At 68.3% G+C, this 87,755-nt stretch carries 80 protein-coding genes, 1 tRNA gene, 1 other RNA gene and 1 riboswitch; of the genes, 33 read left to right on the plus strand and 49 right to left on the minus strand.

Annotated elements, in window-relative coordinates:
- Positions 1-33 precede the first annotated feature (33 nt).
- Entirely contained in the window at positions 34-747 is a 714-nt protein-coding gene (locus tag AB7U46_RS03085) for a sugar transferase (RefSeq protein WP_428335465.1), read from the minus strand.
- A gap of 376 nt (positions 748-1,123) precedes the next feature.
- Here AB7U46_RS03085 and AB7U46_RS03090 point away from each other — a divergent pair, with 376 nt between their 5' ends.
- Entirely contained in the window at positions 1,124-1,441 is a 318-nt protein-coding gene (locus AB7U46_RS03090) for a hypothetical protein (protein ID WP_428335466.1), read from the plus strand.
- Positions 1,442-1,466: 25 nt separating this feature from the next.
- Here AB7U46_RS03090 and AB7U46_RS03095 read toward each other — a convergent pair whose 3' ends face one another.
- The 10 genes from AB7U46_RS03095 to xdhA all read right to left on the minus strand — a co-directional run bounded on the left by AB7U46_RS03095 (position 1,467) and on the right by xdhA (position 15,316).
- Positions 1,467-2,327, minus strand: coding sequence for a ferritin-like domain-containing protein (locus tag AB7U46_RS03095; protein ID WP_428335467.1), 861 nt, complete (start codon positions 2,325-2,327; stop codon positions 1,467-1,469).
- Positions 2,328-2,404: 77 nt separating this feature from the next.
- Entirely contained in the window at positions 2,405-3,694 is a 1,290-nt protein-coding gene (locus tag AB7U46_RS03100) for an NAD(P)/FAD-dependent oxidoreductase (protein ID WP_428335468.1), read from the minus strand.
- Positions 3,695-3,884: 190 nt separating this feature from the next.
- Positions 3,885-5,834, minus strand: a complete 1,950-nt coding sequence (locus AB7U46_RS03105; RefSeq protein WP_428335469.1) for an OmpA family protein — start codon at positions 5,832-5,834, stop codon at positions 3,885-3,887.
- Between the two features lie 165 nt (positions 5,835-5,999).
- Entirely contained in the window at positions 6,000-7,082 is a 1,083-nt protein-coding gene (locus AB7U46_RS03110; RefSeq protein WP_428335470.1) for a BMP family ABC transporter substrate-binding protein, read from the minus strand.
- A gap of 46 nt (positions 7,083-7,128) precedes the next feature.
- Entirely contained in the window at positions 7,129-8,061 is a 933-nt protein-coding gene (locus AB7U46_RS03115; protein WP_428335471.1) for an ABC transporter permease, read from the minus strand.
- Entirely contained in the window at positions 8,058-9,137 is a 1,080-nt protein-coding gene (locus AB7U46_RS03120) for an ABC transporter permease (protein ID WP_428335472.1), read from the minus strand. The genes AB7U46_RS03115 and AB7U46_RS03120 overlap by 4 nt, the downstream gene beginning before the upstream one ends.
- On the minus strand, positions 9,134-10,654 hold the full coding sequence (locus AB7U46_RS03125; protein ID WP_428335473.1) for an ABC transporter ATP-binding protein: 1,521 nt from the start codon (positions 10,652-10,654) through the stop codon (positions 9,134-9,136). The genes AB7U46_RS03120 and AB7U46_RS03125 overlap by 4 nt, the downstream gene beginning before the upstream one ends.
- Positions 10,651-11,595: a xanthine dehydrogenase accessory protein XdhC gene (gene xdhC, locus AB7U46_RS03130; RefSeq protein ID WP_428335474.1), complete on the minus strand. Its 945-nt coding sequence runs from the start codon at positions 11,593-11,595 to the stop codon at positions 10,651-10,653. The genes AB7U46_RS03125 and xdhC overlap by 4 nt, the downstream gene beginning before the upstream one ends.
- Positions 11,592-13,952 (minus strand): xanthine dehydrogenase molybdopterin binding subunit, encoded by a 2,361-nt coding sequence (gene xdhB, locus AB7U46_RS03135; protein WP_428335475.1) that lies wholly within the window; start codon positions 13,950-13,952, stop codon positions 11,592-11,594. The genes xdhC and xdhB overlap by 4 nt, the downstream gene beginning before the upstream one ends.
- Complete coding sequence (xdhA, locus tag AB7U46_RS03140; RefSeq protein WP_428335476.1) at positions 13,949-15,316, minus strand: xanthine dehydrogenase small subunit; 1,368 nt, start codon at positions 15,314-15,316, stop codon at positions 13,949-13,951. The genes xdhB and xdhA overlap by 4 nt, the downstream gene beginning before the upstream one ends.
- 230 nt (positions 15,317-15,546) lie before the next feature.
- Between xdhA and dnaE the strand changes: the two genes are divergently transcribed.
- Positions 15,547-19,065 (plus strand): DNA polymerase III subunit alpha, encoded by a 3,519-nt coding sequence (dnaE, locus tag AB7U46_RS03145; RefSeq protein ID WP_428335477.1) that lies wholly within the window; start codon positions 15,547-15,549, stop codon positions 19,063-19,065.
- A gap of 6 nt (positions 19,066-19,071) precedes the next feature.
- Here dnaE and AB7U46_RS03150 read toward each other — a convergent pair whose 3' ends face one another.
- Both AB7U46_RS03150 and AB7U46_RS03155 read right to left on the minus strand, forming a co-directional pair.
- Positions 19,072-19,518: a hypothetical protein gene (locus tag AB7U46_RS03150; protein ID WP_428335478.1), complete on the minus strand. Its 447-nt coding sequence runs from the start codon at positions 19,516-19,518 to the stop codon at positions 19,072-19,074.
- A complete protein-coding gene (locus AB7U46_RS03155) occupies positions 19,518-19,724 on the minus strand; it encodes a SlyX family protein (protein WP_428335479.1) in 207 nt (68 codons plus the stop codon). The genes AB7U46_RS03150 and AB7U46_RS03155 overlap by 1 nt, the downstream gene beginning before the upstream one ends.
- Positions 19,725-19,796: 72 nt before the next feature.
- On the opposite strand from AB7U46_RS03155, the gene hisS reads away from it, so the two are divergent.
- The 3 genes from hisS to hisG are packed head-to-tail and all read left to right on the plus strand — an operon-like array spanning position 19,797 to position 23,073.
- Positions 19,797-21,296 carry a histidine--tRNA ligase gene (gene hisS / locus AB7U46_RS03160; RefSeq protein WP_428335480.1) on the plus strand — a complete coding sequence of 500 codons (1,500 nt, stop codon included), beginning with the start codon at positions 19,797-19,799 and terminating at the stop codon, positions 21,294-21,296.
- Entirely contained in the window at positions 21,296-22,369 is a 1,074-nt protein-coding gene (locus tag AB7U46_RS03165) for an ATP phosphoribosyltransferase regulatory subunit (RefSeq protein WP_428335481.1), read from the plus strand. Before hisS ends, AB7U46_RS03165 begins: the two co-directional genes overlap by 1 nt.
- Entirely contained in the window at positions 22,366-23,073 is a 708-nt protein-coding gene (gene hisG, locus AB7U46_RS03170; RefSeq protein WP_428335482.1) for an ATP phosphoribosyltransferase, read from the plus strand. The genes AB7U46_RS03165 and hisG overlap by 4 nt, the downstream gene beginning before the upstream one ends.
- 142 nt (positions 23,074-23,215) lie before the next feature.
- Here hisG and AB7U46_RS03175 read toward each other — a convergent pair whose 3' ends face one another.
- The 9 genes from AB7U46_RS03175 to AB7U46_RS03215 form a co-directional block, all read right to left on the minus strand.
- Positions 23,216-24,151 carry a 2-hydroxyacid dehydrogenase gene (locus AB7U46_RS03175; RefSeq protein ID WP_428335483.1) on the minus strand — a complete coding sequence of 312 codons (936 nt, stop codon included), beginning with the start codon at positions 24,149-24,151 and terminating at the stop codon, positions 23,216-23,218.
- Between the two features lie 6 nt (positions 24,152-24,157).
- Positions 24,158-25,297, minus strand: a complete 1,140-nt coding sequence (rodA, locus tag AB7U46_RS03180; RefSeq protein WP_428335484.1) for a rod shape-determining protein RodA — start codon at positions 25,295-25,297, stop codon at positions 24,158-24,160.
- 9 nt (positions 25,298-25,306) lie between these two features.
- Positions 25,307-27,253: a penicillin-binding protein 2 gene (mrdA, locus tag AB7U46_RS03185; protein ID WP_428335485.1), complete on the minus strand. Its 1,947-nt coding sequence runs from the start codon at positions 27,251-27,253 to the stop codon at positions 25,307-25,309.
- 9 nt (positions 27,254-27,262) lie between these two features.
- Complete coding sequence (locus AB7U46_RS03190; RefSeq protein WP_428335486.1) at positions 27,263-27,802, minus strand: rod shape-determining protein MreD; 540 nt, start codon at positions 27,800-27,802, stop codon at positions 27,263-27,265.
- The gene (mreC, locus tag AB7U46_RS03195) at positions 27,795-28,694 is read right to left on the minus strand and encodes a rod shape-determining protein MreC (protein ID WP_428335487.1); all 900 of its coding nucleotides are present in this window, start codon (positions 28,692-28,694) and stop codon (positions 27,795-27,797) included. The genes AB7U46_RS03190 and mreC overlap by 8 nt, the downstream gene beginning before the upstream one ends.
- 37 nt (positions 28,695-28,731) lie before the next feature.
- On the minus strand, positions 28,732-29,769 hold the full coding sequence (locus AB7U46_RS03200) for a rod shape-determining protein (RefSeq protein WP_428335488.1): 1,038 nt from the start codon (positions 29,767-29,769) through the stop codon (positions 28,732-28,734).
- A 359-nt stretch (positions 29,770-30,128) separates the two neighbouring features.
- Positions 30,129-31,688 carry a 2-isopropylmalate synthase gene (locus AB7U46_RS03205; protein ID WP_428335543.1) on the minus strand — a complete coding sequence of 520 codons (1,560 nt, stop codon included), beginning with the start codon at positions 31,686-31,688 and terminating at the stop codon, positions 30,129-30,131.
- Between the two features lie 278 nt (positions 31,689-31,966).
- A complete protein-coding gene (locus AB7U46_RS03210; RefSeq protein WP_428335489.1) occupies positions 31,967-33,301 on the minus strand; it encodes a sensor histidine kinase in 1,335 nt (444 codons plus the stop codon).
- Between the two features lie 102 nt (positions 33,302-33,403).
- Positions 33,404-34,912, minus strand: a complete 1,509-nt coding sequence (locus AB7U46_RS03215) for an MORN repeat-containing protein (RefSeq protein WP_428335490.1) — start codon at positions 34,910-34,912, stop codon at positions 33,404-33,406.
- Between the two features lie 161 nt (positions 34,913-35,073).
- Between AB7U46_RS03215 and AB7U46_RS03220 the strand changes: the two genes are divergently transcribed.
- The gene (locus AB7U46_RS03220; RefSeq protein WP_428335491.1) at positions 35,074-36,732 is read left to right on the plus strand and encodes an NAD+ synthase; all 1,659 of its coding nucleotides are present in this window, start codon (positions 35,074-35,076) and stop codon (positions 36,730-36,732) included.
- Positions 36,733-36,856: 124 nt separating this feature from the next.
- Here the strand turns inward: AB7U46_RS03220 and AB7U46_RS03225 are convergent, their stop codons facing one another.
- Complete coding sequence (locus tag AB7U46_RS03225) at positions 36,857-37,804, minus strand: 1-phosphofructokinase family hexose kinase (protein WP_428335492.1); 948 nt, start codon at positions 37,802-37,804, stop codon at positions 36,857-36,859.
- Positions 37,805-37,971: 167 nt separating this feature from the next.
- On the opposite strand from AB7U46_RS03225, the gene AB7U46_RS03230 reads away from it, so the two are divergent.
- Together AB7U46_RS03230 and AB7U46_RS03235 are read left to right on the plus strand one after the other, a co-directional pair.
- On the plus strand, positions 37,972-38,181 hold the full coding sequence (locus AB7U46_RS03230; protein ID WP_428335493.1) for a hypothetical protein: 210 nt from the start codon (positions 37,972-37,974) through the stop codon (positions 38,179-38,181).
- Positions 38,182-38,199: 18 nt separating this feature from the next.
- Positions 38,200-39,189, plus strand: coding sequence for a DUF6976 family protein (locus AB7U46_RS03235; protein ID WP_428335494.1), 990 nt, complete (start codon positions 38,200-38,202; stop codon positions 39,187-39,189).
- A 236-nt stretch (positions 39,190-39,425) separates the two neighbouring features.
- On the opposite strand, the gene AB7U46_RS03240 is transcribed toward AB7U46_RS03235, so the two are convergent.
- Together AB7U46_RS03240 and AB7U46_RS03245 are read right to left on the minus strand one after the other, a co-directional pair.
- Positions 39,426-40,376, minus strand: a complete 951-nt coding sequence (locus AB7U46_RS03240) for an MBL fold metallo-hydrolase (RefSeq protein ID WP_428335495.1) — start codon at positions 40,374-40,376, stop codon at positions 39,426-39,428.
- 63 nt (positions 40,377-40,439) lie between these two features.
- Positions 40,440-40,844, minus strand: a complete 405-nt coding sequence (locus tag AB7U46_RS03245; RefSeq protein ID WP_428335496.1) for a metallopeptidase family protein — start codon at positions 40,842-40,844, stop codon at positions 40,440-40,442.
- A gap of 97 nt (positions 40,845-40,941) precedes the next feature.
- Here AB7U46_RS03245 and gltX point away from each other — a divergent pair, with 97 nt between their 5' ends.
- From gltX to gcvP, 4 genes are all read left to right on the plus strand, one after another.
- On the plus strand, positions 40,942-42,270 hold the full coding sequence (gene gltX, locus AB7U46_RS03250; protein ID WP_428335497.1) for a glutamate--tRNA ligase: 1,329 nt from the start codon (positions 40,942-40,944) through the stop codon (positions 42,268-42,270).
- A 187-nt stretch (positions 42,271-42,457) separates the two neighbouring features.
- Positions 42,458-42,548: riboswitch (glycine riboswitch) on the plus strand.
- Between the two features lie 153 nt (positions 42,549-42,701).
- A complete protein-coding gene (gene gcvT / locus AB7U46_RS03255; protein ID WP_428335498.1) occupies positions 42,702-43,811 on the plus strand; it encodes a glycine cleavage system aminomethyltransferase GcvT in 1,110 nt (369 codons plus the stop codon).
- An 18-nt stretch (positions 43,812-43,829) separates the two neighbouring features.
- A complete protein-coding gene (gene gcvH, locus AB7U46_RS03260; protein WP_428335544.1) occupies positions 43,830-44,186 on the plus strand; it encodes a glycine cleavage system protein GcvH in 357 nt (118 codons plus the stop codon).
- A 4-nt stretch (positions 44,187-44,190) separates the two neighbouring features.
- Positions 44,191-47,022 carry an aminomethyl-transferring glycine dehydrogenase gene (gcvP, locus tag AB7U46_RS03265; protein ID WP_428335499.1) on the plus strand — a complete coding sequence of 944 codons (2,832 nt, stop codon included), beginning with the start codon at positions 44,191-44,193 and terminating at the stop codon, positions 47,020-47,022.
- A gap of 43 nt (positions 47,023-47,065) precedes the next feature.
- Here gcvP and AB7U46_RS03270 read toward each other — a convergent pair whose 3' ends face one another.
- On the minus strand, positions 47,066-47,314 hold the full coding sequence (locus AB7U46_RS03270; protein ID WP_428335500.1) for a hypothetical protein: 249 nt from the start codon (positions 47,312-47,314) through the stop codon (positions 47,066-47,068).
- 110 nt (positions 47,315-47,424) lie between these two features.
- Between AB7U46_RS03270 and trxC the strand changes: the two genes are divergently transcribed.
- The gene (gene trxC, locus AB7U46_RS03275; RefSeq protein WP_428335501.1) at positions 47,425-47,868 is read left to right on the plus strand and encodes a thioredoxin TrxC; all 444 of its coding nucleotides are present in this window, start codon (positions 47,425-47,427) and stop codon (positions 47,866-47,868) included.
- A 95-nt stretch (positions 47,869-47,963) separates the two neighbouring features.
- A tRNA-Ala gene (locus tag AB7U46_RS03280) sits at positions 47,964-48,039 on the plus strand.
- Positions 48,040-48,105: 66 nt separating this feature from the next.
- On the opposite strand, the gene AB7U46_RS03285 is transcribed toward AB7U46_RS03280, so the two are convergent.
- The 5 genes from AB7U46_RS03285 to AB7U46_RS03305 all read right to left on the minus strand — a co-directional run bounded on the left by AB7U46_RS03285 (position 48,106) and on the right by AB7U46_RS03305 (position 53,331).
- A complete protein-coding gene (locus tag AB7U46_RS03285; protein WP_428335502.1) occupies positions 48,106-49,083 on the minus strand; it encodes an endonuclease/exonuclease/phosphatase family protein in 978 nt (325 codons plus the stop codon).
- Positions 49,080-50,156: a sn-glycerol-3-phosphate import ATP-binding protein UgpC gene (locus AB7U46_RS03290; protein ID WP_428335503.1), complete on the minus strand. Its 1,077-nt coding sequence runs from the start codon at positions 50,154-50,156 to the stop codon at positions 49,080-49,082. The genes AB7U46_RS03285 and AB7U46_RS03290 overlap by 4 nt, the downstream gene beginning before the upstream one ends.
- A complete protein-coding gene (ugpE, locus tag AB7U46_RS03295) occupies positions 50,156-50,998 on the minus strand; it encodes a sn-glycerol-3-phosphate ABC transporter permease UgpE (protein ID WP_428335504.1) in 843 nt (280 codons plus the stop codon). Before ugpE ends, AB7U46_RS03290 begins: the two co-directional genes overlap by 1 nt.
- A 4-nt stretch (positions 50,999-51,002) precedes the next feature.
- On the minus strand, positions 51,003-51,959 hold the full coding sequence (locus tag AB7U46_RS03300; RefSeq protein ID WP_428335505.1) for an ABC transporter permease subunit: 957 nt from the start codon (positions 51,957-51,959) through the stop codon (positions 51,003-51,005).
- Positions 51,960-52,035: 76 nt separating this feature from the next.
- Positions 52,036-53,331, minus strand: coding sequence for an extracellular solute-binding protein (locus tag AB7U46_RS03305; RefSeq protein WP_428335506.1), 1,296 nt, complete (start codon positions 53,329-53,331; stop codon positions 52,036-52,038).
- A gap of 316 nt (positions 53,332-53,647) precedes the next feature.
- Here AB7U46_RS03305 and AB7U46_RS03310 point away from each other — a divergent pair, with 316 nt between their 5' ends.
- The 7 genes from AB7U46_RS03310 to AB7U46_RS03340 all read left to right on the plus strand — a co-directional run bounded on the left by AB7U46_RS03310 (position 53,648) and on the right by AB7U46_RS03340 (position 60,127).
- On the plus strand, positions 53,648-55,126 hold the full coding sequence (locus AB7U46_RS03310) for a calcium-binding protein (RefSeq protein WP_428335507.1): 1,479 nt from the start codon (positions 53,648-53,650) through the stop codon (positions 55,124-55,126).
- Between the two features lie 208 nt (positions 55,127-55,334).
- Entirely contained in the window at positions 55,335-56,099 is a 765-nt protein-coding gene (fabI, locus tag AB7U46_RS03315; protein WP_428335508.1) for an enoyl-ACP reductase FabI, read from the plus strand.
- Between the two features lie 236 nt (positions 56,100-56,335).
- Positions 56,336-56,839 (plus strand): YbjN domain-containing protein, encoded by a 504-nt coding sequence (locus AB7U46_RS03320; RefSeq protein ID WP_428335509.1) that lies wholly within the window; start codon positions 56,336-56,338, stop codon positions 56,837-56,839.
- Between the two features lie 24 nt (positions 56,840-56,863).
- Entirely contained in the window at positions 56,864-57,676 is an 813-nt protein-coding gene (gene proC, locus AB7U46_RS03325) for a pyrroline-5-carboxylate reductase (protein ID WP_428335510.1), read from the plus strand.
- Positions 57,673-58,008: a tRNA-binding protein gene (locus AB7U46_RS03330; RefSeq protein WP_428335511.1), complete on the plus strand. Its 336-nt coding sequence runs from the start codon at positions 57,673-57,675 to the stop codon at positions 58,006-58,008. The genes proC and AB7U46_RS03330 overlap by 4 nt, the downstream gene beginning before the upstream one ends.
- Positions 58,008-58,952 carry a 2-hydroxyacid dehydrogenase gene (locus AB7U46_RS03335; RefSeq protein WP_428335512.1) on the plus strand — a complete coding sequence of 315 codons (945 nt, stop codon included), beginning with the start codon at positions 58,008-58,010 and terminating at the stop codon, positions 58,950-58,952. Before AB7U46_RS03330 ends, AB7U46_RS03335 begins: the two co-directional genes overlap by 1 nt.
- A gap of 56 nt (positions 58,953-59,008) precedes the next feature.
- On the plus strand, positions 59,009-60,127 hold the full coding sequence (locus AB7U46_RS03340; protein ID WP_428335513.1) for a beta-ketoacyl-ACP synthase III: 1,119 nt from the start codon (positions 59,009-59,011) through the stop codon (positions 60,125-60,127).
- Positions 60,128-60,209: 82 nt separating this feature from the next.
- Here AB7U46_RS03340 and AB7U46_RS03345 read toward each other — a convergent pair whose 3' ends face one another.
- Positions 60,210-60,815 carry a thymidine kinase gene (locus tag AB7U46_RS03345; protein WP_428335514.1) on the minus strand — a complete coding sequence of 202 codons (606 nt, stop codon included), beginning with the start codon at positions 60,813-60,815 and terminating at the stop codon, positions 60,210-60,212.
- Between the two features lie 255 nt (positions 60,816-61,070).
- Between AB7U46_RS03345 and AB7U46_RS03350 the strand changes: the two genes are divergently transcribed.
- Entirely contained in the window at positions 61,071-61,532 is a 462-nt protein-coding gene (locus tag AB7U46_RS03350) for a hypothetical protein (protein WP_428335515.1), read from the plus strand.
- Positions 61,533-61,547: 15 nt separating this feature from the next.
- Here AB7U46_RS03350 and AB7U46_RS03355 read toward each other — a convergent pair whose 3' ends face one another.
- From AB7U46_RS03355 to AB7U46_RS03400, 10 genes are all read right to left on the minus strand, one after another.
- On the minus strand, positions 61,548-62,885 hold the full coding sequence (locus AB7U46_RS03355) for a DEAD/DEAH box helicase (RefSeq protein ID WP_428335516.1): 1,338 nt from the start codon (positions 62,883-62,885) through the stop codon (positions 61,548-61,550).
- Between the two features lie 225 nt (positions 62,886-63,110).
- Entirely contained in the window at positions 63,111-63,560 is a 450-nt protein-coding gene (dtd, locus tag AB7U46_RS03360; RefSeq protein WP_428335517.1) for a D-aminoacyl-tRNA deacylase, read from the minus strand.
- The gene (locus AB7U46_RS03365) at positions 63,557-64,480 is read right to left on the minus strand and encodes a carbohydrate kinase family protein (protein ID WP_428335518.1); all 924 of its coding nucleotides are present in this window, start codon (positions 64,478-64,480) and stop codon (positions 63,557-63,559) included. The genes dtd and AB7U46_RS03365 overlap by 4 nt, the downstream gene beginning before the upstream one ends.
- A 58-nt stretch (positions 64,481-64,538) precedes the next feature.
- The gene (locus tag AB7U46_RS03370) at positions 64,539-65,678 is read right to left on the minus strand and encodes a primosomal protein N' (replication factor Y) - superfamily II helicase (protein WP_428335519.1); all 1,140 of its coding nucleotides are present in this window, start codon (positions 65,676-65,678) and stop codon (positions 64,539-64,541) included.
- Positions 65,679-65,708: 30 nt separating this feature from the next.
- Positions 65,709-66,836, minus strand: a complete 1,128-nt coding sequence (locus tag AB7U46_RS03375) for an SPFH domain-containing protein (RefSeq protein ID WP_428335520.1) — start codon at positions 66,834-66,836, stop codon at positions 65,709-65,711.
- Positions 66,837-66,845: 9 nt separating this feature from the next.
- Complete coding sequence (locus AB7U46_RS03380; protein WP_428335521.1) at positions 66,846-67,835, minus strand: DUF2927 domain-containing protein; 990 nt, start codon at positions 67,833-67,835, stop codon at positions 66,846-66,848.
- A 1-nt stretch (position 67,836) separates the two neighbouring features.
- Entirely contained in the window at positions 67,837-69,003 is a 1,167-nt protein-coding gene (locus tag AB7U46_RS03385; protein ID WP_428335522.1) for a toxic anion resistance protein, read from the minus strand.
- A gap of 24 nt (positions 69,004-69,027) precedes the next feature.
- Entirely contained in the window at positions 69,028-69,813 is a 786-nt protein-coding gene (locus AB7U46_RS03390; RefSeq protein WP_428335523.1) for a hypothetical protein, read from the minus strand.
- Between the two features lie 138 nt (positions 69,814-69,951).
- The gene (locus tag AB7U46_RS03395) at positions 69,952-70,860 is read right to left on the minus strand and encodes a 5-bromo-4-chloroindolyl phosphate hydrolysis family protein (protein ID WP_428335524.1); all 909 of its coding nucleotides are present in this window, start codon (positions 70,858-70,860) and stop codon (positions 69,952-69,954) included.
- A gap of 205 nt (positions 70,861-71,065) precedes the next feature.
- On the minus strand, positions 71,066-72,985 hold the full coding sequence (locus AB7U46_RS03400; RefSeq protein ID WP_428335525.1) for a pseudouridine synthase: 1,920 nt from the start codon (positions 72,983-72,985) through the stop codon (positions 71,066-71,068).
- Positions 72,986-73,107: 122 nt separating this feature from the next.
- On the opposite strand from AB7U46_RS03400, the gene AB7U46_RS03405 reads away from it, so the two are divergent.
- Positions 73,108-73,557: a nucleoside deaminase gene (locus AB7U46_RS03405; RefSeq protein WP_428335526.1), complete on the plus strand. Its 450-nt coding sequence runs from the start codon at positions 73,108-73,110 to the stop codon at positions 73,555-73,557.
- 82 nt (positions 73,558-73,639) lie between these two features.
- The gene (locus AB7U46_RS03410) at positions 73,640-74,080 is read left to right on the plus strand and encodes a DsrE family protein (protein WP_428335527.1); all 441 of its coding nucleotides are present in this window, start codon (positions 73,640-73,642) and stop codon (positions 74,078-74,080) included.
- A gap of 139 nt (positions 74,081-74,219) precedes the next feature.
- On the opposite strand, the gene AB7U46_RS03415 is transcribed toward AB7U46_RS03410, so the two are convergent.
- Positions 74,220-74,912: a metal-dependent hydrolase gene (locus AB7U46_RS03415; RefSeq protein WP_428335528.1), complete on the minus strand. Its 693-nt coding sequence runs from the start codon at positions 74,910-74,912 to the stop codon at positions 74,220-74,222.
- Positions 74,913-75,029: 117 nt separating this feature from the next.
- On the opposite strand from AB7U46_RS03415, the gene gatC reads away from it, so the two are divergent.
- The 4 genes from gatC to AB7U46_RS03435 are packed head-to-tail and all read left to right on the plus strand — an operon-like array spanning position 75,030 to position 78,217.
- Complete coding sequence (gene gatC / locus AB7U46_RS03420) at positions 75,030-75,317, plus strand: Asp-tRNA(Asn)/Glu-tRNA(Gln) amidotransferase subunit GatC (protein WP_428335529.1); 288 nt, start codon at positions 75,030-75,032, stop codon at positions 75,315-75,317.
- Complete coding sequence (gatA, locus tag AB7U46_RS03425) at positions 75,314-76,792, plus strand: Asp-tRNA(Asn)/Glu-tRNA(Gln) amidotransferase subunit GatA (protein ID WP_428335530.1); 1,479 nt, start codon at positions 75,314-75,316, stop codon at positions 76,790-76,792. The genes gatC and gatA overlap by 4 nt, the downstream gene beginning before the upstream one ends.
- Positions 76,793-76,802: 10 nt before the next feature.
- Entirely contained in the window at positions 76,803-77,537 is a 735-nt protein-coding gene (locus AB7U46_RS03430; protein WP_428335531.1) for a hypothetical protein, read from the plus strand.
- Between the two features lie 56 nt (positions 77,538-77,593).
- On the plus strand, positions 77,594-78,217 hold the full coding sequence (locus tag AB7U46_RS03435; RefSeq protein WP_428335545.1) for an N-acetylmuramoyl-L-alanine amidase: 624 nt from the start codon (positions 77,594-77,596) through the stop codon (positions 78,215-78,217).
- Positions 78,218-78,260: 43 nt separating this feature from the next.
- On the opposite strand, the gene AB7U46_RS03440 is transcribed toward AB7U46_RS03435, so the two are convergent.
- Positions 78,261-80,147 carry a calcium-binding protein gene (locus AB7U46_RS03440; protein ID WP_428335532.1) on the minus strand — a complete coding sequence of 629 codons (1,887 nt, stop codon included), beginning with the start codon at positions 80,145-80,147 and terminating at the stop codon, positions 78,261-78,263.
- A 225-nt stretch (positions 80,148-80,372) separates the two neighbouring features.
- On the opposite strand from AB7U46_RS03440, the gene rnpB reads away from it, so the two are divergent.
- The 4 genes from rnpB to rpmG all read left to right on the plus strand — a co-directional run bounded on the left by rnpB (position 80,373) and on the right by rpmG (position 82,359).
- Positions 80,373-80,783, plus strand: an RNA gene (rnpB, locus tag AB7U46_RS03445) — RNase P RNA component class A.
- Positions 80,784-80,864: 81 nt separating this feature from the next.
- Entirely contained in the window at positions 80,865-81,248 is a 384-nt protein-coding gene (locus tag AB7U46_RS03450; protein WP_428335533.1) for a DUF302 domain-containing protein, read from the plus strand.
- 87 nt (positions 81,249-81,335) lie between these two features.
- Positions 81,336-82,046, plus strand: a complete 711-nt coding sequence (locus AB7U46_RS03455) for a DUF533 domain-containing protein (protein ID WP_428335534.1) — start codon at positions 81,336-81,338, stop codon at positions 82,044-82,046.
- 145 nt (positions 82,047-82,191) lie between these two features.
- Positions 82,192-82,359, plus strand: a complete 168-nt coding sequence (rpmG, locus tag AB7U46_RS03460; RefSeq protein WP_011750518.1) for a 50S ribosomal protein L33 — start codon at positions 82,192-82,194, stop codon at positions 82,357-82,359.
- Positions 82,360-82,434: 75 nt separating this feature from the next.
- On the opposite strand, the gene AB7U46_RS03465 is transcribed toward rpmG, so the two are convergent.
- The gene (locus AB7U46_RS03465) at positions 82,435-83,202 is read right to left on the minus strand and encodes a hypothetical protein (protein WP_428335535.1); all 768 of its coding nucleotides are present in this window, start codon (positions 83,200-83,202) and stop codon (positions 82,435-82,437) included.
- A 154-nt stretch (positions 83,203-83,356) separates the two neighbouring features.
- On the opposite strand from AB7U46_RS03465, the gene AB7U46_RS03470 reads away from it, so the two are divergent.
- Positions 83,357-84,043, plus strand: a complete 687-nt coding sequence (locus AB7U46_RS03470) for a DUF1045 domain-containing protein (RefSeq protein WP_428335536.1) — start codon at positions 83,357-83,359, stop codon at positions 84,041-84,043.
- Here AB7U46_RS03470 and AB7U46_RS03475 read toward each other — a convergent pair.
- The 4 genes from AB7U46_RS03475 to AB7U46_RS03490 form a co-directional block, all read right to left on the minus strand.
- The gene (locus tag AB7U46_RS03475; protein WP_428335537.1) at positions 84,018-84,281 is read right to left on the minus strand and encodes a DUF6525 family protein; all 264 of its coding nucleotides are present in this window, start codon (positions 84,279-84,281) and stop codon (positions 84,018-84,020) included. The two genes, AB7U46_RS03470 and AB7U46_RS03475, sit on opposite strands and share 26 nt — an antisense overlap.
- Positions 84,278-85,474 (minus strand): GTP-binding protein, encoded by a 1,197-nt coding sequence (locus AB7U46_RS03480; RefSeq protein WP_428335538.1) that lies wholly within the window; start codon positions 85,472-85,474, stop codon positions 84,278-84,280. The genes AB7U46_RS03475 and AB7U46_RS03480 overlap by 4 nt, the downstream gene beginning before the upstream one ends.
- A 68-nt stretch (positions 85,475-85,542) precedes the next feature.
- The gene (locus AB7U46_RS03485; RefSeq protein ID WP_428335539.1) at positions 85,543-86,790 is read right to left on the minus strand and encodes an RNA polymerase factor sigma-54; all 1,248 of its coding nucleotides are present in this window, start codon (positions 86,788-86,790) and stop codon (positions 85,543-85,545) included.
- A complete protein-coding gene (locus tag AB7U46_RS03490; protein WP_428335540.1) occupies positions 86,787-87,503 on the minus strand; it encodes a type 1 glutamine amidotransferase in 717 nt (238 codons plus the stop codon). Before AB7U46_RS03490 ends, AB7U46_RS03485 begins: the two co-directional genes overlap by 4 nt.
- Positions 87,504-87,755 lie beyond the last annotated feature (252 nt).

Genomic DNA, 87,755 nt, shown 5'->3' on the forward strand with positions numbered 1-87,755 from the left:
GCGGGGCGCCCGCGGGGCGCCCGCTCCCGCCGCTCAGGCGCCGGTGCGCAGGAGCACGACTTTCGCGGTGCGCAGGATCAGCGCGAGATCGCCCGTCGCGCGCAGATGGGCGCCATAGGCCTCGTCGAAGCGCACGCGCGAGGCGAAGGTGGTGTCGTGGCGGCTGAACACCTGCCAGAGCCCGGTGACGCCCGGGCGCAGCCGGTAATAGGCGCGCCCGCCCGCGGCGTCGTAGATCGCCTTTTGCGAGGGCAGGAAGGGGCGCGGCCCGACCAGGCTCATGTCGCCCTTCAGCACGTTGAGGATCTGCGGCAGCTCGTCGAGCGAGGTCTTGCGCAAAAGCTTGCCGATCGCGGTGATCCGGGGATCGTTGCGCAGTTTCTGATGCACGCGCCATTCCTCGGCCACCGCCGGATCGGTGGCGATCATCCGCTCGAGTTCGCGCTCGGCATCGAGGATCATGGTGCGGAACTTGTAGCAGGCAAAGACGCGCCCCTCCCGCCCGACGCGGGGCTGCGCGAAGATCGCGCCGCCGCCGTCGCGCCGGATCAGCAGCCAGATCGCGGCCATCACCGGCAAGAGGGCGGGCATGAGCGCGAGGCTGATCGCGATGTCGAGGAGGCGCTTGCCGAGGCGTGCATAAAGCGATCCGCTGCGCGGGATCCGGGAGACGGCGCCCGACACGGCGGCGCGGGGCATCTCGAAACGGGAAATTTCCTGCGGAAGGTCGAGCTCATTGAATGCCATGTTGATCCCCGGTGCAGAAACGAATGGAAGAGCGCCTCGCGAGGAGGCCGATGACGTAAAGGTCTGGCCGCGGGCCGGAAGGATCGCGCGGGGATCCCGATGGCGTCGCCTGCTCATTTTGGCAGAAGCTATTAATAATTTGGTAACGCTTCTTGGCGTTTTTGGGGGAATCTGAGCGCGCTGCGGGCGTCAAAAAGGCGCCGGATGATGAGGAAACGGGCAGATGCCCGGGATTGTGCTGCGATGCAGCGCCGGAAAAAACCGGGGAAGGGGAGGGCGAAGGCTGGTTGCCGAGGGGCGGAGGGTGTCAATTCGGAGGCGGAGGCGGGCGATTCGAACGCCGCGCAGAACCGGATCGAGGCCGCAAGCGGATGCCATGTCGCGATTGACCCCACCCCGTCCGAGCGCCGGGATCCCTGCGCAGGGCTTTCTCCTGCCCGGCCTGGCGGCCGCTGCGCTCGCGCTCGGCCTGCAGCCTGCCGCGGCGTTCCAGCTCCCGCAGGGCGCCGGGCTCGACACGGTGCGGCACGAATGCGCGCGCTGCCATCCGCTCAAGCGGATCGCCGAGACCGAGGGCAAGACCCGCGCGGATTGGGAGCATCATGTCGTGACGATGACCGACATCGAGCGACGCCCCGCGAATCTGAAGGCGGTGGTCGATTACCTGAGCGCGCATTTCCCGCCGGGCAGCTGAACCGCCGGCAAGGGCCGGGCCGCGCTCAGCCGCGCGGGCGCTGCGGCAGCTCCTCGGCGAGCGGCCAGTAGAAATCGGGCGGCAACCCGGCCTCGGCGCGTTTCTCCTCGTTGAAGGGGGGCTTCAGCGCACCGTGGAAATAGCGCCGCACGAGGGCGTGGAAGGTCTCCTTCGGGTCGAGTTCGTGGCGCCCGCAAAGGAAATGGAACCATTTCGAGCCATAGGCGACATGGCCGACCTCCTCGGCATAGATCACGCCGAGCGCCTCCACCGTCGCCGCGTCGCCCGCCTTCTCGAAGATCGCGATCATCCCCGGCGTCACGTCGAGGCCGCGCGCCTCGAGCACCATCGGCACCACGCCGAGCCGCGCCATCAGGTCGCCGGCGGTGTCCTCGGCCGCGCGCCACATGCCGGCATGGGCGGGCAGATCGCCATAAAAGCTGCCGCTCGCGCGCAGGCAGCTCTCGATCAGGCGGAAATGCTTCGATTCCTCGTCGGCCGCCTTCACCCAGTCGTCGTAGAAGCCGGGCGGCATCCGCACCGCGGTGAAGCGCGCGATGATGTCCCAGTGCAGATCGACGGCGTTGAGCTCGATATGGGCGACGGCATGCAGGATCGCGCGACGCCCCGCCTCCGATCCCGGGCGCCGGCGCGGCACGTCGCGCGGATCGAGCAGCTCGGGCCTGTCGGGGCGCGCCGGGCGATCGGGCGGCGCGGCTTCGCCCAGCGGCATCGGTGTGCCCGCCGCCCGCCCGGCGAACCAGGCCGCGGCGAAGGCGCGCGACTTCGCCGTCTTCGCCATCGGATCGGCGGTGGTTAGCACCTCGGTCGCGCAGGCGGCGAGGGTTGCGGGGATCGGGAAATCGGGGGGCTCGATGTCGCTCATGCCCCCTGAGTAGCGCGGGGGCGCGCAAAGGAAAAGGCGGGCCCGAAGACCCGCCTCCCGTCTTGTGGACGCCCCGTTCAGACGTTCGTCTTCTTCGTCGCCTTCAGCTTGTCGATGCCGAGCATCTTCATGCCGAATTTCTCGTAGAAGGTTTCCGAGGTGCCCTTGCGCAGCTTGTGCATGAAGTAGCGCTCGAAGCCCTCCTTCGCCCAGTGCACCCATTTTCCCTGCGCCGACCAGTTCACGTTGCGCGGCGGGATCTGCGGCTGCGCGACGAAGGCGATGCCGCTGTCGCCGAAATCGGCGAGGCAGACCGCGTTCCAGGTGCCGGTCTCGTCCGGCTCCTGGCCGCGCACGAGGTTGCCGATGTTATGCGCCGTGGCGGTGACCATCGATTCGATCATGAAGCCGGTCTTCGGCACGCCCACGGGCACCGGGGTGGCGGCGACCGGCGGGATCGCGACGCAGACGCCGACGCCGAAGGCGTTCGGGTATTTCGGGTTGCGCTGATGCTTGTCGACGATCACGAAGCCGCGGGGGTTCACCAGCCCCTCGAGCCCCATCAGCGCCGGGATGCCGCGGAACGCCGGCAGCATCATCGCATAGCCGAAGGGCATCTCCTTCACCGCCTTGACCGAACCGTCGTCGGCGATCTCCTCGACGGTCATCTTGCCGTCCTCGATCTTCTGCACCTTGCACGAGGTCATCCACTTGATGTGCTTCTCGCGCAGGTTCGATTCCATCAGCCCCTTGGTGTCGCCCACCCCGTCGAGGCCGAGATGGCCGACATAGGGTTCCGAGGTGATGAAGGTCATCGGCACCTGGTCGCGGATCTTCGCCTTGCGCAGCGCGGTGTCGAGGATGAAGGTGAACTCATAGGCCGGGCCGTAGCAGGAGGCACCCTGCACTGCGCCGATGATGATCGGGCCGGGCTTCTCGCAGAACCGCTCGAAGGCGACGCGGGCGTGCTCGGCATGGTCGATATGGCAGACCGACTGGGTGAAGCCTTCGGGGCCGAAGCCCTCGATCTCGTCGAAGGCAAGCTCGGGGCCGGTGGCGATCACGACGTAATCGTAGTCGATCGAGCGGCCATCCTCGAGTTCGACGCGGTTCTCGTCGGGGTGCAGGCGTTTCGCCGCGACCGGGATGAAGTCGATGTTCTTCTTCTTCATCGTCGGCGCGAGGTCGACGGTGATGTCCTTGCGGTCACGCCAGCCCACGGCGACCCAGGGGTTCGACGGCACGAAGTGATATTTCGGATCCTTCGTGATGACGGTGATCTTGTCTTCCTTGCGGACATTGTCGCGCAATTCATACGCCATGATGGCGCCGCCGAGACCAGCGCCAAGAACAACGATATGAGCCATTCTTCCCTCCCCTTGCCGGTATCGACGCCGGCTTCGTATACATGCGTATACTCGAATATGTCCGAGGCCGCATTCAGGCAAGAGGATTCACTGCCCTTTGGCAGGAAAGGTCAACGAAAATCGGGGAAATCGGAGAAAACCGGGGGGAGGCGATGGCCTCTCCCCGGCACGCGCCCTCCGGTCCGGGGGCTTACTCCTGCGCGACCTGCAAGAGGTCGGTGATGCGGCGCACCACCACGCGGCGGTTCGCCTCCGAGGCGCCCGAGGTCTGCACCGCGAGCTCCTCCTCGCCATAGCCCTGAACCACGAGGTTCTCGGCCGGCACGTCGAAATATTCGCTCAGCGCAAGCGCGAGCGATTCCGCGCGCCGGTCGGAGAGCGTGAGGTTCATCGCCGGGTCGCCCACCGCATCGGTGTGCCCCTCGATCAGGAAGATCTGGCGCGGGTCGGCGGCGATCTCGTCGCGGATCGTGGCGCCGAGACCGGCCAGCGCATGGGCCTGGTCGGGGCTGATCGCCGAGGAGCCCGAGGCGAAGGTGACGCTCTCGGTGCCGATCACCGGGGCGAGGGCGCGCACCGCGCCGATGTCGCGGATCTGCGCGAGCGTGTAGCGGCGCCCCTCGACCCCCTCGGCGGCGAGGGCGGCGCGCAGCGCGTCCTCATTCGCGCTGCTCGAGACGCTCGGCACATAGCCCGAGCTGCCATAGCCCGAATTGCCCGAGCTGCTCATCCGCACCGGCGGCGCGCCGCGGCTGTCGTCGATCAGCACGTAACGGCGCCCGTCGGGTTCGACCAGAACGCGCTGCACGATGCGGCGCTGGGCGTCGTAGACGGTGATGATCTGGCTGCCGTCGGGTTTCGTCACCACGGTGCGCGAGGAGCCGTCGGCATAGTCCTGGGTGCGGATCGTGGAGCCGGGCTGGCGCAGGAGCGCGTTGTCGTCCTTGATCACGCGATAGCTGCCGTCGGGGTTCTGCACCACGACGCGGTCGCCGGTGTTCGCGGCCACGCGCGAGCCGTTGCTCAGCAACGCGCCCACCGCGAGCGCGGCGATGCCGGCGATCGCGAGCTTCTCGACGTCGGAAAGCCCCTTGTCCTTCTTCTTCTTCGTCACCACCGGCGGTGCGGGCGGGACCGGCTGGCCGGGCACGACCCGCCCGGGCAGCACCTGCACCGGGCCGCTGCCGGTGGCCGGCCGCAGCCGGCCGTCGAGCGTGGTCGAGAAATCCTGCGAGGAGCGGCGCGAGTTGTCGCGGGTGATCACCTCTTCCTGCATCGGGCCGGCATCGGGGGCGGCGCCGGTCGCCGGGGCGGTCAGCGCCTCATTGGTCACCGGCTGGCCCTGCTTTGCCGCGTTGGCGGCCGCAAGCGCGCTCATCAGCCCGTTGGACCGGGGTTGGCCCGTGATCGCGTCGGGCGCCGCCGTCTTGGTGGCGTTCTTCCCGGTCTTGCCGGTCTGGCTGCCCGGCAGCAGCGGCACTTGCGGCTGCGGCGCGGGCTGCGCGGTGACGGAAGGCTGCGCGGTGACGGAAGGCTGCGCGGCGGGGGCCGGCGGGGTCTTGCCGCCGGGCAGCAGCGTGCCGCCCTGTTTCGTGCCCGTCTGGGTCGGCAGCTGGGGCGCAGCGCCGGGTTGTGCGGGGCCGGGTTGCGCGGCGCCCGGCTGCGCCGGCACGGCGCCGTTCGTCGCACCCGTCTGTTTGCGGGTCTTTTCCTGAGCGGCCTTCTGTTGGGCGGCCTGTTCCTTGGCGGCCTTCTGCTGCGCGGCCTGCTCTTTCGCGGCCTGCTGCTTCTGGCGCTTTTCCTGCGCGGCCTGCTCCGCCGCCTTCAGCCCGCTGGCGGAATTCTGCTGTGCCACGGGCGCCTTGGGGGGCTCGACCGGGGCCGCCTTCGGCGCCTTTTGCTGGGCGGCTTTCGGCGTGGTCTGGGTCGGCGCGGCCTTCGGCTCGGCGGATTTCTTCGTCTTCGCCGTCCCGGCCTGGCCGGAACAGGCAGCCAGCGCCTGGGCCCGGGTCTCGCCGGCCTGGACATGCGCGGCGATGCAGGCCTTGAGCGCGGCATTCGAGCTTTCGGCAAAGCCCGGCGCCGGCACCGCCAGCGCGAGCGAGGTGATCAGGATCGTGGTGGTCTTGAGCCGTTCCATGTCTTTCCCCAGAGTCAGGCGGCGCGGGGCCGCATTGCGCTTCTAACGCCTTTCGATCTGCGCGCGTTCCCACATCTTCGTCAACGGGGGCCGTTTCGGCGGAAAGCAGCCAAGCAAAAGGGCGGGCCCGAAGACCCGCCCCTCCGTTTCATGCGCCCGAAAGGCTTACTTCGGCATTTCCGCGCCGACGCCCTCGACGAAGAAGTTCATGCCGGCAAGCGTGCCGTCGTCCGGGGTCTCGCCCTCGGCGAGCCAGTCGGAGCCGTCCTGCTTCTTCAGCGGGCCGGTGAAGGGGTGGTATTCGCCCGCCCCGATCTTCGCGATCAGCGCCTCGGCCTCGGCCTTCACCTCGGCCGGCACCGCGTCGGAGATCTCGCCGATCTTCACCATGCCGGTGCCGATCCCGCCCCAGGTCGCTTCCGAGGCCCAGCTGCCGTCGACCATCGCCTGCGCGCGCTTGATGTAATAGGGCGACCAGTTGTCGATCGTCGAGGCGACGCGCGGCTTCGGCGCGAAGGCTTCCATGTCCGAGGCCTGGCCGAAGGTGTAGACGTTGCCCGCCTCCTGCGCCTTCGCCTGCGGCGCGGTCGAGTCGGTGTGCTGCAGGATGAAGTCGCAGCCCTCGGCGATCAGCGCGGCGGCGGCGTCGGCTTCCTTCGCCGGGTCGAACCAGGTGTAGGCCCAGACCACCTTGATCTCGACGTCGGGGTTGACCTTCTTGGCGTGGATGAAGGCCGAGTTGATGCCCTGCACGACTTCCGGGATCGGGAAGGATCCGATGTAGCCGATCTTGTTGGTCTTCGTCATGCGCCCGGCGATCGTGCCCTGGATCGCGCGGCCCTCGTAGAAGCGCGCGTCATAGGTCGAGAGGTTGTCGGCGCGCTTGTAGCCGGTGGCGTGCTCGAACTTCACGTTCGGGAACTTGGCGGCGACGTTGACGGTCGCATCCATGAAGCCGAAGGAGGTCGCGAAGATCAGCTGGTTGCCCTCGAGCGCGAGCTGGGTCAGCGCGCGTTCGGCGTCCGGGCCCTCGGGCACGTTCTCGATGAAGGAGGTGACGACCTTGCCGCCGAGCTCGGTCTCCATCGCGCGGCGCGCGACGTCATGCTGATAGGACCAGCCCATGTCGCCGATCGGGCCGACGTAGATGAAGCCGATCTTGATCGGGTCGGCGGCGCGCGCGGGCAGGCCGGCGGCGGCGACGACGGCGGTCGCGGCGGTGGTTTTCAGAAAGGATCTGCGGTCCATGGAACACTCCAGAGTTGTCGGGGCTAGCGCCCGCGGGATTGCAGCCTCAGCTCGAGGCGTGGAACGACCGGCCAAGCGCGGCGGGAGCAGCCGGCGCGCCATGGCGGTGGGTGACGGAAAGCAGCACCAGCACGACGATGGTGAGCACATAGGGCGCCATCGAGAGCAGGTGCACGGGGATCGCATAGCCCGCGGCCTGCAATTGCAGCTGCAGCGCGGTGATGCCGCCGAAGAGATAGGCGCCGATCAGCACCCGCTCGGGCTTCCAGGAGGCGAAGACGACGATGGCAAGCGCGATCCAGCCGGCGCCCGCGGTCATCCCCTCGGTCCATTGCGGCACGCGCACGAGGCTCAGATAGGCGCCGCCGACACCGGCGAGCGCGCCGCCGAAGGCCAGCGCCGCCATCCGCACCGCGATCACGCGATATCCCAGCGCATGGGCGGCGTCGTGGCTTTCGCCGACCGCGCGCAGGATCAGCCCGGCGCGGGTGTATTTCAGGAAGGCCCAGGTCAGCGCGACCATCGCGAGCGAGAAATAGACGACCCAGTCATGCGAGAAGAGGATGCGGCCGAGGCCGGGGATGTCGGAAAGCGGGCCGAAGGAGAGCTTGGCGGTGCCCGGCGGGCGCACGCCCTCGAACCCCTTGCCGAAAAGCGCGGAAAGGCCGAGGCCGAACATCGTGAGCGCAAGGCCGGTCGCCGTCTGGTTGGAAAGGAACACCTGGGTCAACACCGCGAAAAGGAGCGCGAGCGCCGCCCCCGCAAGCGCGCCGCCGACAAAGCCGAGCACCGGCGAGCCGGTGCCGACGGCGGTTGCAAACCCCGCCACCGCGCCGATGATCATCATCCCCTCGACGCCGAGGTTGAGCACGCCGGATTTCTCCGCCACCAGCTCGCCGGTCGCGGCAAGCAGGACCGGCGTCGAGGCCGCCATCAGCGTGGCGATCAGCGTGACGATGTCGATGCCGCCGATGATCATGCGCGCTTCCCCCCCAGACGGACACGGTAATTGGTGAGCAGGTCGAATCCCAAGAGGAAAAACAGAAGCATCCCCTGGAACACCTGGATCGCGGCGGAGGGCAGTTGCAGCATCAGCTGCGCCATGTCGCCGCCAATGTAGGTGAGCGCCATCAGAAGCCCCGCAAGCAGGATGCCCACGGCGTTCAGCCGACCGAGGAAGGCGACGATGATCGCGGTATAGCCGTAGCCCACGTTGAAACTGTCGGTGATCTGGCCGGAGGGGCCGGAGACCTCGAAAAGCCCGGCCAGACCGGCGAGCGCGCCGGACAGGCCAAGGCAGAAGATCACCAGCCGCGCTGGCACCACGCCCGCAAAGCGCGCCGCCCGCGGCGCCTCGCCCGCGACGCGGATGCGGAAGCCCGCGATATGGCGCTGCATCAGAATATAGGTGAAGATCACCGCGATCAGCGCCGCGACCACGCCCCAATGCATGCCGGTCCCCGCGATCAGATCGGCGTTATGCGCGGAAGGATATTGCTGCAGGTTGCGCGAGCCGGGGAAGCCATAACCCTCCGGGTTCTTCAGCGGCCCGAAGGCGACATAGGCGAGCAGGTTCTGCGCGACATAGACGAGCATCAGCGAAACGAGGATCTCATTCGTGCCGAAGACGACCTTCAGCACCGCGGGGATCAGCCCCCAGAGAAAGCCGCCCAGCGCGCCGAGCAGAACCATCGCCGGAAAGAGCCAGGCGCTCTCGGCCGGGTAGACGCCCAGCGCGAGCGCCGCGCCGCAGATCGCGCCGATGATATATTGCCCCTCGGCACCGATGTTCCAGATCCCCGCCTTGAAGCCCACGGCGAGGCCCGAGGCGATCAGGATCAGCGGCGCCGCCTTCACCAGCAGCTGGCCGCGGAAATAGGCGGCATTCGCGCCGAAGAGCGGATCCCAGAAGATCACCTTGATCGCCTGGAACGGATCCTTGCCGAGCGCGGCGAAAAGGATGCCGCCCGCGATCATCGTCGCGACGACGGCGATCACCGGCGTCGCCCAGGACCAGAATTTCGAGGGCACGGGACGTTTGACGAGACGGATCATTGCGCGGCGGCCTCCTGCATGCCATGGGCGCCGCCCAGCATCAGGCCGATCTCCTCCATCGTCAGCCCCTCGGTCGGGCGCGGCTCGGAAAGCCGCCCCTCGTTGAGCGCGCAGAAGCGATCGGCGATCTCCATCAGCTCGTCGAGATCCTGGCTGATCACGATCACCGCCGCGCCCTTTCCGGCGAGATCCAGCAGCGCCTGCCGGATCGAGGCCGCCGCCGCGGCATCCACGCCCCAGGTCGGCTGGTTCACGATCAGCACCTCGGGGTATTGCAGCACCTCGCGCCCGATCACGAATTTCTGCAGGTTGCCGCCCGAAAGCGCGCGCGCGGCGACATGCGGCCCGGGGGTGCGCACGTCGAAAGTGGCGATGATCTCCTCGGCGAAGGTCTTCGCCGCGGTCATGTCGATGAAGCCCTTGCGGGTGAGCGGGCGGCGCACCGTGCCGGTGAGCAGCGCGTTGTCGGTGAGGCTCATATTCGGCACCGCGGCATGGCCGAGCCGCTCCTCCGGCGCGCCCTGCAGGCCGATGCGGCGGCGGTCGTTCGGGCCGAGTGCGGAAACGTCATGGCCGTGCAGCTTCACCGTGCCGGGGGTGGAGGGCACCTCGCCCGAAAGCGTGGCGAGCAGTTCCTCCTGCCCGTTGCCGGCGACGCCCCCGATGCCGAGCACCTCGCCCGCGCGCAGCGAAAGCGAGACGTTCTTCAGCGCCGGGCCGAATTGCGACATCGGCGGCAGGCTGAGCGCGCTCACCTCGAAGATCACCGGGCCAAGCTCGCGCCCGCTGCGGTCGGTCGAGGTGAACTCGCCGCCGACCATCATCTCGGCCAGCTCGCGCGCCGATTTCTCGCGCGGCACGCAGCTTGCGACGACCTTGCCGCCGCGCAGCACCGTGGCGCCGTCGCAGAGCGAGCGGATCTCCTCGAGCTTGTGCGAGATATAGAGGATCGCGGTGCCCTCGGAAGACAGCTTGCGCAGCGTGTGAAAGAGGATGTCGACCTCCTGCGGGGTCAGCACCGAGGTCGGCTCGTCCATGATGAGCAGCTTCGGATCCTGCAGCAGGCAGCGGATGATCTCGACGCGCTGACGCTCGCCCGCCGACAGGTCACCCACCGTGCGGTCGGGGTCGAGCGGCAGGCCGTAGGCGGTGGAGATGTCGCGGATGCGTTTCGCCAGATCGCGCATCGGCGGCGGGTTCTCCATGCCGAGCGCGACGTTTTCGGCGACGCTCAGCGCCTCGAAAAGGGAGAAATGCTGGAACACCATCGCAACGCCCGCGAGCCGCGCGGCGCGCGGTTCGGGCGGTGTGTAGGGCTTGCCCTGAAATTCCATCGTGCCGCTGTCGGGCTTCACGAGGCCGTAGATCATCTTGACCAGCGTCGATTTGCCCGCGCCGTTTTCGCCCAAGAGCGCGTGGATCTCCCCCGGCGCGACGGCAAAGCCGACGCCATCATTGGCGACCACCCCCGGATAGGCCTTGGTCAGGCCCTCGATCTTCAAAAGCATCCCCGTCACCCGGCGCGTCCTCTTTTTTGTGCGGCCGTTCCGGCTCTTGCAGCGCTCACCTCTTTCAGTAGCGCGGCGGCGGCCGAAATCGCAATGGCTTGTGGCGCCTTCCCGAGCGTCGGATCGCCTATCGGACAGGCAATGCGCGAAATTTGTGCGCCGTCATGGCCGAGTTCGGCCAGACGGTGGCGAAAGCGCGCCCATTTGGTTTGCGATCCGATCAGGCCGAGTCCGGCGAAGCCGTGGCTGAGCAGCCGGTGGCAAAGCTCGAGATCGAGCGCATGGGAATAGGTCAGCACGAGGTGGCGCGCGGTCGGGGGGGCTAGCGGCACAAGATCGGCGGGGTTTTCGGCGATCAGCGCCTCGACGCCTGAGGGGATTTCGGTGGGGAAGCGCTCGGCCCCGGTGTCGACCCAGCGGATGCGCAGCCCGGGCAGGGGGGAGAGCACGGCCACCAGCGCGCGCCCGACATGGCCCGCGCCCCAGATCCAGAGCTCCTCGGGCGCGGGGGCGACCGCCTCGATCAGCCAGTCGCCGATCAGCATCGCGGGCGCCTCGCCGCGGTCGCGGGCACGGCCGAGCGCGCGGCGCACGGCCAGCGGCATCTCCGCGGCGGGCCCGAGCGGGCGCGCGTGCCAGCCCGGGGTGAGGGTTTCGACGCGCGCCGCATCGAAGGGCTCATAGCCCAGCACCACCGCGCCCCCGCAGCATTGCCCCATCGCCGGGCCAAGTGCCACGCGTTCGAGCCGCGGCCGGGGATTGGCCCGCGCCCGTGCGATCGCCTCGAATTCGAGCGTGCCGCCGCCGATCGTGCCCTCGGTCGCATCGGGCCAGACGAGCATCGCCGCGCCCGGCTCTCGGGGCGCGGAGCCCTTCACCTCGGCCACCACGACCCGCACGAAAGGGCCGCGCCGCGCCGCGCGCGCAAGCGTTTCGGGATCGAGGCTCATGCCTCCCCCCGCGCCCGGGCGACGGCGGCGAGCACCGCCTCGGCGGTGGCGGGCGCCTGCAGGTCGGGCCAGTGCGGCCCGCAGGCGGCGCAGGCCTCGGAAAGCGCATGCAGCGCCGAGATGCCAAGCATGAACGGCGGCTCGCCCACCGCCTTCGAGCGGAAGATCGTCTCCTCGCGGTTCGGTTCGTCCCAGAGCGCGACGTTGAACACGCGCGGCCGGTCGGAGCAAGCCGGGATCTTGTAGGTGGAGGGTGCATGGGTCGTCAACCGCCCCTTGCCGTCCCAGACCAGTTCCTCGGTCGTCAGCCAGCCCGCGCCCTGCACATAGGCGCCCTCGATCTGGCCGATGTCGAGCGCCGGGTTCAGCGATTGGCCCGCGTCATGCAGGATGTCGGTGCGCAGGATCCGGTTCTCGCCGGTGAGCGTGTCGATCACCACCTCGGTCACCGCCGCGCCATAGGCGAAATAGTAGAACGGCCGCCCGCGCCCGGCGATCCGGTCCCAGCTGATCTTCGGCGTGGCGTAGAAACCGGTCGACGAAAGCGAGATCCGCGACTGATAGGCCGCCTCGGCGATCTCGGCGAAGCTCCAGTGTTTCGCGCCGGCCTGCACCGCGCCCTCGGCGAACTGCACGTCCTCCGGCGCACAGCCCTCCCGTGCGGCGACGAAGTCAGCAAGCCGCGCGCGCACCGTCTCGCAGGCGGCCTTGACCGCCATGCCGTTCAGATCGGCGCCCGAGGAGGCGGCAGTGGCCGAGGTATTGGGCACTTTCGAGGTATCGGTCGCAGTGATCCGCACCTGATCGACGTCGATGCCGAAGACCGAAGCCGCCACCTGACAGACCTTGCGATGCAGCCCCTGACCCATCTCCGTGCCGCCGTGATTGAGCAGTACCGAGCCGTCGGAATAGACCTGAACGAGCGCGCCGGCCTGATTGAGATGGGTCAGCGTGAAGGAGATCCCGAACTTCACCGGAGAAAGCGCAATCCCCCGCTTCAAGGTTCGATTTTTGCTATTCCACTCGGCAATCTCGGCCTTTCGCACGGCATAATTGCTCGATTTCTGCAGGGCATCGGTAAGCGCCTGAAGAATGCAGTCCTCCACCTCCTGCCCGTAATGCGTCTCCTGCTTCTTCTTGGCGGAAATACTCTCGGGGGGGCTCGGGGGGGCAGACGGCCCCCCCGTCGGCGGCTCGTAATAATTCCGCCGGCGCAATTCGGAGGGCTCGATCCCCATGGCAAAAGCCAGATGTTCGATCGCCCGCTCCATGCCGAGCATCCCCTGCGGCCCGCCGAAGCCGCGATAGGCGGTGTTCGACTGGGTGTTCGTCCGCAGCCGGTGGCTTTCGACGCGCAGCGCGGGGACGAAATAGGAGCTGTCGGCATGCAGCATCGCGCGGTCGCAGACCGGCAGGCTGAGGTCGGGCGACCAGCCGCAGCGCGCGAGCTGCAGGAAATCGGCGCCAAGGATTTTCCCCTCGGCATCGGCGCCGATCCGGTAGCGGATGCGGAAATCGTGGCGCTTGCCGGTGATGACCATGTCGTCGTCGCGGTCGTAGCGCATCTTGCAGGGCCGCCCGGTGGCGCGCGCGGCGACGGCGCAGGCGATTGCGAGGTGGTTGCCCTGGCTCTCCTTGCCGCCGAACCCGCCACCCATCCGGCGCATCTCGACGCGCACGTCATGCATCGCGCAGCCGAGCGCGTGGGCGACCTTGTGCTGCACCTCGGTCGGGTGCTGCGAGGAGATGTGGATCACCATGCCCTGATCGCCGGGCAGCGCCATCGCGGCCTGCCCCTCGAGGTAGAAATGCTCCTGCCCGCCGATCTCGATCTCGCCCTCGACGCTGTGCGCGGCGCCGGCAAGCGCGGTTTCGACATCGCCGCGCGACCAGATCACCGGGCCGCCCTCGAACCGGCTGTTGCGCGCAAGCGCCTGATCGAGCGTCAGAATCGGCGCGCGCGGGGCATAGCTGACGCGCCCCTTGCGGGCTGCGATCCGGGCCGCGCGATGGCTCGTCGCGGCCACGAGGAAGATCGGCTGGCCGACGAAATGCACCTCGCCTTCCGCCAGCACCGGTTCGGGGATCGGCGCGGGGGAGGCGTCGTTGGCGAAGGGCAGATCCGCGGCGGTGAGCACCGCGACGACGCCGGGGCTGGCCCGCACCGCATCGAGATCGAGCGCGGTGATCCCGGCCGAGGCCTCGGTCGAAAGGCCAAATGCGAGATGCAGCGTGTTCGCGGGGCAGGGGATGTCGTCGAGATAGCGCGCGCGGCCGGTGACATGCAGCTCGGCCGAGTCATGGGTGAGTTTGTCGCCGGCGGCGCGGGTGGGGCCGGGGAGGGCGGCGTGGCTCATGGCGTCATCTCCAGCACCGAAACGGGTTCGCCCAGACGCGCGCGCAGGTAGCGCAGCGCCATCGCCTGCGCCGTCTGCATCCGGTAGGCGGCGGAGGCGCGCATATCGCTCATCGGGCTGAAATCCTGGGCCAGTGCGGGCAGGGCGGCGGCGATCGCCTCCTCGGTGAAGCTCTGGCCGATCAGCGCGGCCTCGAAGGCCGCGGCGCATTTCGGCACCCCGGCCATGCCGCCGAAGGCCACGCGCGCAGTAGCAATTTTCGAACCTTCCACGGTGATATTGAAGCAGCCGCAGACCGCGGAAATATCCTGATCGAACCTTTTGGAGAGTTTGTAGCAGGCGAGATCGGGCGCCGATTTCGGCAAGGTGACGCTTTCGACGAATTCACCGGGCAGCCGGTCCTGCTTGCGATAGTCGAGGAAGAAATCCTCGAGCGCGAGGGTGCGACGCACCTCGCCCCGGCGCAGCGTAAGCTGTGCGCCCATCGCGATCAACGCGGGCGGGCCGTCGCCGATCGGCGAGCCATTGGCGATATTGCCGCCGATCGTCGCCGCCTGCCGCACCTGTTCGGAGGCGAAGCGGCGCAAGAGCGCGGCCAGCGCCGGATGCGGCCCCTCGGCCCATTCGCGCAAGGCCGCGATGGTGACGCCCGCGCCGATGACGAAACCTTCGTCGGTTTCGGAAATGCCCTGCAAATCCTTGCACTGGTTCAGGAAAGCGACCTCGGGCAGGTCGCGCAACTGCTTCGTCACCCAAAGCCCGACATCGGTCGCCCCGGCGATCAGCACCGCCTCGGGATGGGCGAGATACCAGGTGGCCAGCTCATCCGAGGACTGCGGCAGCAGCGCATCCGCCGGGATCTCGGGTGCGCTCCACGCGGCATCCGTCCCCATCCAGTCGGGCACGGGCGCCGCCTCGGCAGCCTCGGCCGCGCGGATGATCGGCGCATAGCCGGTGCAGCGGCAGAGATTGCCGGCGAGCATGTCGTCATGGTCGTGACGCCCGTTCAGATGCCCCACCGCCATCGAGACGATGAAGCCCGGGGTGCAGAAACCGCATTGGCTGCCGTGCTTTTCCACCATCGCCGCCTGCACCGGATGCAGCGCGCCGCCCGGGCCGGCGATGCCCTCGACCGTGCGCAGCGCCTTGCCCGCGATCTGCGGCATCATCATCAGGCAGGCGTTCACCGCGCGACTGCCGGTCTCATCCGTCACCATCACCGTGCAGGCGCCGCAATCGCCCTCGTTGCAGCCCTCCTTGGTGCCGGTGAGTCCCTCTTCGCGCAGCCAGTCGAGCACACTCATCGAGGGCTGCGTGACGAACACGCGCCGGGTTTCTCCGTTGAGAAGAAACGAAATTTCCATGCGAATTACCGCCGCGGTACTTGTTCTCGGCCCCTTCCACCCGATGCGGCGTAGAGCGGGGGGCTCTCCCGTCCCGACGAGCAAAGCCGATGCTCCCCGCGCTGGCAAGCGTTTTGCGCCGGGGCGCTGCGCGAAAATTGATCCGGTGGTTGAAAATTGGGCAGGCCGCCCCGGGCGCGGGCGGTGCAGCCCCCTTTCGCTGCCCGGCCACTCGCCCTAATCTGGCCGGCATGGCCAATCCCCGATTCATCCATCTGCGTGTGCACACCGAATATTCGCTGCTCGAGGGCGCGGTGCCGGTGAAGAAACTGATCAAGATGTGCGACGCGGCGAACATGCCCGCGGTTGCCGTCACCGACACGAACGTGATGTTCGCGGCGCTCGAATTCTGCACCACGGCGAAGGAAAACGGGCTGCAGCCGATCATGGGCTGTCAGGTCTCGCTCACCTTCGAGGAGAGCCGCCCGGGCGACAAGCCGAAGATGCCCGCGCCGATCGTTCTGCTTGCGCAGAGCGAGGCGGGCTACATGAACCTGATGAAGCTTTCGACCTGCCTTTACGTCGACAAGCATGACGGCGTGCCGCAGGTGCCGCTTGCCGATCTCGAGGCCCATGCCGAGGGGCTGATCTGTCTCAGTGGCGGGGCCGAGGGGCCGGTGGGCAAGCTGATCCAGGCGGGGCAGGGGCCGAAGGCGCGCGCGCTGCTCGAAAGCCTCGCCGCGATCTATCCCGACCGGCTTTATGTCGAGCTGCAGCGCCATCCGGGCGAGGGCGGCAAGCTCACCGAAGGCGAGACGCGGACCGAACGGCCGTTTCTGGAAATGGCCTATGAGATGGGCCTGCCGATCGTCGCGACGAATGATGTCTTCTTTCCGAAGCCCGACATGTACGAGGCGCATGATGCGATGCTTTGCATTGCCGAGGGCGCCTATGTCGACCAGATCGAGCCGCGCAGGCGCCTGACGCCGCAGCATTATTTCAAATCCGAGGCGGAGATGGCGGCGCTTTTCGCCGATCTGCCCGAGGCGCTGGAAAACACCGTCGAGATCGCGAAACGCTCGGCCTTCGCCGTTTACAAGCGCCCGCCGCTCCTGCCGAAATTCGCCGATAACGAGGTCGAGGAGCTGCGCCGTCAGGCCTGGGAGGGGCTGAAGAACCGGCTCGACGTGATCCCCCACGCCTGTCCGGTCGAGGAATATGAGGAGCGCCTCAAATTCGAGCTGGGTATCATCGAGCAGATGGGCTTCCCCGGCTACTTCCTGATCGTGGCCGACTTCATCAAATGGGGCAAGGCGCATGACATCCCGGTCGGCCCGGGGCGCGGTTCGGGCGCGGGTTCGCTCGTCGCCTATGCGCTCACCATCACCGACCTCGACCCGATGCGCTTCTCGCTGCTCTTCGAGCGGTTCCTGAACCCCGAGCGCGTCTCGATGCCCGACTTCGACGTCGACTTCTGCATGGACCGGCGCGAAGAGGTGATCAAATACGTCCAGCAAAAATACGGGCGCAACAAGGTGGGCCAGATCGCGGCCTTCGGTGCGCTTTTGTCGAAGGCCGCGGTGCGCGATGTCGGCCGCGTGCTGCAGATGTCCTATGGCCAGGTCGACAAGCTCTCGAAAATGATCCCGGTCGAGGGGGTGAAGCCCGTTTCGATCGAGAAGGCCTTGGCCGACGAGCCGCGCCTGCGCGAGGCGGCGAAGGCCGAGGAGGTGGTGCAGCGGCTTCTCAATTACGCCCAGCAGATCGAGGGGCTCTTGCGCAACGCCTCGACCCATGCCGCGGGCGTGGTGATCGGCGACCGGCCGCTCGATGAGCTGGTGCCGCTGTATCAGGATCCGCGCTCTGACATGCCGGCGACCCAGTTCAACATGAAATGGGTGGAAAAGGCCGGTCTGGTGAAGTTCGACTTCCTCGGGCTGAAGACGCTGACCGTCATCCAGAACGCGGTGAACCTGATCCTGAAATCGGGCCGCCCGCTGCATGTCGATGCCGCCGGCAACGTGCTTTACGAACCCGCGAAGGGCGCCGAGAACGACATCGGCAATATCCCGATCGACGACGCGAAGACCTACGAGCTTTACGCCCGCGCGCACACCGTCGCCGTGTTCCAGGTGGAATCGACGGGGATGATGGATGCGCTCAGGCGCATGAAACCGACCTGCATCGAGGATATCGTCGCGCTCGTGGCGCTCTATCGCCCCGGCCCGATGGAGAACATCCCGACCTATTGCGAGGTGAAGCACGGGCTGCGGCCGCTCGAATCGCTGCACCCGACGATCGACCCGATCCTGAAGGAAACGCAGGGCATCATCGTTTATCAGGAACAGGTGATGCAGATCGCCCAGGTGATGGCGGGCTATTCGCTTGGCGGCGCCGACCTCTTGCGCCGCGCGATGGGCAAGAAGATCGCCGAGGAAATGGCGAAGGAGCGCCCGAAATTCATCGAGGGCGCCAAGGCCACCCATAATATCGACGCGAAGAAGGCCGGCGAAGTCTTTGACCTGCTGGAGAAATTCGCGAACTACGGCTTCAATAAATCGCACGCCGCGGCCTATGCGATCGTCTCCTACCAGACCGCCTGGCTGAAGGCGAACCACCCCGTCGAATTCATGGCGGGCGTGATGAACTGCGATATCCATCTCACCGACAAGCTCGCGATCTACATGGGCGAGGTGCGGCGTGGCCTCGGCATCGAGGTGATCCCGCCCTGTGTGAACCGCTCGCTCGCGACCTTCGACGTGGTCGACCAGAAGCTCGTCTATGCGCTCGGCGCGCTGAAGAACGTCGGCGTCGAGGCGATGAAGCTGATCGTCGAGGCGCGCAAGACCGAGGGGGGCGAGCGCCCCTTCGCGAGCCTCACCGATTTCGCCCGCCGCTGCGATCTGAAGCGGATCGGCAAGCGCCCGCTTGAAATGCTCGCCCGCGCCGGCGCCTTCGACCAGATCGACCCGAACCGCAAGCGCGTGTTCGAAAGCCTCGAATCGCTGATGGCCTGGTCGGCCGCGGTGGTCGAGGCGAAGGCCTCGGCGCAGGTTTCGCTCTTCGGCGAGGCGGGCGACGACCTGCCGCCGCCGCGCATGGCCGACACCGATGACTGGCTCCCGGCCGAGCGTCTGGCCGAGGAGCACAAGGCGATCGGTTTTTATCTTTCGGGCCATCCGCTCGACGATTATCTGCCGGCGCTGAAACGGAAAAAGGTGATGACGCTGGCCGAGATCACCGACAAGGCGCAGGGCGGCCCCTTCACCGGCAAGATCGCCGGTCAGGTCGCGGCCCGGCAGGAGCGCAAATCGGCGAAGGGCAACCGCTTCGCCTTCGTCTCGCTTTCCGACCCCTCCGGGCCCTATGAGGTCACCGTCTTTTCCGACACGCTCGAGGCCTGCCGCGCGCATCTCGAACCGGGGATGGCGGTGGTGCTCACCGTCAAGGTCGATGTCGAGGGCGAGACGGTGAAGATGCTCGCGCAGGGCGCGCAGCCGATCGACTCGGTCGTCGCCGATGCGGCGGGGGGCTCGGGGCTGATGATCCATCTGGAAACGCCCGAGGCGGCCGGCTCGATCGCGACGCTGCTCGACCGGCTCGCGTCGGAGGGCAAGGTGCGCTCGCGCGGGCCGATCCATTTCACCGTCTTCGACCCGGCGCGGGGCGAGCGCTACCAGATCCATTGCGGCCAGGATTACCCCGTCAACCCGCAGATCAAGGGCGCGATCCGCTCGCTGCGCGGTGTCGCCCTCGTCGAGGAAATCTGAACCGGATCAGGCGGTTGCGGGGTGACCCGCCGCCGCGCCCTCGGCCCGCCAGGCGAGCCTGAGCGCGATCAGCGCAAAAAGCCCGAGCCCTGCATCGGCCCAGCGCGCGAGGCCCAGCCCGCGCAGGATGCCGCGCGGCGCAAGGCTGTCGTTCGCGAGGTAATGCAGCGCGTCGATCTCCCAGGCGGCGAGCACGAGGAGCCCGCAGGTGGCGAGGAAGGCGAGCGCGATCAGCCCCCGCGCGAGGCCCCGCCGCGCCCCCCAGAAAAGCGCGATCAGCGCCGGCGCGCCGAAGAAGATCTGCACCGCGAGCGCCCCCGCCGCTTCCCAGGCGGCCAGCCGCAGCATCATCGCACCAAGATCCGCACCGCCCGGCCAGACCAGCAGCGCGAGAAAGAACACCGCCTGCGCGAAGACGAAAAGCCCGGCGAGGGTCCAGAGCAGGCGGCGCATCAGTAATGCGGCGGCTTCTGATCGGCGAGCGGGATCTGCCCGCCGCCGGAAAACTCGCGCTCCGCCTCGCGCTCCATCAGGAGCCCGACATGCCGCGCGAGCCGGTCGATCTCGCGCGCCTGGCGGGCGACGACCTCGCTCAGCTCCTCGACCGTCTTGCCGAGATAGGCGATCTGTTCTTCCGCCCGGTCGATCCGATCCATCATTTCCCCTCCGGCGCTTGCCGCGCGGCAGCCCTTCCGCTACACCCTCGCGCGAGAAACGAACGGGTGCAAGACATGGCCAAGGACAATAAACCGCGCCGCCCCCGCGCCGAGACCCCGAAAGGGTTCCGCGACTATTTCGGCGCCGAGGTGACGGAACGGGCGGATATGCTCGCCGAGATCGCCAAGGTCTATCGCGCCCATGGCTTCGATCCGCTGGAAACCTCGGCGGTCGAGACGGTCGAGGCGCTGGGCAAGTTCCTGCCCGATGTCGACCGCCCGAACGAGGGGGTTTTCGCCTGGCAGGACGAGGGCGGCGACTGGCTCGCGCTGCGCTACGACATGACGGCGCCGCTTGCGCGCGTCGCGGCGCAGTTCCGCAACGATCTGCCCTCGCCTTATCGGCGCTATACGATGGGCCCGGTCTGGCGCAACGAGAAACCCGGCCCGGGCCGGTTCCGTCAATTCTATCAATGCGATGCGGATACGGTGGGGGCGCCCTCGGTGGCCGCCGATGCCGAGATCTGCGGCATGCTCGCCGATGCGCTCGAGGCGGTGGGCATCGAGCGCGGCGACTACATCGTGCGCGTCAACAACCGCAAGGTGCTGAATGGGGTGATGGAGGTCGCGGGCGTGCTCGACCCGACCGACCCGGAGAAATTTGTCGAGGAACGCGGCATCGTGCTGCGCGCGATCGACAAGTTCGACAAGTTCGGCGAGGCGGGCGTGCGCGCGCTGATGGGGAAAGGGCGGCTCGACGAGAGCGGCGATTTCACCAAGGGCGCGGGGCTGAGCGACGCGCAGGCCGATGTGGTGATGGGCTTCATGGAGGCGAAGCGCGACACCGGCGCCGCCACCTGCGCGCGGCTGCGCGAACTGGTCGCGGGCTCCGCGCTTGGCGACGAGGGCGTTGATGAGCTCGAATTCATCGCGCAGATCCTCGACACCCAGGGCTATGGCCCCGACCGCATCGTGATCGACCCCTCGGTCGTGCGCGGCCTTGGCTATTACACCGGCCCCGTGTTCGAGGCGGAGCTGACCTTCGAGATCCTCGACGAGAAGGGGCGCAAGCGCTCCTTCGGCTCGGTCGCGGGCGGCGGGCGCTACGACGACCTCGTGAAGCGCTTCACCGGCCAGTCGGTGCCGGCGACCGGCGTCTCGATCGGCGTCGACCGGCTGCTCGCCGCGCTGCGCGCCAAGGGGCGGATCGGCGGCGAGGTCACCGGCCCGGTGGTGGTGACGGTGATGGATCGCGCGCGGATGGGCGATTACCTCGCCATGGCCTCCGAGCTGCGCCGCGCCGGCGTGCGTGCCGAGGTCTATCTCGGCAATCCGAAGAACTTCGGCAACCAGCTCAAATATGCCGACAAGCGGCAGAGCCCCGTCGCCGTGATCCAGGGTGAGGACGAGGCCGCGCGCGGTGTCGTGCAGATCAAGGATCTGGTGCTGGGCGCGAAGATCGCCGCCTCCGCTTCGGTTGAAGAATGGAAGGCGCAACCGGCGCAATTCGAGGTGCCGCGGGGCGAAATGGTTGCAAAAGTGCTAGAGATCCTCGGCCGGAACGGGGCGCTCTGATGGCGACCAAGGCCGCGTCGCGCACCATCGGCATCCGGCTTCGCGATGCTTTCCTCGCCGCCGGGGCGGTGGAGATCACCCCCGACATCCTGCAGCCCGCCGAGGCGCTTCTCGATCTTTACGGCGGTGACATCCGCGCCCGCGCCTATGTCACCGCCGACCCGCTGCGTGGCGAGATGATGCTGCGCCCCGACTTCACGGTGCCGGTGGTGCAGGAGCATATGGCGAACGGGGCGGAACCCGCGCGCTATTGCTACATGGGCGAGGTGTTTCGCCGGCAGGATCATCGCGGCCCGTCGCGCGCGGCGGAATATCTGCAGGCGGGTTATGAGGTCTTTGACCGCGCCGATCCGGAGGCGGCCGATGCCGAGGTTTTCGCGCTTTTCGCCGGGCTGCTCGCCGATCTGAACCTCACCGCGACGGTGGGGGACATCGGGCTTCTGCGCGCCGCGGTTGCCGGGCTCGACACATTGCCCGCGCGCAAGGCGGCGCTTGGCCGTCACATCTGGCGCCCGCGTCGGTTCCACCAGCTGCTGCAGCGCTATGCCGGGCTCACGCCGATGCCGGTGACCCGCGCGGCACTTCTCGAGGGGGGCGTTGTCTGTGACGCGCCCTGGATCGGGCTGCGCGCGCCCGAGGAAATGGAGGCGCGCATCGCCACGCTGCGCGCCGATGCCGGGGCGCCGCCGATCGCGGCCGAGGACGTCGCGCGGCTCGATGCGCTTTTCGCGCTGCGCTGCACCGCCGATCGGGCGCCGGCGCAGCTTGCCGATCTCGGCATCGCGGCGCTGGCCCCTGCGATCGAACGGCTGGAACGGCGGCTTTCGGCGCTCGATGCGCGGGGGATCGACCTCACCGCGCTCGCCTTCGATGCGAGCCACGGGCGCACGACGATGGAATATTACGACGGTTTCGTCTTCACCTTCTCGGCCGAGGATCCGGGCCTGCCGCCGGTCGCCTCGGGCGGGCGCTACGACGCGCTCACCCGCGTGCTTGGCCAGGGGCGCGAGATCCCGGCCGTGGGCGGCGTGATCCGCCCCGGCCTCGTCGCCGATCTGGAGGGCCTCGCATGAGCGCGATCAAGCTGGGCGTGCCCTCGAAGGGGCGGCTGATGGAGCAGACCTTCGACTGGTTCGCCGACCGCGGGCTGCGGCTGCGGCGCACCGGGTCGGAGCGCGAATATGCCGGCGCCGTCGAGGGCGCGGAGCAGGTCGAGCTTGTGCTGCTCTCGGCGGGGGAGATCCCGCGCGAACTGGCGGCGGGGCGGATCCATCTGGGCGTCACCGGCTCCGACCTCGTGCGCGAGAAGCTCGCCGACTGGGAAAGCCAGGTCGCGGAGCTGGCGCTGATGGGCTTCGGCCATGCCGATCTGATCATCGCGGTGCCCGCCTGCTGGATCGACGTCGACACGCTCGAAGACCTCGACGCGGCGGCGCATGCCTTCCGCGCGGCGCAGGGCCACCGGCTGCGGATCGCGACGAAATACCACCGTCTCGTGCGCGAGTTCCTGACCCGCGAGGGGGTGGCGGACTGGCAGCTCGTCGACAGCCAGGGCGCGACCGAGGGCACGGTGAAGAACCTCACCGCCGAGGCCGTGGCCGACATTACCTCCTCGGGCGAGACGCTGCGCGCCAATCACCTGAAGATCCTTTCCGACGGGCTGATCCATCAGAGCCAGGCCACGCTTTTCGCCGCGCGCGCCGCGGAATGGTCGGGGCTCGAAGGGCCGTTTGCGGCGCTTTGTGCCCAGCTCGGGGTTGCGGTGCCGCAGCTCTGAGCGGGCAGGGGGGCGCTGCCCCCCGCTGCGCTCCCCCCGGAGTATTTCTGCCAAGAAAAAGCCAAGCCGTCTTTGTTTTTTCTTGGCGCAAATACTTCGGGGGTGAGGCCGCAGGCCGAGGGGGCAGCGCCCCCTTTCGCCCTCAATAGCCGCGTGCGCGATCGACGAGATGCAACGGCGGCTCGCCCGCTTCGAAGCGGCGGATGTTTTCCGCGATCACCTGCGCCGCCGTTGCGGGGCGCGTTTCGGCGGCGATATGGGGCGAGACGGTGATCCCGGGATGGGCCCAGAACGGGTGCTCGGGCGGCAGCGGCTCGCTGCGGAAGACGTCGAGCGTCGCCTGCGCCACTTGCCCGTTGTCGAGCGCGGCGAGCAGCGCCGCCTCGTCGATCAGATTGCCGCGCCCGGGGTTCAGGATCACCGCGCCGCGCGGCAGCTGCGCCAGCGTCTCGGCATTCAGAAGGTCGGTCGTCTGAGGCGTGTTCGGCAGCAGCGTGACGAGGATCTCCGCGCGCGCAAGCGCTGCCCGCAGCCCCTCGGCGCCGCTCTCGCAGGTGATGCCGGGGATCGCTTTCGGCCTGCGGCTCCAGCCGGTCACGCGAAAGCCGAGCCCGGCAAGCGTGGTCGCACAGGCCGCCCCCAGCGCGCCGAGGCCGAGCATCGTCACCCCGCGCTCGGAGGCGAGCGGGGGCACGACGCGCTCCCAATGCGGGGTGTGGCGGTGGATGTAGCGGTCGAGCCCGAGATGGGCGCGCAGCACCTGACCGGTGACCCATTCGACCATGCCGCGTTCGAGCCCGGTGTCGACCATCCGGCACAGCGGCTGCGTCAGCGTCGGATTGCCGACCACCCGCTCGACCCCGGCCCAGAGGCTCAGCACCGCCTTCGCCCGGGTGAAGGGGGTGAAATCGCTCACCGGCCCGTTCGGCGCATAGATGATATAGTCGATCTCCGCGCCGGGGGCCTCGTCCGGGCGCAGGATCCGCGCGGCGATCCCGGCGGTGGCGAGCGCCTCGCGCAGGGCGGGCTCATAGGCGGCGAAGGCACCGGGCGCGCCGGCATAGAGGAGGGTCAGCATCGGGCCTCAGCGGGGTCGGTGGATATGGGCGCTCTGCACGAGGCCGAAGGCGGCGAGCAGGATCATCATCGCCGTACCGCCGTAACTGACGAGCGGCAGCGGCACGCCCACCACCGGCATCAGCCCCATCACCATCGCCATGTTGATCGCGAAGAAGAAGAAGAACGTCCCCGCCACCCCCAAAGTGAGCAGGCTTGAGAACCGGTCCTTGTTCACCAGCGCGTCATAGATGCAGAACCCGATGATCGCGGCGTAAAGCATCAAAAGGCCAAAGGCGCCGGTGAAGCCGAACTCCTCGGCGAGCGTCGTGAAGATGAAATCGGTGTGCTTTTCGGGCAGGAAGTTCAGCCGCGACTGCGTGCCCTGCATGAAGCCGCGCCCCGACCAGCCGCCCGAGCCGAGCGCGATCTGCGCCTGCATGATGTTGTAGCCGGCGCCGAGCGGGTCTTCGGTCGGGTCGAGGAAGGTGTCGATGCGCTTGAACTGATAGTCGTGCAAAAGCTGCCAGTCGGTGCCGCGGCTTTCCATCACGCCGAAGACGAGGGCGACGACCAGCGCGATCACCGTGCCGAAATACCAAAGGCTCACCCCGGCTGCGAACATCACGAAACCACCGCCCAGCACCAGCATCACCGCGGTGCCGAGGTCGGGCTGCATCAGCACGAGGAAAGTGGGCGCGAGGATGATCGCCACCGGCACCGCCACCCAGAGCGGGCGCGAGACCTTCTCGACCGGGAGCCAGTCGTAATAGGCGGCCAGAAGCATCACCAGCGCGATCTTCATCAGCTCGGAGGGCTGGATCCGCACCGGGCCCAGCTCGAGCCAGCGCTGCGCCCCCATGCCGATCGCGCCGAAAAGTTCGACCGCGACGAGCAGCAGGAGCGCGATCGCATAGGCCACGCCCGAGACGTTGCGCCAGAACCAGATCGGCGTGAAGCCGACGGCGAGCATCGCCAGCATGCCGATCGCGAAACGTTTCATCTGCGGCTCGGCCCAGGTGTCGAGCCGCCCGCCGGCGACCGAGTAGAGCATCAGGAAGCCGGCGCAGGAGACCGCGGTGAGCAGGAAGATCAGCGGCCAGTTCAGGTAGAAGACCTTGCGCAGGCCGGTCGGCACCGTCTTCAGATTGCTTTCGAGATAGCTCATCGCGCCTCCTCAGGCCCGGCTCTTGCCGCCCTGCGCGGCGATGTCGGGATCGACGAGATCGAGCGCGTCGAACCGCGCCTTCACCGCCGAGCGCTGGTTCGACGGATAGGCCTCGAGCGGGGGCAGCCCGCCGGCCAGCGCGAAAAGCAGCAGATCGCGTGCGATCGGGGCGGCAGCAGTCGAGCCGCCCGAGCCGTGCTCGACGATCACGCTCGCCGCATATTTCGGATTGTCGGCGGGGGCGAAGCAGACGAAGAGCGCGTGGTCGCGCCGGTTCCAGGGCAATTGCGCGTTCGAGATCACGCCGCGCGCCCGTTCCGCGGCCGAGATGTTGCGCACCTGGGAGGTGCCGCTCTTGCCCGCCATCTTCCATTCCGCCATCGCGATCTTCGCGCGCGCGGCGGTGCCGTGGGCGCCGTTCACCACCGCGATCATGCCGCTGCGGACGTGGTCGAGCCAGCTTTCTTCAAGGCCGAGCGGCGGCGCCTCGGGCACCGGCACCTCGACCCCGTCCTTCGCGCGGATCAGCCGCGGCACGACCGAACGCCCGCTCGCAAGCCGCGCCGTCATCACCGCGAGGTGCAGCGGCGAGGCGAGCACATAGCCCTGGCCGATCGAGGAGTTGATGGTGTCGCCGATGCGCCAGTCCTGCTTGTAGCGCTCCTGCTTCCATTCCTTCGTCGGGGCGAGCCCCTCGGCCACGGCGGACATCGGCAGGTCGTGGCGCACGCCCACGCCCATGCGCCGCGCCATCGCCGAGATCGCGTCGATGCCGACCTTCTGCGAGACCTCGTAATAGAAGACGTCGCAGCTCTGCTCGAGGCTCTGGATCACGTTCACCCGGCCGTGGCCGGAGTGTTTCCAGCAGTGGAAGCGCCGCCCGCCCATCTCGATATAGCCCGGGCAATAGACCGTGCTTTCGGGGGTGATGACGCCCGCCTCGAGCGCGGCGAGCGCGGTCACGACCTTGTAGGTCGAACCCGGCGGGTAAAGCCCCTGCACCGTCTTGTCGGCGAGCGGGCGGTGATCGTCCTCGGTCAGCACGCGATATTCGCTCGAGGAGATCCCGCGCACGAACATGTTCGGGTCGAAGGAGGGGACCGAGGCGATCGCGAGGATGTCGCCATTGGTCACGTCCATCACCACCGCGGCGGCGCTTTCGCCCTTCATCCGCTCATGGGCGAAATTCTGCAGCTTGGTGTCGAGGGTGAGCTGCAGGTTCACCCCCGGATCGCCCTCCTTGCGGCCCAGCTCGCGCATCTCGCGCCCGGCCGAGTTCACCTCGACCCGGCGCTGGCCGGCCTTGCCGCGCAGCTCTTCCTCTTCCTTCGCCTCGACCCCGGTCTTGCCGATCTGGAACTTCGGAATCCGCAGCAGCGGATCGGGGTTCTCGATCTTGCTCAGGTCATAGTCGGAGACCGCGCCGACATAGCCCAGCACATGGGCGAAGTCGGGGCCATGCGGGTAGATCCGCGAGAGGCCGACCTCCGGCGAGACGCCGGGCAGGGCGGGAGTGTTCACCGCGACGCGGGAAAACTCCTCCCAGCTCAGCCGGTCGGCGACGGTGACCGGCGCGGTCGGCGGGCGGCGCCTGATGTCGGTGACGAGTGCCTCGGCATCGCTTTGCGAGATCGGGATCAGCCGGCGCAGGTCGCTCACCACCCGATCGACGTCATCGGCATCCTCGCGGGTGATGGTGACGCGGTAATTCTGTTCGTTGCCGGCGATCAGCACGCCGTTGCGGTCGTAGATCAGCCCACGCACCGGCGGGATGAGGCGGATCTTGACCGAGTTGCCCTCGGCGAGGAGGCGGTATTCGTCGGCCTGCTCGAGCTGCATCCGCCGCATCCGCGTCGCCAGCACGGCGATGATCGCCGCCTGCGCGCCGCCGAGCAGCAGCCCGCGACGGGTGATCGAGGAGCGGCTCGCCTGGGTGTCCTTGAGAGATTTGCGCATGCTCCCTCCTTACAACCTGTGGCCGAGCGCGTCGACCTCGCCGGGGGCCGCGCGGCGCAGCCCGAAGGCGAGGCGTGAAAGCGCGACGACGAAAGGATAGGCGGCGAGCGTCATCAGCAGGCGCAGGATCTCGAGCCCGAGGGGGGGCTGCTCGACGAAGGTCACCGCAAGGATCAGCCGGTTCGCGGTGAGCATCGCCGTCATCACCCCGGCGACGATCGCCATCTCAAGCACGAAGGGCAGATCGCGCGAGGCGGATTCGCGCGCGCGCAGAAACTCGGTGCCGCCGAGCACGATCAGCGGCCAGAGCCCGATCGGGCGCCAGTACATCAGGTCTTCGAGCAGGAAGACGGCGACGATCAGAGCCGCGGGAACGTAATCGGGCCGGCGCAGCAGCCAGGCGAAGGTGAAGGCGAGCGTCAGGTCGGGGCCGGGGATGCCATGCTCGACCGGGTTGATCGGCAAAAGCCGCAGGAAGAGGATCAGCGCCGCCAGCGCCACATAGAGCGCGCGATGCGCGACCCGGCGCGTGGTGAGCGGATCAACCATTGCCGCCCTCCTCCACCGGCTCGGAAACGAGCGGCGGCTCGGGCGGCGGGATCAGCGGGCCGGCGTCATGCAGCTGCTCGGCGGGGTGCGAGCGCAGCACGCGCAGGAAGTCGAGCCGCTCGTAATCGGCGGCGAGGCGCACGCGCAGCCGCCGGTCCTGGCCCTGCATCACCTGGCCGACGAGCAGCCCGGCCGGGAACACGCCGCCATCGCCCGAGGAGATCACCCGGTCGCCGGGGCGCACCTGCTCGGGGTGTTCGAGGAAGTCGACCGGCGGGAAGGCGGAGTTGTCGCCGGTGAGGATCGCCTTCTGCCCCGAGGGCTGGATCGTCACCGGGATGCGCGAGGAGGTATCGGTGAGCAGGATCACCCGGCTGGTGGAATTGCCCACGCCCGAGATCCGCCCGACGAGGCCGAGCCCGTCCATCGTCGCCCAGCCGTCGACGATGCCGTCGCGCGCGCCGACGTTGAGCAGCACCGATTGCCGGAAGGGCGAGCCCGAGTCCGCCAGCACCACGCCCGAGACCGAGGTCAGCTTCGGATCGAGCCGCACCTGGTTCTGTGCGAGCAGCTTGGCGTTCTGCTGCTCGAGCTGGACGGCGGCCTCCTTCCACGACTTCATCTGTTGAAGTTCGCGGCGAAGCTCTTGATTCTGTTCATAGATCCGCGCGTAGCTTTGAAAGCCGCCGACCATGTTCAGCACCTTCGTCACCGGCACCATCGCCCAGTCGAAGGTCGGCACGAAACGGTCGATGAAGGCCGCGCGGAAGCGCTCGACCCGCGGGCTGTCGATGCGCCAGACCAGGAACGTCACGGCAAGAAGCAGCGCCAGGATCGCAATGGCGATCCGGCGCAGCGGTCCTGCGTAATCTTCTTCGCGTTCTCTGGCCACGTCTGCCTCCGGAGGGTCGGCCCCGAGCGACCGGGCCTCAGCTGTCGTAGTCGATCACATGCCGCAGCTGCTTTTCGTATTCCAGCGCCTTGCCGGTCCCGAGAGCAACACAATTGAGCGACTGATCCGCGATCGAGATCGAAAGCCCGGTCTGCTCGCGCAGGCTGAGGTCGAGCTCGCCCAAGAGCGCACCGCCGCCGGTCAGCATCACGCCACGGTCGACGATGTCGGCGGCGAGGTCGGGCGGCGTGGTCTCGAGCGCCTGCATCACCGCGTCGCAGATCTGCTGCACCGGTTCCGAAAGCGCCTCGGCAACCTGCGCCTGGTTGATCTCGACTTCCTTCGGCACGCCGTTCAGCAGGTCGCGCCCGCGCACCATCAGGCTCGCGCCGCGGCCGTCGTCGGGCATCCGCGCGGTGCCGATCGTCGTCTTGATCCGCTCGGCGGTGGATTCGCCGACGAGCAGGTTCTGGTTGCGGCGCAGGTAGGAGATGATCGCCTCGTCCATGCGGTCACCGCCGACGCGAACCGAGCGCGCATAGACGATGTCGCCGAGCGAAAGCACCGCGACCTCGGTGGTGCCGCCGCCGATGTCCACGACCATCGAGCCGGTGGGGTCGGTGATCGGCATGCCCGCGCCGATCGCCGCGGCGATCGGTTCGGCGATCAGGCCCGCGCGGCGTGCGCCCGCGCTCAGCACCGACTGCCGGATTGCGCGTTTCTCGACCGGGGTCGCGCCATGGGGCACGCAGACGATGATCTTCGGCTTCGACAGGGTCGAGCGCTTGTGCACCTTGCGGATGAAATGCTTGATCATCTCCTCGGCGCTGTCGAAATCGGCGATGACGCCGTCGCGCATCGGGCGGATCGCCTCGATCGAGCCGGGGGTGCGGCCGAGCATCAGCTTGGCATCCTCGCCCACCGCGAGCACCTGCTTCTTGCCGTCCTTGACGTGATAGGCGACCACCGAAGGCTCGTTCAGCACGATGCCCTTGCCCTTGACGTAAACCAGCGTGTTCGCCGTGCCGAGGTCGATCGCCATATCCGAGGAAAAAATCCCGCCGAGTCCCGCCATATCCGCTTCCCAATGAGTGACAGCCCGCGACTCGCCCCCCGAGCGCGGTTTCCGCCCATATAGGCAAAGCGTTCCAAGGGGGGAAGCCGATTCCCCTTCACGTCCCCGCGCGGGCGCGGGCTTCCGCGCATGGGTCCGAGTATGATGTCACTTTTCGAACATTTCAGCGGAAAACGGACGCTTCAGACGCTCTCGAAAGCACCTTTTCCAACCTCTCACGAAACCGTGCGGATTTGCCCGAAAAACCGGCAGCCCGCGGCTTTTTCCTGGCCCACATCCTCATTCTCCGCCCGCCCGGAGGCGCCGCGATGCAAAAGGGGGCGCCGCGGCGGGCGCCCCCTTGCCCCTCGCGGGAGGGATCAGAGCTTGTAGCTCACCGATTTCAGGTCGGCATCCGGGGCCGTCTTCTGGCTGCGCACGCGCAGCCGGTTCAGCGCGCCGACATAGGCCTTCACCGAGGCGAGGATGGTGTCGGTATCCGCCGCCGAGCCGGTGACGATGCGGCCGTCCTCTTCCATCCGCACGCTCACGGTCGCCTGCGCGTCGGTGCCCTGGGTCACCGCCTGCACCTGATAGACCTTCAGCTTCGCCTGCGTCGGGTAGATCGCCTTCACCGCCTTGAAACAGGCGTCGACCGGGCCGTCACCGGCGCAGGTCGCGCTTTTCTCGACGCCGTCGACGAGCATCTTCAGCTCGGCTTCCTGGCCGTCCGAGCCGCAGACCACGCGCAGCCATTTCACCTGCAGATAGTCGTTGCCGGTGTTGGCGGCGCTGTCCGACATCAGCGCGATCAGGTCTTCGTCGTAGATCTCCTTCTTGCGGTCGGCGAGCGCCTTGAACCGCACGAAGACGTCGTTGAGCTGGTTCTCGGCCATGTCGAAGCCCAGATCCTGCAGTTTCGAGCGCAGCGCGGCGCGGCCCGAATGCTTGCCCATCGCGATATTGGTCTCGGTGATGCCGATGTCGGCGGGCTTCATGATCTCGAAGGTCTCGACGTTCTTCAGCACGCCGTCCTGGTGGATGCCCGACTCGTGCAGGAAGGCGTTCTTGCCGACGATCGCCTTGTTGAACTGCACCGGGAAGCCCGAGACCTGGCTGACGCGGCGCGACAGGTTCATGATCTTCGTGGTGTCGATGCCGGTCTGGTAGGGCATCAGGTCGCGACGCACCTTCATCGCCATCACCACCTCTTCGAGCGCGGTGTTGCCGGCGCGTTCGCCGAGCCCGTTGATCGTGCATTCGATCTGGCGCGCACCGGCGGCGACGGCGGCCAGCGCATTCGCCGTCGCCATGCCGAGGTCGTTGTGGCAATGGGTGGCGAAGATGATCTCGTCGGCGCCCGGCACCTTTTCCAGCAGCATCGCGATGATCTCGGCCGATTCCTGCGGCAGGGTGTAGCCCACGGTGTCGGGGATGTTGATCGTGGTGGCGCCCGCCTTGATCGCGGTCTCGACCACGCGGCAGAGGTAGTCGCGCTCGGTCCGGATCGCGTCCATCGCCGACCATTGCACGTCCTCGCAGAGGTTGCGGGCGTGGTTCACGGTGTCGGCGATGCGCTCGATCATCTGGTCCTGATCGAGGTTGGTGATGCCGCGATGGCTCGGCGAGGTGCCGATGAAAGTGTGGATGCGCGGCTGGCGGGCGTGTTTCACCGCCTCCCAACAGCGGTCGATGTCCTTGTAATTCGCGCGGGCGAGGCCACAGATCACCGAGTTCTTCGAGGCCCGGGCGATGTCGCTCACCGCCTCGAAATCGCCTTCGGAGGCGATCGGGAAGCCGGCTTCGATGATGTCGACCCCCATCTCGTCGAGCAGCTGGGCGATCTCCAGCTTCTCGTCATGGGTCATCGTCGCGCCGGGCGACTGTTCGCCATCGCGCAGCGTGGTGTCGAAAATCAATACGCGGGATTTGTCGGTCATGTTGGGTGCCATCGGTTCGATCTCCTCGGGGGTTCCATAGCGTCAGGGGCGCCCGAAGGCCAGCGTCTCGCTTGGGCTTCGGGAGGTTGGGCGCTGGTTACCCCTGAGCGGTCGCGCCCGAAGGCACGCTCAGAGGCTGCTAAGAAGGAGGAGACCGCGGACGGAAAAAGCCGGAGCAAAGGCCCCGGTGCGGTAAAATGCGCTGATCGTCGTCCGTGTCATGGGGCGGACTATGCCGCGGCGCGGGCGAAATGGAAAGCGGAAATTCGCGGGGCGGCTCAGGACACGAGGCGCAGCGCCGGCGAGGGCGCGGGGGGCGCCCCGGGGGCGACGCGCGGCAAAAAGAGCGTGGCGCAGGTGCCGCGCGACGAGCTTTCGAGCCGCAGATGCCCGCCCGACTGGCGCGCGAACCCCTCCACCATCGACAGCCCGAGCCCGGAGCCCTGACCGACCTCCTTGGTGGTGAAGAAGGGCTCGGTGACGCGGCGCAGGATCTCGGGCGGGATGCCGGTGCCGGTGTCGGTGACCGCGATCGCGACGAAATCGCCGGGGCCGAAGCTGGTGCCGTCGGGGCGCGGTTCGGCCGCGCCGATGCGCTGCGCCTGCGCCTGCAGCGTCAGCCGTCCGCCCTTTGGCATCGCGTCGCGCGCGTTCACCACGAGATTGACGAGCGCGGTGATCAGCTGGTTCTGGTCGACCGCGACGGTGAGCGTCTCGTCCGGCGCCTCGAGCTCGAGCGCGATCGGCGCGGGCAGCAGGCGGCGGGTGAAGGTGCGCACCTGTTCGAGCAGCGCGCCGACCTCGCAGGGCGCGATCGTCATCGGCGAGCGGCGCGAATAGCTGAGCAGCTGGCGCACGAGATCGGCCGCGCGCAGCGAGGCGGCGCGCGCCTCGGCGATGCAGGCGTCGCGTTCCCCGGCATCCTCGAGCACCTCGTAGAGGTCGAGATTGCCGATCACCGCGGTGAGGATGTTGTTGAAATCATGAGCGACGCCGCCGGCGAGCTGGCCGATCGCCTCCATCTTCTGGGCCTGCACCGAGCGGCGCGAGGCGGCCTCGGTTTCAAGCCGCAGCCGGCGGTTGGTGAGCAGCGTGAGCGCGAAATAGGCGACCAGCGTCGTCGCCGCGACGGCGACGCCGACGCGCGCGCCCGGGGAGGGAACCTGACCCACCGTCTGGATCACGATCCAGCCCGCGGCAATGGCGACGGCGCCGATCTCGAAGGTCATCGCGAAGAGGGTGGTGTCGGAGCGGTGGATCAGGAAGACGAGCAGCGCGCCGAAGCCCGAGGCGCCGGCGATCGTCATCACCGGGTCGGGGCGGGTCAGCAGCAGGCTCGGCAGCCAGAGGAAGGCGAGCACGACGAGCGAGAACAGCACGGCGGCGATCTGCACGTCGCGCGGGCGCGCCGCGGCCCGGCGGCGATTGCGCAGAAAGGAGAAGTGCAGGATATGCGCGGCGCAATAGCCCGCGATCCAGATCAGCGCCTCGGAGGCGCCGCTGTAGGAATAGAGCATGACGGCGGCAAGGCCGGTGGCGACGAAACGCACAATGGCGTCGATCCGGCCATATTCCAGGTCATAAAGGCGATCTATCTCTTTGCGGGCATCCATCTCGCCACGCCGCTCCCAATACATCGGAACAGCGTTCTGAATATGCGAGCGCGGGGCATCTGACCAGTTGCCCTTAAGGTCAGTTTTACGCGGTGGCGCGGATCATTCCGGGGTGGTGCCGGGGGCCGGGGGCTGCGCTGCCGGGGCCGCCGGGTCGGCCGGGGCGGCGGCGGTATCCGCCGCGCTGCCCTCGGTCGTCGTCGCCGTCGCATCGGGTGCGGCGGCCTCCTCGGTCAGCACGTTCTCGTTCCAGGTGCCGGTCGCGGTCTCGCCCGAGGCATAGTGCATCACGCCCTTGCCCTGCCGCTTGCCGCGCACGAAGGTGCCCTCGTAGACGTCGCCATTGGCATAGGTCGCGCGGCCCTGGCCGTCGATCTCGCCATTCGACCAGTCGCCCTCATAGGTGAAACCGTCGGGGCGGGTGAGCTTGCCCTGGCCCGAGCGCTGCCCCGCGTCGAAGCCGCCCTCGTAGACGGTGCCGTCGGAATAGGTCGCCTTGCCCTGGCCCTGACGCTGGCCGTCGGCCCAGTCGCCTTCATAGGTATAGCCGTCGGGATAGGTCATCTTCCCCTTGCCGTGGTTGCGCGCGGCGAGGAACTGCCCCTCGTAGACGAGCCCGTTGGCATAGCGCGCGATGCCGGTGCCCTCGATCACCCCCGCGGCCCAGTCGCCCGCGTAGCTCGAGCCGTCGGGATAGGTGATCGCGCCCTTGCCCTCGGGCAGGTCGTCGCGGAAATCGCCGGTATAGACCGAGCCGTCGGGGTAGGTGACCTTGCCGGTGCCCTCGATCCGCCCCTCCGCCCATTGCCCTTCGTAGACATAGCCGTCGGCGCCGCGGAACACGCCCTGACCCGAACGCTGATCGGCGAAGAAGCCGCCCTCGTAGACGTCGCCATTGGCATAGGTGACCTTGCCCGCGCCCTGACGCTTGCCGCCGGCCATCTGCCCCTCGTAGACATCGCCGCCCGGCTGCACGAGCCGGCCGGTGCCGTTCATCTGCCCCTCGGCCCAGCCGCCCTCGTAGGTGAGCCCGTCCGACATCGTGAGCTTGCCTTGCCCCGCGCGCTGGCCGGCGAGCATCCCGCCCTCGTAGATCGCGCCGTCGGGGTAGGTGATGCGGCCCACGCCCTGCTTCACCCCCTTCACCCAGTCGCCCTCGTAGCGATAGCCGTCGGGCCCGGTGAGCACGCCCTTGCCGTCGTGCAGCGCGTTGGAGAAATGCCCCTCATAGGTGGTGCCGTTCGCGTAATGCGCGACCCCCTGGCCGGTGATCTCGCCCATCGCCCAGTCGCCCTCGTAGGTGCCGCCGTCGGCGAAGGTGATCTTGCCCTTGCCGTCGGGCTTGCCGCGGGTGAAATGCCCCTCGTAGACCGAGCCGTTCGGGAACCGCGCGCGGCCCTGGCCGACGATCTCGCCCATCACCCAGTCGCCCTCGTATTCGTAGCCCGAGGGCAGCCGGTAGATGCCGTGGCCGTGCTGCTTGCCATCTTTGAAGGTGCCTTCGTAGATGCCGCCATCCTCGTATTGCTTGGTCGTGATCTCCTGCGCGGAGCTCGCGCCCGCGCCAAGGGCAAGGGCCAGCGAAAGGCCGAGAATCGATGCGCGCGCCATGATTTTCCCCTGATCTTTCCCGGAAGGCCGGGCAACACTAGTCATTGCACCGGGGGGAGACAAGCGCCCCGCCGCGCGGGGAGGGGCGGGTTTTCGCCGCCGCCCGCTTTCCACCGCCGCACCGAGGCGTTACATCGGACGGGCAAGACGAAGGAACGCTCATGGCCGACAGATTTCGCCTCACCCTCGCCCAGCTCAACGCTACCGTCGGCGATTTCGCGGGCAATGCCGCGAAGGCGCTTGCCGCCTGGCAGGCCGGGCGCGATGCCGGCGCCGACATGGTGGCGCTGCCCGAGATGTTCCTGACCGGCTATCAGACGCAGGATCTGGTGCTGAAACCCGCCTTCGTGCGCGACGCGATGGCGGCGATGGAGGCGCTGGCGCTGCAGATCAAGGGCGGCCCGGCGCTGGGCATCGGCGCGCCGTATTGGGACGAGAGCGGCCATTACAACGCCTGGTGGATCCTGCGCGAGGGCCGTGTCGAGGCGCGGATCCTGAAACATCACCTGCCGCATGTCGATGTCTTCGACGAGATGCGGATCTTCGATTCCGGTGCGATTTCCGGGCCTTACCGGATCGGGCCGCTGGTGATCGGCTCCCCCGTCTGCGAGGATGCCTGGCATCAGGACGTGGCCGAGACGCTCGCCGAGACCGGCGCCGAGATCCTTCTGGTGCCGAACGGCTCGCCCTATTACCGCGACAAGCACGACCTGCGGCTCAACCTGATGGTGTCGCGCGTGGTCGAGACCGGGCTGCCGCTGGTTTATCTCAACATGGTGGGCGGGCAGGACGACCAGCTTTTCGACGGGGCGAGCTTCGTGCTCAACCGTCACGGCGCGCTCGCCGCGCAACTCCCGGCCTTCGGCGAGGCGATCGAGCATATCGACTTCACCCGCGGGGCGGAGGGCTGGCAGGCCGAGCCCGGCCCCTTCACCGAACAGCCCGACGCCTGGGAGCAGGACTATCATGCGATGGTGCTGGGCCTGCGCGATTACCTCGGCAAATCGGGGTTCTCGAAGGTGGTGCTCGGGCTTTCCGGCGGGATCGATTCGGCGCTGGTCGCGGTGATCGCCGCCGATGCCTTCGGCCCGGAAAACGTGCATTGCGTGATGCTGCCCTCGCGCTTCACCTCGCAGGGCTCGCTCGACGATGCGGCGGATGTCGCGCGCCGGATCGGCTGCCGGCTCGATACGGTGTCGATCGAGGGCAGTCGCGACGCGGTTTCCGACGCGCTCGCGCATCTGATGGTGGGCACGAAACCCGACGTCACCGAGGAGAACATCCAGTCGCGGCTGCGCGGCGTGATGCTGATGGCGCTTTCGAACAAGTTCGGGGGGATGCTGCTCACGACCGGCAACAAGTCCGAGATGGCGGTCGGCTACTGCACCATCTACGGCGACATGTCGGGCGGCTACAACCCGTTGAAAGACCTTTATAAAACCCGCGTGTTCGAGACCTGCCGCTGGCGCAACGCCCATCACCGCCCCTGGATGAAGGGGCCGGAGGGGGAGGTCGTGCCGCCGCAGATCATCACCAAACCGCCAAGCGCGGAGCTGCGCGAGAACCAGAAGGATCAGGACAGCCTTCCGCCCTATGAGGTGCTCGACGCGATCCTCGAACGCCTCGTCGAGCGCGACCAGTCGGTCGCGGAAATCGTCGCCGCCGGCTTCGAGCGCGCCACGGTGAAGCGGATCGAACACCTGCTCTACATCTCGGAATGGAAGCGCTTCCAGTCGGCGCCCGGGCCGCGGCTGACGATGCGGGCCTTCTGGCTCGACCGGCGCTATCCGATGGTGAACCGCTGGCGCGACCCTGGCTGAGGGCGGGAGGGGCGCTGCCCCTCTTTGCGCTGCCGCGCAAATTCACCCCGAGGTATTTCGGGCAAGATGAAAGCCCCTTCATCTTGCCCGAAATACCTCGGGGGTGAGGGGGCAGCGCCCCCTCTCAGACCTCCTCAAGCGTGCAATGCCGCAGCAGCCGGCGCACGTCCTTCAACGTGCAGAGGTCGGTCGCCGGCGTCATCACCGCGGCCGCCGCCGCCGAGGATCCCCATTTCAGCGCCTCGGGCCGGCTCAGCCCCCGCGCGCGGGCGAGCGCGAAGGCGGCGACGAAACTGTCGCCCGCGCCGACCTTGGAGATCACGGCGTCGGGCACCGCCTGCGCCACCCAGCGCTCGCTGTCGGTGGCGAGCACGTTGCCATCGGCGCCGCGCGCCACGATCACCGCGCGCGCGATGCCGCGGGTGACGAGGCTTTGCGCGAAATCGGCGCTGTCGCGGCGCTCGGGCAGCGCCCGCCCGGCGAGCTCCTCCGCCTCGAGATCGTCCATCCGCAGCACGTCGACCGGCTTCGCCCCGGCCTCGAGCAGCCGGTGCAGCGCCTTGCCCGAGGTGTCGAGGAAGAACCGCGCACGCGTGCGCGCGATCCGCGTCGCGAGGCGCGCGGGGAAGTCGTCGGGCACGCCCGGCGGCTGGCTGCCGGAAAGCACGACGATGCCGTTTTCGGGCGCCGCCTTGCCGATCCGGTCGAGCACCTTGGTCACGTCGCGTGGCGTCCATTCCGGCCCGGGCATCACGAAGCGGTACTGCTCGCCGGTGCGCTGGTCGGTGACGGTGAGGCTCTGGCGCGTCTCGCCCGGCGCGGGAAAGGGCGAGAGGCCGATGCCGGCCTCGGCGAGCAGGTGCATCACCTTGTCGCCGGTCGGCCCGCCGAGCGCGACGAAGGCGGTGGAATGGCCGCCGAGCGCCGAGATCGCGCGCGAGACGTTGAGCCCGCCGCCGCCCGGATCGGTGTCGGGGCGGGAGCAGCGCAGCTTGCGCTCGGCGGCGACCTGATCGGCATGGATCGACAGATCGACCGTCGGGTTGAGCGTCACGGTAAGGATCGGGGTCATGGGGGGCCTGTTCGCGGTGCCTGTTCGGGGCGGTCTGATCGGATCATTGCAGCTTCCCCCCGGCGATCCAAGGGAGAAGCTTCCTGAGCCGTGCAATAGCGGGAAAACTGCAACGATTGCTTAAGCTTTTCGCGGTTTATGTGGATTGGCAACTGCGGAGGAGCAGGATGATTCCCGAAGCAAACGATCCGCGCTGGACGCGTGTTCTGACCTCGAATTCCGATCTGTCGACGGCCTCGCTCGCGACCCGGATCCTGATCTCGCGGCTGCGCCGCGAGGTGGCCTCGGCGCCCGGCACGCTTGCGGCCAAGATCGCCGAGCTGCGCGACTTCGTCGCGAAGAACAGCTTCGCCACCGCCGATATCGCCAAATTCTGAACCCGGGGAGGGGTGACCATGAAAAATGAGATGCTCACCGTCGCCGAGGCGGCAGGACGAATCGAGAGCGGGGCGGTGATGGTGCTCGCCGGTGCGGCGGAGCTGCTCGCGCAATTGCCACGCGGCACCTGGATCGGCGGAACGACGGTCTATTTCGTGACCGAGACGGGCGGCGCGATGGTGCGCGACCGGCTCTTCTGCACGACCTTCGAGGAGGCGACGGGCGCGACCCCGCGCTATCTTCCGCTCGCCGATCTGCCGCGCATCGCCGAGGGCTATGCGCCGGGCGGCGTGACGATGATCATGATCCCGGCCTTTTCCATCGCGCATTCGAATTTCGCGGTGGAGGGGCAGGGCTATCCCGGCCTCTTCGATCAGCCGCTCGCGGGCTGGATCACCGGCGTCGCGCTGGACGAGATCGGCCGAAGCGCGCCGCTCGTCTTCGACGGTGCTACCGGGGAAAGCCATGACGAGGGGGCGGTGCTGCTCCATGTCGCGCTGCGCGAGGGCGTGCAGATCGACCTCGACATTCTCAATATCTTCGCGCAGGGCGACCGTGCCGATCTGAGCTTCACCTTCCCGGAGGGCGGGTTCACCGCGAAGACGGCGGTGGTGAACGGCGCCGAGGTCGATCTCGCGCGCTACATCGAGGAGCAGGGGATCGACACCCGCCTGCCGCTGGTGGCGAACTACGCCGGGGCGCTCGTCAATGTCTCGATCCAGTCGGTCGACGCGGAGAAGGGCGAGGTGAAATTCTATGCCCCGGTGGTGGCCGGCGTCGAATACCGGCTCGCCAATGCGCTCGGCTCCTATGCGCAGGCCTTCGCGCAGGGCGCGGGCGATGCGGGGGCGGGGCAGTATTCCTGCAACTGCATCTTGAACTACCTCTACGGCGAGCTCGAGGGGCAACGCACCGGCGCCTTCACCGGCCCGGTCACCTTCGGCGAGATCGCCTATATCCTGCTGAACCAGACGCTGGTGCGGATGGAGATTACCGACGCCGCCTGAGCGGCGTCGAGCTCTGGCGGGCGCGGCCGCTCCGGGGCCGCCGCCGGCGCGGCACGCGGGGGCAGAGATGCCCCGCGTGCCGTTTCTCTGCGTGTTCGGGCATTCCCGCGCGGGAGCGCGTGGCCCGCCACCCCAGACAGGGCGAGACGGGGCGCCTGCTGCCCCGCGCCGCTGGCAAAGGGCTGCCCGCCCGTTCCGGGGGCGTGGCCTTTGGCGCGCCGATCAGGCCGCGGGGCTCAGAGGTCGAACTGATAGCTTGCGGGCACGAAGCGGAAGCCCTGATCGGTGGGCTCGAGAAAGCCGACGCCGGGGAAGGGCATGTGATAGCCGATGAAGGGCAGCCGTTCCGCGGCGATCCGGCCGAGCAGGCGGTGGCGCGTGGCGGCGGCCTGTGCCGGGTCGATGTCGAAGCGCACCTTCCAGTCGGGGCGCTCGAGCGACCAGACGTAATGGTTCGCGGTATCGGCGGTGAGGATCAGCTTCCGCCCGCCGTTCTCGATCTCGAAGGCCATGTGGCCGGGCGTATGCCCCGGCGCGAGGATCGCGGTGACGCCGGAAACGACCGTCTCGCCATCGGTGAGGAAACGCAGCTGATCGGCGAGCGGGCGGATCTTCGCCTCGAAAACCTCGTTGCCGCTCTTCGCCCAATAGTCGAATTCCATCTGCCCGGTGGCGTATTTCGCCTGCGGAAAGGTCAGGCCGGTGCCGTCGCTCAGCCCGCCGATGTGGTCGGCATGCATATGGGTGAGCACGACGAGGGTGACGTCCTCGGGCGCCTTGCCGGCGGCGGCAAGGGCCGCGCGAATGCCGTCGGGGGCGAGGCCGGTGTCAAAAAGCACGACATCCGAGCCAGTCTCGACCAGCACCGGTGTGAAGAAATTCAAAGACTTGTCGGTGGGCAGGAAGCGCGCGGTGGAGAGCGCCTCGAAATCGTCCGCGCTCGCGTCGGTGCCGAAAGTGTCATGCGGGTGATCCATCACCCGCGTCCCGGCCAGCAGCGGCGTCACGGTGAAGGTGCCGAGCGTGAGGCGCCGCCAGGGCGCGATCGCGGGCACGTCCTTGAGCGGCGGCTCGGGGGTCGTCTGGGCGGCGGCCTGGCCGGTCAGCGCCGGGGCGGCGAGCGTGCCCGCCACGGCGAGGAGCGTCGCGCGGCGCGACAGATGCGGCTTCGTCTGCGGTTCGGTCATCGTCTCTCCTCCCGGTTCGGGCTCAGCTAGCGCCGCGCGCCGGCGCGGCAAGTCCTGGCGCGCTCACTCCCACCAGCGGTCGATCGTGGCGATATCGCCATCCGACCAGCCGAAGTGATGCGCCATCTCATGCACGAAGACATGGGAAACCAGGGCGTCGAGTGCAACATCCCCCCGTGCGATCCATTCGTCGAGGAGCGCGCGGCGGAAGAGCCAGATCACGTCGGGACCGGTCGGGTCCATCACCGATTTTTCGGTCATCGGCACGCCCTCGTAAAGCCCGGTCAGCTCGAAGGCATCCTCGATCCCCATCTCGTCGAGGATCGCGTCGGGGGCGAAATCCTCGACCCGCAGCACCACCGCCGCGGCGGGGCCGCGAAAGGCCGCGGGCAGCGCGGCGCGCGCCGCCTCCGCCATCGCCTCGATCTCGTCGAGCGTCGGCGCTTCGCGCCCTTTCCAGCCAGTCATTTTCGCCTCCATCCGGGTCGCGCACCTGCGCCGCACCCCCTCCGGATATGGACAAAATCGCCCCTTTGTGAAAGAGGAGCCGCAACAGGAGAGCCCGATGACCACCGTTACCCGCTTCGCCCCCTCGCCCACCGGCTACATCCATGTCGGCAACCTGCGCACCGCGCTGATGAACTACCTCGTCGCGCGCAAGGCCGGCGGCAGCTTCATCCTGCGCATCGACGACACCGATCAGGAGCGCTCGAAGGAGGAATATGTCGACGCACTGAAGGCCGATCTCGAATGGCTGGGCCTGAGCTGGGACCGCGAGGAGCGCCAGTCGCTGCGCCTCGACCGCTATGAGGCGGCGGCGGAAAGCCTGCGTTCGATGGGCCGGCTTTACGAATGTTTCGAAAGCCCGACCGAGCTGGACCTGAAGCGCAAGAAGCAGCTCAACATGCACAAGCCCCCGGTCTACGACCGCGCGGCGCTGGCGGCGACGGAGGCGCAGAAAGAGGCCTGGCGCGACGAGGGGCGCGAGGGCTACTGGCGCTTCCTGCTCGACCAGGTGCGGATCGAGTGGACGGACGGGATCATCGGCCCGATCTCGATCGACGCGGCTTCGGTTTCCGATCCGGTGCTGATCAAGACCACGGGGCAGGTGCTTTACACATTTGCGTCGTCGGTCGACGACATCCAGATGGGCGTGACCCATATCGTGCGCGGCGCCGATCATGTGACGAACACCGCGACGCAGATCCAGATCATGCAGGCGCTGGGCGGCCGGCCGCCCGAATTCGCGCATCACTCGCTGCTCACCGGGCCGCAGGGCGAGGAGCTGTCGAAGCGGCTCGGCGCGCTTTCGATCCGCGATCTGCGCGAGGGGGGCATCGCGCCCGAGGCGCTTCTGAGCATGATGGCGCGGCTCGGCTCGAGCCAGCCGGTGGAACTCAGGATGTCGCTCGACGAGCTGGCGGAGGGGTTCGATCTGGGCCAGTTCGGCGCCGCGCCGACGAAATTCGATCCGGCCGATCTGATCCCGCTCACCCGCGCGCGCAACCACCATCTGCCTTTTTCCGCGGTGGCCGATCGCGTGGCGAAGCTCGGCATTCCGGCGGCGCAGGCGGAGGCCTTCTGGGCCGTCGCCTCGAAGAACATCGACAAGCTCGACGATCTCGGGCAATGGGCCGATCTCGTGCTGAACGGGGCCGAGCCGGCGGTGGCGCCCGAGGATGCGGAGTTCATCGCGACGGCGATGGCGCTTTTGCCCGAGCCGCCCTTCACCGCGACCACCTGGAGCGAGTGGACCGGGGCGGTGAAGGCCGCGACCGGGCGCAAGGGCAAGGGGCTTTTCATGCCGCTGCGCCGCGCGCTCACCGGGATGGATCACGGGCCGGAGATGGCGGATCTGCTGCCGCTCCTGCACAAGGTGCGCGCGAAGGGCTGAGCCGGCGGAGCGGGGCGCTGCCCCGCACCCCGAGGTATTTTTGGCAAGATGAAGGGCCGGGGTTTCCCGGCCTTTTCCTTTGGCCGTTCTGCGGGCATTTCCGACCGGCCCGTGTCGCTTTTGGCTGAAAAGCGTCGGATCCGGAAATTCCGCTTGCCAGCCGCGCGCGGCCTCGGCTATCCGATTTGTGTCAGGATCGGGAGACACTGGCCGCAAGGTCAGGGCCGAAGGAGCAACCGCCCCGGTAAACTCTCAGGCGAAAGGACCGTTCTGACGAAGGACTCTGGAGAGAGGCGCCGCCGCGTGGCGGAGCCCGCCGAAGGGATAATGATCTCAGGCGTCCGCGCAGGCGGGCAAGGACAGGGGGGGCATCGAGCGGGCCGAAAGGCCATGGGATTCGGTGCCGGGGTTTCCGGCTGAAAGGGGACGCGATGGCCGCGGAAGCTGGGCTCAGGCGCACGGCGCTTTACGATCTGCATGTGGAACTGGGCGCCAAGATGGTGCCTTTCGCGGGCTGGGAAATGCCCGTGCAATATCCGATGGGGGTGCTGAAAGAGCATCTGCACACCCGCGCCGCCGCGGGGCTTTTCGACGTGAGCCACATGGGGCAGGTGATCCTGCCGCTCGAGGCCGTGGCCGCGCTCGAGGCGCTGGTGCCGGTCGATATCGCCGGGCTCGGGCTGAACCGGCAGCGCTATGCAATGTTCACCAATGACGCCGGCGGCATCCTCGACGATCTGATGGTGACGCGCCGCGCGGGGCATCTGTTCCTCGTCGTCAATGCCGCCTGCGCCGAGGCCGATATCGCGCATCTTCAGGCCCATGTCGCGGGCGTTCAGGTCGTCACCGGGCGCGGGCTGCTCGCGCTGCAGGGGCCGCAGGCCGAGGCTGCGCTCGAACGGATCCTGCCGGGCGTCGCCGCGATGCGCTTCATGGAGGCCGCGGATTTCGCCTTCGAGGGCGCCGAGCTTTGGGTCTCGCGCTCGGGTTATACCGGTGAGGACGGGTTCGAGATTTCCGTGCCGGAAAGCGTGATCGCGGCCTTCGCCCGCGCGCTGCTGGCCCAGCCCGAGGTCGCGCCGATCGGCCTTGGCGCGCGCGACAGCCTGCGCCTCGAGGCCGGGCTTTGCCTTTACGGCCATGACATCGACACCACCACCTCGCCGGTCGAGGCGGGGCTGACCTGGGCGATCCAGAAGGCGCGCCGCGCGGGCGGTGCGCGCGAAGGCGGCTTCCCGGGCGCCGCGCGCATCCTGCGCGAGCTGGCCGAGGGGCCGGCGCGCAAGCGCATGGGCCTGCGCCCCGAGGGCCGCGCGCCGATGCGCGAAGGGGTCGAGATCTTCGCCGCCGCCGAGGGCGGGGCGCCCATCGGCGCCGTCACCTCGGGCGGCTTCGGCCCCTCGATCGAGGCGCCGATGGCGATGGCCTATCTGCCCGCCGATCTGAAGCCGGGCGACACCGTCTTTGGCGAGGTGCGCGGCAAGCGCCTGCCCGCGGTGATCGCCGCAATGCCCTTCCTTCCCAACACCTACAAGCGCTGAGGAGCCCCCCAGATGACGATCAAATTCACCGAAGACCACGAGTGGCTGCGCATCGAGGGCGACCTCGTCGTGGTGGGCATCACCGAGCACGCCTCCGAACAGCTGGGCGATGTCGTCTTTGTCGAACTGCCCGAGCCGGGCAGCGAGGTCGCCAAGGGCGACGAGATCTGCGTGATCGAATCGGTCAAGGCGGCGTCGGACATCCTCGCCCCGATCGACGGCGAGATCGTCGAGATCAACGAGGAGCTGCCCGACAGCCCCGGCCTCGTGAACGAGGATCCGATGGGGGCGTGGTTCTTCAAGATGAAACCCGCCGACATCACCGAGATCGAGGGCTTCATGTCCGAAGCCGCCTACAAGGATTTCATCGGGTAAGGCCATGTTCACCCCCACGCGCTACGATACCTACGATTTCGCGAACCGCCGCCATATCGGGCCGAGCCCCGCCGAGATGGCCGAGATGCTCAAGGCCGTGGGGGCGCCGAGCCTCGAGGCGCTGATCGACGAGACGGTGCCGAAAAGCATCCGCCAGAAGGCGCCGCTATCCTGGGCGCCGCTCACCGAACATGCGCTGCTTGCGAAGCTGCGCGGGGTGGCGGCGAAGAACCGGGTGATGACCTCGCTGATCGGGCAGGGGTATTATGGCACCGTCACGCCGCCCGCGATCCAGCGCAACATTCTGGAAAACCCGGCCTGGTACACCGCCTATACCCCCTATCAGCCGGAGATCGCGCAGGGGCGGCTCGAGGCGCTTCTGAACTATCAGACGATGGTGGCGGATCTCACCGGCCTGCCGGTCGCGAACGCGAGCCTGCTTGATGAGGCGACGGCGGCGGCCGAGGCGATGACGATGGCCGAACGCTCGGCGAAATCGAAAGCGCGGGCGTTCTTTGTCGACGTGAACCTGCATCCGCAGGTGATCGGCGTGATCGAGACGCGGGCGCTGCCGCTTGGCATCGAGATCGTCAAGGGCGAGCCCGAGGCGCTGGTGCCCGAGCAGGTCTTCGGCGCGATCTTCCAGTATCCGGGCACCTATGGCCATGTTCGCGATTTCACGGGTCTGATCGAAAAACTCCACGCGGCCAAGGCCTTGGCGGTGGTCGCGACGGATCTGCTCGCGCTCTGCCTGCTCAAGGAGCCGGGCGCGATGGGGGCCGATATCGCGGTGGGCTCGGCGCAGCGCTTCGGCGTGCCGATGGGCTATGGCGGCCCGCATGCGGCCTTCATGGCGACGCGCGACGAATTCAAGCGGTCGATGCCCGGGCGCATCGTCGGCGTCTCGATCGACAGCCGCGGGAACAAGGCCTACCGCCTCAGCCTGCAGACGCGCGAGCAGCATATCCGCCGCGAGAAAGCCACCTCGAACGTCTGCACGGCGCAGGCGCTGCTTGCGGTGATGGCGAGCTTCTACGCCGTTTTCCACGGCCCGGTCGGGCTGCGCAGCATCGCGGAAATGGTGCATTTCAACGCGGTGCGGCTGCGCGATGCGCTGCTCGCCGCCGGGGCCGAGGTGCAGCCCGCCGCCTTCTTCGACACGATCACGGTGAAGGTCGGCGTGGGCCAGCAGGGCATTCTGGCGGCCGCGCGCCACCGCGGCATCAACCTGCGCCGGGTCGGGCGTGACCGCGTCGGCATCTCGGTCGACGAACTCACCGATGGCGACGTGATCGCCCGCGTGCTCGACGCTTTCGGCATCACCGAGCCCGCGCCCGAGACGGTCGAGCTCGGCTTCCCCGAGGCGATGCTGCGCACCACCCCCTACCTGACCCACCCGGTCTTCGACATGAACCGGGCCGAGTCGGAGATGATGCGCTACATGCGCCGGCTTTCCGACCGCGACCTCGCGCTTGACCGCGCGATGATCCCGCTTGGCTCCTGCACGATGAAGCTCAACGCCGCGGCGGAGATGATGCCGATCACCTGGCCCGAGTTCTCCTCGCTGCACCCCTTCGTGCCGGCGAACCAGGCCGAGGGCTATGCCGAGGTGATCGCCGATCTCACCGGGAAACTCTGCGAGATCACCGGCTACGACGCCTTCTCGATGCAGCCGAATTCCGGCGCGCAGGGCGAATATGCCGGGCTGATGACGATCGCCGCCTATCACCGCGCGCGCGGCGAGGGGCATCGCCGCGTCTGCCTCATTCCGGTTTCGGCGCATGGCACCAACCCGGCATCGGCCCATATGGCGGGGATGCAGGTCGTCGTGGTCAAGGCCGCGCCGAATGGCGATATCGACCTCGAGGATTTCGCGGAAAAGGCCGCGGCGGCGGGCGCCAACCTCGCCGCCTGCATGATTACCTACCCCTCGACCCATGGCGTTTTCGAGGAGACGGTGAAGCAGGTTTGCGACATCACCCATCAGTTCGGCGGGCAGGTCTATATCGACGGCGCGAACATGAACGCGCTCGTCGGCCTGGTGAAGCCGGGCGAGATCGGCGGCGATGTGAGCCACCTCAACCTGCACAAGACCTTCGCCATTCCGCATGGCGGCGGCGGCCCGGGCATGGGGCCGATCGGGGTGAAGGAACATCTTGCGCCTTTCCTGCCGGGCCATTCGGAGACCGGAGGAGAAGAAGGGCCGGTGAGCGCGGCGCCCTATGGCTCGGCCTCGATCCTGCTGATTTCCTGGGCCTATTGCCTGATGATGGGCGGCGCTGGGCTGACGCAGGCGACGCGCGTCGCGATCCTCAACGCGAATTACATCGCGGCGCGGCTGAAGCCCTCCTATCCGATCCTCTTCATGGGCAACCGGGGGCGTGTCGCGCATGAGTGCATCCTCGACACGCGCGCGTTTGCCGAGGTCGGTGTGACCGTCGACGATGTCGCCAAGCGCCTGATCGACAACGGTTTTCATGCGCCGACGATGAGCTGGCCGGTCGCCGGCACGCTGATGGTGGAGCCGACCGAGAGCGAGACGAAGGCGGAGCTTGACCGCTTCATCACCGCGCTCGAGGCGATCCGCGCCGAAATCACCGATGTCGCCGAGGGGCGGATCGCGGCCGAGGACAGCCCGCTGCATCACGCGCCGCATACGGTCGAGGATCTGGTCGCGGACTGGGACCGCGCCTATTCGCGCGAGCAGGGCTGCTTCCCGCCGGGCGCCTTCCGCGTCGACAAATACTGGCCGCCCGTCGGCCGCGTCGACAACGTCTATGGCGACCGCAACCTCGTCTGCACCTGCCCGCCGATGGAAAGCTACATGACCGAGTGAAGGGGAGGGGCGCTGCCCCTCTTCCGCTCCTGCGGATCGGAATTCACCCCGGAGTATTTGACCAAGGAAAACAGGGCTTTTTCTTGGATGAAATACTCCGGGGGGTGAATTTGGCGCAGCCAAAAAGGGGGGCAGCGCCCCCCTCGCGCCCTAACCGTTTGCGCCGCGGCAGGTCTTCCTCGGTGAAGCTCACGCCCAGCGGCGCAAGCCAGGCCGCGAAACGCGCGATCTTTTCGTCCATCGCGCAGGTGTTCGTCTGCCGCGCCATCTCCTCGGCATAGGCGGTCTGCAACTGCGCCTGCTTCTCGGGTGGCAATTCTCGCCAGGGGGTCATGCTTGCTCCTTGTATCCGGGCCGATGCTTTCCAATATATTCTGCAACACGAATGTAACGGAGGCCATGATGGCTGAGGGTCTGAGAGTGACCTGCCTCGACTGCGGGCAGGCGAACAAGGTTCCCGCCGACAAGCTTTCGGCGGGGCCGAAATGCGGTGTCTGCGGCGCGCCGCTGATGTCGGGCAAGGTGAGCGAGGTCGAGTTCGAGACCCTCGCCAAGGCCGAGCGCGACGACGTGCCGCTCGTCGTCGATTTCTGGGCACCCTGGTGCGGCCCCTGCCGGCAGATGGCGCCGCAATTCCAGGCGGCGGCGGGGCAGATGGCGGGGCAGGTGCGCTTTGCCAAGATCAACACGCAGGAAAACCCGGTCGCGACGCAGCGCTACCGGATCCAGGGGATTCCCGCCTTCATCCTGTTCCGCAAGGGCCGCGAAGTGGCACGGGCGGCGGGTGCGCGCCCGGCTTCCGACCTCGTCGCCTTCGTGCGCAGCAAGCTTGGCGTCTCTGCCTGAGGGGCGCCGCGCGGGCGCGGAAAAAATCTTCGAAAAACCGGGTCGGGGCCGCTTGACAATGCCCCGGCCCTGGGCGAAAAGCCCGCACACGGCGAGGGGCTGTAGCTCAGTTGGGAGAGCGCATCGTTCGCAATGATGAGGTCAGGGGTTCGATCCCCCTCAGCTCCACCAAGCCGTTCCCCTGAAAAGAAAATATGACGCGCCCTGTGGGGCGGGCTCTGCCTGTTGACCGCCGGTTCAGCCGAACCCGCGGATCACCGTCTCGATCCGGTCGTGATCCGAAAGCGGCGTGCCGTCGGGCGTGAGCGCGGGGCGGATTGCGGTTTCCCCCAACTCCAGGCCGCGGGCGAGGAACCAGTCGAGTTTCATCGCGCGTTCGGGCCAGCGGGTGATCAGGCTCGGCCGCGTCGTCGGGGCCTCCTCCGGCCCGCCCTGCGCGGTGAAGCCTGCCGCCTGCGCCACCGCGAAAAGCCCCTCGGCGCGCCAGTCGCCCCCGGCGTGGTTGCCGGTGTTCAGATCGCCGCCGATCAGCACCGGCAGGCCCGGAAACGCCAAGTCAACCGCCGCGATCAGCGCGGCGATCTGCGCCGCGCGATGATCGGCGCCGCAGGCGCTTTCGAGATGGGTGGAGACGGCGAGCATCGGCCCGGCCTCGGTCTCGATCCGCGCGCCGATCGCCAGTCGCTCGCCCAGCCGCGGCTGATCGGCATCGGTGAACCATTGCCGATGGCCGGGCAGGCGCAGCGCGAAAACCGCGCCAAGCGGCGCGCGCGCCATCAGCGCATTTCCGTGAAATCCCAGACGGTTGAAGTCATCGGTGCAGAAATCGCGCTCCTCGGGGGAGCCGAGGCCAAGCTCCAGGAACTCGACCGCATAGGCGTAACCCATGCCGAGCGTCGCGGCGATCTCGGCGGTGGGGTGGCTCTGCGCGGTGCGGGCCGTGCCGCAATCCATCTCGGAGAGCAGCACGAGATCGGCGCCCGCAAGCGCCACCGCGGTGCTTTCGGGGAAGAGGCAGCGCTCGAGGTTCCAGGCCGCGACCCGGATCGGGAAGGCGAGCGGGGCGGGCGGCGCGGTGCCGCCGGTCTCGACAAGGTTCAGCGCCGGGATCGTCGCGGCATGGGCGTCATGCGCGACGACGGTGCGGGGCAGGGCGGCAAGGTCGCGCGCCGCCGCGCCGGGGGCGGGCAGGGCGGAAACCGTCTCGCGGATCACAGCGCGGGCTCCGTCACGCGGGCGCGGGGCGCGGGGCTGTCGAGGCGCTTGCCGGTCATCGTGTCGAAGAGATGCAGCGCGCCCGGGGCGGGGCGCAGGTGCAAGAGCGCGCTTAGCGGCGCCTCGGGCGGCAACACCACGGCGAGGCGCTGCCCGGCGATCAGCCCATGCACGATCCGGCTCGCGCCGAGCTCCTCGACGTAATCGACCTCGAGCGGGACGCCGGTCGGATCGGGGTGCAGCTCCTCGGCGCGCAGGCCAAGCGTGACCGGCCCCGCGGGGGCCGCGACCGGGCCGAGGTCATGGCCCTCGAGCGTGAGGCGGCCGTGTTCGACGCGCGCATCGACGAGGTTCATCGCCGGCGCGCCGATGAAGCTTGCCACGAAGGTCGAGGCCGGGCGGTGATAGACCTCGAGCGGCGTGCCCACCTGCTCGATCCGCCCGCCGTTCAGCACGACGAGCCGGTCGGCCAAGGTCATCGCCTCGAGCTGGTCATGGGTGACGTAAAGCGCGGTGGTGCCGAGGCGGCGCTGCAGCTTGCGGATTTCGCCGCGCATCGTCACGCGCAGCTTCGCGTCGAGGTTCGAGAGCGGCTCGTCGAAGAGGAAGGCCGCCGGCTGGCGCACGATCGCGCGCCCCATCGCGACGCGCTGGCGCTGCCCGCCCGAAAGCGCGCGCGGCTTGCGGTCGAGATAGGGGGTGAGTTCGAGCATCTTTGCCGCCTCCGCCACCCGTGCGGCGATCTCGGCGCGCGCGGTGCCGCGGTTCTTCAGCCCGTAGCCCATGTTCTCGGCGACGGTCATATGCGGATAAAGCGCGTAATTCTGGAACACCATCGCGATGTCGCGCTCGGCCGGTTCGAGCGCGTTCACCACGCGCCCGCCGATCGCGATTTCGCCCGCGGTGATCTCCTCGAGCCCCGCGACCATGCGCAGGAGCGTCGATTTCCCGCAGCCCGAGGGGCCGACGAGCACGATGAATTCGCCATCGCGGATCGCAAGCTCGACGCCGGAGACGGCGGTGACGCCGCCCGTATAGGTCTTGCCCACGGATTTGAGGGTGATCTCGGCCATCATTTGTCGCTTTCGGTCAGGCCCTTGATGAACATGCGCTGGAAGAAGACGACGACCGCCACGGGGGGCAGCATCGCCAGCACCGCAAGGGCGAAGGCTTCGTTGTAATCGGGGATCTGCGCGCCGATCCAGACCTGCAGGATCGACTTGATGCCGCGCATCAGCGTGAAGAACCGCTCGTCCGTCGTCATCAGGATCGGCCAGAGATACTGGTTCCAGCCATAGACGAACATGATGATGAAGATCGCGGCCATCATCGTGCGCGAGAGCGGCACGAGGATGTCGAGGAAGAATTTCACCGGCCCGGCGCCGTCGATCCGCGCCGCCTCGAGGATCTCGTCGGGGACGGATTTGAAGAACTGGCGGAAGTAGAAGGTGCCGGTCGCCGAGGCCAGCAGCGGCACGATCAGCCCGGTCCAGGTGTTGAGCAGATGCAGATCGCTCATCACCTGATAGGAGGGCATGATCCGCACTTCGAGCGGCAAGAGCAGCGTGGTGAAGATCATCCAGAAGAGCGCGGTGGCAAAGCGGAAGCGGAAATAGACGAGGCCATAGGCCGCGCACATCGAGAGCACGATCTTGCCCACCGCAAAGCCGAGGCCCATCACGAGCGAGTTGAACATCATCCGCAGCCCGGTCACCTCGCCGGTGAAGCCGCCCTTGTGGGTGAGCACCTTGGTGTAGGTCTCGACCCCGTGGCCGCCGGGCAGGAGCGAGAGCGCATTCATGTGGATGTCGGCCGCCGTATGGGTCGAGGACATCACCGCAAGCGCCACCGGCACGATCAGGAAAAGCGCGCCGAGGATCAGGATCGCATGGTCGAGGGGTTTGATTCTGGTCATCGGCTCACCCGTAATGCACGCGGCGTTCGAGGAAGCGGAACTGCACCACGGTGAGCGCCGCGACGAGCACCATCAGGATCACCGACTGCGCCGAGGAGCCGCCGATGTCGTTGCCTTTGAACCCGTCGAGATAGACCTTGTAGACGAGGGTCATCGGGTTGTTCGCGGGCTTGTCCTTCACGATCACGTCGATGATCCCGAACGTGTCGAAAAGCGCATAGGTCACGTTGATGATCAGCAGGAAGAAGGCGGTGGGCGCCAAGAGCGGCAGCGTCACGTCCCAAAACCGCCGCCAGCCCGAACGCGCGTCGATCAGCGCCGCCTCGCGCACCGAGACCGGCACCGATTGCAGCCCCGAGAGGAAGAAGATGAAATTGTAGGGGATCTGCTTCCAGACCGCGATCAGCACCATCGCGAAGGCGGTGTCCCAGTAGTTGATGCCGACCTTGAGGTCATAGCCGAAAAAGGCCGCGGCCTGGGTGAAGGGGCCGACATGCATGTCGAAAAGCATCATCCCGATCAGCGCGGCGACCGGCGGCGCGATCGCATAGACCGAGATCAGCGCCGTCTTGTAGGCGCCGGCGCCGCGGATCACCTTGTCGGCCTTCACCGCGAGCAAGAGGCCCAGGCCAAGTGCGAGCGCCGTCACCACCGCGGCAAAGCCCGCGGTGAACAGCGCAATGCCGCGGTATTCCCGCGCCGCCAGCGTGTCGCGGTAATTGTCGAGCCCGACGAAGGAGGCGCCGAAACCGAAGGGATCCTCGAGGTAGAAGCTCGAGGTCACCGCCTGCACCGAGGGCCAGTAGAAGAAGATCACCACCACCGCGAGCTGCGGCGCCAGGAAGAGCCAGGGCGTCAGCGGGCGGTCGAACTGCACGCGCTTGGCGGGGGGCGCATCGGCGCCGCCCAGCCGGCGCAGCCAGCGGCGGGCAGGGCCGGGGGAAAGGGTCGTATCGGTCACGGGCGCTCCGGTCTGGGCGGGAAAAGCGAAGGCCCCGGGCGCGCGGGCGCCCGAGGCCGTTGATCTGTGGGCCGCCTCAGCCGCCGGTCTTGGCGAAACGGGCGAGCAGCGCGTTGCCCTCGCTCTCGATCGTGTCGAAGGCCTGCTGCGGCGTCACCTCGCCCGAGAAGATGCGGTTGAACTCGCGCTCCTCGATCGAGCGGATCTGCGGGAAGAAGCCGAGGCGATAGCCCTTCGTCCATTCGCCGCCCGGCAGCATCAGCTGCTGGATGCCGACCTCGGCGATCGGGTGCTCCTTGTACCAGCCCTGCTCCTTGGCGAGGTCATAGGCGGCGGTGGTGATCGGCACGTAGCCGGTGTTCTCGTGCCAGTAGACCTGCACCTCGGGCGAGGTCAGGAAGGAGAAGAACTCGGCGGTGCAGTCGTTCTCCGCCTTCGGCTTGCCCGCCATCGCGAAAAGCGCGGCGCCGCCGATGAAGCTCTGCTTGCCCTCGCCGAGGGAGGCCCAATAGGGCATGAAGGTCGCCGAGAAGGGCATGACGGCGGTCTTCGTGAGCCCGCCGAAGGAGCCCGAGGAGCCGATCCACATCGCCACCTTGCCCTCTTCGAAGGGCTTCTGGTTGTCCGCCCAGCCCGCGCCGTAGAAGCCGTAAAGCCCCTTGTCGGCCCAGTCCTTCAGCTTGTCGAACATCATCACCTGGTTCGCGTCGTTCACGATCAGCTCGGTGCCCGCGGCGCCGTCATAGCCGTTGTCGTTGGTGGCGAACTGCTGGTTGTTGCGCGACTTGAAGTTCTCGACCATCATCCAGGTCAGCTGCGAGGCGGCGAGCGGGATATAGCCCGCCTCCTTCAGCTTCGGCGCGACCGCTTCGAACTCTTCCCAGGTCTTCGGCGGCTCGACACCGGCCTTCGCGAAGGCCTCGGTGTTGAAATACATGATCGGCGCCGAGGAGTTGAACGGCATGCCGATGAACTTGCCGTCCTTGTCGGCGTAGAAATTCCGCACGCCCGGGATGAAGTCGTCACGGTCGAAGGCCTTGCCCGCGCCGGTGAGCAGATCCTCGGCGGCGATCGTAGCGCCCTTGGCGGCGATGATCGTGGCCGCGCCCGCGTCGAAGACCTGCAGGATGTTCGGCTGCTCGCCCGAGCGGAAGGCGGCGATGCCGGAGGCGAGCGCCTCCTCATAGGTGCCCTTCGAGATCGGGGTGAGGTGGCAGGCCTGCTGGGCGTCGTTGAACTTCTGCGAGATCTCGTTGATGACCTCGCCGTTGCGGCCGCTCATGCCGTGCCACCAGGTGATTTCGGTGCCCGCAAGCGCGGTGGTTGCGGTGAGCGCGAGCGCCAGAGTGGCAAAGGAAGCGGTTTTCAGCATCGTGGTTTCCCCGGTTGCGATTTCGCGGGGAAGCTCGCGCGGTTTCACGTCGGAAATGTCTCGGGCGGATGACGGGGAGGTGAAACTTCGCGCGGGTGACGCAACGGCGCCCGCGCGCCCCGCGGCGGTGGACGCAGCGCCGCCTATGCGCTACGCTCGATCTTGCGAAACCGGTGGGGTGGGGCGATCCGGTCGGTGAAGCAGCAACCGCGACACTGTCCGGGTGCGCTTCATTGTCGTCGGCCTCGCCGGCGTGCCTTGGTGTGCCCGGATGCAACCGGACGGTCTTTCGACCGCCAAAACATCTGGGGTTTCCATGACTTCCTTCTTTGTGACCTATGGCACGAGCAACACGCAAAGCCTCGCTGCCGGAGAAACCGGGCTCGTCACCACCGCGGGCTCGATGATGCCCGCGAGCGGCGTTTCCCCGATCGCCATGAGCGGCGCGACGCTCACCGTTTACGGTGCGGTGATGGGCACCGATGCCCCCGCCGTCGCGCTGGTGAACACCGACGATGCGGCCAACAGCATCACCATCGGAGCGAGCGGCACGCTCAGTGCGACCGGCGGCGGCGGGGTGATCGACGGGCTCGGCATGGGGCTGGGCTTTCCGAACCTGATCCTGACGAACTTCGGGTTGATCGCGGGGGCTGGCGTCGGCACCGATGGGGTGCTGCTGCAGGCGGGCGGCAACCGGATCAACAATGCCGGCACGATCTTCGCGGCGGATGACGACGCGATCCAGATCAACAACGGCTTCGGCACGAGCGACAGCCTCTACGCGAATACGATCATCAACAGCGGCACGATCTCCGGCACGACCGCGCTGAACGTCGCCTCGCTCGCGGGGAACCGGATCGTGAACAGCGGGCTGATGCAGGGCACGGATGTGGCGATCCGGCTCAACGGCAACGGGGCCGATCACCTGATCAACACCGGGCAGATCGTTGGCGACGTGCTGACGGGCCCGGGCGACGACGTGATCGACCTGCGCGGCGGCACGGTGAACGGGGTGGTCAACGGCGGCACCGGCAGCGATCTCTACCTGATCGACGATCCGGCGGTGGAGATCACCGAGGGCAGCGAGACCGGCGTCACCGACGAGGTGCGCGCCTGGTGCGACTATGCGCTCGCCGATGAGATCGAGGTGCTCACCCTGCGCGGCGAGGCCCTGCGCGGCACCGGCAATGCGCTGGCCAACACGATCACCGGCAATGCCTTCGACAACCTGCTCGACGGGGACGACGGCAATGACACGGTTCTGGGCGGCCGCGGCGACGACACGATCTTCGGCTCGGGGGGCGACGATTCGATCGAGGGCGGCGGCGGCGCGAACCTGCTCTATGGCGACGCCGGGGCCGACACCGTGGTCGACGGCAATGGCGACAGCCGGCTTCTCGGCGGGGGCGGCAATGATTCGCTCCTCGGCTCCTGGGGCGAGGACACGCTGATCGGCGGCAGCGGCGCGGATGTGCTGCGCGGCGGCGGGGATGGCGACAGCTTCGTCTTCCGCCGGGTCAGCGACAGCCTGAGCACCGGGCGCGACCGGATCGCCGATTTCGTCTCGGGCGAGGACCGGATCGACCTGTCGCAGATCGACGCCGACATCGGCGCCGCGGGCGACGGCGCCTTCACCTTCGTCGATCATTTCTCGGGCGATGCGGGCGAGCTGCGGATGCGCGTGGTGAATGGCAACGGCTTCCTCGAGGGGGACGTCGACGGCGATGGCGGTGCCGATTTCTCGATCATGCTGGTCGGGGTCACCGAAATCGCGGCGGGCGATCTGATCCTCTGAACCGCGCGGGCGGCGCCAGGGCGCGCCGCCCGCCATCTGCGGCGAGATGTCGCAGAGGTGCCGCTTGTTTCGGCGCTGCGCCCGCGATCGTCACGCGATCCCGAAAGTTGGCGCTGCGACGCAGCAAAATCTCTGCGATGCAGAAATTTCATTACCATTTTTCAAAGAAGTCGTGTCTCTATGGCGGCGAACAACGCTCGGAGGCAGCATGTTTTCGTTACAGGGACAGAAGATTCTCGTCGTCGGGATCGCCAATGCACAGTCCATCGCCTATGGCTGCGCGCGCGCATTCCGCAATCAGGGGGCCGATCTCGCGGTGACCTGGCTCAACGCCAAGGCGGAGCCGCATGTCCGCCCGCTCGCCGAGGAGCTCGGCGCCGAGGTGATGATGCCGCTCGACGTCACCGTGCCCGGCGAGATGGAGACCGTCTTCGCCGAGCTGAAGGAGCGCTGGGGCAAGGTCGACACCATCCTGCATTCGATCGCCTTCGCGCCGAAGGAGGATCTGCACGGCCGCGTCATCGACACGTCGGCCGAGGGCTTCGGCCGCGCGATGGACATCTCGGTGCATTCCTTCCTGCGGATGATCCGCGCCGCCGAACCGCTGATGGCGAAGGGGGGCACCTGCCTTTCGGTCTCCTTCTTCGGCTCGACCCGGGTGGTGGAGCATTACAACATCATGGGTCCGGTGAAGGCCGCACTCGAAAGCTCGGTGCGCTATGCGGCGGCCGAGCTCGGCGAAAAGGGGATCCGCGTGCATGCGCTCTCGCCCGGACCGCTGGCGACCCGCGCGGCCTCCGGCATCGACCATTTCTACAAGCTCCTCGCCGAGGCGACGGTGCGCGCGCCGACCCATATGCTGACCACGATCGACGACGTCGGCGCGATGGCGGCCTTCCTCGCCTCGCCCGAGGCGAAGAACCTCACCGGCGGCATCCACGACATCGACGGCGGCTATTCGATCACCGCCTGATCGCTTTCCCGGCACCGAAGGGGGCGCGCCCGCGATGGCGCGCCCCCTTTCCGTTTCGGTCATTATCCCCAGATATCGTGGCGGCGCGCCGAGTTATCCACGACAAATCGCTTTACAGAAGCCCCGACGCAGGACACGATATATTGTAGGAAAGGTGGCTGCCACCGCCGTTCCTAGCGACAATACCAAACCCTAGGGGCTGCATCCTGGGGGCACAGAACACCGGGGGGCTGAGCATGGCATTGACCGAGGACTATCTCGAGGGGACCGAGATCCACCCGATCGACGTCGTCGAGACGCTGGCCGAGGCGCATGAATGGGATTTCGACCGCGTCGCCGAGGATCAGATCGCGATGGCGGTGGAGGGGCAGTGGCGCTCCTATTCGATCACCCTCGCATGGTCGGCGCAGGACGAAACGCTGCGGCTGATCTCGACCTTCGAACTCGACCCGCCGCGCGACCGCGAAGGCGCGCTCTACGATCTGCTCAACCGCATCAACGATCAGGTCTGGACCGGCGGCTTCACCTTCTGGCCCGAGCCGAAGCTGATGGTCTGGCGCTATGGCCTCGTGCTCGCCGGCGGCCAGATCGCCTCGCATGAGCAGATCGACCGGCTGATCGGCGGCGCGGTGATGGCGGCGGAGCGGTTCTACCCGGCGATGCAGCTCTGCTGCTGGGGCGACGAGACCCCCGAGGCGGCGATGAAGGTCGCCATTGCGGAGGCCTACGGCCGCGCCTAAGGTCGCCCCCGAAAGGGGAACGACATGGATTTTTCTGCGATCGAGGCGCGCGGCCTGGTGCTTCTGGGCTGCGGCAAGATGGGCTCGGCGCTGCTCGCCGGCTGGCTGCGCGAGGGGCTGTCGCCCAAGGCCGTTCATGTGGTCGACCCGCATCCTTCCGACTGGCTGAAGGGCACCGGCGTCGCCGTGAACGACCCGCTGCCCGCCGCGCCGGCGGTGGTTCTCGTCGCGGTGAAGCCGCAGATGATGGGCGCCGCGCTGCCGCAGTTGCAGGCGCTGGGCGGGGGTGCGACGCTTTTCGTCTCGATCGCCGCGGGCACCACGATCGCCAGTTTCGAAGCCACTCTCGGCGCTGCCACGCCGCTCGTGCGCGCGATGCCGAACACCCCCGCCGCGATCGGCCGGGGCATCACCGCGATTGTCGGAAATGCCACCGCAACGCCTGCCGATCTCGACCTTGCCGAGGGGCTGCTGTCGGCGGTGGGGCAGGTCGTGCGGCTCGAGGCCGAGGCGCAGATCGACGCGGTGACCGCCGTTTCCGGCTCCGGCCCCGCCTATGTCTTCCTCTTGATCGAGGCGCTCGCCGCCGCGGCCGAGGCGGAGGGTCTCGCCCCCGGTCTCGCGATGAAACTTGCCAAGGCCACCGTGGGCGGCGCCGGGCAACTCGCTGAAGACGCTGGCGATTCCCCCGCGCAGCTGCGCATCAACGTGACCTCGCCGGGCGGCACCACCGCCGCCGCGCTCGCCGTGCTGATGGATGCGGAAACCGGCTTCGGCCCGCTCCTTCTCCGCGCGGTGAAGGCCGCCGCCGACCGCGGCCGGGAGCTTGGCAAATGAGCGCGACGTTCGACGATTTCCTGAAACTCGACATCCGCGTCGGCCGCATCCTCACCGCCGAGCTCTTCCCGAAGGCGCGCAAGCCGGCCTACAAGCTGACGATCGACTTCGGCCCCGAGATCGGCGTGAAGAAGAGCTCGGCGCAGATCACCACCCATTACACGCTCGAGGAGCTGCCCGGGCGGCTGGTGATGGGCGTCGTCAATTTCCCGCCGCGCCAGATCGGCCCCTTCATTTCCGAGGTGCTGACGCTCGGCGTGCCCGACGCCGCGGGCGAGGTCGTGCTCGTCGCCCCCGGCGCGGATGTGCCGCTCGGCGGGCGGCTCTTCTGATGCGGCTCCTCGTCACCCGCGCGCTGACGCCGGCGGTCGAGGCACAGGTCGCGGCGGAATTCGACGTGACCTTCCGCAATGGCGCCGCGCCGATGACCGAGGCGGAAGCCGCCGCAGCGCTTGCCGAATACGATGCGCTTCTGGTGACGCTTGGAGACCGGCTGACGGCGCAGGCTTTTGCGGGGCCGCTGCGCGCGAAGATCGTCGCGAATTTCGGCGTGGGCTACAACCATATCGACGTGGCGGCGGCGAAGGCGGCGGGCGTCACGGTGACGAACACGCCGGGTGCGGTGACCGATGCCACCGCCGACATCGCGCTCACGCTGATCCTGATGAGTGCGCGGCGTGCCGCGGCGGGCGAGCGCTTCGTGCGCTCGGGCGCCTGGACCGGCTGGACGCCGACGCAGTTCCTCGGCCATCACGTCACCGGCAAGCGCGTCGGCATCATCGGCATGGGGCGGATCGGCAGTGCGATCGCGCGCCGCTGCCATTACGGCTTCGGCATGGAAGTGCTGTTCTCCAAGCGCACGCCTCTGCCCGATCCCGGCCTGCCCGCGAAACAGGTCTCTCAGGACGAATTGTTGGAAAAGTGCGATTTCGTGGTGATCGCCGTTCCCGCGAGCCCTGCGACGCATCACTTGATCGGCGCGGCCGAGATCGCAAAAATGCTACCCCATGCGCATCTGATCAACATCGCGCGCGGCGATATCGTCGACGAGGCGGCGCTGATCGCGGCGCTGGAGGAAGGCCGCATCGCCGGCGCCGGGCTCGACGTCTACGAGCGCGAGCCCTTCGTGCCCGAACGTCTCCGCGTGCTCGACACTGTCACGCTGCTGCCGCATCTTGGAACCGCGGCGCTCGAGGTGCGCGATGCGATGGGTTTCATGGCGCTCGACAATCTGCGCGCCTTCCGCGACGGAAGAACGCCCCCGAACGCGGTGTGATTTTCTTGACCTGACGGGAACAACCGGTGCATCTGGGCGGACCTGTGGAGAAGATCATGTTCAGCCCTGCGATCACCGGGACGGGCGTATTCGTCCCGCCCGAGACCATCACCAACGACGAGCTCGTCGTCGCCTTCAATGCCCATGCCGATCTTTTCAACGCCGAGAATGCGGCGGCGATCGCGGCGGGCGAGCTGGCTGCGAAGGAGCATTCCTCGAGCGAATTCATCCTCAAGGCCTCGGGCATCGAGAGCCGCTATGTGATGGACAAGTCGGGCGTGCTCGACCCCGCGCGGATGTATCCGCGCCTGCGCCAGCGCTCGGATGACGAGCCGGGGATCATGGCGGAAATGGCGCTCGACGCCTGCGAGAAGGCGCTGGCGCAAGCCGGGCGCCGGGGCGAGGAGATCGACCTCGTGATCTGCGCCGCCTCCAACATGGAGCGCGCCTATCCGGCGATTGCGATTGAAATTCAAAAGCTTCTCGGGGCAGGGGGCTTTGCCTTCGACATGAACGTCGCCTGTTCCTCGGCGACCTTCGGGATCCAGACCGCGGCGGATATGATCCGCACCGGCTCCGTGCGTCGCGCCCTCGTCGTGAACCCCGAGATCACCTCGGGCCACCTGGAATGGCGCGACCGCGACTGCCATTTCATCTTCGGCGACGTCGCCACCGCCACGGTGATCGAGCGGCGCGAGGAGGCTTCGCAGGGGTTCGAGGTGCTCTCGAGCCGCTGCGCCACGCAATTCTCGAACCATATCCGCAACAACAACGGCTTTCTGCGCCGCACCCGGCCCGACGGCCTCGCGGACCGGCGCGACATGCAGTTCATGCAGGAGGGGCGCCGGGTCTTCAAGGAGGTGCTCCCCCTCGTCGTCGCCCATATCGAGGCGCATCTGGCCGAGGTGGGCACCGATGCCGCGCATCTGCGCCGGCTCTGGCTGCATCAGGCGAACAAGACGATGAACGATTTCATCGGCCGCAAGGTGCTTGGCCGCGAGCCCGAGCCAGGCGAACAGCCGAACATCCTGCAGGAATTCGCCAATACCTCCTCGGCCGGCTCGATCATCGCCTTCGACCGCTTCTCGGACGATTTCGCGCCGGGCGACAAGGGGCTGATCTGCTCCTTCGGGGCGGGTTATTCGGTGGGCTCGGTGCTGGTCGAAAAGTTCTGATCGCGCCAGAGGACGTGCCGGATGCCTCCGGCGGGAGTATTTGGGCCAAGAAGAAACGGCATCTTCTTCTTGGCATAAATACTCACTTTCCGTCGCCAGTCCCCGCTAGACCGTCGCCCACCGCCTCGCGCCAATGCCGGCGGCACAGGCTCACATAGGTCTCGTTGCCCCCGATCTGCACCTGCGCGCCGTCGCGCAGGGCGCGCCCGTCGGGGCCGAGCCGCGCGACCATCGTCGCCTTCTTCCCGCAATGGCAGATCGTGCGCACCTCGCGCATCTCGTCGGCGAGCGCGAGCAGCGCCGCGGAGCCGGGGAAGAGCTGGCCGCGGAAGTCCACGCGCAGCCCGTAGCACATCACCGGCACGTCGAGATCGTCGACCGCCCGGGCCAGTTGCCAGACCTGCGCACCGCTGAGGAACTGCGCTTCATCAACAAAAACGCAGGCGCAGGGGCCTGTTTCAAGCCGTTTCTGCACCTTTTCGAACATATCTGTGCCGGCGTCGAAAATCTCCGCCGCGCTGCCGATGCCGATCCGGCTTGCGATGCGCCCGGCACCGGCGCGGTCGTCGAGCCTGGCGGTGAGCAGATAGGTCTGCATCCCGCGCTCGATGTAGTTGTAGGAGGCCTGCAAAAGCAGCGTGCTCTTGCCCGCGTTCATCGTCGAGTAATGGAAGTAAAGCTTGGCCATGAGGCCCCATAGCCCCGGTGCGCGCGTGGCGCAAGCGCCGGAAAGAAGACCTCCGCGGATCGCCGGTATCTCGGCCGCACGGTTCCCGCCCGTGCCCACGGAGGCCCCCACCCATCTCGGCCCGGGATGGCCGATCCTCACACTCCCCGCGTTGCGGGTGCTTTCTGTGTGACAATTTCGGGGGGACAGGATAAGGGGAATGGGAGGGCGGATTTCCCAGTCTCAGGTGCGTGGCGCGGATAAGTGGTTGCAATGATGGAAAAGATCGACGGTTACCTGAAAAAGCACACCGAGTCTCTGGTGAAGGATGTCGGGATCGAGGCGGCGGCGCAGGCCTGCGGCAAGTCGAAGGCGACGCTCGGGCGCTATTATTCCGCCGATCCCGAACATGCCGACCGCTTCATGCCGATCGACGTCGTGGCCAAGATCGAGGCGGTGGCGAAGTTCTCGCATGTGACCCAGGCGCTGGCCGAGATCGCCGGGCTCGAGGTCTCGATCGACGAGAGCCGGCGCAATGCCCTGCCCGACGGGCAGGTCAGCTCCGACGTCGTGGTGCTGAGCCAGCGCTTCGCCAATCTGATGGCCGAGTACCACCAGTCGATCATGGACGGGAAGATCACGATCAACGAGGCGCGGCGCCTGATTTCGGAGACCCAGGCGCTGCAGAAGGTGCTGATCGAGATGAAGATGCATCTCGAGGAGGAAACCGTCCGCTGAGCCCCGGGCGGGGGCTCAGTGCCCCCGCTGCGCGCGCCGGCTGCGGCTCGGCGGCGCATTGCCACCGGCCCCGGCATGGGCCGCGGATTTCGCCCCGGGCTTTTGCGGTTTTGCGGCGGGCTTGCCGCCTTCGGCCGGCTTCGCGGCGGGTTTCGGGCCGCGGCCGCGATGCGGCTTCTTGCCCTTCGGCTGCTGCCCCGGCGCCGGACGCGAGCCGCCCTCGGCATGGGCTTCGCCGCCGACGACCGGGATCTTCGCCCCCATCGCCTTTTCGATCGCGCGCAGCTCGGTCATCTCGAGCGGCCCGCAGAAGGCCACCGCCCGGCCGTCACGGCCCGCGCGCGCGGTGCGCCCGATGCGGTGGACGTAGTTCTCCGGCACGTTCGGCAGGTCGTAGTTGTAGACATGGGCGACGAGCGGAATGTCGAGGCCGCGCGCGGCGACATCGGTCGCCACGAGGATCTCGATCTCGCCCGCGCGGAAGGCGTTCAGTGCGCGTTCGCGCTGGTTCTGGCTCTTGTTGCCGTGGATCGCGGTGACCGAAAAACCCCATTTCTCGAGCAGGCCGGCCAGCTTGTCGGAGCCGTGCTTGGTGCGGTTGAAGACCACCGCCAGCTCGCCCGGGTGTTTCGAGATATACTCGGCCAGCAGCGCGGCCTTCTCGCCCTGGGTGGTGAAATGCACGCCCTGGTCGATCTTTTCTGCGGCCTTGCCCGGGGGGGCGACCTCGACGCGGACCGGATCGGTGAGGTAGCTGTCGGCGAGCTCCTCCATCAGCTTCGGCATCGTCGCCGAGAAGAGCAGCGTCTGCCGCTCGGCCGGGATCAGCTTCGCGATCCGGCGCAGCGCGTGGATGAAGCCGATGTCGAGCATCTGGTCCGCCTCGTCGAGCACGAGGTATTTCGTCTCGCTCAGCACCAGCGCGCGGCGCTCGATCAGGTCGATCAGCCGCCCCGGCGTGGCGATCAGCACATCGGTGCCCTTCGCCAGTTTCTCGGTCTGCACATTGATCGAGGCGCCACCGACGACGCGCTGGATCCGCACCGGCGCGCCCTCGGCATAGGCGCTCAGGTTCTCGTGGATCTGCGTGGCCAGCTCGCGCGTGGGGGCGAGCACGAGGGCGCGCACGGTCTTCGGCGCGGGGCGCTTGCCATAGGCGATGATGCGGGTGAGCATCGGCAGGCCAAAGGCCGCGGTCTTGCCGGTGCCGGTCTGCGCGAGGCCGAGCAGGTCGCGGCCGCGCACGATCTGCGGGATCGCCTTTTCCTGGATCGGCGTCGGTTTGATCAGGCCGATGCCGGCGAGGTTTTGCAGCAGGATCGGCGCGAGGCCGAGATTGTCGAAGTTTTCCAAAGTCTTGTCTTTCTTGGCGCCAAAGGGCGCAACGGATCGGGCCGGACATCTGTCCGGCGGGGCGGGCGGGCGCGGGCCTCTCGCCCGCTGGCCCCCCGCGTGATTGTGAGGCCGAAATCCGCCCTTGCGCGGGCCCGAGGCCCCGGCGCGGCTGCTCACGCGGCAGCGGTTGCGGATATCCCGCAGATGGGCGCTGCGGCGCGGAAAGTCAAGAAAAACCGCTCGTCAGGCGCGATCGGCGGTATCCATCCAGATCGTGACCGGCCCGTCATTCGTCAGGCTCACCGCCATGTCGGCGCCGAATTCGCCGGTCTCGACCGGCAGGCCAAGATCGCGCAAGGCCTTGGAAAAATGCTGATAAAGCCGGTCGCCGATCTCGGGCGCGGCGGCGGTGGAAAAGCCCGGGCGGTTGCCGCGCGAGGTGTCGGCGGCGAGCGTGAACTGGCTCACCACGAGGCAGGCGCCGCCGATGTCGGTGACCGAGCGGTTCATCTTGCCGGCCTCGTCCTTGAAGATCCGCAGCTTCGCGATCCGCCCGGCGAGCTTCTCCGCCTCGGACTCGGTATCGCCCTGCATCGCGCAGACGAGGATCAGCAGCCCTTGTTCGATTTCTCCTATTGTCTGCCCGTCGACGACCACGTCGGCCCAGGTGACTCGTTGGATAAGTGCTCTCATTGCAACTCCTCTGCCCAGGGCGGATTGGCCCCGGCGCGGCTGACGGTGATGGCGGCGGCGGCCACGCCAAGGCGCAGGCAGCCCTCGATCAGCGCGCCATCGGCACTGGCCACCGCGGTTTTCGACAGCAACCCGGCGCGGTGCAGCTCGGCCAGCACGCCGGCGTTGAACGTGTCGCCCGCGCCGACCGTGTCGACCACGGCGACGCGCTGCGCGGGGACGAAGACGGTATCATGCGCGGAAAACCCATGCGCGCCCACCGCGCCCTCGGTGACGAAGACGAGCTTCGGACCAAGGGCGAGGAGGCCGTGCGCGAGCGGTTCGATCTCGCCCGGGCCGGCAAGCCAGCGCAGGTCTTCGTCGGAGAGTTTCACGATATCGGCGGCGGCGATCATCCGGTCGAGCCGGGCGCGATAGGCGCCTTCGTCGCGGATGAAACCGGGGCGGATGTTCGGGTCGAGCATGGTCAGCCGATGCGGCGCCTCGTGCAGCATCAAGGCCTCATAGGCCGCGCCGCAGGGCTCGACCGCAAGGGAAATCCCGCCGAAGAACAGCGCCTGCACCTGCGCCGGGAGCGCCGGCATTTCCCCGGGCGCGAGCATCCGTCCGGCGGTGTTTTCGTCGTAAAATGCGTAGCTTGCCTGGCCCTCGACCAGCCGCACGAAGGCGAGCGTCGTCGGCCGGTCGGAGCGGATCGCAAGGCTTGCATCGACCCGCGCGGCGGCGAGCGCCTCGGTCAGTACCGCGCCGAAGAGGTTGGTGGAAATCCCCGAGAGGAAGCCCGCGGGCGCGCCGAGCCGGCCGAGCGCAATCGCGGTGTTGAACACCGAACCGCCGGGGCAGGGGGCGAAGCAGGGCTCGCCACCCGCGCCCTCGCGCGGCAACATGTCGATCAGCGCCTCGCCGCAGCTCAGGATCATCGCTTCCTCCCCTTGGGCGGGACAGTCGTAGCGCCGGGGCGGGCGCCGCGCAATCGGATCACTGCCCCTGGGTCTGGCTGAAATAGGCGATCGCCGCGATCGCAAGCGCCGCGAGGATCACCGCGAAGGCGATCTTCCAGGCCGACCAGGGGCGATCGCCCTGCACCGCGCCGGTCTGCGCGTTGACGACGAAGCGATAGGAGCGGTCGCGGTATCTGTAGGCGGCGGTCCAGACCGGTAGCAGCACATGTTTGAAGGTCTCGGCGGCGAAGGCGGGATCGAGCCGGCCGATCTGCTGCTCGTCGCCGCCGATGTCGCGCCGCACGTCGGACTGGATCACCCGCAGCATCTCGGCGCGGGCGAGGTGATGGCCTTCATGGAGCTCGACCGTATAGGCCTCGGCCTCGAAACCGGCAATGTAATCAGGCGCGTAGCCTTGCAGCGCCGAAAGATCCCAGGGTTGCAGCGCGGCGATGTAGGGCGGCGGCAGCGAGCGCGCGGCATAGATCAGCACATCGTCGAAATCGCGCGCGACCCGGCCCGAGACCGGGGTCCAGCGGATGTGACGCTCCTGCACGGTCCGCATCTGCGGGCGGCCATCGACCATCACCTGAACCTGCCGGGTGGTGTAGTAGTAATCGCCGCGCTGGCCGCTGTAGCCGGTGCGGCTCGCGGCGTCGAAGGTCCAGAACGGGGCGTATATGCCGCTCATCTTGCGGCCGCGCCGCGCATATTGCGCGAGCCCCGAGGGCGCGAACCAGAGCCGGCCCAGCCAGCGGCCAAGCGCGGCGCGCGCCTCCTCCTCGGTCAGCTGGAACGGCACCAGTCCCTGCGGTTTGATCAGCCGTTTCGTGCCGGTGTCGAGCACGACCGGAGTAGCACAAAACGGACAATTCAGCGCGTGATCCGCGCCGGAAACCTCAATCGAAGCCCCACAATTCGGACATGAGACCGAGCGATGCTCCTCCATCTCCTCGGCCGGCAGATCGGCGGCGAGACCGGCCGCCAGTGGCAGCTCGCGCAGATGCGCGAGGCCGCGGCCGGTGGCCTTCGGGATGTCCTGCACATGGCCGCAATGGTCGCAGACCAGCCGCTCCTGCCCGGGGGCAAAGCGCAGATCGGCGCCGCAGCTCTCGCATTGAAAATGATGCTCGACCGGGGCTGCGCCCGCTCGTGCGACCTTCGGCATGCCGCTCATCCGCCTCTCCCGCTCCGTCCCCGACCCGGCTCAGGACGCCACGGGCGGCACCGGCGGGGGCGGCGGCGCGATGGTGAAAAGCTGCGCGAGCTCGGTGATCTCGCCCGCGGGTTTCCAGCCCTCCTGCCCGGGCGACCAGACCAGCGTTTCGCGGGTGAAGCTGCCGTCGGCGACCATCCGGCCAAGATGGCCGCGGCCATAGGGGCCGGTCGCTTCGCCGCTCACCGCGACATGCCAGACCTTTTCCACCGGAACCGGCGGCGGGGTGACCGGCGCCGCGGTGGCGACCGTGCCGCCCCAGGGGCCCGCCATCTGCCCGCCCATCGCCATGCCCATGCCGGCGCCGATCCCCGCGCCCATCGCCGCGCCCATGCCGGCCGAGGCCGCGCCGCCCGGCTGGCCCATCGCCTCGGCCGCGTTGAACTGCATGTAGCGGTTCAGATCGCCGACCACGCCCATCGAGGTGCGCTTGTCGAGCGCGGCCTCGACCGCCTCGGGCAAGCTGATGTTTTCGATGTAGAATTCCGGCAGCGTCAGGCCATAGGCGGCGATCACCGGCTCGATCGCCCTGGCGATCAGCTTGCCCATCTCGGCGGTATTCGCCGCCATGTCGAGCACCGGGATCTTCGACCCCGCGACGGTCTGCGAGAACGCCTGCACGATCACGTTGCGGATCTGGAAGCTGATCTCGTCGGCGGTGAATTCGCCATCGGTGCCGACGATCTCGGCCATGAATTTCGCAGGATCCGAGACCCGCATGGAATAGGTGCCGAAGGCGCGCAGCCGCACCGGGCCGAACTCCGGATCGCGGCAGATCACCGGGTTCTTCGTGCCCCATTTCAGGTCGTTGAAACGGGTGGTGTTGACGAAATAGATCTCGCTCTTGAAGGGCGATTGAAAGCCGTGATCCCAGTGCTGCAGCGTGGTCAGGATCGGCATGTTGTTCGTCTCGAGCATGTAGAGCCCGGGCTGGAACACGTCGGCGATCTGGCCCTCGTGCACGAAGACGGCGGCCTGCCCCTCGCGCACGGTGAGCTTCGCGCCATATTTGATCGCGTGATCGTAGCGCTCGAAGCGCCAGACCATGGTGTCGCGGGTGTCGTCCGTCCAGGCGATGACGTCGATGAATTCGCCTTTGAGGAAATCGAAGATGCTCATCTGGCTCTCCTAGCTGTCAGGGCCCATCAGTTCGGTGGCAATGGTTTCGACGATCGGGCGCGCCTCGGCCTCGGTCATGCCGGGGCGCAGGCGCGGGTCGTAGAGGATGCGCAAGAGCAGCTCGTCATGGCGGGTGAGCAGCGCGAATTCCTCGTCGTCGTTGAAGATCGAGGGGCGCGCCTGCGGGTAGTCGTTGGCCAGGCCAAGCCCCTGAGCAAGCTCCTCGTGGATGCACGAAAGCCGCAGCATCTCGGGGTGCTCGGCGCGGATCACCGCGACGGCGCGCGAATATTCGGGGGCCGAGCCCTCGGAGAAGGCGAAGACGACGCAGAAGGTCGAGGGGGCAAGCTCGGTGATCGCATTGACCGAGGCCGAGTCGATCCCCGGCACCAGCCGTTCGAGCCGCGGGCCAAGCGCGCGGCGCTCGTCCTCGTTCACCACCAGCACGTTGAAATTGCCGCCCGAGGGCACGACCTTGACGGGGTGATCCGCGGCGCGGGAAAGCTGTCCGGCGAAGGCGGTGATATGGGCGCGGTCGGTCTGGCGCTCGGCCATCGGCACCGAGGCGCCGAATTCGACCGTCATCCGCACCGGCGCCTCCCAGCGGCGCAGCCGGCTCGCCGTCTGGCGCGCGACGAAAGTGCCGCCGCGATTGGCGTATTCGTCGTAAAGCGCGATATGGATGAAATCGTCGACCAGCTGGCGGGTGCCGAAGGGCGCGTCGCGCGGGGCGACGTCGCTGCGCAGCAGGCCGCGCTCGCGCAGGGTCTGCGCCACCTGCCGATAATAGCTTTGCATCGCGAGGCTCTCGGCGGAGCGCGGCACGATCGCCCCGGATTCGCCGAGATCGCCCGGGGCGGGCAGCGGGCGCGGTGCCTTGCGGGGCGCCGAGCCGCCGCCGAAGGGCAGATCGGCACAGCCCGCAAGCAGCGCGCAAAGCGCGAGCGCCGTGCCCAGCCCCCGCGCGCCGGTGCGGATGAATCGCCCGCTTCGCGTCATTTCAGCCCTTCGTCGCTTGTGTCGTGGCGCGCGCCGCGGCGAGCGTGTCGCGCAGCTTGCCCTCGAGCGCGATGAGCTCCGCCTCGGCATCGGCGCGCTTGCGCTTGCCCTCGTCGGCGATCCGCAGGCTGTCCTCGATCGTCGCGATCAGATCGGCATTGGCCTGTTTCACCGCGTCGATGTCGAAGATGCCGCGCTCCATCTCGGTGCGGATCGCGACATTCGCCTCGCGCAGGTTCTTCGCATTGGCGGTCAGCAGCTCGTTGGTCAGATCGGCGGCCTGTTTCACCGCCTTCGCCGCCTCGGACGAACGCTGGATCGTCACCGCCTGCGCGAGCTGCGTCTCCCACAGCGGCACGGTGTTCACGAGCGTCGAGTTGATCTTGGTGACCAGGCTCTTGTCGTTTTCCTGCACCAGCCGGATCGAGGGCAGCGACTGCATCGTCACCTGCCGCGTCAGCTTCAGATCATGCACCCGCCGTTCGAGGTCATCGCGCGCCGAACGCAGGTCGCGCAGCTCCTGCGCCGCGAGCACCTTGTGGTCCTCCGCCGCGGCGGCGACCGCGGCCTCCTTCGCGGGGATCAGCGTCGCGTCGATCTCCGCCAGCTTCTCGGTGCCCGCCGCGATGTAAAGCGCAAGCTCGTCGTAGAATTTCAGCGTGCGGTCATAAAGGATATCGAGCGCCTTGATATCCTTGAGCAATTTCGATTCGTGGCTTTCCAGATCGGCAGTGATGTGGTCGATCTGCCCCTGCACCTTCTCGAAGCGCGAGAGGAATTTCGCGAAGGGCGCGGCGCGGCCGATCAGCCGCTCCCACCAGCTCTGCTTGCGCCGCACATCGAGTTCGGAGACCGAAAATCCGCGCAGCGTCGAGACGATCTCGCTCAAGCTGTCGCCCGCGGGGCCGAGATCCTTGTTGCGCACGCCGCTCAGCATTTCCTGGCTGATCGACTGCAAATCGTTCTGCGCGCGGGCGCCGAAATGCACGATCGAACCGGCGTTCGTCAGGTCGATCTCCGCCATCCGGCGGCGGATTTCCTCGGCGACGGGCGGGGCGGCGGCGTCGAGCTGCGGCGCCTCGCTGCCCGGTTCGGGCAACACCGTCGCGGCGACGCTCTCGATTTCGGCCTGGGCCGCAGCGGCCCGGTCCTGCACGGTTTCGGTCATACTCACCCCCGTTGGGCGAGCCGATCACACCGGCCGGATCTCGCCCGTCTCACCAGTTTCGGAGCCGCCCGCCGGCCGAGCCGCGGCGCGGATCCCGCACAGGCAGTCCATCGCCTCGCCCGAAAGCCGTTCGAGCGCGTCGGCGTAGCTGCCGAGGGCATATTCCTTCGTCGCGTCGGGAAGGACAACCGAAAGTTTCCCGGTTTCCGCCTCGAGCCGGAGAAGCCCGCCCTCGAGCTGGCGGAGTGCCGCCGATCGGGCCGGCTCCCCCGCCGCGCTTTCGACGAGCAACCGCTTTTGCAGCGCGCGATATTCGGCGAAGGGGGGCAGCAGCTCGGGCGCCTCGACGCGCAGCTTCTGGTGGATCGCGGTCATCCGCGCCTTCAGCGTGATCGCGAATTCCGCCGGGGCGGCGGTGTTGTGCGCCGTCTGTGCGCCGCCGCGGCGATGAAAAGCGCCTGCGATCGGGGCGGTGCCGGCCGCGGCGGGCAGCGGCGCGGGGCGGTGCAGCGTGACGAGCGCGCGCGCCCGTTCGCGCAGCTGCCGGCAGCCGCTTTCCACCGCGTTCGCAAGGGCGGGCAGGCGTGGGCGCAGCGCACGGGTGATCGGGCGATGGGCCAGCGCGCCGATCACCAGCGCGGGCAGCACGAAGAAGACAAGCGCGCCCTGCAGGAAGTGCCACAGCGCCAGCGGCAGCGCGAAGAGCGCGTCGGAGGGCGAGGGCGCCGCCTCGGCGCGCAGCGTGAGCAGGGCGGAGCCCAGGATGGCGGCGCCGGAGGAAAGCAGCGGAAGGGAAAAGGATTTGTGCATCGGGGCGCTCTGGGTCTGGATCGCCCCAGATTTCCCCCCGAAGCGGGGCGGATTTGTGGCCTCCCCGGGGAAAAACCGCGAGAAAGGGTTAACAGAGTGTTGACGCCCCGGCGTCGCGCGGCGGCAGATCTTGTGGGATCAGCCTTTCGGCGGCGCCAGCCCCTCGCGCGCGAGCCGCTCGCGCAGCACCTCGATCTCGACCTCGAGCCCGTCGCGGCCATTGGCGATCAGGCTCTGCGTGCGGGCGGTGAAATTCGCCTCGAGATCGTCGAGCAGCGCGGCATAATCGGCACGCGCCTGGGCGTCGCGGTTCTGCGCGAAGAGATCGGCGAATTTCACCGTCGCGTCGCGCGCGCCCTCCAGATAGACGCCCATGTAGCGCCGTGCCGCAGCCAGATCGCCCGGGTCTTCCTCGACCGCGCGGAAAAGTTTGCGCGCGGTGGCGGCGAAGGTCTCGACGCGGGCCACCAGCGCGGCATCCCCGGCCCGCGCGATCGCCTCGCGCATCGCGGCGAGGTATTTCTCGCCCTCGGCCACGACTTTGGCGACGCGATCTTGCTGAAACGGGTCGATCCCCTCCATCCCCTTGTCGCGCGTCGGATCGGGGCCGAAGGCGGCCAGCGCGAGCGCCCCGCCGATCAGCGCGATCACGATCTGCCCGGCGAGCCCCGTCTCCGGCGCGCGCGCGCCAAGGCCAAGCCCGATTGCATAGATGACAGCGCCAAGGATCTTGCGCGGCAGCGCCGGGCGGCGCGCGACGCGGCGCGCGTCATAGGCGGCCTCGGCCTTCAGCCCTTCGCGGATCAGCCAGGCCGCGCCGCCGATCAGCGCGAAGGCGCCGATATTGCGGGCAAGCGCGACCGGCCCGTCGCCGAAAGCGTGCAAAAGCAGCGGCGCCGCGGCGAGGAGCAGCCAGAACGGCCGTTTCGCCAGCGGATGTGGCGGGTGTTCCGGCGCGGTGACCGTGCGCCCGGGGGCAACGCCGGGATAGCCTTCGCCCTCGGGCCGCTCGCCCGGGGAATATTTGCCGCCGAACCGCTGCGCCATCTCAGACCGTCCCCTTCATCGCGACCGAGAGGGTGAGGGCGAAGAGCAGCCAGAAGGCGATGGTTTGCACGGTGCGGCGCGACATGGGGCCTCCGGTGGGCGTGGGTTCGCCTCAACCTAGGCGCAAGCGCGCCGCCCTTCCAGTGCCTAGGCGCGTGCGGGGGAAAACCTGCGGGATTTTCCCCCCTTTCGCCCGGGCGGCGCGTCAGTCGCGCTTCGAACCGGGCTTGTCGCCGCGCGGCGGGCGCTTGATCGCGCCGGTCGCCTTGCCGCCGTGGCTCTTGAAGCCCTCGGCGCGAGGCTTCCCGCCGGGCTTGCCGCCGTGGCTCTTGAAGCCCGCGCTTTTGAAACGCGGCTTGTCGCCGCCCTCGCGCGGGTCGTCGTCGAAGCGGCGCGGGCCTTTCGGACCGGGCTTGCCGCCGAACTTGTCGTCACGCCCGCCCTCGCGCGGGGTGAAGTCGCGCTTGCCGAAGCCACGGTCCTCGCCGTCGCGGCGCGGGAAGGGGCGCTTGCCCTCGCCACCCTCGCGCGGGCCGTCGAACTTGCGCGGCTTGCCCTCGAAACTGCGGGGCTTGCCCTCGTAGCTGCGCGGTTTGCCACCGTCCTCGCGCCGCTCGCGCGGGCCGTCGAAGTCGCGGCGCGGCTTGGAGAAGCCCCGATCCTCGCCGTCGCGACGGGAGTAGGGTTTCTTCTCGCCGTCTTCCCGGCGGGCGTAAGGTTTCTTCTCCCCGTCTTCGCGACGCGCGTAGGGTTTGCGGTCGCCCTCCTCGCGGCGCTGGTAGGGGCGCTTTTCGCCATCTTCCCGGCGGGCATAGGGTTTCTTGTCCCCGTCTTCGCGGCGGGCGTAGGGCTTGCGGTCCCCGTCTTCGCGGCGCTGGTAGGGGCGCTTCTCGCCCTCTTCCCGGCGGCCGTAGGGTTTCTTCTCGCCGTCCTCGCGGCGAACGTAGGGCTTGCGGTCGCCATCCTCGCGGCGGACGAACGGCCGCTTCTCCCCGTCCTCGCGGCGCGGCCGGTCAAAGCTGCGCGGCGCCTTGCGGAAACCTTCCTCGCCCTCGCCGCGCTCGTCGCGATGCGATTTCGAGCCGAAGCTGCGCGGCTTGCCCTCGCCAAAGCGCGGCTTGCCCTCGCCGAACCGCGGCTTGCGCGCGGCGGGATCGGCGCCTTCGGAAAAATCGCGCTGCCGGCCGAAACCGCGCTTCTCGTCGCGCCCGCCGTCCTCGCGATCGAAGGGTTTCTTGCCGAAAGGCTTCTTCTCGAACGGCTTCTTGCCGCGGGCATCGCCCTCGTCGCGGCGCGGCCCGCGCTCCTTCGGCGCCAGCCGTTCCGCGCGCGGCGCGCGCCCGCCCTCGACCCCGGTCAGCAGCCGGTCGCCAAGCTGGTCGCGCAAAAGCTTGCGCTTCACCTCCATCACGTCGCCCGGCTTCATCTCGTTGAGCCGGAACGGACCATAGCTCACCCGGATCAGCCGGTTCACGGTCAGCCCGACCTCGCTCATCGCGCGGCGGATCTCGCGGTTCTTGCCCTCGCGCAGCCCGACGGTGAGCCAGGCGTTCGCGCCCTGCTGCCGGTCGAGGCTGATCTCCATCGGCTGGAATTCCTCACCCTCGATGGTGATGCCGCGGCGCAGCGGATCGAAGGTCGCCTCGTTCGGGCGCCCGTTCACGCGCACGCGGTATTTGCGCAGCCAGCCGGTTTCCGGCAGTTCGAGCCGCCGCTTCAGCCCGCCGTCGTTGGTGAGCAGCAAAAGCCCCTCGGAATTGAGGTCGAGCCGCCCGATGTTGAGCACGCGCGGCATGCCCTCGGGCATCTCGTCAAAGATCGTGCGGCGGCCCTGGTCGTCCTTTTCGGTCGTCACGAGGCCAAGCGGCTTGTAGTAGAGCCAGACGCGGGTTTCCTGCGGCGCGTCGATCGGCTTGCCGTCGACCACCACCTTGTCGGTGGGCGCGACATCGGTCGCGGGCGAGGTGACGGGCTTGCCGTTCACCGTGACGCGGCCGGCGAGGATCATCTTTTCCGCATCGCGGCGCGAGGCGACGCCGGAACGCGCGATCACCTTGGCGATGCGCTCGGCGGAATTTTCGGTCGCGGGAATCGGCGTGTCGGGGGAGGTGTTTTCGTCGCTCATGGCGGTATCCTTCAAGGGGAGGGGGCGCCGGAGTCGCTCGGGCGCAAGACGCGCCTTCTAGCCGATCGCGGGGCGCATGGGAAGCGGCTTGATGTGCGGCGAAATCCCCGCGATGAAGGGGGATGACATTTCGCAGCTACATGGATCTCGCGCTGGAGGAGGCGCAGGCGGCCGCGGCCCGCGGCGAGGTGCCGGTGGGGGCCGTCATCGTCGCGCCGGGCGGCGGCGTGGTGGCGCGCGCGGGCAACCGCACGCGGGAGCTGAACGATCCGACGGCGCATGCCGAGGTGCTGGCGCTGCGCATGGCCTGTGCCGCTGCGGGGTCGGAGCGGTTGCCGGGGCATGATCTTTACGTCACGCTCGAACCCTGCCCGATGTGCGCCGCGGCGCTCTCGAACGCCCGGATCGCGCGGCTTTATTACGGTGCCGCCGATCCGAAATCGGGCGGCGTTGCGCAGGGGCCGAGGATCTTTGCCCATCCGCAATGCCACCATGTGCCCGAGGTCTATGACGGGATCTCGGCAGAGCCGGCCGAGCGGCTTTTGAAGGAGTTCTTCGCCGCGCGGCGGTGATCTTGCAAAGATATATTCAAATCTCTTGATTTTTGCGGCGCGGCCGCCAAGGCTGGACCTCCGATGTGAAAGGGAGGTTCACATGAAGTTCAAGGGAGGACTGGCCGCGCTTGCGCTGGCCATCGGTTGCGCCGTGGCGCCGGCCTGGGCGGAGCCCGCAGCGAAAGTGGCGATCCATGTCGACGAGGACAGCGTGCGCACGATGAACATGGCGCTGAACAACGCGGCGAATATCGAGAAATACTACGGTGACAAGGGCGAGGAGGTGGTGGTCGAGATCGTCACCTACGGGCCGGGGCTGACGATGCTGCGCGAGGATATCTCGCCGGTGAAGGACCGCATCGCCGAGATGGCGCTGCAATATGACAACCTGACCTTCTCGGCCTGCCTGAACACGGTCGAGGCGATCAAGCAGAAGACGCAGGCCGATGTGCCGCTGATCGAGGAGGCGAGCGTCGTGCCCTCGGGCGCGGTGCGGCTGATGGAGCTGCAGCAGCAGGGGTATAGCTACCTGCGCCCCTGACTGGCGGGGAGGGGGGCGCTGCCCCCCGGCTTCGCCTCCCCCCGAGGTATTTGGGGCAAGATGAATGGGCTTTCATCTTGCCGAAAATACCTCGGGGGAGTCTCCGCAGGAGACGGGGGCAGCGCCCCCCCGTCGTCAATCACAGGGTGATCGGCTCCATCACCTGCGGTTCGATCACATCGACCCCGGGCAGGCCCGCGGCCAGCACCTCGGCGCTTTGTTCCAGGAGCGGGAAGGTGCGGTAATGGCAGGGGATCACCGTCTTGAAATCGAAGTATTTCTTCGCGGCGAAGGCGGCGGCTTTCATGTCCATGGTGAAATGCCCGCCGGCGCAGAGGATGCCGATGTCGGGGCGGTGATATTCGCCCATCCAGCCCATGTCGGCCATGATCGTGGTGTCGCCCGAGAGATAGATCACATGGCCCTCGCCCGCGATCATGTAGCCCGACTCGGTGCCGGCATAGACCGGCCCCTCGGGGCCGTCGAGCGAGGAGCTGTGTGAAGCCGGCACCATCGTCACCTTCGCGCCGCCCAGATCCACCGTGCCGCCCTTGTTGAAGCCCACGCCGGAAATCCCCTCCTTCGCCTGCCAGAAGGCAATCGTGTCGTAGATGCCGACGACCGGGATATCGAGTTCCTTCGCGATCGCCAGCGTATCGGCGGAATGATCGCCGTGACCATGGGTGAGCAGCACATGGGTCGCCCCGGCGAGCGCCTCGGCGCGCTGCGCGGCGGGGAACATCGGGTTGCCGCTCAGCCAGGGGTCGATCAGGATCACCGCCCCCTCGATCTCGAGGCGAAAGCCGGAATGGCCAAGCCAGGTGAGTTTCATCGCATCCTCCATCGCTTTGCTTGTCCGAATCCTAGCGCAGATGCCCGCCAAGGGAAGCCATGCTTGCAGCAGCGCCGCTGCGACGCTAAACCCGGCTCAAGACAAGCGGAGATTTTCATGTCCATCGACATCGACACCGCCCGCAAGGTGGCGCATCTGGCCCGCATTCGGGTGGCGGAAACGGACCTCCCGAAGCTCGCCGATCAGCTCTCGGGGATCCTGACCTTCATGGAACAGCTCAACGAAGTGGACGTGGAGGGCATCGAGCCGATGACCTCGGTCACGCCGATGCGCCTCAAGCGCCGCGAGGATGTGGTGACCGACGGCGGCTATCAGGACAAGATCCTGAAGAACGCCCCCGATGCCCGCGAGGGCTTCTTTGCCGTGCCGAAGGTGGTCGAATGAGCCTGAACCAACTGACGATCACCGAGGCCCGCGACGCGCTGCGCAAGGGCGATGTCACCTCGGTCGAGATCACCGAAAGCTGCCTTGCCGCGATCGAGGGCGCCGGTGCGCTGAACGCCTATTGCGCGAAGACGCCCGAGATCGCGCTGAGCCAGGCGCAGGCCGCGGATGCGCGGATCAAGGCGGGCGATGCCCCGGGCATGTGCGGTATCCCGCTGGGGATCAAGGATCTTTTCTGCACGAAGGGGGTTGCGACGCAGGCCGCCTCGCGCATCCTCGAAGGGTTCAAGCCGGAATATGAATCGACCGTGACCCAGAACCTCTGGGATGCGGGCGCGGTGATGCTCGGCAAGCTCTCGATGGACGAGTTCGCGATGGGCTCCTCGACCGAGACCGCCTGTTACGGCCCGACCGTGAACCCCTGGAAGGTCGACGACCGGCAACTGACCCCCGGCGGTTCCTCGGGCGGTTCGGCCGCCGCCGTCGCCGCGGATCTCTGCCTTGCCGCCACCGGCACCGACACCGGCGGCTCGATCCGCCAGCCCGCCGCCTTCACCGGCATCGTCGGCATCAAGCCGACCTATGGCCGCGTCTCGCGCTGGGGCGTCGTCGCCTTTGCCTCCTCGCTCGACCAGGCCGGGCCGATGACGAAATCGGTGCGCGATGCGGCGATCATGCTGCAGGCGATGGCCTCGGTCGACCCGAAAGATTCGACCTCGGCCGAATTCCCGGTGCCCGATTTCGAGGCGGCGCTGACCGGCGATATCCGCGGCAAGAAGATCGGCATTCCGCGCGAATACCGGATGGACGGCATGCCCGAGGAGATCGAGGCGCTGTGGAAGCAGGGCGCCGCGATGCTGAAGGACGCCGGCGCCGAGATCGTCGATATCTCGCTGCCGCATACGAAATACGCGCTGCCCGCCTATTACGTCATCGCGCCCGCGGAGGCCTCCTCGAACCTCGCGCGCTATGACGGCGTGCGCTACGGCCACCGTGCCCATCTCGCCGCCGGCGACGGCATCGTCGAGATGTATGAGAAAACCCGCGCCGAGGGCTTCGGCTCGGAAGTGCAGCGCCGCATCATGATCGGCACCTATGTGCTTTCGGCGGGCTTCTACGACGCCTATTACAACCGCGCCCGCCGGGTGCGCGCGCTGATCAAGCGCGATTTCGACCTCGCCTTCGGGGCCGGCATCGACGCGATCCTGACGCCCGCCACCCCGTCCTCGGCCTTTGGTCTGGGCGAGATGGCCGATGCCTCGCCGGTCGAGATGTATCTCAACGACGTCTTCACGGTGACGGTGAACCTCGCCGGTCTGCCGGGGATCTCGGTGCCGGTCGGGCTCGACGCGAAGGGGCTGCCGATGGGGCTGCAGCTGGTCGGCCGGCCCTGGGCCGAGGGCGAGCTGATGAATCACGCGCTCGTGCTGGAAAAGGCCGCGGGATTTACCGCGAAACCGGAGAAATGGTGGTAAGGAGAAACGCATGCGCAATGGAGTTGTCTTTGCACTTGCCGGGCTGATGCTCGCCGCCTGCGAGCCGACCGTCCCGAATTCGGGCGTCGGCTTCGGCAATTACGAAGACTATCTGCGCACGCGCGAGGCGGAGCTGCAGGGGCAGAAGGCCCCGGCGACGACCGCCCCGACGACCGCCCCGGTGATGACCGAACCGCTGAACGGCGGCGCCTATGGCACCTCGGGCTATGGCGCGACGCCGGTGACCTCGCCCGCGGGGATCGCCGCGCAGCAGCAGGCCGATGCCGGCGCCACGGCGCCCGCGCAGGGCACGATCGGCGCCGACACGCTCGCCGCGCTGAAGGCGACGGCGCCGGCGGGCGATACCGGCGCGGCCGAAACGGCCCCCGCCGCGAGCGCGCCGCTTGCGGGGGGCAGCGTCGGCGCCCCGCTCGACGCGATGGCGCCCGGCACGCCGATGAACCCCGCGGCCAGCGCCCGCGCGGCCCAGGGCTCGGCCGGGCCGAACCTCGCCGCCTATGCGCTTTCGGTGACCAATGCGCCCGGCCAGTCGGTCTACAACCGCGGTGGGCTGCACCTGACCTCGACCAAGGCGGCCTGCCGGAAATACGTCTCGCCCGATCTGGCGCAGATGGCCTTCCTCGAAAAGGGCGGGCCCACGCGCGACCCGCTCAACCTCGATCCGGACGGCGACGGCTTCGCCTGCGGCTGGGATCCCCGACCGTTCCAGATGGCCCGGCCTTGAGCGCGCCCGCCTCCCCCAATTTCGGCGAAAGACGGGGCGGGGCGCGGCCCGAGCTCATCGTGATCCATTACACCGGCATGAGCGACGCCCCCGCGGCGCGCGCCCGGCTTTGCGATCCGGCGGCGGAGGTCTCCGCGCATTGGCTGATCGACGAGCGCGGTCGGGCGGAGGCGCTGGTGCCCGAGGAGGCGCGCGCCTGGCATGCCGGTGCCGGCAGCTGGCAGGGGCGCGAGGACGTCAATTCCCGCTCGATCGGGATCGAGCTTGCCAATCCCGGCGATCGCCCCTTTCCCGAGCCGCAGATGGCCGCGCTGGAAACCCTGCTCGAGGGGATCATGGCGCGCTGGACGCTTGGCCCCGAGGCGGTGATCGGCCATTCCGACATGGCGCCCGAGCGCAAGATCGACCCGGGCCCGCGGTTCGACTGGCGCCGGCTGGCGCGGCGCGGCCTCGCCGTCTGGCCCGATCCGGTGCCGACGTTGAATTCGGACCCCGCCACCTTCGCCGCGCTCGCACAGAATTTCGGCTACCCGGACCTCGGCCCGGAGCGGCTGCTGCCGGCCTTCCGCGCGCGCTTCCGCCCGCGCCACGAGGGGCCGCTCGACGCCACCGATGTCGGGCTGATCGCGGATCTCGCCGCGCGCTTCGGCGAGGATGGCGATCAGTGGCGCGCGAGCTGACCCGCCCGCGCGCCACTCCGCTCTCCCCAGTCTCACGACCCGGTCACACGACGTAGAAATCCGCACTCGTGAGCGCGAGCCCGATGTCGACCGCCGCCACCAGAACACGGCTTTCCGCCCCTGTGCCGTCCGGGTCGAACCAGATCCGCCCGGTGTCGGTCTCGTAGATGATCCGGTCGAGCGCGTCGGTGGCGAGCCCGGTCTCGTTCGCGGTGAAGGCGGTGCCGGGCAGGCGCCCGCGCACCAGCCCGGTGAACACCGCATCGTCGAGCCGGATGGTGTCGTCGGCGACCGAGAAATCGGTGATCCGGTCGGCATTCGCGGTCGAAAGCGCGGTGTTGAACAGGAAGGCATCGCGCCCCGCGCCGCCCGTCAGCATGTCGCGCCCGAGCCCGCCGGCGATCACGTTATTGCCCGCGTTGCCGGTCAGCACATTGTCGAGATCGTTGCCGAAGGCGTTGATGTCGCCGTCCCCCGTCAGCACCAGCCGCTCGACGAAGCTCGTCCCCACCGTCGCATCGAGCCGGAAGCTGACCGAGGCGCGCACGGTGTCCACCCCGCCCGCATCGGTGCTGCCGTTGAGCGTGGTGGTCTCGCGCACGCGCTCGGTCGAGGTGTCGACGACATAGATGTCATTGCCCTCGCCGCCGAGCAGGATGTCATTGCCCGCCCCGCCATCGAGCAGGTCGTTGCCGTCGCGCCCCAGAAGCAGATTGGCCTCGGCATTGCCGAAGAGCCGGTTCGCCGCATCGTTGCCGTTGCCGCGGATCACGCCATCGGCCAGCAGCAGCGTCTCCACCTCCTCGGCGAGCGTGTAATTCTCGACCGTGGCGATCACCCGGTCGCTGCCGCCCCCCGCCACCTCGATCACCACATCGGTGAGCTGGTCGACGATATAGGTGTCGTTGCCGCCAAGCCCCTCGAGCCGGTCGGAACCGGTGAGCCCGTCGAGCACATTGGCGCCATCGGTGCCGCGGATGGTGTCATCGCCGCGCCCGCCGACGACATTCTCGATCGAGCGCAGGATATCGGTGCCGACGTAGAAATCGCAGATCGCCCGATTGGCCGAGAGGTCGATCAGCATCGGCGCCGGGAAGGGGATCTCGCTGTAATCGACGGTGTCGATGCCGGTGCCGCCGAAGAGCAGGTCGGTCTCGCCGCCGAAGCCGCCCATCAGCCGGTCGTTGCCCGCGCCGCCGTAAAGCGTGTCGCGCCCGGCGCCGCCAAGCAGCAGATCGTCGCCCTCGTCGCCCGACAGCAGATCGTCGTCATTGCCGCCCTCGAGCGTGTCGTTGCCGGTGCCACCGTAAAGCGTGTCGTCGCCGCTGCCGCCCGAGAGCGCGTCATTCCCGTCATAGCCGTTGAGCAGGTCGCCGACCGCGGTGCCGGCGAGCAGGTCGTCCTGCTCGGTGCCGTCGATCACCGGCGCGATGTCGAAATCGTCGAAATAGACCTCGGTTCCGGCCGGATAGTCCGGGGCCGAGGGCGAATCCCAGGTCGAGGCGAGGCGCCAGGTATCGAACTCCGCCGCCGTGGCGAAGGCGGGCAGCGGATCGCCCGAGACATGGATGTAGATCTCGTCGAAGCCGATCACCGAATCATCCGAGGCGCGGACATGGCGGTCGATCACCAGGAGCCAGCTTTCGGAGCCGTCGGGCTGGATCACATGCTGCAGCGAGGCCGGGTTCTCGGCGCCGAGCGTGTCGCTCACCGCGCCGAAGGCGGTGGTGGCGTAATTGACGATGCCGCCGGTGAAGTCGTCCTGATCGCTCCAGCCGCCGTCGCCGATGGTGAAGCTCGTCTGCCCCGAGGGCATCAGAACCTCGACCTGCGTATCGGTCAGGGTGGAGTCATAGGCGCTCCAATCCGCGTTGAAACGCATCGTGAAGATATAGGAATCATAGCTGTAGGTCGTTGTCGCAACAGACATGGCGTCCTCCCCGCACATACCTGTCTCAACGCTGCATATTTTCCGAAAATCCGCGATGACGCAGGTCAACTTGCGCGCCGCCGGGCCTGCGACCTCTCGTAGCAGCCCTGCAAGTTTTTGTTTTTCGGGGTGTTTTCGCGCGCGGCAGATCGTCCGGGGGCGGGCGGGGCCAGGCATGGCAGGCCATTGACCGCAGGGCCGCGCCCGGCGTATCAGCATCCCCGCGCGGAGGATCGGATGACCGCGGCGGCCCATAGCTCCGCGCTCGCGGATAGCTGGGCGGTCGAGGAAAGTCCGGACTCCCTGAAGCAACGGTGCCGGGTAACGCCCGGCGGGGGCAACCCCAGGGAAAGCGCCACAGAGAAGAGACCGCCGCAGTCCGCTGCGGCAAGGGTGAAACGGTGGGGTAAAAGCCCACCGCGGGACTGGCAACAGGACCGGCACGGCAAGCCCCACCGGGAGCAACGCCGAATAGGGATCGCGCGCCCCGTGTCGCAAGGCCGAGGGCAGGGGAGCTTCGCCCCGAGCGGTCCGGGTTGGCGGCTAGATCCTGCGGGCAACCGCAGGGCCAGAGGAATGGTCATCCAGGGGGCCTCGGCCCCCGGACAAAATCCGGCTTACAGATCCTCCGCGCAAATTTCCGCGCCCTGCGGGGCAGGGGGTTGATCCGCGGCGCTCCGCCCCCAACTCTGATGCAGCACAGTTGGAGGAGATCGGATGAGTTTCACCATCGACCGCGTGATCGAGGCCCCCTTCGCCGAGGTCGAGGCGCGCACCCGCGCCGCGCTCGCCGCCGAGGGCTTCGGCGTGTTGACCGAGATCGACGTCGCCGCGACGATGAAGGCCAAGCTCGGCCGCGATCTCGCCGCCTACAAGATCCTCGGCGCCTGCAACCCGGGCCTTGCCTTCGCCGCGCTCGAGGCTTCGCCGCGGATCGGCGCGATGCTGCCCTGCAACGTGATTCTGCGCGACACCGGCGCGGGGATCGAGGTTTCGGCGGTGGATCCCGTCGCCTCCTTCGCGGCGGTCGGGGAACCGGGCGCGCGCGCCGTCGCCGCGCAGGTGCGGGAGATCTTCACCCGCGTCCTCGCCGCGATCTGAGCATGATTTTGCCGTTTCGGCAAAAACCGTTGGCGCGCCGTCACATTCGGCGCAGTATCCTGAACACCTGACCAAAGGGGGTGCATGATGAGTTTCGTGAAGACATTGGCCACGCTGGCCGTCGGTTTCGCTGCGGCGAAGGGCGTGCAGAAATTCCAGCAGATGGGCGGTCTCGAGGGCATGAAGACGGCGCTGAAAGGCGCGGGCGAGCCCGGCGGCACGGCCGATCAGATCGGGGATTTCGCCGAGAAGATGGGCATGCACGGCGGCAAGGAAGCGGTGCGCGACATGTTCGCGAAATTCGGCACCCAGGCTGCCGCCGCGACCGAGGCGACGGAGGCCGGGATCGGCAACATGATGACGGCGATGACCGGCGCCGCCTCGATGGGGGCGAAGGGCTTGGGCGACATGATCGGCGCGGTGACCCATGGCACGCCGGCGAATGCGATGCTCGAGGAGCAGGCGAAGCTGATGATCCGCGCGATGATCCAGGCGGCGAAGGCCGATGGCGAGATCGACGCCGAGGAGCGCCAGAAGATCCTCGATCATCTCGGCGACGCCTCGGAGGAGGAGCTGGCCTTCGTGCAGGCCGAGCTCGACGCGCCGATCGACGTCGCGGCGCTTGCCGCCGCCGCGGGCGAAAGCGCGAAGGCGCAGGTCTATTCCGCCGCGCTGATGGCGATCACCGTCGACACCGATCCGGAGCGGCAATATCTCGCCAATCTCGCCTCGGCGCTGGGGCTCGACCCGGCCAAGGTCGCCGAGATCCATGCGGCGATGGGCAAGCCCGCCGCCTGAGGCCGGTTTCGCGAAAATCGGGGGCGAAATTTGCGCGCGCCCCCGCCTTTGCGGTTGACTCCCGCCCGCGCCTCGGTAAAAGGCGGGCTTCAAAGGAATTCGCGGGCGGCACTCTGTTCGGGCGCCCGACTCTAGGAGAACGAAAATGGCGAAGCCGACGACGATCAAGATCCGTCTGAACTCGACGGCGGGCACCGGGCACTTCTATGTGACCAAGAAGAATGCCCGTACCATGACCGAAAAGATGACCGTGAACAAATACGATCCGGTCGTGCGCAAGCATGTCGAATACAAGGAAGGCAAGATCAAGTAATCTTGCCGGACCGACGGTTCCGCAAGGCCGCGCATCGCGCGGCCTTTTGCGTTTCGGCCGCGGCCTTCGCGGGGCTCAGCGGCTGAGCAGCGCCAGTGCAAAAAGCGCGACGAAGACGGCGCCGGCGATCGCCCAGGGCAGCACCGCGCGCGGTGGCGTCGGCTGTGCCGGCGCGGGAAGCGCGACGAAACGCATCCGCGGGTCGAGCGCGCCGTTTTCCGATACCTCTCCCGCGGCGATCTCCTCCCCCTCCTGCACCGCTCCGGCGCCGGCCTGCACGAAAGGCGCGAAGGGCAGGGCGCCCGGTTGCGGCTGCGGCGGCCCCTGAGCCGCGGGCAGGAGCGCGGGATCGCGCGGCGCCTCGCGGCTGCGCGGGGTCTCGGCGGTGGGCAGCGCGCGCTGCGCCGCGATCTGGGCGAGCAGGTTCTGCACCGCGGCGCTGGCCCCGGGTTGCATCTGCGCGGCAAGCAGCGCCCCCTGCTGGAGCTGCGGCGATCCTGCCGCCGTATCGGCGGAGGTCGGGGGCGGGGGCAAGTTGGTGGGCGGCGGGCCGGTGGCGGCCATCTGTTGCGGTGCGGCTCCCGGCAGCGGCAGGGCCTCGGGGCCCGCAGGGGCGCCCTGTGCGGCCTGTGGCGTCCTTGCGCCGTCTCCGGGCAGCGGTAGCGCGCCCTGCGCCAGCGCCGCCCTCAGCGCGGCCTCTGCACCGGCCTCCGGGCGCATCGCGCCGGGCGGACCGGTCGCCGTGCCCGTCGGCAGCGCAAGCCCCTGCACCAGCCGGCGCAGCGCCGCGGCGGGCGTCGCGGGGCCGGTGGGGCCGGCGGGGGGCGGAATCGGCGTCAGCATCGCGGGCCTCTCGGGCGGGACAGGCCCAGCATCGCCGATCGGGGCTAACGTGAGGTAAATGGCGTCCCGGCGCGGGAAAATGCGCTTTGGCATTGCGCGGCCCCCGCCCGATGCGCCACATCGAACCGTTACAAATCCATGCGATATCAGGGCCATGCAGGATATTCGACGCTACGCGATCTATTACGCCCCGCCGCCGGGAGACTTCGCCCGGGCCGCGGCCGACTGGCTTGGCCGGGATCTCGCTGCGGGGGCGCCGGTGGCGCAGCCTGCTGTGCCGGGGCTCGACCTTGCCGCGCTCACCGCCGAGCCGCGGCGCTACGGCTTCCACGGCACGCTGAAACCGCCGTTCCGCCTGGCCGCGGGGCGGGTCGCGGACGAACTGGCCGAGGCGCTCGGCGCCTTTGCCGCGCCGCTGCCGCCGCTCGAGTTTCCGGGCCTTCGGCTGGCGCGGATCGGCCATTTCCTCGCGCTTGTGCCCGAAGGCGAGACCGCCGCGCTGGCCATGCTCGCGGCCCGGGTGGTGACCGAATTCGAGCCGTTCCGCGCACCGCTCAGCGCCGAGGATCGCGCCCGCCGCCACCCTGAAACGCTCAGCCGGAGGCAGGTCGAGCTGCTCGATACCTTCGGCTATCCCGGTGTTCTGGACGAATTCCGCTGCCATTTGACCCTGACCGGCAAGGTCGAAGATCCGGCGCAGGCGGAGGCGCTCGCCACCGCGGCCGAGGCGCATTTCGCGCCGCATCTGCCGCGCCCCTTCCGCGTCGACGCGCTCTGTCTGTGCGGCGAGGACGCGGCCGGGCAGTTTCGCCTGCTCAGCCGCCACCCGCTGCGCGGCTGAGGCCGGCGCCCTCGCGGGCGAGGGTGCGGCCCTCGGCCTCGGCCAGCCGCGCGAGGGCACCGGCCTCGCTGCCGGTCTCGCGCAGCGCCCGCGCCCAGATTCGCGCGACCGAGGCCGCCGACCAGGGCAGCACCGCCTGCGCCACCCAGGCGCGGGCCGGCGCCGGCAGCCGGTCGAAATCGGCCATCGGCGCGGCGCGCCGGCGCGTGCGCAGCGCCGCGCGCAGGTTGCGCCTCATGCGGCGCGGCCCCAGCGCGGGAACGGATCGGCGAGCCCTTCCCAGGCCGCGGGGTCGAAGCGGGTCTCGGGCACGAGGGCGCGCTCCAGCATCGCCTCGATCCGGGCGCGGTTCATTGCGCCGAGCTGGCCGATGAAGACCATCTCCTGCCGCCGGTCGCCGAATTCCTGCGCGCAGGCCTCCGCCATCCGCGCGCGCGCCTCCTCGGGCCAGCGCTCCTGTGGCACCGCTGCCCACCACAGGCCGAGGCCCTTCACCTCCATCATCGGGCCGGCCATCGAGAACTCCCCCGCCCAGTCGGGGCGCGTGGCGATCCAGAAATGCCCCTTCGCGCGGATCACGCCGGGCAGCGGCGTTTCGAAGAATTCGGCAAGCTTTTCCGGGTCGAACGGCCGCTCGGCGCGATAGACGAAGGAGGTGATGCCATATTCGGCATCCTCGGGGACGTGATCGGCGAAACCGTAAAGCTCCTGCACCCAGGTCGGATGGCGATGCGCCGCCTCGAAATCGAAACGCCCGGTGCCGAGGATCTCGCGCGGATCGACCGCGCCGTAATCCGTCTCGACGATCTTCGCATCGGCGTTGAGCGCGCGGAGGATCGCGCGCGCCGTCACCAGCGCCTCGGGGCTTGCCGCCGAGACCTTGTTCAGCACGATCACATCGGCGAATTCGATCTGTTCGGTGAGCAGCTGCACCAGCGAGCGTTCATCCTCGGGGCCGAGCGCCGCGCCGCGGTCGGCGAGGAAAGCCTGCGCCGAGAAATCGCGGGTGAGGTTCGCCGCATCGACCACCGTCACCATCGTGTCGAGCCGCGCGATGTCGTCGAGCGCGCGGCCCTGATCGTCGCGGAACTCGAAGGTGGCTGCGACGGGGAGCGGCTCCGACACGCCGGTCGATTCGATCAGCAGGTAGTCGAAGCGCCCCTCCTCGGCCAGCCGCCGCACCTCGGTCAGCAGGTCGTCGCGCAGCGTGCAGCAGATGCAGCCGTTGGTCATCTCGACGAGCTTTTCCTCGCCCCGGGTCAGGGTGTTGCCCGCGCGCACGAGATCGGCGTCGATGTTCACCTCGGACATGTCGTTGACGATCACCGCGACGCGCAGGCCGGCGCGATTGGCGAGGACGTGGTTCAGAAGCGTGGTCTTGCCGGCGCCGAGAAAGCCGGAAAGCACGGTGACGGGGAGACGTTGGGTCATGGCGATTCCTGTAACGTTATAACGTAACACTAACAGGAGGCGCCGCGGCAGGGCAAGGGGGGGGGCGCTCAGCGCGGGCGGCGGGCGGTGCGGTTCGGGATGCCGGCGCGGGCGCGCAACCGGGCGACGCCGCGCTGCGTCACCGCGATCCCCTCGGCGGTGAGCGTTTCGGCGAGGGCGGCGTCGCTCAGCGGGCGCTCCGGGGGCTCGGCGGCGATCAGCGCGCGCAGCCGCGCGGTGGCGGCGGGCGGGGCGCTCTGCGGCGCGTCACCACCGGGCCGGGTGGTCGGGCGGCAGAAGAAGGCGGAAAGCGGCAGCGTGCCGCGCGGCGTCGCGGCGCTCGCCGAGGCGACGAGCCGGCTCACCGAGCTTTCGTGCATCCCGATCGCGGCGGCGGCGGCGCGGCGGGTCAGCACCCTTTGCGCGGCGGCGCCGGTCTCGAGAAACCCGGCCTGTTCGCGCGCGATCACCGCGCCCAGCGCGAGCAGCGCGCGGTTGCGCCGTTCGAGCGCGCCGATCAGCCCGCGCGCGGCCTGCCGTTCCTTGGCCAGCGCCGAGCCCCGCGGCGGGGGGGCGAGCGGCGCGAGGCTCAGCTCGGGCAGGGTCTCGGGGTTGAGCTGCGCCTCCCATCCCGCGGCGCCGGGGGCGAAGACCAGATCGGCGATGCGGGTTTGCGCCGGGGCCCGGGCAAAACGCGCGGCGGGGCGCGGATCGAGATCGCGCAGCCGGGCGAGCGCGCTTGCGACCTCGGCCTCGGTGAGGCCCGCGCGGCGGGCGAGCGCGGCGGGGCCGCCCTCGGCGAGCGCGGGCAGGGCGTCGAGCGCGCGGGCGGTGACCGGGTCGGGGCCGCCCTCCTCGGCGAGTTGCAGCGCGAGGCATTCGGCGAGCGAGCGCGCGAAAAGGCCGCGCGGCTCGATCCGTTGCAGCGCCACGAGCACCCGGGCGAGATCGGCCTCGCGCGCGCCAAGTCGCGACGCGATCGGGGTAAGATCGGCGGGCAGGAAGCCCGTGGGATCGAGCGCTTCGGTGAGCGCCAGCGCCAGCGCCCGGTCGGTCTTGCGCGCCACGAGATGCGGCAGCCGTTCGAGCACATGGGCGATCAGCGAGGGGCCCTCGGCGGCGACGGGGGCCTCGGGCGGCGCGGCAACCCCGCGCGGGCTGCGTAGCCGCAGCCAGGGGTTTTCCGCGGCCGCGGCGCGCAGGCTTTGCGCAAGCTCGAGATTGGAGAGTTCCAGCAGGCCGATCGCGCGTTTCAGATCGAGGCTGAGACGCAGCCCGAGGGTCTGGCGGATCGTGACCTGCTGGTGAAGCTTCATGCCGCCGCGCCGGAGAGGAACCGGGCGAAGCCGCGCGCGATCCGGGCGCCGTCGGTCGGCCCGGAGAGGGACTCGAGCGCGGCCTGGGCGAGCGGTTCGGGCACGCGGATGCCACTCGCCGCGAGGAGCAGGTCGCGGATATAGGCGGGGGCGAATTCCGGGTGGAACTGCACCGAGATCGCGGGGAAATCGCGATAGATCAGCCCGCCGTTGGGGGAGGCGTCGTTCGCGAGCAGCCGCTCCGCGCCGGGGGGCAGTTCGGTCACCTGGTCCTGGTGGAAGGAGAGCGCGGAGAGCCTGGGCGCGTCGAAAAGCGCGGCGCCCGCGGCGCTCGTCGCGTGGTCCTGGCGGCCGACGACCCAGCCGGCGGGCGATTTCTCGACCTTGCCGCCGAAGGCCTGGGCCATGATCTGATGCCCGAAGCAGACCCCGGCGAGGGGGCGGCGCGCGGCGGCCACGGCGCGCAGGAAGGCCTCGAGCGGGGGAATCCAGGGGTGGTCCTCATAGGCGCCGCAGCGCGAGCCGGTCACCAGATAGGCGTCGAAGGCGGCGGGGTCTTCGGGCAGGGGGGCGCCGCCGCGCACCCAGACGCGGGAGAATTCCACGCCGGGCAGTTCGGGGGTGAGCCAGCGCTCGAACATCCCGGCATAGGTGCCGTGCGCGGGCTGGAAGTCTTCGGCGGGGCGGTCCGCCTCGAGAATGCAGAGTTTCATGGTCTTCCGTTCGTCAGGGAAGGGGGCGGCGCGCGGGCCGCCCCCGGTCGTTCAGCTCAACTCGATCCAGACCGATTTCGTCTGGGTGTATTGCGTCAGCGCCTCGAGGCATTTGTCGCGCCCGTTGGCCTTGTTGCATAAATCAGGTTCTGAGCGGAGTTCCCCTTTCCCCGGACGGACTTATCCTACGGCCACTGTGACGGGTATGCCAAGCGCGGTGTAGCCATTCAGCACAGCGATGCGGACTTGCAG

The sequence above is a fragment of the Paenirhodobacter sp. genome (genome assembly GCF_050177655.1).
Taxonomy (GTDB): Bacteria; Pseudomonadota; Alphaproteobacteria; order Rhodobacterales; family Rhodobacteraceae; genus Rhodobacter.

Coding starts and splice junctions, on each gene's coding strand:
- AB7U46_RS03415 (WP_428335528.1), bottom strand. CDS start 74,912: ATGAAACTCACCTGGCTTGGCCATTCCGGCTTTCGCCTCGAGATCGAG.
- AB7U46_RS03215 (WP_428335490.1), bottom strand. CDS start 34,912: ATGGCGCGCGCATCGATTCTCGGCCTTTCGCTGGCCCTTGCCCTTGGC.
- AB7U46_RS03350 (WP_428335515.1), top strand. CDS start 61,071: ATGGAAAAGATCGACGGTTACCTGAAAAAGCACACCGAGTCTCTGGTG.
- AB7U46_RS03150 (WP_428335478.1), bottom strand. CDS start 19,518: ATGCGCCGCCTGCTCTGGACCCTCGCCGGGCTTTTCGTCTTCGCGCAG.
- AB7U46_RS03490 (WP_428335540.1), bottom strand. CDS start 87,503: ATGAAACTCTGCATTCTCGAGGCGGACCGCCCCGCCGAAGACTTCCAG.
- hisG (WP_428335482.1), top strand. CDS start 22,366: ATGAGCGCGATCAAGCTGGGCGTGCCCTCGAAGGGGCGGCTGATGGAG.
- AB7U46_RS03120 (WP_428335472.1), bottom strand. CDS start 9,137: ATGATCCGTCTCGTCAAACGTCCCGTGCCCTCGAAATTCTGGTCCTGG.
- AB7U46_RS03400 (WP_428335525.1), bottom strand. CDS start 72,985: ATGAGCGACGAAAACACCTCCCCCGACACGCCGATTCCCGCGACCGAA.
- AB7U46_RS03320 (WP_428335509.1), top strand. CDS start 56,336: ATGGCATTGACCGAGGACTATCTCGAGGGGACCGAGATCCACCCGATC.
- AB7U46_RS03190 (WP_428335486.1), bottom strand. CDS start 27,802: ATGGTTGATCCGCTCACCACGCGCCGGGTCGCGCATCGCGCGCTCTAT.
- AB7U46_RS03450 (WP_428335533.1), top strand. CDS start 80,865: ATGAGTTTCACCATCGACCGCGTGATCGAGGCCCCCTTCGCCGAGGTC.
- AB7U46_RS03085 (WP_428335465.1), bottom strand. CDS start 747: ATGGCATTCAATGAGCTCGACCTTCCGCAGGAAATTTCCCGTTTCGAG.
- AB7U46_RS03100 (WP_428335468.1), bottom strand. CDS start 3,694: ATGGCTCATATCGTTGTTCTTGGCGCTGGTCTCGGCGGCGCCATCATG.
- gatC (WP_428335529.1), top strand. CDS start 75,030: ATGTCCATCGACATCGACACCGCCCGCAAGGTGGCGCATCTGGCCCGC.
- AB7U46_RS03115 (WP_428335471.1), bottom strand. CDS start 8,061: ATGATCATCGGCGGCATCGACATCGTCACGCTGATCGCCACGCTGATG.
- AB7U46_RS03310 (WP_428335507.1), top strand. CDS start 53,648: ATGACTTCCTTCTTTGTGACCTATGGCACGAGCAACACGCAAAGCCTC.
- AB7U46_RS03405 (WP_428335526.1), top strand. CDS start 73,108: ATGACATTTCGCAGCTACATGGATCTCGCGCTGGAGGAGGCGCAGGCG.
- AB7U46_RS03480 (WP_428335538.1), bottom strand. CDS start 85,474: ATGACCCAACGTCTCCCCGTCACCGTGCTTTCCGGCTTTCTCGGCGCC.
- AB7U46_RS03205 (WP_428335543.1), bottom strand. CDS start 31,688: ATGACCGACAAATCCCGCGTATTGATTTTCGACACCACGCTGCGCGAT.
- trxC (WP_428335501.1), top strand. CDS start 47,425: ATGGCTGAGGGTCTGAGAGTGACCTGCCTCGACTGCGGGCAGGCGAAC.
- AB7U46_RS03410 (WP_428335527.1), top strand. CDS start 73,640: ATGAAGTTCAAGGGAGGACTGGCCGCGCTTGCGCTGGCCATCGGTTGC.
- mrdA (WP_428335485.1), bottom strand. CDS start 27,253: ATGCGCAAATCTCTCAAGGACACCCAGGCGAGCCGCTCCTCGATCACC.
- fabI (WP_428335508.1), top strand. CDS start 55,335: ATGTTTTCGTTACAGGGACAGAAGATTCTCGTCGTCGGGATCGCCAAT.
- AB7U46_RS03330 (WP_428335511.1), top strand. CDS start 57,673: ATGAGCGCGACGTTCGACGATTTCCTGAAACTCGACATCCGCGTCGGC.
- AB7U46_RS03155 (WP_428335479.1), bottom strand. CDS start 19,724: ATGATGGATCGGATCGACCGGGCGGAAGAACAGATCGCCTATCTCGGC.
- AB7U46_RS03340 (WP_428335513.1), top strand. CDS start 59,009: ATGTTCAGCCCTGCGATCACCGGGACGGGCGTATTCGTCCCGCCCGAG.
- AB7U46_RS03090 (WP_428335466.1), top strand. CDS start 1,124: ATGTCGCGATTGACCCCACCCCGTCCGAGCGCCGGGATCCCTGCGCAG.
- AB7U46_RS03335 (WP_428335512.1), top strand. CDS start 58,008: ATGCGGCTCCTCGTCACCCGCGCGCTGACGCCGGCGGTCGAGGCACAG.
- AB7U46_RS03370 (WP_428335519.1), bottom strand. CDS start 65,678: ATGAGCGGCATGCCGAAGGTCGCACGAGCGGGCGCAGCCCCGGTCGAG.
- rpmG (WP_011750518.1), top strand. CDS start 82,192: ATGGCGAAGCCGACGACGATCAAGATCCGTCTGAACTCGACGGCGGGC.
- AB7U46_RS03470 (WP_428335536.1), top strand. CDS start 83,357: ATGCAGGATATTCGACGCTACGCGATCTATTACGCCCCGCCGCCGGGA.
- AB7U46_RS03455 (WP_428335534.1), top strand. CDS start 81,336: ATGAGTTTCGTGAAGACATTGGCCACGCTGGCCGTCGGTTTCGCTGCG.
- rodA (WP_428335484.1), bottom strand. CDS start 25,297: ATGAGCTATCTCGAAAGCAATCTGAAGACGGTGCCGACCGGCCTGCGC.
- AB7U46_RS03430 (WP_428335531.1), top strand. CDS start 76,803: ATGCGCAATGGAGTTGTCTTTGCACTTGCCGGGCTGATGCTCGCCGCC.
- AB7U46_RS03385 (WP_428335522.1), bottom strand. CDS start 69,003: ATGACCGAAACCGTGCAGGACCGGGCCGCTGCGGCCCAGGCCGAAATC.
- AB7U46_RS03305 (WP_428335506.1), bottom strand. CDS start 53,331: ATGCTGAAAACCGCTTCCTTTGCCACTCTGGCGCTCGCGCTCACCGCA.
- AB7U46_RS03485 (WP_428335539.1), bottom strand. CDS start 86,790: ATGAAGCTTCACCAGCAGGTCACGATCCGCCAGACCCTCGGGCTGCGT.
- ugpE (WP_428335504.1), bottom strand. CDS start 50,998: ATGACCAGAATCAAACCCCTCGACCATGCGATCCTGATCCTCGGCGCG.
- AB7U46_RS03240 (WP_428335495.1), bottom strand. CDS start 40,376: ATGACCGAACCGCAGACGAAGCCGCATCTGTCGCGCCGCGCGACGCTC.
- xdhA (WP_428335476.1), bottom strand. CDS start 15,316: ATGGAAATTTCGTTTCTTCTCAACGGAGAAACCCGGCGCGTGTTCGTC.
- AB7U46_RS03290 (WP_428335503.1), bottom strand. CDS start 50,156: ATGGCCGAGATCACCCTCAAATCCGTGGGCAAGACCTATACGGGCGGC.
- AB7U46_RS03390 (WP_428335523.1), bottom strand. CDS start 69,813: ATGCACAAATCCTTTTCCCTTCCGCTGCTTTCCTCCGGCGCCGCCATC.
- proC (WP_428335510.1), top strand. CDS start 56,864: ATGGATTTTTCTGCGATCGAGGCGCGCGGCCTGGTGCTTCTGGGCTGC.
- AB7U46_RS03235 (WP_428335494.1), top strand. CDS start 38,200: ATGAAAAATGAGATGCTCACCGTCGCCGAGGCGGCAGGACGAATCGAG.
- AB7U46_RS03210 (WP_428335489.1), bottom strand. CDS start 33,301: ATGGATGCCCGCAAAGAGATAGATCGCCTTTATGACCTGGAATATGGC.
- AB7U46_RS03365 (WP_428335518.1), bottom strand. CDS start 64,480: ATGATCCTGAGCTGCGGCGAGGCGCTGATCGACATGTTGCCGCGCGAG.
- AB7U46_RS03175 (WP_428335483.1), bottom strand. CDS start 24,151: ATGCTGACCCTCCTCTATGCCGGCGCGCCCGGTGCCTTCGCCGCCTAT.
- AB7U46_RS03475 (WP_428335537.1), bottom strand. CDS start 84,281: ATGAGGCGCAACCTGCGCGCGGCGCTGCGCACGCGCCGGCGCGCCGCG.
- AB7U46_RS03465 (WP_428335535.1), bottom strand. CDS start 83,202: ATGCTGACGCCGATTCCGCCCCCCGCCGGCCCCACCGGCCCCGCGACG.
- gcvP (WP_428335499.1), top strand. CDS start 44,191: ATGTTCACCCCCACGCGCTACGATACCTACGATTTCGCGAACCGCCGC.
- dnaE (WP_428335477.1), top strand. CDS start 15,547: ATGGCCAATCCCCGATTCATCCATCTGCGTGTGCACACCGAATATTCG.
- xdhB (WP_428335475.1), bottom strand. CDS start 13,952: ATGAGCCACGCCGCCCTCCCCGGCCCCACCCGCGCCGCCGGCGACAAA.
- AB7U46_RS03095 (WP_428335467.1), bottom strand. CDS start 2,327: ATGAGCGACATCGAGCCCCCCGATTTCCCGATCCCCGCAACCCTCGCC.
- AB7U46_RS03395 (WP_428335524.1), bottom strand. CDS start 70,860: ATGGCGCAGCGGTTCGGCGGCAAATATTCCCCGGGCGAGCGGCCCGAG.
- AB7U46_RS03375 (WP_428335520.1), bottom strand. CDS start 66,836: ATGAGCATCTTCGATTTCCTCAAAGGCGAATTCATCGACGTCATCGCC.
- gatA (WP_428335530.1), top strand. CDS start 75,314: ATGAGCCTGAACCAACTGACGATCACCGAGGCCCGCGACGCGCTGCGC.
- dtd (WP_428335517.1), bottom strand. CDS start 63,560: ATGAGAGCACTTATCCAACGAGTCACCTGGGCCGACGTGGTCGTCGAC.
- AB7U46_RS03220 (WP_428335491.1), top strand. CDS start 35,074: ATGGCCGACAGATTTCGCCTCACCCTCGCCCAGCTCAACGCTACCGTC.
- AB7U46_RS03105 (WP_428335469.1), bottom strand. CDS start 5,834: ATGGAACGGCTCAAGACCACCACGATCCTGATCACCTCGCTCGCGCTG.
- AB7U46_RS03345 (WP_428335514.1), bottom strand. CDS start 60,815: ATGGCCAAGCTTTACTTCCATTACTCGACGATGAACGCGGGCAAGAGC.
- AB7U46_RS03225 (WP_428335492.1), bottom strand. CDS start 37,804: ATGACCCCGATCCTTACCGTGACGCTCAACCCGACGGTCGATCTGTCG.
- AB7U46_RS03380 (WP_428335521.1), bottom strand. CDS start 67,835: ATGACGCGAAGCGGGCGATTCATCCGCACCGGCGCGCGGGGGCTGGGC.
- AB7U46_RS03230 (WP_428335493.1), top strand. CDS start 37,972: ATGATTCCCGAAGCAAACGATCCGCGCTGGACGCGTGTTCTGACCTCG.
- gcvT (WP_428335498.1), top strand. CDS start 42,702: ATGGCCGCGGAAGCTGGGCTCAGGCGCACGGCGCTTTACGATCTGCAT.
- xdhC (WP_428335474.1), bottom strand. CDS start 11,595: ATGAGCCTCGATCCCGAAACGCTTGCGCGCGCGGCGCGGCGCGGCCCT.
- hisS (WP_428335480.1), top strand. CDS start 19,797: ATGGCCAAGGACAATAAACCGCGCCGCCCCCGCGCCGAGACCCCGAAA.
- AB7U46_RS03110 (WP_428335470.1), bottom strand. CDS start 7,082: ATGGACCGCAGATCCTTTCTGAAAACCACCGCCGCGACCGCCGTCGTC.
- AB7U46_RS03165 (WP_428335481.1), top strand. CDS start 21,296: ATGGCGACCAAGGCCGCGTCGCGCACCATCGGCATCCGGCTTCGCGAT.
- AB7U46_RS03440 (WP_428335532.1), bottom strand. CDS start 80,147: ATGTCTGTTGCGACAACGACCTACAGCTATGATTCCTATATCTTCACG.
- gltX (WP_428335497.1), top strand. CDS start 40,942: ATGACCACCGTTACCCGCTTCGCCCCCTCGCCCACCGGCTACATCCAT.
- AB7U46_RS03200 (WP_428335488.1), bottom strand. CDS start 29,769: ATGGCGGGACTCGGCGGGATTTTTTCCTCGGATATGGCGATCGACCTC.
- AB7U46_RS03245 (WP_428335496.1), bottom strand. CDS start 40,844: ATGACTGGCTGGAAAGGGCGCGAAGCGCCGACGCTCGACGAGATCGAG.